We start from the raw sequence: 110,057 nt of genomic DNA on the forward strand, positions 1-110,057 counted from the left end.
GGTCAAACGAGCCATCTCCAAACACCGAGCCAAAGGCGCCATCGACCGCACCAACTACACAACCACCATCACCATCGAAATCCTCGACGGTTGACAACAGGCCGCCCACGCTAACTGCGCGGCATTGGCGTTAGCGGTGTCGACCGGGGTCATGCGGTCAGGCCAGTGAACGCAAGGCCGATGTCCCATAGCCGCGTGGCATTGTCGGGATCCAGAGCATACGGTGCAACGCCCCCGCTGAAATCGTTCGGGCGCCGGGTAACAGCCGGCGATTCGTTGCAGTCTTCGAAGTAGCGACCTCCGATTCCGTCTACCAGCGGCGACGCCGCCAGTAACACTGACGTCGCAGCTCCCTGCCCGATGCTCTTGCGGCGGTCGACGGGAGTTCGCAACCCGCCGGTGTGTTTCTGAAGTCCCGTGGCGATCGCACCGGGATTGAGCGCATTGCCGACGATCGACTCGTGCTGCCAGCGTTGCGTCAACGCCACGGTGAGGAGCACGTCGGCTGTCTTGGACTGTCCGTATGCCGTCCACGGGTCGTATGGGCGGAAGCGGTAATCCAGATCGTCGAACACCACCGGCGACAACAAATGTCCACTGGAGCTGACTGATACGACGCGGGCGCCACCGGCGGCTTTGAGCGCGGGGTAGAGCCCGACGGTGAGGGCGAAGTGGCCCAGGTAGTTGGTGGCGAACTGCATTTCCCGGCCCTCCTTGGTGCGCGCCAATTCGGGTAGTGCCATGATGCCGGCGTTGTTGACCAACATGTGCACCGGCTCGGCGCCGAATTGGGTCGCGAAGTGTCGCACGCACACGAGGTCGGCGACATCGAGCAGTGCCGGTGTGACAGCGTTGTTTCCGGTGGAGGCGGTGATCTCGGCTGCAGCTCGGCGGCCGGCCTCGAGCCGCCGAACACCCAACACGACGGCGGCGCCGGCGGAGGCCAGCGCGCGTGCGGTCTCCAGCCCGATTCCGGAAGCGGCACCGGTGACGATGGCGCGCCGCCCGGAGAGGTCGACATCGGAGAGGACGTCGTCAGCGGTGGAGCTGAACCCGAATGGGGTCGACAGGAGTGTCATCGAATCGCCTTGTCGTACAAAGATCAAGACGCGGACTGCATTGCGGACACCACGTCCTCGGTCCAGACCACCCCATGGGCGAGGAAGGCGTAGTTGACCAGGGCGGCCTGGTATCCGTCACCCCACTCGGGGTGACGCGGGCCCGCGATGGCATCGCGGACGACGTACACCTCGAAGCCCTGCTCGAGGAGATCGCGCAGGTGCGATTCCACGCACATGTTCGCGAGCATCCCGCCGAGGAGGACTTTGTTGATCCGCCGTTTGCGCAACTGAAGGACCAGGTCGTTTGTCTGCGAGCCGAACACCTTGTGCGGGCTGACCACCACCGTGTCCGGGTGGTTGATGTATGGCTTGAACTCTTCGAGCCAGTCCGCTCCCGAGCCGGAGAGGCCGTCCAGGTTCAACGGGCCCGGCCGGTCGAAGGTGCCGGTGCGTAGTTCGTCGGCTTCCAGGGCGCCGTTGAACTGCCAGCGGTGGTCAGTGGGATAGAAGTAGTGCGGCGAGATGAACATCCCGAACGAGGCGGCCTGTGCGGCCTTGAAGATCGCGAGCATGTGCGCGACGGTGTCGTTCTCCGTGACGCTGGCTCCGGTCGCCGCCCAGTTGATCCCCGTAGGGCTCAGGACGTCGTTCTGCGGATCGATGAACACCACGGCGGTATCGCTTGGGTTCCAGTGCATGAGAGGTGCCTCGCATCTTGCGACGTGCGGATGGGGGATTTGGTCTGAACGGAACGGTGGCTATCGGTTGGGCAGCACGATCACTTTTCCTGTGGCCGAGCCGTTCTCGACGACAGCGTGGGCCTCGTCGACTTCGTCGAGGGTGTATGTCGTCGGGTTCAGCCTGGGGACCAACTGGCCACTGTCAGCCAGCGCGGTGGCTTGGGACACGATGTGGCCGTGGTGTTCTCGGCCGTGGCCGGTCAGCAGCGGCATCAACGTGAAGATGCCCGAGTAGGTGGCGCCACGAAAGGACAGCGGCGCCAAACTGTGAGTGCCCCATCCCAATGCGCTGACGACGTGGCCGGTGTAACGCTTGACCGCGCCGAACGAGTCGTCGAGGGTGGCACCACCGACGTTGTCGACGATGATGTCGAAGCCCTCTCCGCCGGTGTACTCGTCGACGTAGTCGTCGACGGTGCGCGTCGTGTAGTCGATGGGTGTCGCACCGACCTGGCGGATCGCCTCCTGGCTCGACGGGCCTCCGGTGGCGAATACCTGCGCGCCGCGGGAGAGGGCGATCTGCACCGCGAGGAACCCCACTCCGCCCGCGCCGCCATGGACGAGTACCTGCCGGCCGGGAGCGACGGAGGCTCGGTCGACCAAACCTTCCCAGGAGGTGATGAACCCCAACGGTAGGGCCGCGGCCTGGTTCATCGACAGTGCCTCGGGTTTGTGGGCGATCAGCCGGGCATCGACCGCAGCCAGTTCGGCCAGCGAACCAGCCACGCCACCGACTCCGCCGGTCATGCCGAAAACTTCGTCGCCGACCCGGAATTCGTCGACCTGTGCCCCCACTGCTTCCACCACCCCGGCCATGTCGATGCCGAGAATTGCCGGCGGTGCCGTCTTCGCGTGTGCGGCCTCTCCTCGGCGGATCTTGATGTCGAGCGGGTTCACACCGCTTGCCATGATGCGGACCAGGACTTCGCCGGGGCCGGGAGCCGGATCGGGGATCTCGCGGATCTGTAGCGGTGTGCCGTAAGCGGTCAGGACTGCAGCGCGCATGGGGTCTCCTCGGGGTCGCCTGTCATCCTCACCCCGGCGGTGGATGCACTGCGGTCTATTCGGTCTACCAGTCGGTGCAATCGGACCGCGTCACCGAATGATGGGGCGAGGGTGGTGCCTTCGGCCAGATCGTGGGCGAAGGCGGTGTAGAGCGCAGCGACATTGCGGGCCGGGATGTGCAGCCCGGCACCCGGGGCGTCGTCCGGCACGATCATCGGTTCGACGTGCAGGTCCGGCCCGCGCCCGCCCGCGAGCACGAGCTCCGTCGCCTGCACGTTGCCATTGGGGCAGGGCTGGTGACGAGCAGATCGCCGTCGGTGCCGTTGATCTCCCACCGGAGATCACCCGCGCGGGACAGGCCGCCGCGGTAGAAGACCGAGGCTGTCGCGCCGCTGTCCAGCGCGCCGGTCACCGCGACCTGATCGGGTGTGGTGGATCGGATGGGGGCGCTGCCCAGCACGTCGATCTCCCGGTGACCGACTCCGAGCGTCGCGGTCACCGAGTTGATGTCGCCGAGGACGAACGTCAGCGCGTCGAGCGCGTGACCGACGGACACCGACAGTGGTGTGACACCGTTCTGACGGTCGTACGCATAGACGTGGGCCGGATCGGTCGTCGGACCCCAGGCCTGGCCTGAGCCAACGAGATTCGTCGCCAGCACCCTGCCGACATAGCCCTGCCGAACCAGGTTCCGTAATTGCGCGATCACCGGGTCGAACCGCGCCTGAAGGCCGATCACGGTGGCAACGCCCGCCTCGGCCGCTTTCGTGGCCATGTCCTCGGCCTGCACGAGATCGACGCCCAGTGGCCACTCGCTGAAGACCATCTTCCCCGCGGCGAGTGCCTGCGCCACGAGGTCTTGATGGTCGGGCACCTTCACTGCGACGACGACGAGATCGACACCGGGGTGGCCGATCAGCTGCCGCGGGTCGTCGAAGGCGTCGACCTTCCACTCGTCGGCTGCGCGGCGGGCCGATTCCGCGCGGCTGGTCGCCACTGCGCGAAGGTCGTACTGCGGCAGCGCCCGCAATGCCGGCACATGGGTTGCGGCGGCCCATCCTGCGCCCGGGCTGGCGCCGATGACGCCGACTCCGATGGGTTTCATCTCGATTGTCCCTCGTTCTTTCGTTGTGGCGTGGTCTAGTCGAAGGTGAGGACGAGGCGGCCACGGACGCCACCCCGTTCGATGGCGCGGTGGGCCACGGCGGCCTCCGCTGCAGGAAAGGTCTGTGCCACTCGTAGGGCGAGCTTGCCCTGCTCGGCCAGCATCCGCAGGTTGTCGAGCTTGTCGGTCGCGTGGGTGTAGTCGGGCACCCACACGTCGCGGACGTTGATGCCGCGTTCGAGGTGCAGTATCGAGGTGCCGCGCTCGCCGGGACGACGCACGATGGCGATCTGACCGCCGTCGCGCAGCGCGGGCAACACCTCGTCGCCTTGCAGCGCGGCGTCGACAACCGCGTCGACGCCCTCGGGGTGTAACCGCCGGATTCGTTCTCCCACAGCATGTCCGCGCGGCACGATCTCGTCGGCCCCGAGGTCGGACACGAGTTGCTCGTCGGAGGGCGCGGCGTCGGCCACCACCAGCAGGCCGTCGTTCTTGGCCAGTTGGACGACGTAACCGCCGACGGCGCCGGCCGCCCCGGTGACGGCAACGGTCCGACCCGGCTCCAGGTTCAACACATCGAGCGCCCGGCGGGCGGTGAGGCCGTTCATCGGCAACGTGGCAGCCTCGGCGTGACTGCTCCCGGCCGGTGCGGGGGCGACCTGATCGGCGTCGACGACGACGTACTCGGCGTAACCGCCCCCGGAGTGGTCGATCGGCATCATGATCGCCATGACCCGGTCACCGATCCGGACGTCGGTCGTGGTGTTCGGGCCGATCTCGTCGACGAGTCCGGCGACCTCCATACCGGGACGGTAGGGAGGCGACACCGTGCTCGCGCGCAACGCGTCGTCGATGTCGCCCATCCGCAGCAACACGTCGGCGGGATTGACCGTGGCTGCGTGCACCCGGATCCGGAGCCGGCCGGGCCCGGCATGGGGCTCGTCGATGTCCACCTGTCGAAGAACTTCCGGACCGCCGTATGTGGTGACCACGACTGCTCTCATGATTCCCCTTCCATTCGGGGATGCTTCCCCATTTAATCTTGCGTAGGATGAAACGGGGATGGATCCCCATATATTCCGGTCCTAGGTCGAGGAGGCGGGCCGTGCGCGCTGACGCCCGACGAAATCGCGCTGCCGTGCTGGCCGCCGCGGAGTCGGCTTATGCCGAACATGGTGTGGACGTGTCTTTGAACGAGATCGCGCGCCGCGCGAACACCGGCAACGCGACGTTGTATCGGCACTTCCGGACCAGAGAGGCGTTGCTCGCCGAGGTCTACACCGGTCACCTCGAGCGCTACTGCGTCCTCGCCGAGGATGCCGCTCGGGCCGACGATCCGGGGATCGCGTTGCGGGACTGCGTCATCGCCACCTGCAGGCTGCAGGCGAGCAACCGAGGCCTGGCGGATCTGCTGGCATCGCTACGGCCGTTGTCGGCCCGGGTCGAAGACCTCCGCGCCCGCCACTACCGCGCCGTCACCGCGCTGTTCGAACGTGCTGTGCGCGGTGGGGCGGTGCGCCCCGACGCGTCACCGGCCGACCTGGCCGTGCTGTTGATCGCCAACGCCGGCTTGGTCCACCGCACCGTCGAGGACGCGCCGGGGTCCAGTGGCCGTCTGGTCGCGCTGTGGCTGACCGGCCTCCTTTCGCCCGGGGTCCCCGTCGAGGTGCCGCCCGCCCCGACCGATCGACAGGTCCGCCGGGTCCTGCACGACTGAGCGCCGCGCCACCGCGTCGTGCCGGCGCTACCTCAGCGCGACATTGCGCCCCCGTCGCAATGTCGCGGTCCACCAGATCAATTCCTCCACCAGCGCATCGAGTTTCGGTTCGAGTGCGCTGAAGAGTGCGGCATCGTAGGTGGGCGCCGTCATCGCGGGCACCATCACATCGGGCAAGATGTGCACCGCAGGGCGAATGGGTGCCATGCCGAATTCGATTGCGACGGAGCGCAGTTGCTCCACGGCACGGGCTCCGCCGACATTGCCCCAGGCGACGAATGCGATCGGCTTGCGGTCCCATTCCGCGAACAGGTGGTCGACCGCGTTCTTGAACACGCCGGTGTACCCATGGTTGTACTCACTGGTCAGCACGATGTATGCGTCGGCTTGGTCGATTCGGCGCCCGAATTCTGCGATCGCCGGCGTCGCATAGTGGCGCGGGGCATACATGGGCGACTGTCCGTCGAAGCTGGGTAGCTCGTGGTCGCGCATGTCGATCACGTCCACGTCCATACCCGCGCGTCGCAGGTGCTCGGTGACCCATCTCGCCGGCCGATCGGCGAAGCGATCCCGTCGGGTACTGGTGGTGATCACGGCGATCTTGGTCATGATGTCTCCGAGTTCTCGGCGTGTGGCGGTGGTGCGTGACAAGGAGATAAACGGGGATGCCTCCCCATATATTCCGTTGCGCACTCTTCCGTCAGCCGCCCAGGTACTCCGACTCCAGCACCAGGTCGGGCAGCAGGGTCTGGTACTCGGCATGCGTCTTGTGGTGTGTGGTGTCCCAGCGCGAGCCCTGTTGCTCCTGCATGTAGGCCAGGTATTTCGGTGCACCCGGCAGCTTCACGTTGTCGGCGACCACGATCGAGCCCCGGTGCAACCAGCCGCGGTCCAGCAGGCTCTGCAGATCGGTCAGGTAGGCGTTCTTGTCGTGGTCGAGGAACACGAAATCCAGCCCGCCGGTGTCGAACCCGTGGGTCGCGAGCGCGTCGAGCGTGCGCCCACCGTCACCGATGGTGCCGACCACGCACGTGATCCGGTCGGCCACCCCGGCGTGTGCCCAGATGCGCCGCGCGATGTCGGCATTGGTGGGGGAGAACTCGACCGAGAACACTCGGGCCACCGGTGCGGCGCGGGCGATGCGCATCGCCCCGTACCCGCAATAGGTGCCCAACTCGAGAGCCAGCCGGGGATTGGCCCGGATCACCGCCGCGTCGAGCAGTGCGCCCTTCTCGTCGCCGACGTTGATCAGAAACGACTTCTCGTAGGCGAACTTGTCGATGGCGGCGATGACGTCGTCGAGGTCGCCTGCGCGGGCATGGGCCTCGACGTAGTCCGCGGCCGCGGCCTCCCGCCCGTCGCCCCACTGCCCGGTGCGAGCGAAGTGTCTGGCGCCGATTCCCATCCGGATGAACGACCACCGCAACAGCGGCAGGCGCTGTTTGAGACTCATGACGCACACCATATGCGCCGGATTGCCCGCGGGTCTGCCCGTCGAGGCTGCGTAGCGACGTTAAACTTGCCGGGATGTGCGCCAAGACTGCGGGATGCCGGACCGGTGGCGGTCCGGCGTGAACGACGACAGCGCACACGACGGCCTCTTCGAACACAACACGCCCGAACTCGGCCTGACGGGGCGGCCACCGCGCGACATTCCCGAACCGCCACCGCGTTCGACCCACGGTCCGGCCAAGGTCATCGCGATGTGCAATCAGAAGGGCGGGGTCGGCAAGACCACCTCGACCATCAACCTGGGCGCCAGCCTGGCCGAGTACGGCCGCCGGGTACTGCTGGTCGACCTGGACCCGCAGGGCGCACTGTCGGCCGGTCTCGGGGTGCCGCACTACGAACTCGAGCACACCGTGCACAACCTTCTGGTCGAACCGCGGGTGTCGATCGACGACGTGGTGATCAAGACCCGGGTCAGCGGCATGGACCTGGTGCCCAGCAACATCGACCTGTCGGCTGCCGAGATCCAGCTGGTCAACGAGGTCGGCCGTGAGCAGTCACTGGCCCGGGCCCTGTACCCGGTGCTGGACCGCTACGACTATGTGCTGATCGATTGCCAGCCGTCGCTGGGCCTGCTCACGGTCAACGGATTGGCCTGCGCCGACGGTGTGATCATCCCCACCGAATGCGAGTACTTCTCGCTGCGCGGGCTGGCCCTGCTGACCGACACCGTGGACAAGGTGCACGACCGGCTCAACCCGAAACTGTCCATCAGCGGCATCTTGGTCACCCGCTACGACCCACGCACGGTGAACGCGCGCGAGGTCATGGCCCGCGTCGTGGAACGATTCGGCGATCTGGTGTTCGACACCGTGATCACCCGGACCGTGCGGTTCCCGGAGACCAGCGTGGCCGGGGAACCGATCACCACCTGGGCACCAAAGTCCGGCGGGGCGGTGGCCTACCGATCGCTGGCGCGCGAAGTCATCGACCGGTTCGGCGCGTGAACGATGTCCTGAACACCCCGACCACCGACGGTGCCGAAGCGGATGCCCCGGTCGGGGATGAGTCGACTGCCGGTGAGCAGCAGAACCGCTTCCAGGTTCGGCTCACCAACTTCGAGGGCCCGTTCGATCTGCTGCTGCAGCTGATCTTCGCGCACCGCCTCGACGTCACCGAGGTGGCGTTGCACCAGGTCACCGACGATTTCATCGCGTACACCAAGGAGATCGGCGCCCGCCTCGAGCTCGACGAGACCACGACGTTCCTGGTGATCGCGGCCACCCTGCTGGATCTGAAGGCGGCCCGGCTGCTGCCGTCGGGCGAGGTGCACGACGAGGAGGATCTCGCGCTTCTCGAGGTCCGCGACCTGTTGTTCGCGCGCCTACTGCAGTACCGCGCGTTCAAACACGTCGCGATGATGTTCGCCGAACTGGAGGCCGCGGCGCTGCGCAGCTACCCGCGGGCGGTATCCCTGGAAGACCGATACTCCGACCTGCTGCCCGAGGTGATGCTCGGCGTCGACGCCGGCAAATTCGCCGAGATCGCTGCCGCCGCCCTCACCCCGCGCCCGGTGCCGACGGTCGGCACCGACCACATCCATGCGCCCAAGGTGTCGGTGCCCGAACAGGCTCACCGGATCATCGCCCTGCTCGAACAGCGCGGGATCGGTGAATGGGCGACTTTCGCCGACCTCGTGGCAGAGTGCACCGACGGACTGCAGATCGTCGGCCGCTTCCTGGCGCTGCTCGAACTGTTCCGAGCCAAGGCGGTAGCATTCGAGCAACCAGAACCGCTTGGAGTGCTCCAGGTTTCGTGGACCGGAGATCGGCCGACCAGCGAACATCTGGCCACCGCTGATGCGGAAGAATAGCGAGAACAATGACTGACGAGATCTCCGATTCCGGAGAGCGGTCCGATGATGCCCCGGGTGATGTGAACCCGGTCGGAGATGACCTGGGCATCGATGTGGCGACGGTTCCCGAGCTCGAAGACGGTGAGCTGGGGGCCGTGCTGGAAGCGCTGCTGTTGGTGGTGGACACCCCGGTGACGGTGGATGCGCTGGCCTCGGCGACCGAGCAGCCCGCCTATCGGGTGATGGCCAAACTGCGCCTGATGGCGGAAGACTTCGCCGCCCGGGACAGTGGCATCGACCTGCGTGAGGCCGCCGGCGGCTGGCGGATGTACACCCGGGCGCGTTACGCCCCGTATGTCGAGCGGCTGCTGCTCGACGGTGCTCGTTCCAAACTGACCCGCGCTGCCCTGGAGACCTTGGCCGTGGTGGCCTACCGGCAACCGGTGACCCGGGCGCGGGTGAGTGCGGTGCGCGGCGTCAACGTCGATGCGGTGATGCGGACCCTGGTGGCGCGCGGTCTGATCACCGAGGCGGGCAACGACCCCGACAGCGGCGCGGCCACCTTCGCCACCACCGAGCTGTTCCTGGAGCGGCTGGGCCTGACCTCGCTGTCCGATCTGCCCGACATCGCGCCACTGCTGCCCGATGTCGACGTGATCGACGATCTGAGCGAATCACTCGGTGACGAGCCGCGTTTCGCCAAACTCAACGGTGGCTCACCCGGCAACAATCAGCCGCCGGCCTTCGACGTGGACAAGGACTGACATGGCTGCTGAAGAAGGCGTACGGCTGCAGAAAGTGTTGTCACAGGCCGGAGTTGCGTCCCGGCGGGTGGCCGAAAGAATGATCACCGATGGCCGTGTCGAGGTCGACGGCCGGCTGGTGACCGAGCTGGGCACCCGGGTCGACCCGGCGACGGCCGAGATCCGGGTGGACGGTTCGCGGGTGGTGCTCGACGACACCCTGGTGTATCTGGCGATCAACAAGCCGCGCGGCATGCTGTCCACGATGTCCGACGAGAAAGGCCGGCCGTGCGTCGGAGACCTCGTCGAGCACCGGGTTCGGGGTAACAAGAAGCTGTTCCACGTCGGCCGGCTCGATGCCGACACCGAGGGCCTGCTGTTGCTGACCAACGACGGCGAGCTCGCCCACCGGCTGATGCATCCGTCGTACGAGATCCCGAAAACCTATGTGGCGACGGTGATCGGCACGGTGCCGCGGGGGCTGGGCAAGAAGCTGCGCGCCGGTGTCGAACTGGACGACGGCCCGGCCCACGTCGACGGCTTCGCGGTGGTGGACACGGTTCCGGGCAAGACGCTGGTCAAGGTCACCCTCCACGAGGGCCGCAACCGCATCGTGCGGCGGATGCTGGCCGCGGTGGACTTTCCGGTGCAGGAACTGGTCCGCACCGACATCGGTTCGGTGGCTCTCGGTGAGCAGCGGCCGGGCAGTATCAGGGCGCTCAGCCGCAAGGAAATCGGCGAGCTTTATCAGGCGGTGGGAATGTGAGCGGATCTCTGGTGGTGGCGGTCGACGGCCCGGCCGGAACCGGAAAGTCCTCGGTTTCAAGAGGTTTGGCACAAGCGCTGGGTGCGAGCTACCTGGACACGGGTGCGATGTACCGGATCGTCACGCTGGCGGTGCTGCGGGCCGGCGCCGACCTCGACGATGCCGAGGCGATCGACGCGGTGGCGTCGGGCGCGGTCATCGGCGTGGGTTCGGATCCCGGTGAGGACCGCGCCTATCTGGCCGGCGAAGATGTCTCCGCCGAGATCCGTGGCGACGAGGTGACCCGTGCGGTGTCGGCCGTTTCCGCTGTGCCCGGGGTGCGTGCCCGGCTGGTCGATCTGCAGCGCGAGTTGGCGTCCTCGGGTGGGCGCGTGGTGGTCGAGGGACGTGACATCGGCACCGTGGTACTGCCCAAGGCCGACGTCAAGATCTTCCTGACCGCGTCGGCCGAGGAGCGGGCCCGGCGACGCAATGCCCAGAACATCGCGAGCGGTCTGCCCGACGATTACGAGACCGTGCTCGCCGACGTGCAGCGCCGCGACCACCTCGATTCCACTCGCGCCGTGTCGCCGTTGCGCGCGGCTGACGATGCCCTGGTGGTCGACACCAGCGACATGGACCAAACACAGGTCGTGGCACATCTTCTCGACCTGGTGACCCAGCATGCGGGGGTACGGCGATGAACGTCTCTGAAGGAGACGGCACCTGGTCGGACGAAAGCGACTGGGAGTTCAGTGACGAAGTCGCCGAGGTGCTGGAGGAGGCCGCCACGCCGCCGCCGGTGCTGGCTGTCGTCGGTCGGCCCAACGTCGGGAAATCGACTCTGGTGAACCGGATCCTGGGTCGTCGCGAAGCCGTCGTGCAGGACATCCCCGGGGTCACCCGCGACCGGGTGTCCTACGACGCGAACTGGTTGGGCCGCCGGTTCATGGTGCAGGACACCGGCGGCTGGGAGCCCGACGCCAAAGGCCTTCAGCAGCTGGTGGCCGATCAGGCGCTGGTGGCGATGCGGACGGCCGACGCGATCATCCTCGTCGTCGACGCCGTCGTCGGCGCCACCTCGGCCGACGAGGCGGCGGCCCGGATGCTGCGCAAGTCGGGCAAGCCGGTTTTCTTGGCGGCCAACAAGGTTGACACCCAACGCGGCGAATCCGATGCCGCGGCGCTGTGGTCGCTGGGCATCGGTGAGCCGCACTCGATCAGTGCCATGCACGGGCGCGGCGTCGCCGATCTGCTCGACACCGTGATGGAGAAGCTGCCCGAGGTCTCGGAGGTGGCCGGCAGCGGTGGCGGAGGGCCACGCCGCGTGGCATTGGTGGGCAAGCCGAACGTCGGTAAGAGCTCGCTGCTGAACCGACTGGCCGGCGACGAGCGCTCGGTGGTGCACGATGTCGCGGGCACCACGGTGGACCCCGTCGACTCGCTGATCGAATTGGGCGGCAAGACTTGGCGTTTCGTCGACACCGCGGGTTTGCGGCGCAAGGTCGGCCAGGCCAGCGGGCACGAGTTCTACGCCTCGGTGCGCACCCACGGCGCGATCGATGCGGCCGAGGTGGCGATCATGCTGATCGACGCCTCTCAGCCGCTGACCGAGCAGGACCTACGGGTGTTGTCGATGGTGATCGATGCCGGCCGGGCTCTGGTCATCGCGTTCAACAAATGGGACTTGGTCGACGAGGACCGGCGGTACCTGCTGGACAAGGAGATCGACCGCGAACTGGTCCAGGTGCAGTGGGCGCCGCGGGTCAACATCTCGGCGATGACCGGTCGGGCCGTGCAGAAGCTGGTGCCGGCCCTGGAGACCTCGCTGGCGTCCTGGGACAAGCGGATCTCGACCGGCCAGCTCAACAACTTCCTCAAAGAGATCGTGGCCGCGACGCCGCCGCCGGTGCGTGGCGGCAAGCAGCCCAAGATCCTGTTCGCCACCCAGGCCGCCACGCGGCCGCCGACTTTCGTGTTGTTCACCTCCGGATTCCTGGAGGCCGGCTATCGCCGGTTCCTGGAGCGCCGACTGCGTGAGCAGTTCGGCTTCGAGGGCAGCCCGGTGCGGATCAATGTCCGGGTCCGGGAGAAGCGCGGAGCGAAGCGCTAGCGGAGCGACCATCCAGCACGGCGCACCCAAGAAGCGCTGACCCCTCGGGCCGATAGGCTGGCCCGAGTGTCGGTCACCCACATGATCCTGATCGCCCTGGCCGGTGTCGGCGCGGGTGCGATCAACGCCATCGTCGGTTCGGGCACGCTGATCACCTTCCCGACGCTGGTGGCACTGGGAATTCCACCGGTCACCTCGACGATGTCCAACGCCGTCGGTCTGGTTGCCGGCGGGGTTTCGGGTACCTGGGGCTATCGGCGGGAACTGCGCGGGCAGTGGAAGCGGCTGCGCTGGCAGATTCCCGGATCACTGATCGGTGCCGGTCTGGGCTCCTGGCTACTGCTGCACCTGCCGGAAAAGGTGTTCGTCACCGTGGTGCCGGTCCTGCTGATCCTGGCGTTGGTGCTGGTGGTCGTCGGGCCACGGATCCAGGGCTGGGCGCGGCGACGCGCCGAGGCCTCGGGGCAATCCGCCGATCACGTGAGTCCGGGTCGCATGGCGGTGCTGGTGATCGGCACGTTCGCCGTCGGTGTCTACGGCGGCTACTTCACCGCGGCCCAGGGGATCCTGCTGATCGCGGTGATGGGTGCGCTGCTGCCCGAGTCGATGCAGCGCATGAACGCCGCCAAGAACTTGCTGTCGCTGCTGGTAAACATCGTGGCCGCACTGGCGTACACGCTCGTGGCGTTCGACCGGATCAGCTGGGCGGCGGCGGGGCTGATCGCGGCCGGTTCACTGATCGGTGGCTTCCTGGGTGCGCACTACGGTCGGCGGCTGTCGCCCAACGCGTTGCGGGCCGTGATCGTGGTGGTGGGCCTGATCGGGCTGTACCGACTGCTCACGGTCTGAGCCCGTTGGTGGGATCCGGACCGGACTCTTGTAGGCTTGCTCAGTCTGTCTAACGACGAGGGAGAGGGGTGACAGGTGGCCGAACGTGCGTACCGCACCGCGCCGTCCGCCCTTGCTGCTCTCGAGCCGTTCTGGCCGTCTCGCCGGTTGATGGCTTTCGACGAATGGTGTCGCGCGCGCATCTGATCCGCGCCCGTCAATCGCCAGGTCGATTCACGACCACAATCGAAAGCAGCCGAACCCATGCGTTCGCTTCTGATCTTCACGCTCGTCGGCCTGGGAGCCCAGTTGGTCGACGGTGCGCTCGGGATGGCCTTCGGTGTCACCGCCTCGACCCTCCTGGTTCTCAGCGGCGTGGCTTCGGCGCAGGCCAGCGCCGCAGTGCACCTGGCCGAGGTGGGTACCACCTTGGCGTCGGCAGTGTCGCACTGGCGCTTCAAGAACATCGACTGGCCGATGGTGGCCAAGCTGGGCCTTCCAGGTGCCGCGGGTGCCTTCGCGGGCGCCACGGTGCTCTCGTCGCTGTCGACGGAATCGGCCGCACCCCTGATGTCGGCGATCCTGCTGGGCATCGGACTCTACGTGCTGTTGCGTTTCTCGCTGGGCAGGCCGCTGACCCTGGGGCAGCACGGTACGAGTCACAGCGCGAAGTTCCTTGCCCCACTGGGGTTGTTCGGCGGGTTCATCGACGCGTCGGGCGGCGGCGGCTGGGGCCCGGTGACCACCAGCACGCTGCTGTCGCGGGGTAAGACCGCGCCCCGTACGGTGATCGGTTCGGTGAGCGCCTCGGAGTTCCTGGTGTCCGTGTCGGCGTCGATCGGTTTCCTGATCGGGCTGCGTCAGGAGTTCCTGGAGAACTGGCCGGTGGTGCTCGGACTCATGGTCGGCGGAGTGATCGCCGCACCCGTTGCCGCCTGGCTGGTGAGCCGGCTGAACCCGGCGCTGCTCGGCACCGCCGTCGGCGGAGTCATCCTGCTGACCAACAGCCAGAAGCTGGTGCACTACTTCGGTGTGCACTGGCCGTGGTCGACCGGGATCTACGCACTCATCGTGGCAGGGTGGGCGGCCCTGGTGGTTCGCGCTTGGCAGACGTCGCGGGCCCCGCGCGATGTCGACGATTCGGTGGTCACCGAGGTCGAGGAACCGGCGGCACGAAGCTAGCCGTGCCCGGTTGCGGGCTGTGGCAGTCCGACGTACATCGTGTTGTGCAACGAGAGCACGTGATTGCGGGCAATCTCTGAGGCCGCCCTGCTGTCGCGTCGGCGCAGTGCCTCCACCAAGTGGGCGTGTTCGAGATTGGACTGGTGCAGGTAGTCGATCGGGTAGGGAATGAAGTAGCGGTACAGCCCGTGCAATACATCGCAGTAGGTGTGCATCGCCCAGTCGAGACCGCTTGCCGCCGCGACTGATTCGTGGAAGCGCTGATCGGCGCTGTGGAAGCCGGTCCAGTCGGTGGTTGCGGCAGCTTCAGCGACGATCGCCGCGAGCGAGTCGAGTTGTTCATCGGTGGCGGCCTGCGCCGCAGCGGCACAGAGGGCGTCCTCGGCCAGGGCGCGAAGATCGATGAGGCGACGCACCTCGAGCGCATCGGCGCGATACGTCGCCGACGGGCGATCGGTGGCCGGCGTGGCCTGGACACCGCTGTGCGCGACGAATGTCCCGCCGGCCCGTCCGCGGCGGCGGACCACCAGGCCCTCATCGGCCATCGTCTGCAAGGCCCGGCGGACAGTGGCAACGCTGACGTCGAGGGCTCCGGCGATGTCAGGTTCGGCGGGCAGCCGTTCTCCACCGACCATGAGCCCCAGTTCCATGGCCAGCTCGAGGCGGGCCCGGACCGTGTCGGCCGCGCTGAGTCGGGTGATGCCCGCGACAGCGGGGGCGCTCAGCGCCGGATGCGCGTCACCGACCTGCAACGTCATGGCCTCAGGGTACGTGAACTATTGCCATATTTGCTCATGCTGAACTAATATCTCGCTAAATTAGCTCATTCTGGGTTATTAACGTGTCGGAGGTCCTGTGTCCGGATCGATCACGGTGGCCGCGGTCCAGGCTGCACCGCTCGACGTGGCGGGGCTGCCGGTATTCGGCCGCGGGGACACCGTCACCCAGTTCGCTGACGACGTACTTCGGGTTCGGTCGGCGGTGACGGGTCCGGCGCTGATCGTCTATCCCGAGATTCACCTGTTCGGTACCGAGGACGCCGACATGCCGGCCGCCGCCGCCGAACCACTGGACGGCCCGCTGACTGCCGCTCTCGGTGAGGTGGCCCGGGCCGCCGACGCCTGGCTGGTTCCGGGCTCCCTGTGTGAACGCGGAGAGAACGGCGAATTGTTCAACACCGCAACAGTTTTCGCTCCCGACGGACAGCTCGTGGCGTCCTACCGCAAGATCTTCCCCTGGCGGCCGTTCGAGAAGTACGCGCCGGGCGACCGTTTCGTCACCGCCGACGTACCTGGAGTCGGCCGACTCGGGCTGTCCATCTGCTACGACGCCTGGTTCCCCGAGGTGGGCCGTCATCTCGCCTGGATGGGCGCCGACCTGATCGTGAATGTCGTCAAGACCACCACCGAGGACAGGGGTCAGGAGCTGGTGCTTGCCCGCGCCAATTCCATTGTGAACCAGGTGTTCACGGTGAGCGTCAACTGCGCCGGACCGGTCGGTAAGGGGTGCAGCATCATCGTCGACCCGGAAGGTGCTGTGCTGCAGGAGACCTCGGGCGATACCCCCGGCGTGCTATACCAACACATCGACTTCGGAGCCGTTGCCGCCGTACGTGAGCGCGGTACCGCAGGCACCAATCGCATGTGGGAGCAGTTCGGCCCGTCGGACCGCCCGATCCCGCTTCCGCTCTACGACGGTCGCATCGACCCGCGGAGCTGGTCACCGTCGAACCGCCCCGCCAACTGAAAGGCACCGCCATGACACCACCACCCGCCGGGCAGCCGACTCTGGTGCGCGCCCTCGGGCTGCGTTCGTTGGTGCTCTTCGGTCTGGCCTACATGACGCCGCTGATCGTGCTCGGCATCTTCGGTGTCGTGGCCTCCACCACCGGCGGAGCATCGGCGTCGGCCTATCTGATCGCGTTGGCGGCCATGCTGTTCACCGCGTCGAGTTACGGCCGGATGGCGGCCGCATACCCGGTGTCGGGCTCGGCGTACACCTACGTGCGCCGCACCATCGACCCGCGCATCGGATTCCTCACCGGCTGGGCGGTATTGCTGGACTACCTCTTTCTGCCCATGGTCATCTGGCTGATCGGGGCGGCATATCTGGACGCTCAGTTCCCGGGAGTGCCCGGCTGGTTGTGGGTGCTGGCGTTCATCCTCGTCACCACCGTGCTCAACGTCGTCGGCATCAAGGTCGCCGACAAGGCCAACTATCTGCTGATGGCGTTCCAGCTGCTCGTCATCGGGTTGTTCGTGGCATTGTCGGTGGCCTCGGTCGTCCGCAGCGATGGTGCCGGCGGGTTGATCAGCGCCAGCCCGTTCACCGGGGTCGGCGCCGGCATCGGGACAGTGACCGCCGGTGCGGCCATCGCCGCCTACTCGTTCCTGGGCTTCGATGCCGTCACCACCTTCACCGAGGAAGCCGTCGAGCCGCGCAAGAACATGCCGCGCGCCATCTTGCTGATCGCGCTGATCGGCGGCGCCATCTTCCTGGTCATCGCCTACACCACCCAATTGGTGCACCCCGGTGGGGAATTCGACGATTCCTCCTCGGCCGCACTGGAGATCGCCAAGCAGATCGGCGGCAATCTGTTCGGCGCGGTGTTCCTCGCGGGCCTGATCCTGGCCCAGTTCGCGTCCGGCATCGCCGCACAGGCCTCGGCGTCGCGGCTGCTGTTCGCGATGGGCCGCGACGGCAGCCTGCCCCGGTCGGTGTTCGGCACGCTGAGCGCCAAGTTCCGCACCCCGGCGGCCAACCTGGTGATGGTCGGCGTGGTGGGCCTGCTGGCGATGTTCCTCGACGTGGCGACCTCGACGTCCTTCATCAACTTCGGCGCGTTCGTGGCGTTCACCCTCGTGAACGTGTCGGTCATCGTCTACTACTTCCGCCACCGGGCCGCCGGCGAGGCACGCAACCCGCTGCTCTACCTTGTGGCGCCCGCGATCGGAGCAGTCATCACGTCGCATCTGCTGCTGCAACTCGACAGCCGGGCGATCGTCCTCGGGCTGTGCTGGCTGGGCCTCGGCACCGTCGTGCTGGCCGTGACGAGTCACGGTTTCAAGAACCTGCCGCCGGAGATCGCGGTCGACGACGCCGAGGCGGCGACCGCCCAAACCGCGGTGTAGCGAGCGCCGACGTGTGACCGGTGGGGCGGATTAGAACAAGGACGGGAGGCTACGGTAAGCTTTCGACTCGCTGCCGGTGCAAGCCGGAAGCAAGCGGGCTGTGGCGCAGCTTGGTAGCGCACTTGACTGGGGGTCAAGTGGTCGCAGGTTCAAATCCTGTCAGCCCGACCATGAAAACCCCCTCCGACCAGCATCGGAGGGGGTTTTCTGGTATCTGGGGCTGGACCTTTGCGGAACCCACTTCACACCACTTCACACTCAAGGTCATTTATTCGCTTAGAGTTCCCACTCGTGGCCCGCATTCCTGACTACGTGAAGGTGATCACCTACCCTTCCGGAACGCGCCGATACGAGGTGCGCATCGAGGTCGGTCGCGTGGGTGGGAAACGCAAGCAGAAACAGAAGCGGTTCGCAAAACTGCAAGACGCAATCGACGCATATGCCGCCGAGCGCGGCGACCGTGCCCGTGGGGTGCAGGTGTCACCTGATGGCATCACATTGCGCCAGGCCGCCGACGCCTACCTTGATGCGCTGCCGGCGCGACCCAACACGATCACCGCCTATGCCGCAGTGCTGCGGCCGGCGATCGCGCGTCTCGGGGACAGGCCGGTGCAGGAACTGCGCCGCGACGAGATCGAGAAGCTCGTCGCTGACATCGCAACCAAAGCGGTGCCGTCCGGCAATTGGCGCAAATCCGGGAAGATGCCCAAGGTCGCCAGCGACACCTGCGGCCCCTGGGATGCGGCCTCGGTGCGCCACATGTTGTCGCGGTTGCGGGCGGTCTACGCGCGGCTGCTCGAGGACGGCACGGTGATGCGCAACACCGCGGCGTTGGTCAAACCGCCGGCGCGGGGGGATCGCGACAAGGACACCCTGACTGTTGCCCAAGTACAGCAGCTGTTCGACTATCTGGAGAGGACCCAGGATCGGCTCGAGCACCTGCACCACCTGGCCGTACAAACAGGTCTGCGCCGCGGTGAGCTGGCGGGGCTCAAGTGGAGTGACATTGACCTGGAAGCCGCCACTTTGACCGTGGCCCGACAGCGGGTGCATAGCGACGCCGGCGCGGTGGTCGCTGACACTAAGACGGACGCCGGGCGTCGGACGCTGCCTCTTCCGTCGACCCTCCTCCCGGTTCTCAAGCGAGCTCGTGAACGAGCGGCCGCGGAGAAGAAGGCGGTCGGTAATAAGTGGAAGGGTGAGGACTACGTGGTCAGTGGCGAACTCGGAAAAGCGTACTACCCGACCACGTTGAGCTATCTCTGGAAGGACGTGCTCGCCGCTGCGGGGCTTCCGCATGTCCGGCTGCACGATGCCCGGCACACTGCGGCAACACTGATGCACCTCAACGGAGTTCCCATGGCGGTAATTGCTGCGGTTCTGGGGCACACCGATGCTTCGTTCACTCAGCGGACCTACGCCCACAGTCAGGATGACGCTGTGGCGCAGGGAATGGCGTCTTACGGCCAGGCCCTGGGCAAGCGTCCCTCGCCAGCCTGACGTCTGTTTGTCACGTACCCGCGCTGCTGTTGCCAGTAGATATGCCAGTACTGCATGCAAGGCATCGTTCCGCGTAGCGGTGGTGCGGCGTGTCGAGATCTGCCACTGGACCGCGGAGCGTTTTCCGCCGACGATGGTGTGCATGAGTGACCACAGCGACAACAGCGACCACCTGGCGCAGGCGCTGGCGACGATGCTGCGCGCGGTGGCCAGCGAGTCGGCGACCAAGCCGGCGACGAAGAAACTGCTGCGTGTCCAGGACGCCGCGGAGCAGCTGAGCATCTCCAAAGCACACGTCTACTCGCTGATCCGCTCCGGCGACATTCGCAGCGTGAAGCTGGGAAATGCGCGCCGGGTCGCCCAGAGTGAGATCGACCGAATCATGGCAGCCGGCGAGGCAAGCTGAAGTCTGAGATGCCGATGACGGCGGCGACGTCCGTCATCGACCTAACGGTTCTCGCATTGCTCTGGGCGGTCAGCCGAGTACGGACTGTCTTCTGGTTCAAAACCGGCTGTTAAGTCAGCGACGGGTTGCTCGCCGGCGAAACGCCCGTCATTGCGCCCACATGCGTTCGACGTCAGTGGTGCAGCGTTAGCGCGTCGTTGATGAAAAGCATCGCGCCCTGGATCGCGACGTGGAACCAGCCGATGTCGAACGCGCGAGTGTCGCCACGCATGTCGTCGACCCAGTAGTGGCCGTGCACCGATACCGAACCCTGGCACCACAACTGAATGAAAACCTGTTCCGAAGTGCGGATTTACCGACATCGCGGGCCTCTATGGCCCCGTCGTCCGCGAGAGCGTGAGAAAGCGGCACCGAACATGCTGATTCTGCGGGTCCGGCGACGGCTACTAGCGGCGTGTCTCGTCCTGTGGCTGGACTACATCGGTTCCCGTCAGCCACGATGGATCGCATGAACAACGCTGAGCTGCATGTCACCGTTGCCGCGGTGACTGAGGCGTTGCGGGCGGAGTCTCGCCAACCCGCGGAACCGGACACGGTGCTGACCATTGAAGAGGCCGCAGAGTGGCTGGGGGTGTCACGGTCGTTGATCTACACACTGATGGGCACCGGTGAGCTGAGCAGCATCAAAATCGGCCGGCGCCGGTTCATCCCGGTTGTTGAAGCTGAACGGTTGATTCGCGGCGAAGCTGCCTGATGTTGGCGCGGTCAGCACACCTGCGCTGTGCGTTCTAGTGTGGATTCGGAAGCAGCGATCGTATCGATGATCGCCTTGCCGACAAGGCTCGGAACCTGTTGAGGCAGCATGTGTCCGGCCCACGGGACGTGTAGATGCACAGCTCCGGGAATGGTGGCGGCCATTTCCTCCGCATGTGCCGTAGGGGTAAGGACGTCTAGTCCTCCGGACAGCACCGTGGTGTGAGCACGAATGCCTGTCAGTGCGGTGTGAACATCGAAGTCGCGCAGGCTGGGCAGGAATCCGACCGCAGTGCGTAGCGATGTGTTGGCCAGCGCGCTGGAGACCACCGAGCTCAGCCCTCGCTGATTGATCCCACCGTGGGTGCTGAGCTGGTCGAGGACTAGACGAAGTGGTGTCGTAACGGCCGCGGCGGCGCGGGGCGGGATGTGGCTGGCGATCTCGACGAGCCCGTCGAGGACCGGAAGGTTCAGCAGCTGGCCGACTCCGTGTCGTGCAATCCGACCGGATGCAGTAGCGCACAACACCAGTCCGCGTACTTCGGCGGTGCACCTGTGGGAGATGCGTGACAGGTAGGTCAATGCGACCATCGCCCCGAGCGAATGGCCAATCAGGGTGACTGGTCCAACGGGGTCGACGGCGATGAGGAGGTCGTCGAGGTCGTCGGCGAGCTGGTCGACGTTATAGGTATGGATGGGGGTGGACGACGATTCTCCGTGACCACGATGGTCATATCCGATGACGCGTGCTCGTCCGTCGAAGCGCTTTGTCACCGCGTGGATCTGAGCGTCCCACGCGGTGCGGTCCAGGCACAGTCCATGTAGAAACACCGCGGTGCTGTGGGCGTCGGGCCTGCCCCACTGGGACACTGCTAGTGATGTTCCGTCACGGGTGAGGATGCGTTGCTGGCGGGGCTTCAGTCCATGTGCGATGGGCATGGCGGTATTACCTCGTCTTCCCGTGGCCGGCTGTGCTGGTGCTCAACATCAGCGTCTGTGCGGGGAGGCGGCACGCTACCGTGCGCAGGTAGGTGTCGATATCGCCGGCAGGTGTTGGGTCGGGCCACACCAGCACGGTCAGTGATCCGTCGGTAAAGATGACCTCGGTCTTGTGCCAGAACGTGTTCGGGGCGTCGCCTGGCTGCATTCCGGGCGGCCCGCCTGTGGCGTAGGTAAGAGGGCGGATCCCGTCGGCGCCGGCGCTCATGTGCCTACGCCTCGGGGGAGGCGAGGTCGCCGATCCCGTACTGGACGGCGAAGGCTCGGATGAAATCAAGGGATCGGCGACAGTCGCTGACGGTGCGGTGCATGGAGGGGGCGACCGCGTTGGTGAGTGCGGCGTGCCTGTCCGGGTCTATGAACCGCGCCAGTTCGAGTAGGGCTGAGGCGTCGATCGTGCGGTGGTTGAAGCGTGAGAACAACTTCGGCATATGCCGTTCCAGGAACGGACCGTCCAACGAACGGACGGAGCTGCCGACCATCGGAACCGGTTGAGTGATCTGGTGTTCGTCAAGGAACTTGCGGATTTCTCGGGCCCCGCTCCGTCGGCTGGGCGACACGACCCGGTTGGAGTTGGACAGGTCCGTGGGGGCGAGGAATCCGCAAGGGTTCAGGAGGTCAGCGATCAATCCGTTGTCCAGGTGCATGGCCTGCGCCATGGTGAGTCCCGCATCGTCGCGACGGGTAGTCGCGGAACCTGCTGCGGCGCCTGTAGTCACGATGAAGCTGTTCCAGCGCTGTTGAATGCGCGACGCCCAGGCCGTGGTGGAGTCGGTCACTAGGAGCACGCTGCGATGGTCGACTTCACGCAGTGTGTTGTCGATGATGACAACACCGAGCTCGAGGATGAGGTCATGTCTCGGGTCGAGTCCGGTGGTTTCGATATCGATGACGGCGAGGTTGCCGGTTCCGGCGTCTGACACGGTGTCTCCTCGTCAGATCTGCGCCGGCGCGTGTGCGAGAGCGTCTCGCAGTGCAAGCACCGCCGCCTCTGCGTCCGCCCAGCGTCGACCTGCCACGGCGCGATAGAACATCGCGGCGTCGGCGTCGGTTTCAGCGTCGGCGACCTGCAGCAGCAACTTGGCGGCCTTGCGGGGAACACGGCGCAACTTTGGTGCGTGGTTGCGCGCGTCGGCGAGGAGGAAGAGCGACTTCTCCAGGTCCTGCAGCGGATTTCCCTTGTCGCCGCGACGCCATACGTACTTCACGGCGTTTCCCGGGTCGAAGCTGAGTTGGCGGGTGACCTCGATGCATTCGATACCGCTTGGATGGTTGGTGTAGTGCGACGGATGATTCACCGGGTCATGGCCGGTGGCGAGGTCGACTGCGGTCATCTCAATCCTCCTGGATCTCTAAAATAGAGATTAACACGAGTTGCAGTTCGTTGACCAGCTATCGGGAGAGGGAGCGCGGTCGGTTGGCTCACGGCCGCGGTTGCCCGGCCGCCGAATCTTGCCGCGTACCTCTGAGTGCGCTGTTGCGATCGTGTTGGGTACGGCACAGGACACTGGGCCAGCGCGTGGCGATGCTGGGTGTTTCCTCGGCACCGAAACCGCTTAAGCCACGGCGCTGTTGAAAATGTGGGCCCGGTGTGGGGCCTCGCCCGGCCTCTGAAAACGACGATGCCCCACAGACCGTCACGGGTCCATGGGGCATCGTCGGAACGGCCTTTAGCCTCGATCCGTGGACTTGAGTGATTGATGTGTCTGCCGTGGCTGGTTGTCGTTTGGTGGGCTTGTGAGCGTGACGTAACCGCTGGTCTGCCCAGCTTTTCCCTGTGCGCTCCGGTAGGGGCCTATTCGGCCAGGTGGTCAGGTGGTGGCGGTGAGTGGTGGGCTGTGGCCGATGGTGTTGCGCCACAGCGTAAGCCAGTGGTCAGCCCAGGGCCAGTGGCTCGGTAGGTGCAGAAGGGGTCGGCGTTGCGGTCGGACCAGGCGTGCGGGGACGGTGATGAGCTTGCGGCGCAGTGTGGCGCCCCGGGCGACTGCGTGGGCTCCACCGGCCAGGACGCCGGCGGCGCGCAGCAGGTTGTGGGCAATAGCGGCGCACAGGATCCACGCCGAGTTCGCTCCGAAACGTCCCGAAGGCATGTGAGCCAGGGGTCCATCGATCAGGTCGGCGAACACGGTTTCGATGATCGCGTGGCGGCGGTGGGTGATGTCGGCCGCAACGGTGGGTTCGTCGGTGTCGGTGAAGAACGGGTGATACCGCCACACCGGAAACAGCGCATCAGGAAAGCGGGCATCTTTGACCCGACGCACGATCAACCGGGCGGTCATCGGGTTGTCGGTGGAGGTGAAGGCGGTGTAGGTGGTCTCGGCGACTTCGGCATCGGAGATCCAGGCTCCCGTGTCGGGATCACGGACCGCTCCGGGGTATTCCACTGCAATCCAGGCGCTCTCGTCGATGGACTCGATGGCTGCAGCGACGGCGCGGGTCTTGGTCAGCACCAACGAGAACTGGGCACCGGCGCGGCGGCAGGCTGTGGCCACGGTGCTGTTGCCGTAGGCCGAATCGCCGCGCACCACAATCTGGCCGGTGACCCCGGCGGTGCGGGCGGTGGCGACGGCTTGGGCGATCATCCGGGCCGCACCCTTGCCGGAGTTGGCCTTCCCGGCTCGCAACCGGGCGCCGGTGATCACCGGCGCACTCGTGGCGGTGCTGATCGTGGTGACCAACGGCGACAGGCCCTTGCGCAGGATCTGCTTGCCCGCGATTTTGGTGTGTCCGTAGGAAGCACCTTGTTTGGCGTGGCCATAGACCGGACGCAGCAGTGAGTCGATGTCGAGGAACGCGCGCTCGTCGGCGCCAGGCAACAGATCGACCCGCGCGCAGAGTCCGGCCAGGTGCTCGCGCAAAACCGATTCGAGCTGGCGGGCGTGTCCGAAAGTAAACTCGCGCAACAAAGTTCCGATGGTCGAGGGTGCATACACGCCGCCGAACAGTGTCTTCATCCCACCTGCCCGCACCAGGTCGAGATCGTCAATGCAGTCCGCACCGGCACACATGCCCGCGATGACTGTGCTCAGCTTCGGTGCCGGGTTGGCCGCCCCGGACTTGATCCTCGGCTCGGCAATGACCACCTTGTCACGTAATAGCTGCGGCAAGGCAGTCTGGGCCGCCAGGGTCATCACCGGGACCAATCCAGCACAGGACACGAGATGGTCATCATCGAAGACCGCCGACGACACAGCGAAACTATGGGACACTTTCACCGGAAGTGCCTTTCTGACCTGGACTGATTAGTGCGTCGAGAACACCAATCTTCCCAGTTCAAAGGGCACTTTCCTCATTCCGACACCCTGCGACCAGCCGATACATCGGTGGATCGAGGTTTAGTCCGACAGCTTCTCGCTCTCGAAGTCACGGTGACCAGGAAGGTGCTTCGAGCATGCGTTCAAAAGCGTCGGGCTCGTCCTTGGCCCAGCTGACAAGGCAGTGGCCAGGCGGTCGGACATGCGCCGGTCAGGACTTCTTGACCCGCAGCGTTCCCAGGCCTTTGCCTGTGAGCACCTTCGGGCTGGCGAAGCCGGTCTCCACCAATTCGGAAGCGGCGTTGTTGAACTCGACCGCTGCCTCGTTGACGATGTCGGCCAACTTGGCGATGTCGGCGTCGACCTCAGCCTGAAGTTCGGCCACGCGCACCCGACCGGCCTCACGTCCGGCCTCGAGGTCGGCGGTGGACTGGTCGTAGAAGCTGCGCAGCTCGCGCAAGGTACGCAGACCCTCGGCCAGTCGTGCCGCGTCGGCGGCGTCCTGGTCGGTGCCGACGTAGGTCTCGTTGATGGTGTCAGTCACGGGAAACTCCTTCTATGGTCTCGGGTTCTGTGTGGTGGTGTCGGTGGATCGGTTAGTCGGCAGGGAGTCGGCTCATCACCTCCGCCGCCAGCCACACGAATGGCAGCCGGGTGTCCTCGTCAAGCAGGTCCAGGCTCATCGGACCGCCCTCGCTGATGTGTTCATCCCACGGGATGGTGACGACTGGGAGTTGGTAGGAGGTGTGGATCCGGTCTCTCTCGGCCGCCACGTCGATGTGACCCTTGCCCGGTCGCGTCTGAGTGAACACGACCACCGCATCTCTGAGCAGCTCCACGTACCGCCCACCGAACCGCTTCAATGTTTCGATCAGAACGTGCAACTCGTCGATCGAGTCGGCGGCAGTGGATGCTGCCAGCACCAGTTGGTCGGTCTGCGCCAGGCCCTGGTGATACACCTGCGAGTCGATATTGAGGCCGAAATCGAGAATCGACAGGTCGAACCACTTGGACAGTTCGCCCAGTGCCCGCTCCAGTTTCTCCGCGGTCAGGAACCCCGCACCGTCGGCGGTGCTGGCACCGAGAACCCGTAGCCCCGACTTGTCGGTGAGCAGGTAGCTGCTCACATCAGAGGCGCGGTTCAGGTCTTGGTCCGAAGCCAGAGACATCACCGAGGCGGGGGTCTGATCGCTGACCTTGCGCACGCGGTCTGTGAGATTTCCCAGTGGGTCAATCGACAACGCAGCTACTTTCATCCCGCGGTGGGCCGAGGAGATGGTGGCCCCCATGTTCAGAGCTATCGCGGTCTTTCCCGCCGAGCCTTTACCCGAGACGACACCGACCCGCTTCGGTGCGCGCAATGTGCGCCGGATCTGAGCGATCCGCTGGTCGTACGCGATCTCATCGGCCCCCTTGGACAGGTGCAGCCAGAACATTTTGTTCGCTTTCGCGCGCCAGCCGCGTTGAGCGCCTTCGGTGCGACCCTCGATGATGCGCTCGGCGCGACCAGTGTCGGCAGTGGCCGCCGGTCGGCCAAGGTCCGTCGGGGTGACGGGCCGCCCGAAGTCGGCGGGAACCGCGGGCCGCCCGATCACGGTGACATCGTCGTACTGGCCGGCAGGTGCCCACTGCGCCGCAGCGGCGGTCCGTCCGCCCATCCCCAGCGGAGGCGGTACCGGCGCGCCGTTGGGGATGGGGTCGGTGAAGGCCGGCGGGGGAGCCGGGGCTGGACGGTCAATGAAGTCGTTGGCCGCGGGCGCGTTGCGGTACTTGTCCCGCATGCGCCGAACGTTGGGCTGCTCGGGTGGGACAGTCATGGTCGTTTCTCCTTGGCGGTTCGATTCCTGGTGGGGCACATGGTTGCAGCGGCGACCAAGCCCACGCCGCACGCGGCGCGGGTGATCACGTTGGATCCCCGAAACCGTCGCCGCTGATGCGCACCACACGTTCGTCGGGGTCAGAACTGAGCCGGATTCCGATACGCGTATCGGTCGGGTCGATCGCGAAGACTGCGCGTTTCCCGTTGGCGGCCAGGACTGCTCCTATCAGCTCCCGTTCGACCTGCAGTGCATCGGCTGCAACGAAGTCAGGGAGGGGTGCGCAGAACGATCCCGGGTGTCGGATGCTTCGCGGACCGCTGCCTGACTGTGGCGCAGCGGGCGCGGGTGCGGGGTTCGTGACAGGTTCTTCGCGCTGTCTCCACCGGCGCAGCCATCCTCTGTTCCACTGCTGCTGGGCATTGACCGCAACAGTGGAGGCGCCGGATTCCTTGGCTGTGTCCGACAGTTCGGCGGACACAGTTGGAACCAGCGCGGGACCCTGCGCCACATCGGGGACCCCCAGCGCCGGTGCTGGTACCGGTTCGCGGTCGGAGCGGAACGGGCGCAGCCACGACTTGGCCCGGCGCACTACCGGGCGACCGCGCGCGACGACCAATGTCGCCCCTGCGGCACGGGCGGCGATGTCGAGTGCGGGGTCGGCGTAGACGTTTCCGGCCACGGGGACCGGTTCCGGTGCCGGTAGCGGGTCTCGTGCGTGCCGCGCCGGATCGGTCAGCATCGACGCCGGTGACACGAACGGGGCAGCCTCGATCGCCGGTACAGGACCCGGCGCCGACAACGGCGGGGGAACTAGACCCGACCCGGCCGGAAGCGCGGGTCGGTCCGCCAGGTCACCGTCGTCGTCAGGGGAAGAGGCTGGAGCCAGCACCGCGGTGCTGACGTAGTGGCCGAACACGTCGACATCCGAATCCAATTGACCGGTGACTTGCCGTTGCTCCTGGCCTTCGGGATCGGGTCCGGAGTGAGTGTTGTTGCCGAACACCGTTATGGGAGGCCCAGGGCTGGCAGAGGTCGCGGCAAGCGATGCCGCTGGCTCGATAAGTTGTTCGACGGCGGCAGCATCCTCTGCGCTGATTGTGCTTTCCACGGTGGCGCCTTTCGATCCGCGCGTTGCCTTTTCAGCGGCGGCACTTCCCTGCACAGCGTCGGCGGGGCTGGCGGCCAGCTTCTTTTTCTGCTCGTCCTCATGAGCGTTGCGGTGCTTCTTCCACTCGTCCGAGCCGAACTTGAGCTTTCCGGGGATGGTGCTGAACTTCGCGGCCGGTGAAATTCCGAACATCTGCTGAAAAGTGATGTCGGCGTTGGCGTGCAGCAACCGCACCAGGACACCGGTGTTGGCGGTGACACGGATGATGACCCACGACGAGACGATGAATCCGATGCCGAGCGACACCATCAGCCCGTAAACCTGAACCTCCGGATTGTCGGTGAGGCCCAGAATTTGGGTAGCGAGACCTGAGACTGTCGCAGGCAGCGCGACAGCCACCATCGACGTGATCACTGCCATGATGAGATGGCTCGCGGCGTGGGCGAAAGCCTTGGACAAAGTGTCGAATCCGCGACGCTTGTGGACACTGCCCGCAGCTGCCCACCCCGCGCCCACGAAGCAGGCCACCGACACTGTCAGGTGCACGACGAACTTCCAGCTCGCCACCACGGCGAACACGAACATCGGCAGCGCCGGCAGCACCAGCATGACGATGGCGGTGATGACGGTGTCGGGTCCGGCCGCGTTCTGGCCTTCGACGAAGCAGCCGGTGTTCACAGACAATCCCTGCCCGGAGGCCATCGCCTCCGACCACAGCTTCTTGCATGAGTCGGTGAATTCGTGGCCGTAGTTCAGTGCGATCGCCGGGGTGCGAATCGACTGGTCGACCAGCGCGTGGCCGGTCGAGAGCGTTGTGTCGTTGGCGCTTCGGGTGACCGCCGAAGCCAGTCCGGTCGAGAATCCGTTGGCTGTTTCGAAGACCTTTGCGATGATCGCGAACGGGTTGTTGGTGAGCACGATCACGGCGATCACCATGGCCAGTGCAGCGCCGATCCGGTTATAGACCTCGGTGGTGAACATGCTTCCGGCGGTGGAGGCTAGCCGTGACCGAAACACCGAGAACGTCACCAGAGCCAGACCTGCGCAGGCGATCGCCCACGGCGGAAAGAATGCGAACAGCGGTGCGCAGAACCGCTGATACGCCTCCGAGAGCGGGGTCATCCAATTCGCAGACGACAGCACCAGACCGAGCAGAGCGTTGGCCGGCACCACCAGGAACTTGTACAGCTCGAAGACGACGCTGGTGATCATCCCGAAGATCCACGAATCCTGGTGCAGGTATTGGCTTCCCAGGAAGTGCAGGCGATACCGCGCGGCGCCGGCACCGGCGGAGTCGGTGGCGGGGAACAGATCCAGGAACGAGGCCATGGCTAGGCAACTCCTCGCGGCGTACGCGGCTGTGCGTCGAGATCGGTCTCACGGATCATCTTCGAACTGCGGGTGTCGGCGAAACGGGCCAGCGACGCCGACAGGATCGGCAGGAACTGCACTCGCACGATGTTGCTGTTGCCGTCGTTCCACCAGCCTTCGCCCTCGCGGCCGGCGCGAGTCCGGGTGTTGTCGTCGGGATCTGGCGGTGAGGTCTGAGTGACCATCATGTTGATCAGCGAATCCAGTATCGGCATGTCCATGTGCTTGAGAGCGGCCCGCGCGTTGCCGGCTACCTTCTGCCCGAGGGCTGCCTTCTTCTCGATCATCGCGTAGTTGTGATCGAAATCCTCGCCATGCTGGGATCCGAACACTCCAAAATTTGCGTCTTTTCGCGCGGTGCGGTCGGGGGAACGGACAAGTAGTTCGACAACGTCCTCGTTGCCTTTGAGGAAGCTGATCTCGTCCCCGAAAAACACACACGTTCCACGGATCTGAGCGAACCGGTGAGCCGTCATCCGTGCGATAGACCCGTACACCGAAGCTGCCCACTTGTTCAGATCGGTGGCGTTGTCCGGGTTCTCGCCGCGGTAGACCGGAAGCTCATGGGTGCGAAACACAGTCGAATACGGAGTAGACCCGGACTCCATGCGCGCAGCCAAATCAGCCAGGTTGTCGAAAGGCGGCAGGCCCATGTCCCCGTGTCCGCGCTCCGGCGGGTCGATGAAAGCCCGCGTGTATGGGAGCGCGGCCCAGTGCTCGAAATTCAGTGACAAGGCACGGGCTTCGGCGTCGCCGGTGGTCTTGAGGAACCCCATCAGCTTGCGGGTGCTGTTGATGCCCCGTGGATTGCGGAACAAAGGATTGAGGACCTTGGCGAAGTACGCCCCCTCAGGCGACTTTGTCTCAAATCCGAACAGCGGCAGGTAGTGCGCCATCATCGTGGTCTCCGCCAATGGGGATGGCAGGCACTTGAGGAAATCCATCGACACCGGCCCGCCAGGTGAGTCTCCCGTGGCGGCATTGACCACCTGGGTTCGTGCGATCTGGCGGGCGAACACCGCCCACTCTCCGTGCTTGGAGTGATCTACCACGGTGGAGTACCGATTGAGCAGCGTGACGAACAGCAGGATGAGCTTCATCAGGTTCGACTTGCCGCGACCTTGTGCTCCGGTCAACGCGATTGACCCGTTGCCGCGTTCGGTCGCACCGAGGACGTCGAGCAGGACGATCTGCCCGTTGGCGTTCTCTTTGTTGATGGCGATGGGGATGCCGACGGCATCCCCAGCGAAGCTGCGCCGGATCGGCATTGCTCCAGAGAACAAGCGAGCGGTGGTGGTCTGCAGCAGATCATTGCCCAGACGAGTACGCCGCGACCCCGGCATCATCATCGTCCACAGTTCCTTCTGACCGCCAACCGGCAGGAGCGGAGTGAACCCGTTGGATCGGAACCGCTGCTGCAACGCTGCGACCCGGCCGGTGAGCTCGTCGAGGTCGCTAGATCCGAAGGCGAAGATCGCGGCGACCTGCATCCCTCGCGGCCCCGACTCGGCGCGGATCGCGTCGTGGAACCGGCGCAGTTCGGCTCGGCGCTTGTCGTAGTCGTATGCCTCGAATTCATCGGCGGAATTGGCTTCGCCTTCAGACACCAGGTCGCGTTCAGTATCGGACACGCTCTTGGTGTCGACCAGATCTTGCGAGAAGCGAAGACGCAGAGCGAAGTCGGCATCACCGCCGATCGCCTGGTCTACCAGGTAGGTGAAGCTCGACACCTGGTCAGTGAATCGGGCAGGGTAGCGGGCGATCCCGAACAGTGACTGATACGACGTCACGCCGTCGGGGAGTTCGGCGATGCGGGCCTTGCCAGGGTGCGATATCGCCATCACCGTTCCGGCCGACAGTGTGCGGAAGCGCTTGAACAGCGAGGTCTTTCGGTCGATCTTGGAGAGTTTCTTGGTGTAGTCGCGGCCGGCGTCGAGATCGCGCAGGAACGTTGAGTACAGCGCCGTGGCTTCAGCAGCTTCATCGAACACGACCTCCGGGTAGGCCCGCTCGGTCGGTGTCACCGCACCGCTGCGGGGTGGCGGAAGAATCGGAACAGTCAAACCACGCGTGGTGGCCCGCTCGAAGTACCAGTCGACGAGTTCGGGGACGGTCCGTACCGGACGGAACTCCGGTGGAATCGCTGCGAAGCACCGTTTCTCGAAATCGCCGAGGTCGGCCCAATCCAGGCCTTCGTGAGGGTCCGTCTCGACCAGTGTCGAGACCATGCGCTCAGAAATCGTGCGACGTGACGGCTGGCTGATCGAGAGCCAGTACACGCGATCGAACTCTACGAACTCGCCGCTGGCCATCCGTTGGTAGAACTCGTTGATCAGATGCTCGAGGTGACGGTAGCGGTCTGGTTCCCAGTCCGGGATTCCTCCGGTAATCCGTCGATGCGTCGAGAGCGGATCGACGCGCACCCGCGAACCTGCCAGCAGAATGTCGTCGGTGGGGATCTCCGACAGAGCGGTGAGCAGAAGTTCGTGGGAGTCTTGCGCGGCTGCTGCAGTCTCTGGTCGATAGCTGTTGACGTTGAGTCCGGTGAGCAGATAGTTGCACCACACACTGCCGTCTTCGGAGAAGATCAGGTTCTTGCGGCGTTTGCTGAGCGGTGGGATGTGGTTGCCCATTGTGCGTGTCCTTCCGAGTCGGCTCAGATGCCGGGGAGGTCGAAGTTGGCGCTGTGCCGGTGGCTGAGTCCACGTCGCAGCAGGGAGAGTGCGGTCAATTCGGAGAGCACTCCGGTGTTGTCGATGCGGGTCAAGATCGCGACGTAGACACTGACTGTGACGAACCCGGCGGCGAAGACGGCCGCGGCGATCAACGGGTTGGCAACCATGACCACGATGAGCGCGCAGGCCATCAACAGAAGGATTGCGATGACCGCGAATGGGCCCATGCGCACCCCGCCGATTTTGGCCACCATGCGCACGCCTTTGACATCGTTGAAGATCCTGAAGGGACGCATCAGGCATGGCCTCCGCGTACAGGAACCTCCGGACCGCCTACGCCACCGCGTGTGCCGGCGAGGCCGGGGCAACCGGTGCGCGTCACCGGAAGTTCTCGATCAGGCCGGTGCCGTAGTTGGCAAGCCACATGATGCCGCCCAGGATCATCTCGACGAGCAGCACGCCGAAGACAACGGTGCGCAGTTCCATGTGTGCAGCGGCGCCTTTCTTCGCCATCCACACGTTGAAGGCCTGCCAACCGCCGACGAGAACCGCGAGCACCATGAGTGCGGCCAGGCCGAAGTTCACGAGGGTGGTGAGGATGCCGTCGCTGGTGGGGTCGACCAGATCGGCCCTGTAGATGACGCTCTGCGCGGCGGTGAAGATCATGAGTGCCCTTTCCCCGAATAGTCAGGTGCCGTGTGTTCGGGGACAGGCTGATACGCAACAGTTGTCAACAACGACCGCGGCGCGGGTTGCAGGGGGCGGCAGGGCGCCAGCGCATATACACACCCATGTGCGCGTATGTGAGTGGAAGACGACTGCGGCACCGAGCTACAACCTGCGATACGGAAGTCACTACGACACCCAACACAGGCCCGCATACAGGCACCGATATATCCGATGCCACAGACGGCAACACAGCACGCGATACGTGCAGGTCGCCAACTCGTGGCGCACGCCGTGTCGTGCTACGAACAGAGCTACGGTGCGCGCATGAACCACGCAGATACAGGCGTCACTGTGCACGCTTTCATTCGGCCTGGTACCCCGGCATCTGCCGGGCCCGCCGTGGTGACTCAAGTAGTCGACCTCTACGAGTTCGGGGTGATCGGGCCGGGCTCGACAGTCTGGTGCAACCTCGATGTGCCCAACGCGTTGTGGGTGTTGTCAGAGGTCTCAACGTTCCTGCGGATCGTCGACGTGCCTACGGCGGGCTGGGTGCGGTTGACACATGACTCAGCGGTGTGGGGCCGGGTGGCCATCGACACCACGCGGGCTCCAAGTCACGGCTTCTCGACCTCGGACATGCCGATGTCGGTGCAGCCCCACGACACCGTGACTGTCGCTTTCCGCAACACCGACAGTGCGCGGATGCGTGCGCAGTTCGGCGGCGCACATCACGCCATGCACGACTTCGAAATCAGCCGGGGGATGATGCGTGCGATCGATTTGAAAGCAGGCGGACACCAGACCAAATCCGCCCCGAATGCACCCAGCCAGTTCTCGTCCAACCACGCCGGCGTGCGCGGCCTGGACCTCATGGCCGCGACCACCGGACCACACATGCATCGGGTGATTCGGGAGAACCTTGACGCCTTCACCACCGTCATTGACGTCGCTGAGTTCGGCAGGATCAAAGCAGCCCAGCAGCGCATCTCACAGATTGCTGAGGTGATTACCGATCCGATCGTGCAGCGCATCGCCGCGCTCAAAGACGTTGGACCGTTTACCGCCGACAACGATGACGATGGTGCCGGGCCCATGTCCGGGCTGGACGGCGATACAGGCCCCGCGGCAATGGCCGGTTGACACCGCGGTCGCCGGCAGGGTGCTGGATTAGCCCGCGGAGGCGGCGGCTCCAGGAACCCGCTCGGGGCGGCGGATATGCGCAATGTCACCACGTGCCTCCGCGGCGGTCATCCGACCCCAGACCATGTCCATGAGACATTCGCCGCGCATGGCCACAGTGACCCGGCCGTACTCCGGAGTGCCCGTGATGCTCAGCGTGCCGCCCTTCGTCGACGCGAAGAGCGCCATGGCATCTCGGATCAGCGCGTTGAAGCCGTGGTTGGTCCACTGCGAGATGGTGACCGGCTCCATCGATCCGGTCGCGACGGTTTTCACGTACACGACGTCTTCTTCGCGCTGAGCCATGGGGCACCTCCTCTCGGGCAAAAGTTCGATACAGCAACTATAGCTATGTTTGCCGCACTGCCGTCAACACTCAACTTGTCACGTCCTCCGTTACTTGGTCGAAAAACTATTGCGGGGTGATCGCTCCCCACCCGACCGGGGCATCGATTCCGTCGACCAGCCACACGTTGTTCGTGCCCAGGGACACCCGCAGCGCCAGGTCCATGATCGACCACGTCTTGATCGAAGCCGCGGCCTTTACCCGCACCAGGACTTTGAGCGTGTCTCCCGGCTTGGCGGTGGACACCGGAACCGAATCTGAGGCCGCCCAGCTTGATTCGATAGTGGCCGTCGAATAGGGGCTGTCGGTGATCGCCGATCCCGAGAACTTAGACGAAACGAACTGCCCGAGCGACGTGGCGTTACCGGTGGAGGTCAGGTACGCGGTCACGAACCGGCCCAACGACTCCGACAGCGAGCTTTTCGAATCAACCGGCACCGTGTACTTGCTCGCCACTTTGAACGGAGTGGTGTCGACGTTGACGATGGACGGCCACATCAACAGCTGGTAGTCGGTGTCGTGTTCGATGACTGTCACCGCGTAGCGGTTGATCTGGGCTGCGCCGACCCCAGGGGCCACGAACGTCACCGCGAACGTCGCCTGCCACAGCACCGCGTCGGAGCCTTGCCAGCGGATGATGTCGGACGGGTCGATAGAGCGCACTTCGAAAGGCACCTCAGACAATTCGATCGACGGCGATGCCAATGACCGCGACAACAGCGCCTTTTTCGCCGACTCGGAACCGCCCATCCACAGCAGGAGAGCGTTGCGCGCGTAGTTCTGCACCCGGGTGACATCGGTGATCGCCGAGTAGGTGTTCACCGGCTTGGGCAGACGCGCCAAGATCACCGCTGTCAGTACCACCATCACCAGCACGAGGCACAACGCCAGCGGGCCGCTGATCATCGAGAACACCATGGCACGTTCCCGCGCCCTGGGCTTCCACTGTGACAGGTCTTTGAGCTTGCGCACATTCGACAGCAATCGGGCCATCCCGCTGAGTCCTTTCCAATTCGCAGGTCGCGCCGCGCGAGGCTCGCGACCTGGTAGCGGCCGTACGGTAGCTGCGCGCTACGGCCCTGGGACGCCTCCGGCGCGGACAGAGAGAGGACCACATCTGTTGAACGCCACCGTTGATGCGCTCCTGAACGCGTATTCGCGCCCAGCCCCCGAGGCCACGCGGGTTGCTGCTGCGATTTCGCGGGCCATGGTGACCGAAGACGGCACCGAGATTGCGTCTGACGCCGTGTTGTCGGCGCGAGTCCGTGCTGCCGTCGAGACCGCCAACCACGAGATCGCCGCGGAGAAGATGCCGCGGACATCCACATCGCCTGAGCACCGTGCGACAGAGTTTGGTGACCCCGTCGGGGAGTTCACGGTTGACGACGCCGATCCGGCACCAGTACCGACGCTGCGGTCTGATCGTCGATACCTGCTTACCGACGATCCCGCCGGCGCAATCACAGAGTCACCAGCCCCCGAGGCGCCACCATGGCGGACCGACCCGCCGCTCGACGGCGTAGAGCTGCGCACCGTCGCACCCTCAACCGAGACTGAGACCGCAAGACCACAGCGCCTTTCAGCGGTCGACGGCACCGCACACCTGGACGATGACGGCGACGAACAGTACTCAGATAGCGCTGATCATCGCGAGTACCGAGAACATGTGGACGAGACTGACGCTGCTGAAAACGACACCGAACCCGATGGCTTGGCCTACACCGGATCGGAAACCGACGACTACACGGATGAACAAAGTAACGAGGTGCGCGGTGGCGCGGACACCGGCCCTGATCCAGAACCTGTCGACGGCGATGAGCCCGATCCGATGCTGTCGCTATCGCCTCCAGTCCTGCTGCCGCCCTCACCTACCGATGCATTCGCTGGCACCCCGTCGCCGTGGGACGACCAAGCCGAAATCGCGCCCCCCGCATCCGGAAATGACGACGATCAGGAATCAGAGGATCAGGGCGCTGTGTTCAATCGCGACGTCGACGATCCCGCTCCCTCCTGGGACGCCACCGAACCGCCCGACGACATGAACGAGCCGACCCGCGATCCGGAAACCCCCCTCAAAGAACGGATCAGCCAACAGCTGCAACGCGTCCGAGAAGGGAGCTGGCGCAAACGGCTACTGCTCGTCGCCGGCGCCGCCGTGACAGTACTCGTGCTCGTGGCCGTGTTTGTGGCGTCGATCGCCGGCAACCGCGGCGAGCCGCCGCAGCCGGCGGGCCAAGTCGCTGCACCTCCGCTGCAGTCAGAGAATCCTGAACCTGAACCCGTGGACGAGGTTCTGGTCCCCGCCAAAGTCTCAGCGAGCTGCGGCAACGACAGCGACGCGGTCGCGCCGTTCGCTGCGGACAAGACCCGCGCTTGGGTGTGCCTGCGGATAGACGGACTCGACCTCAACGTCCTCAACATCACCTTTAACGCGGAGGTGGTGATCACCTCGATCTGCCTCGTGCCAGGGTGGGACTACGTGGCACCCGACGGTCGTGACGAATGGGCCCGCCACCGACTGGTCACCGCGGTCACGTGGCGAATGGGCGGGCAAGCGTTCCCCCAAGAGATCAACCCCACCCGGCCCGGGGTCTGTAAACAGTTTCCGACGGACCCTCCGATCAGCACGCGGGAGATGTCGATGACAATCACCGCCAGTACGCGGCCGCCGCTAGGCAAGGATCAGGTGAGCTCCGGAATTGGTGGTGCCGACAATCCGGACAGCGTTGAGAACATCGACAAAACCTCCGCAGTCGGATCTATCGTCATCAACGGCCACAAGCGGAATGCGGGTAGCTGATGGCTGCCAACACCGAGTCTCTGTACCGCTGTTTCCAGCAATCAAACGCCTACGCACGTGTCGCCACTGAACTGGCCCGCGAACAGGGAGGGTCTACTGACGGTGTGGCTTTCACCGCGGCCGCGGCGCTCGCACGGTGGTGGTGGTTGCACGACCGAAGCGCACCCTCCCGCGTCCTCGACGACATCGCCGACGCAGACCCGGCGGTGCATGCTGCACGGTCCCGCTTGTCGGGCTCCCGGCAAGAGGAGCTGGCTCGGTGGGTTTCGCTGGCGTGGCCCAGCATCTGTGCGAGGGCACAGACTCTGCTTGCCGCTGAAGCGATCTGGTTACTCAGCACCGGCGGCGCGAAGGCCGATCGGTGAACCTCCTGTGGAGGCTGGCCACCCCCAGACAATGGCGCCGCCGATCCTTGGTACTGCTGCTGGTGTGGGTTGCGGTGGCGTTCGCCCACCACGAGGGCGTGCTCGCCGACGCCGGGGAGCTCCGTCTCCCGCGTGAGGCCACGACACCTTCAGCCGGCCTTCGGTAGGTCGCGCCCTGCGGTTCGATCCGCACTTGGACCGGCCACCATGGCCGTCGAAGGATTCGCTCGATTCTTCGATTCTCGTTAATGCTGACGACGCGACTTTCGGAAAGGACTCACAGTGATCGACCCCGATGCCATGAAGTACCTGAATCAGGCCATCGGCTCACTCCGGAACTCCAATCACGCGGCAGCGGACCGGGATCTGGACTATGCATGCGAGGCATTTTCCGACCATTGCGATCTGCACCGGGCTTTGGCGTACTCCCATGTGACCAACCGGGGCGGGTACTTGACGAGCTCCGACATCACCGCGATCCGAAACACCCTGAACACCTACGACGAGATGATGTCGGTCATCGACAAGTCGAGTCAGGAGGAATGGTTCGGTGCCGATTGGGTCCTGCCCACCGTCGCACTCATCTTGCCTGCGGTCACTCGGGGCCAGTACCGCGCCGCATACTCCGCCCTGCTTGTGGAGCAGGGGCGTTACGACGAGGCTCGGGCCGAGTTGGATGCGGCCGCCCGCGAACGTGTCGTGCTGGTCGAGAAAAACGCGGTTAGCACGGCCAAGGAGATCGCCGCCGTCGAGTGCCTGCTCTACTTCCACACTTCCCGCTGGGAGGACCTGCTCAATGTGGCGGGGACTCTGGTGGCGAAAGACACCTCGCCGCTGGAGCAGGCACTGGAGGCCTACGGCACAGCCATGTCCGGAACGGCATTGGCTCATCTCGGTTCTCACGAGGCAGGGCAGAACAAGCTCCGATACGCGGTGTCGAAGAACTTCCGCGATGTGTCGGCGTGGGCCTCGCTGCAGCTGGGGTTGTCCTGCCGTACCGCCGGACAGGAAGACGCCGCGCAGAAGGCATTCGGCGACGGCATGCAGTTCAACACACTGCCTGAACTCACTGATGCGATACGCAACAAGAACCAGCGGATGCGAGTCTCGGCTGCGGATGTGATCGCGGCGCGCACCAGCTACTGGGACGTGGATTCCGAGCCGGACATGGACGACTTCCAGCGCACCTCCTCTGCAGAGGAACGGCGCGAGATTCTCGACGCGGCACTGGCCGAGTTGAACGCGATCGACGGTATGGACGAGATCAAAGAGCAGATGCTCACCTTGTCCCACGAGATCGCTTTCGAGAACGAGCAGCGTCGGCGGGGGATGTCGGTGAAGGCCAAGACGCGTCACATCATCTTCAAAGGACCGCCCGGTACAGGTAAGACAACGATCGCCAACCTCATTTCGCGACTGTTCTACGGGCTCGGGGTGATTCGCAACAACACCCTGGTGTCAGCCAACCGGGCGACCCTGGTCGCCGAGTTCGAAGGGCAGTCAGGACCGAAGACGATCGCCAAGCTCAATGAGGCACGCGGCGGGTGCATCTTCATCGATGAGGCGTACGAGCTTGTGCAGGACCGCCCCGGCCACAAGGACTCGTTCGGTTCGGAATCACTGACAGCCCTGCTGGAGTACATGGACAACCACCGCGATGACATTCTGGTAATCATCGCGGGTTATCCGGCGCCGATCGAGCGGTTCCTCGGCGAAAACCCCGGCCTGAAGTCACGTTTCGCCTACTCGATGATGTTCAACACCTACAGCCCCGACGAGATGTGGCGCATCCTCACCGGAATGGCCGCGAAGGAAGGTCGCGCTGTCGACCCGGCTGTGGAGGGCCGGTTCAAACAGATCATCGAGATCATGTGGGACACCGATGCAAAGGGCGACAGGGTTCTCGACGTCGCCGGTAACGGCCGCTTCGCCCGCAACGTCTTTGAGCAGGCGCAGGGTCTGTCTTCGCGCCGGCTGATGAGCGGCGGCGTCGATCTTGCATCACTGACCAACGAACAATTCATGCAGCTGTCCTCCGAAGATGTGCTTGGCGCGTCGGCCAACATACTCAAAGGGTTCGGCATCATCAACGTGGCCTAGCCGCAACGATATTGCGCACGCCGCCCCGGCGATAGAACAGATCACCGGGGCGGCGACGTCTTCGGCGTCAGGACAGTGGCGAGTTCTGCTGCAGAAAAGCGCGAATGCTCACGGCGCTGAGCTGGTTGCCGAACCGGTCGATGCCGACACGCGCCACGAGCCGATGCTGGGCGTACACGTGGACCATCGCGGTGTCCTCTCCGCATCGGAAGCGCAGCCTGATCCCGGCGACCGTTACGCAGTACTCGCGGCCGGGTCGAATCTGCCGGACGTCGCCCGAGATCAGTCCGAGCTTCGCCTCGCACGCAAGAGGATCAGGCACAGACACCGTCCCCGATCGCGCGCATCGCCGGTGCCGTGACGCACTGCACTGGGTCGGGAACGTCCGGCGGCCCGTGCTGGACCCATCGCGATGTTCCCGTCTCGAGCAGCCACTGATCGTCGCGAACCGCGAGACTGTCTGCCAGCACAGCGTATTCCTCGGCCACGCGCCGACGCTGTGCGCTGTAGCGGATCTCATAGGCCAGAACTCGGCGGTCCGGGTAGAGCTCTAGGATGCGCGGATCCTCGTCGTAGGTGAGCAGCCACCTAGCGCGGCAACCGGTGAGCGCACCAGAAAGCCGCTCGTGGTCGTCGATGGACATTCCACTCGAATACAGTCCGTTGCCGGCAACCAGGTACGGCGGATCGACGAACAACAGGAGTTCATCTTCGATCCCGACGGTTCCGTTCAGCTCGGCGATCCACACGATCCCGTCGCCTTCGCGGACCCGTATCCGGCTTCCCAGCCGGCCGATTCGGGCGATGCGGTCGGACAGCCCCTCAGGGTTCCACCGCGAACCCAGATGCCAGCGGCCGGTCTGGCTCTTCCCGCCGATCGGACCGACGCGAGAATTGACCATCCCGGACCGGGAGCACCGGTTGATGACCAACGCGGCGAACGCCAGGTCGATGTCGTCGACGTCGGCGCCGGACTCCCGGGCAGCGACCAGCTCGCGAGCGGCGTGCCACGTACCCATGTCGGGCTGGCTGGCACGTACCACCGCGGCCAACTCGGCGCTGTTGCCGGTGACGGTCCGCCACAGTGCTGCCAGCGCCGGGTTCCTCTCGGTCAGCCAGAACTCGTCGACGACACCGTGATCGAGAAGGTGTAGTCCTGCGCCGGCACCTCCGGCGAATGGCTCGGCCCACACTTCGACGTCCAGGAGGCCGAACTGCGACTGGAAGATCTCGGCGAGGGCAGAGGCCATGCGGGCTTTCCCTCCGGGGTAACGCAGTGGGCTCAGCCACCGGTCAGACTGTGGCGGCATTGGGGATGTCCTTCAGCCGCCGTGGATTACGCGGCATCCGCGCGACTGACTGGCGTGGGGCGAAGGCCTGACCAGTGGCCGTCGCCCGACACGACGACGGGCGCCTGCAGGTCACGATGTTGCGGGCGGTCAGCATTCGTAGCGCCCTCGTCCATCGAGACTGGGGTGTGATGAGCCAAGCCACATGATCCTTGTTTGCGCTCGTCAACACATCGACACACCTGACGAAGGACGATTACGTCAGCTGCCGCCACTGTGGCTCACCCAGATAAGCGACGAAGAACAGTACGTTCGGATCGTCGGCGTTCGCCTCGGAGGCGAAGCGTTCAGCCACATCAAGGGCGGGAGTGGGGCTACCCACTGGGCAAACCTCTCCATGCTGATTGCGGTAGGCGGCGGTATACATCTTCATGATTCTCCGATCCGATAATGGCGCCGATTACGTCAACCTGCGTGGGGGCAAGGGTCGCGGTCACCGCACTGCTCGAAGTGCTCACGCCAATGCTGGTGGTCACGGCGTTCCTCGTACTCGCGCTGCGTAGCCCTGCGTTCTGCTTGTCGGCGTTCTGCCCAGTTTGTGTCCATGCCGATAAATCTCCTGCTCTAACAGCGGGCCGATGACATCTGTCAGGCCGAGCGGCGTGCATTGGTGACCTGAAGCGTCTTCTGCTCGGTCATCGGCGAACCCTGGTAGCAGCGGCAGACTTTCGGCGAGTCTTGGGCAGAGCAGGGATCTGGTTATTGTCGATCCTGCCTGTGGTGAGCATCGCCGCGCTGACCTCGGCGGTGCTCACGTCAGCGGCGTCGGCAGCGAAACTCTCCCAGGCGGCGGCCATTGCACCGTCCACCTCGTCACTTGGGCGCACCCGGCTCGGGATGATCGTGCCGTCGGCCACCGCAGCGGTGACTTCCGCCAGCAGCGCGAACACCTCGGCGATTTCCTCAGCCCGCAACTCGTCGTCGGGGTCCTCCTCCAGCTCGGGGTGCAGGATCCCGCGGCCGGTGCACGCTGCGATCACTGCTTCGGAAATTTCCTCGGCGGTCTCGGTTTCCAGCGTTGCGGCGATCTCGTCGAAGAAACCGTCTGGGATCTTGGCCCCCCGTGGCGCTGTGTGCACCGGGAATGTAGGTCCGGTCATCGTCTATCTCTCCTTGGTGGAAGTCCACCCGTGCGCCGGTGGGGAAGGGCGGCGTATGAGTGGGGCCGACGTTATTGCCGAATCAGCCGCGCTCGAAGTCGAACGGCACGACACGCCGGGGGCGTGAGGTGGCAGCCCTCGGTGAGCTTGAGTGTGTGTCGCGAGCTCACGGCGTTGACCGTGACAGCTGTGCGGCGAGTTGGTCGTCCACGGCGCGCACCTCCACGGTCCCGTCCACTGTGACTTCGGCGGAGATCACCCGGAATGTGGTTTTCGTGTCGATGATGTCGGCGTTGGTGACCGGCATCGCGTCGCCGGTGAGGTAGCGCACTCGGACCCGGCCTGCGCCGCCGCGTACGTTGCCGTCCCTGCGGGTCAGCGTGTATCCCTTTGTGGTGAACGCGCCGCCGGTGGGGAACACTTCTGCGATGAACTCCGCTTCACGGCCTCGATAGACTGAGGGAACCACCTGCGTGGAGGTCAGTACACGAGGCTGATGGTCACGTCCAGCCACAGCGCGGTGTACTTCGAAGGCGCTGGCCAGCTTCGCCTCGGCCAGTAGAGCTTGCGCGCCGGCCAGTTCGGGGTTGCGGCCGTGGCGTGCAATCTGATTGGCTGCGGCCACCATTGCCACGCCGTCAGCGCGGACATCTGCGTGTTCGGGGCACAATGCCTTGCCGGGGGGATTCGTGTGCACCGGCGTGACGGCGTTCCAGTCAACGACCAGCTTCTCGCGAGCCCCCGGATAGTCCGCGTCCAGCGTGTTCGAGCGGTGGCGGATCTGGAACCCGGCGCGTGCGGCGGCATCGCGGTTGTCCTTGGAAACGCTTCCCGCGTAGCGCTTGAGCGTGGCCTGGGCGGCTCGTTCGGTCAGCAGCTCTGGCGGAACCTTCGTCTGCAGGAACTCTTTTCGCGCGGCTCGGGCGAAACGCAGGTGCCTGGAGAGGTCGAAGCCCTCTATCCGGGTGGTCTGCGCTTCGGTGTCTGCCCCGTGGCGCGAGCTGTGTGGACGAGAAGCCAACGCGGCTGCCGTGTGGGCGCGGGCCTTGCCGGCGAGCAGTTGCGCGCTGCCCGAAGCGTCGGCGGTGTATCCCATGGGTGTGTCACCGTAGAAGGTCCGCTCCAGGATGCGACGGCGTGCGGCCAAACGCATCGACTGTGCCCGTGGGCTTTTGCCGACCAACATCGACTGGACTGCCGTGTTGAGCCCTGAAGCGTTGGCTCCGGCCGGAACTCGGGTGAAGTGCTCGAAATCCACATCGGGAATCCGTGCCAGCACGTCTGCGACACGAGCGTCCGGCTCAACAGGCAGCCGCACACCGTCGACGAGCACTGCGGTCCCTCCACCGGCTCCCGCTACCAATGTGGCGCCGGAAGCCATTTGGATCCCGGCTGTGGAATCGATGTGATGGCGGCGTGCGCCGTCGATCAGGTCGGCCACGGTCAGGGGACGGTCCTGCTCGTCGTTCAGCCGCTTCACCAGATCGCTGGCGGGGCGTGGGGAGGCAGCGACCTGCGCCTGCTCTGTCACGTCCTCGAACAACTTGTCGCTCATGCGCTGCGACACCGTGGTCAGCGCCCCGATCTCATCGAGTGTGTGCCGCGCATAGAACTTCTGTGTGTGCTCCGGCAGCTGGTCGAACGCGGTGCCCGGCGCTGGAGCAGACATCGCCCCACTGGCGATCGCGTCGATGCGTGTCTCGATGCGCTCCAATTCGGCGGCGGCATCGAGCGGATCAACGATGGCGCCGTCGGCGACCAGGTCGCGCTCACATAGCGCCGAGGCCAACTGAATCTTGGTGACCACCATCGGATCGCTCTTGCCGCCGTTGATCTTGGACGAGGCCTCATTGGAGTTCTCGCGAACTTCACTGAACACGTCGTTGTGCATGCCCGGAACACGCCGCAGCGCCCCCGACTGGGACCGCAACAATTCCGAAGAGATTCCCGGCGAAACGGCTTCGAGGCTGACCAAGAGGTTGCTCAGTGATGAGGGCGCCAGAGATGCCACTGCCGCTGCGCTGGCGTTGCTCATCTGACTGCGAACGTTGTGGGTCACAGTGCGCACCGTGACCCGGTTCTCCTGACGCCGAGCCGAGGCGTCGGCACGCTTGGCGTCGGTCATGACACAGCGGCGGCACTGACGAGCTGATCCTGCGAATTCGCTGAGGGAAACGCACATGTCTGGGTTCTGGCCTTCCGATGCGACAGCTGTGTCATGTCCTTTCTATGCATTCTGGCATGCCTGTTCTAAATGCCGGGCAAAATACGCGGCAAATCACTGAACCTGATCCTTCAGGCAGAGGCCTGAAGGCGTTCGTCGAGCAGATTGAGCGCACGCAGCGTTGCGGCCTGATCTTCGGACAAACGTCCGCCGCGGTGCCGCCGTCGCTGGGAGACCACCCAGCTGTAGAACCGGTGCCCGGTGTCGATCGGCCGGCCACCCAGTTCAACGGACAATGCGACGGCACGGGCGTCGAAATCCGCTTCGCGCGCTGTCCATCGCCATCCGGGAAGTGCGGCCAGGGCATCAGTGCGGGCTGCGCTCAAATCACCGCGGCGGTGATTGTCGCGCTGGTCGCACACCCAGGCGGCGAGGGCGCATTCGAGGGCCTCTGCAGCTCCCGTCCGCGGGTAGTGTCGGTGTGCGCTCACGAAGTCACGCAGCGCTTCAAGCTGCTGGGGCCAGGAGATCGGGGACCGAGGGCCGGCCAACGACTGTGCCCAGCCCGGCAAGGTGTCCAACAACTGGGCCCGGCGCGCGGATAGTCGGCCTGAACGCAACTCGAAACGTTGCGTGGCAAGCCACCCGGCCAACGCTTCATCATCCCCACGTGCAGGGATATGCCCGAACGTGTCGACGAAGTCGCGCACTCGGGCGAATGCGGATTCCCAGCGGCGCTCCCCAGGGGTCCACGCGAACCCTGGGAGTCGACTCAGGAGTTCAGCGCGTCCGGCCGGCAGGGACCCTGCCATCGCCCGTCGCCGCTGGCGGCTCAACCACGCGGTGCGTGGGCCGCCGCTGAGATCGTCTCCGGCCTCGCCGCGGGCGGCGACCTCCAGGTAACGCGAGACCCAGATGTCGCGACGCAGGGACGTGATCCCGGCGGGCAACGCATCCAGTGCGAGCTGCTGGCGCTCCGACAGCTTGCCTGCCGCTCGACGGCACCACGACCACACCAGCCATGCGAAGTCGCCGGAAACAGGGTCGGGAGGGGTCGCGGAAGCGGCTACCGACGCGCAGCGCACCAGCCACGCGGTCTCGGTGTCAGTGGACGTGCCTTGGCGGGCGGGGGTATTCAAAACCGTCGGGTCCTCTCGAGCTTGTCGATGCAGAGCCGCACGACCGTAACCACCCGGGGGACGGGGGAGCGAGGGTAGCGCGGTGCTGCACAAGCACCCGTCAGACCAGCGTCGGCACCGCATTCAATAGCAGTGCTTCGTCGTCAGCCCACGCGACCAGATCGTCACCGGCACGCTGCAGCTGCGGGTTGCTGGCCGAGCGGGCCGCTGCCTCATGGACATGTCGGACCCAAGTTGCGGTGTCCATCAACCGCTTTCCCAGCCTCAGATCAACGGAGTAGATACGGCAACTGGGAACTGCGGCGTCCTTGGGCACCGCCGCCACCTTCGCGATCACCTGTGATACCGGGGGCATCGGTTCCCATCCGCTACCGTTCCACGTCAACATCAGCGACGCGGTCGCATATTGGGCGAGCTGCACCGCGATCGCCAACCAGGACAGGTCGATGGAGCTCGACGTCTTGAGGTCGCCGATCATGAGAGTGCCTTCAGCGTCAATGACCAGGAAGTCGAACGTCCCGACCATCCCGGTGGCGGGGATGAACACAGTGCGTTCGACCATGGAGGAGACGAAATTCAGGTTATGGCGGCGCATCGCCGCGAACAGCACCACAAGGTAGGGACGAATCATCGAGGGAACGTCATCGAGCGTCAAGACGCCCTCCAGTACGGCTTGCAGATAGCCGTGCACCATCGTGCCGAACTCGCTGCCGTCGTGGGCGCCGGAGCGGCGGGCCGCCTGCCACGCCACTGAACTCAGCGCACGCTTGGACGACCAGTCCAGTTCGGAGATGTGCTCGGCGCCGTCAAGGGCAAGTCCGTCGAGCAGTTCTGGGTTGCGGGCCAGTCCCAGCACCGTCGACCGCAGCTGCCAGTCGGTCAAGTTTCCTGTGTCGTCGAGGACCTTGGCGTGGCTGGTGGCGCGAGTCAGGGTGTCGGTCTGGCGGATCCCGTCCAGGCCGGGGACCACATAGCTCTTCTTGTCGCGGGTGTAGGCAGGCTGCCACTTGCCGGGAACCTCAGGAGGCGCGGGGATGGCGTCGGTGGGCGGTGCGTAGGGAGTCCGGGCCGGCGCCACCGGGTCGTCGCACATGGCCAAAACCTGCGACGGGGCTGGCGTGACGCTGCCAATGAGCGGTGCCGCGGATGGCCCCGCCAAGGTGCCGTTACTGATCACCGACGCAGTCGTCGAGCCGACCGGGGCGACGCTGCCGATTTCCGGGGCAGCGGACAGGGTCGTCACAGTGATCGAGGGGCCAGCCGGGGCGACGCTGTAGATCGCCGGTGCGGGCGCCAGTGCTGTGCTCATGCGGGGCACGTTAACTTGCGTGGGCGACAAGACGAATTGCCACATGACGGCACGCCGATGCCGATAGCGCGCAGCGGTAGGAGATGTCAGTGCATCGTAAAACAAGTGGCATGTGATGGCGCAAGTTAAGCGGCGTGCACGGCGACGCGCTCCGGACTGGTGGGGGCAGGGAGCTTCGCAATCACCTTTCGGCGTGTGACTGTGCTGCTCAGTGGAAGGCCTTTGCAGCCGAGCCATGCGGCACCCAAGGCGGCGGCGAACGCGGCGTCTGCACGGTCCTCGATGTTCTTGTCTCGGGTGGCGTCCGGCCAAGCCACCGCATAGGCGGCGACCACCTGGCTTTTGCTCGCGTTGCCCTTTCCAGTGGCGAACTGTTTGATCTGTTGCGGAGTCACTTCCATCACCGGAACCCCCGCCGTGCACAGGCCTTCGATCACTGCCCACCACAGGAATCCGCGACGTGTCAGTGAGCTGTCCTTCTCGCGGACCGAGAACTGCAGACCCTCCACCACTGCCAGCGCCGGGTTGCAGGCCCGCACCTGGTTGACAATCCCGTCGACGAGGATCCGGTGTCGAGAGACGTGGGCGTCGATGGTGCTGGTGGCCGGCGGCACTGAGCGATGCACCGCAGTGGTCAGCGCCGCTGTCGCCAGGTCGATCGCTCCGATGCCGGTTCCGGTCAAGGACAAGTCCAGACCGATGGCACAGGCTCTGCCGGCGGAGTCGGGGGTCGTGGCCATGGCTCCCACGGTCGCATCGCCTGGCGGCATGGACGGCCCGCGGCGCGGTTCTCGCTGTCGTCTCACGAGTCCCGCATGCATCTGTTCGAACAGGTTTTCGACACACCGGTTCCCGTTTTCCGGTTCCCGGTTTCCCGCTGGATTTGTCGGATGTAAATTGTCACGGACGCGCTGAACCTCCCCGTACTTCGACGTAAATTACCCGTTTGACCAGCGGTAACTGTCAGAGATCCGGTTACTTCACCGCTCAGCTGGGCAAACACGCATCTGTCGTGGGAATGGGGGGTGCCTCCGGCAGCGGATATTCTCTGTTTCAGAGAGAATGCAGGTAAAGATATGTATCTAGAACAACTAACTAATTAGCTTCCACCTATAGACCCTGTTTCCTTCTGTCACGCCGAGCTGTCCGAGGCACCCCCCCTTTCCACGACAGCTACGCATTGCTGCAGGTGAACCGAAAAGTCACCGATTTACTGACAGTTACCGCAGGTCAAACGGGTAATTTACGGTGAAACTCGGGGAGGTCTAGCGAGCGGCGAACCGCAGAGAAGACGAACACCGAGCAGCCGTTCGGAAGGGGGCGGGGGTGCGGGTGGGGACCCGAGAGCTTGTCCGATGACCTGTCACACCGCCAATGCACGATGTCGGCGTGGGGTTTCTGTGCGTCTGGATCGTGGTTTCGAGGCTGCTTGCCCGGCCGCCGCATGGTTGAGTGGCTGACCCCGCGCCCCGCTGTGTGCTCGCTCCAGTGTTCGGCCAGCATCAACGGATCCAGCCGCCGAAGCATGACCAAGGAGACAGCCCTGTGACCAACTCTTCCGCCGGGACTGCTATCGAGATGGCAGCTGCACACCCGCGGATCAGTCCTATCGGGTCGCCGCAGCGTCACTACCGGTTGGACCCGCCGCTGAAGAGGTCCGGACGTTGCAGCGTCGATGTGGCGATCATCCGCGGGTTCAGCACCTTCTATGTGTTCGCCGCGAATGGCTCTGGCGATGTCGCTGATTGGACCGCGCTGGCGGTGCTGCGTGAGCCCGAGGTTGTTGACTACGAATCAGCGCTCGCTGCGGTCGGATACCGCCTCGGCGACCGCAACGGTGATCCCAGGCCCGCGGGCAGTTGCGGCTAAGGCTCGGCATGGCGTACGGCCCGCAGGCCTCGGCGAAGTTTGCGGGGCGGTGTTCCCCGGGATCGAGTGCGCATCGGGCCATTTATCTGAGCATATGTTTGTGATTCAATGCATATACTACTGTTGGTTTCGCGACTACCTGGAGAGGCGCCGGGAATGCAACACCACACGACTCGGGTCAGGCGATGTGTGACTCGAGTCGTCAGTTTCCACAGGCCTTTCCAGCGCGAGTCGGTTGAAGTTGCCCCGCTGTCCGACCCTGAGCAGGAGCTGCGCTATGACCCACCCCGCCCACTCTGGAACTGCGTACGAAGTACTTGCGCACCGGCGTGTCAGCCCGATCGGGTCACCGCAGCGGCACTTCTCTGTGACGCCTGCGATCGTTGCTGTTGATGGTCGCTCCCATCGCAATATCGCCCTCATCCCGGATGCGGAGACCTTCTACGCGTTTGTCTCCAGTGCCCGTGGGGTGATCACTGACTGGACCAACCTGCTCGGCGGGGAGGCCGGACCTGTCGGAAGTGTCGAGGATGCTCTATCCCGTCTCGGCTACCTTCTCACCATCCCCTCGCGGCGCGACTCTGTCGCTTGACCCGCCGCCGCGGCATTCCCGCGTCGGTGAAGCCGCGCCGTGCGCCACTCCGTGCCGGCCGGTCTACAACGATCGCGGACGCCGTTGTAGAGCCGAACGCAAGGAGTGGCTGTGAGTCATTACGCCTTTAAAGGGGCCATCTTCACCCCCGGCCCGCTGGTCGAGGAGTTGATCCGAATCGGCGAGGCTTCACCTGGGGCGCGAGGCATGGACATCGAGGAGGTGCTCGTTCAGATCGCCGAAGCGAATGGGATCGACCGCGCGACCGTCAGCTCTGACGAATTTCCCCTGGCCGTCTGACATGGCCAGGCTGATCATCTACGTCCCGGCCTCCGGGGCCTCGGAGTACCTGGCGGAGGTCCGGACACAGATCCGCGACGGGTCCACCAGCGGTTACGTCAACAACGACATGCACTGGGGCGTCGAGTACGACCTCGACGAGCTCGGAAGCGGTCTTCAATGAGGGAGTGGGATCTGCCGCGCCAGGCCGCTGAGCTGGCCGAGGCGAAAGCTGCACACGACAACCCGGAGAATCGCGTCATCCGCGGGGGCCGGGCAATCTGCAAGCGGTGCGGCCTCAACTGGGAGCGCATGGTGCACGGCTGTTGAGATCCTCTCCGGCGGGGGAGGCGCGCTAGGCGGTTTCCCAGCGCTCACAGCGAGGGTTGGTCAGCGCATAGTCCGGTGTTTGGTCGATCTCGCCATGTCAGTTGAGCCCCGCGGTTTCCGTGGGCGGCCACCTCCGGTGCCGCGTCCGGGCCGGTTGATGAACCAGTCGGTGACCGCATCGGCGTCGAAGAGCGGACTATTGCCGATTCGTGCGGCGGGCGCCGGAAAGTCGTGCGGGCGTGGTGATCCGGCTCGGCGGCGCTGAGCGGCTTGGCCGTTGTACGTCCGAACGGTGGCGGCGCCAAGTCGGTACGTCTCTGCGATATCGGCGATCGAGAGAAGTGTCGCCTTGGGAGGCTTCGTCATGGCGCAGCCTCCTCGGTTCAGACGCACAGGCGAAAACATAACTATATGGGCTATAGCCATGTTTTGCGCTCGGAAAGGATGAGCGACCATGTCAATCGTGACGTGCACGCGAAAATCTGCAGATTTACACGGTGCTCAGTGTCACGGAAGATCAGTCCTCTGCCTCGGTGTGTTCTGTGAGACGGCCTCGCCTCACGTTGCGTGACTCCGTCCACCGCTGCGTGTACCGCTGACGCAGTGTTTCGCCAACATCGGTCACATCGCCGGCAAGCCACTGCGCGTAGCGGCTTGAGGGGTCGTTGGGCGCCAGATCGCCGGATATGGCAAGGAACGTCTCGTAGAGGGGACGCACACCCGGATGCAATGCGTTGCTCGGCAGACAGTTGTCCTCGACGAGTCGGATCACGTAAGGCCAACTCAGTGCTACGAGCGCGGCGCCGATCTGGTCGACCGCCGAATCGTCGTGCGCCGCATCGCTGCCCCGTTTGCGTGCCCGGCTGGCGCTGCGTTTGCGCGTGAAGCTGTCGAGCACGGCGATGGCGCGTTCCACTGCCGCAACATCAACGGGAACGGGCCGGCGGTCGTAGTTGGGCGGCCGGAATAGGAAATCACTGCCGATCTCGGGTCCGGGGGGAGTGAATTCGGGGTCGGCCACGATCTGATCCATCGTCCCCGGCGGCCACCCGACCCCTGCCTCCAGCCGACCCAGCACGCGGGACGAGAAGTTCGTTCTGCGCCCTGCTTCCAGATCGGACAACACCCGAATCGAGACTCCGCACTGTTCGGCGAAAGCCTCCATGCGGGGGTACCCGCTGTCGATGCGCGCCTGCCGTAGCGCAGCTCCCAAGCGGTGCCATCCACTGTCGTCGTTGCTCACCACGGTCCTCTCCGGTTGGTTCCGTGCGGCCTGAGTATGCACCATTGCCAGGCATCAGTGATGTCTGAGGTGCTGGATCCTTCCTCTCGCTAAGTAGTTCTGTGGTGGTTTGCCAGCAGGTGTGAGATCTGAAAAGATCGCCCGCGCTCCGGATATGGAGGCAAGGGCCACGTGTGGATCGTCAACACGCGTTAAATCGTGGCATATCGCGCGGATCCGCACCGGAAATGGGTGAAACTGGTTGTGAAGTGCGGCTATGGGCCGCTCCTTGCACGCTGCAACTGTAAACATGTCGGGAGTCGTCTCAGCTAACGGCACGCTTTTCTCGTGATGTTTGCTAAAGAGTATCGCTGCGTCGGTTCGAGGGCCCGAAGTTGCACAGGCATTCAGCTGCGCGTTCACGGCATATGCTGCGTGTTTCCCTCCTGCGGGACGTGCAGATGCATGCTCAAGTGCCGCTGCTGTTTGCAGGCGTGACTGCATGCCAGATTCCGGATGATCTGGAAGAGCAGCTACTCCCGAGGTCTTTCGTGCCGGGTTGGACGGACCATGAACCTGCGCGCGAGCAGCAGGACGATAGGACAGCTGGGCCTATTCGTGGTCGGCGTCTTCAGGGTCACCGCACAGGCCCAGTCCGATTCGGTGTGAACGGCGGGCATCGTCGAGCTCGGCATCGCTGGATGCTGTAACAGCACTGCGCCACTCTTCACTGTCGGTCATGGCGCACATCGTGTTTCGCGACATTGAAGGCTGACGAGCGCGGCGCGGTCGGACGACAGCGGATCTGCCGATACATCCGTGGACCTTCTGCAAGTCGCGCCGCGGCCAAGGGGCGACGCCGGGCGCAGGTAACCATTGCGCGCATGACACAGCCCGTATCCGTGCTCGCCGACACCACGTTCGTCGCAGTCAACGTGCACGCCGGCGACTCCGCTTTCCAATGCAAACTGCACGCCCACACGACGGTAACGGCGCTGCTTCCCCAACTGCGCGAACAATTCGCCGGAAGCGTTCACTCCGAGGGGACGGTGCACGCCTATCTGACCGCTGAACGCGTGGAGTGGGCGCTGGAGGCCGGGCCGATGCGCAAACGGCTGGACCCCGAGATCACCCTGGCCGAAGCCCAAATAGCCCCGGGGGCCGACCTCTACCTGACTCACCGCACCCGCACCGAGAGCTATCCGGTCCTGCGTGACGACGTCGCCGAGGGCGCCGCGGAGGTATCTCGGCGGCTATTCGCCGTTCTTGACGGCCGCGACACTCGGCGGTTGGCCGCCGCAGCGCTGCCGCTGGCAGTCGCAGCTGTCGGAGCTGTCGGCATAGCCGACGTTCTGGCCGGTAATGCCGCCGCGCGGTGGCCGGTGGTGGGTGTTTTAGCCGCGCTGGCCGTAATGTGCGCCACCATCGCCGGGGTTCTGTCTCGGGCCCGCGACGAGTTCGACGATGTCAGTGCCTCGCTATGCGTTTGTGCCTACCTGGCCACGGCGGGGGCCGCGCTGGCGGGGGTGCCACGGAGCCTCGGGATCTGGCACCTGGCCACTGTCGGCGCAGCTGTGGCGACCATGGTCGTGGCGTTGTGGTCGGTGACGGCGAACAAACCTGCCGGACTACACGTAGGTGCGGCCGCAGTCTCGGCATGCGCGGTGCTCGTCGGTGCGCTGCACATCATTTTGCCGGCGTCATCACAAGCGGCGGCCGCGCAGATGGTGTTCCTGTCATTGGTCGTCATCGTGTGTGCTGTGCAGTTCTCCCGCGGAGTGGGACGAGTGTTGGTGAACTACATCCCGACCACCGGCGAGCCGGTCATACGGCGGTCCGAGCAAACCGTCGCCGCTGTGTCACGAAGGTCGACGTCCGGCGTCGCCATCGAAGCGATGCTCAACCAAGAGGCTCGTGTCATCACCACACTCAAGGCCCTGATCGGCATGGTCGCAGGGGCGGGAATGGCACTGGTCGCCGCGGCGGCGGCCGGCGGCTACTTCACCTCCAACTACGAGTGGCACATGTTCGCACTGGTCGGTTCTGCGTCAGTTGCAACGGTCGCGATCGGACGCGGTCTGGTCATTCGTGCTGCTGCCGTGCCGCTGATGGTGGCCGGTCCCTTAGCCGCCACCGCCTATTTGGCCGGTCGGGCGGTGTCACCGCATCAGGCGGACTCGGTCGTGCTGATCGCCGGAGCAGCGCCGCTGATGCTGTTCGTGCTGCTCTCGACGCTGTGGGCGATCCGGGCCCAGTCCATGCATTCACCGCTGGATAAGCGCCGTCTGGAAAGGGTCGCGGTGTTGGCCGTCGTTGCGGTCTTCCCGCTGCTGGTTCTCATCATGGACGGCTGGTCGAAGGTCCGAAACCGCTAAGCACCGCCACCTCCACCCACTGCCGAGAAAGGTTCGTCGTGCCCCGTCTCCGCATCCTGACAGCGCTCCAACGCAGCGGTGCCATCCTCGCCGCCGTTCTGTTGGCCGCAGTGCTATCGCCTGTGCCGCACGCCTCGGCCTACAGCCCGTACGTGTTCGACCCAGCGGTAGACATCGCCCCGCCTGACGCCCCACCAGGACCTGACCCTCGGTTCCCGATGAAGCAGCAATACGAGTGCGCTACCTCCGGGCAACTGGCCGGATCACAGTTCGACTCGGTGCCGATCGACACTGTCTGGGGCGTTCGGGATCTGCACGGCTTGTCCACCGGGAAAGGCCAGACAGTCGCGGTCGTCGATTCCGGGGTCAATCGAAACGATCGGCTGCCGCGTCTGCTCGGTGGCGGTGACTACATCATGGGCACGGATGGGCTGCTTGACTGCGACCATCACGGCACCCTGGTCGCCGGGATCATCGCGGCACAGCCGAAGCCCGGCGACGGCTTCGTTGGAATTGCCCCCGATGCCGCGATCATTTCGATCCGCCAGACATCCGACCGCTACAGCATCGATACCACCAAACAACCGGGCAATGCCCGCGACGCACAGGCCGCGTCCAACCTCACCACGATGGCCCGCGCGATTGTGCGGGCGGCATCATTGAACGCCACGGTCATCAACATTTCGGCCACAGCATGTGTGCCTGTATCGGCGCCGGTGGATCTGAAGGAGTTGGCCGGCGCTCTCTATTTCGCAGCGGTGGTGAAGAACGTAGTGGTGGTGACCGCGGCCGGAAACCTCGGCAACGACTGCGCCCCGAACCCAGGCCCCGACCCGGCCACCCCGTCCGACGAACGCGGCTGGGGCGCGGTGAGCGCTTTGTCGCTGCCCTCGCTGTTCGACCAGTTCGTGCTCAGTGTCGGCGGCACATCACTATTCGGCGACCCGTACGTCAAGTCGATGCCGGGACCGTGGGTGGGTGTGGCCGCCCCGGCGATCAACGTCGTCAGCCTCGACCCGGCCAAGATCACCGGTGAGCTGATCAACGCGCAGACAACCAAAGCCGGCGACGAGCCGATCGCCGGAACCAGTTTCGCTTCTGCAAACGTTGCTGGCCTGGCAGCCCTGATCCGGCAGCGCTGGCCGAACCTGAGTGCCCACCAAGTGATCGAGAGGATCAAGCGCACCGCCCACAGCCCATCGAGCGCATTGTCCTCACTGGTCGGCGCCGGGGTGGTGGATCCCAAAGCCGCGCTGACCGCCCCAATCGACGACTCGATCCCGATGCTGCCCGACGGTGTTCCCGCGGTCGCAGCGGTTCCTGGGGCTCCGCCACCCCCGCCGGACACTCTTGGCCGCACGGTCGCCCTGATCACGTTGGCCGTGCTCGGGTCCGCGGTGTTTATCGCCATGGTGGTGACCCTGGCCCGAGGAGGGCGCGGACGCAAGGAACAACAGCCATGACCACTCAGCGGTGGTGTCCGGTTTCCGGTGTCCGTTGCCGCGCAGTCAAAATCGAGGAGGACAACTGATGGCCCGCCGTGCGCGCACAACGACCGGGGACAACAACGCCACTGAATCGGCTCCGCCGCGGCTCGCGGTTCCGGATCGCAAACTGCTGTCGCTGACCCCCAGCACCGGCCTGGCCGCCTCGGCGCTGGCCACCACCGCCGTACTGGGGATGTCCCCGTACGGGCCGGCCGCCGCAGTTGGTTCGGCCGCCGCGATCGCGGCTGTCTTCGGAGCGCAGGTGGGGGGACGCACACTGGGACAATGGGTGGCGTTGCGTCGCGGCAGCCGTGACCTCCCGGAGCAGGCGGCAGCGTTCTCACGCGAAGGAATAGGCGTGATCTTCGACGGGAACACCGTCTCGACCCTGGTCCAGATCACGCCGAGGCCGTGGCAGTTGACCAGTATCACTGCAACGGGCTCCTGCCAGTCTCCGGTGATCTCAGCAGATGTCCTGCGCCGTCAATTGCGCCAGTACGACATCGGAGTCAACCGCTTGACCGCAATCTGCGCCGGGTACAAATTCGCCGCCCGCGACGTCGCCGCCGGCGTCCTAGACACCCTCATCGGACCAGTGTCGGTCCCCCTCGGCGGGATGACAGTGATTGAGGTGTCGCTGCGCCTGGAAGCCGACATGCTCGGTCCTGCTTATCGCCGCGCACAGCGTGATTCACTCCCACACGGCCTGTGCCAGGCACTGACGATCGCGGCGACCCGGGTCTGCCATGCACTGGCCGAGCAAGGCTTCGGTGGCCGAATCATGGATGTCAACTCGATCCGGGCATTCCAGTCCGATGTCCTCGCACAGGTGGGCCGTCCACTGGCCAGCCCCGGGTGGCGAAGCTGTGGCCCCCGTTCCGGTGTGCACACCCGCACCTACGTTCCAGCGCGAGGGCACTGGAACGCCGAGTCGGCCGGCGGCTGGCACCACCTGCAGTCCCACCGGCAATACACCACGCTGACACTGACCCCGCAGGGCGATAATCAGGCGCTGGCCCAGCCTCTGATCACGTACCTGGTGCGCGGCGAGGACGGCCTGGCCAAAGCTTCCGGATACGGCCTGCGCGCCGCTGTCGGACAGCAGGCCGCGGGCCTGGTTCAGGCGTTGCCGGTGACTAGGCAGCTTCCGCTGCGGTCTCCAGGTGCCCTCATCGACGACGATCATCACCTCGGATTCGGTATCCCGGCCGGGGGAGCAGGTGTGTTTGTGGGTACGCGCGAGGACAAGACGCGCGTCTTCGTGGCAGTTTCTCCGACCGCCGAGCCGTTGTGGCTGTCGGGTCCGGTCCTGTTCGCGATGCAGATGGTGGCGCGGCTGTCGACGCAGGACCAGACCATCGCAGTGATGATCGACGATCCGCGCTGGCACCGGTTAGTTGCGCATCGCGACTGCCCGACACTGACTGTGGGGTCACTGGATTCGGCCCCCGCCGACGTTGTGGTGTGCACGCCCGCATGGTGGGAGCGCCACCGCGAACGGTGCGCCGGCAAGGCAGTTCTGCTGGTCACCGAAGACGTCCCCGGACGGGGGGCCTCCAACAGTCTCACCGTAACGACAACGGCCAGCGGACATTCGGAGATCGCGGTAGCAGTCGATGAGCAGACCACGACCGTGCGCTGGGAACTGACACCGATGGAGCGCCGGACGCTGCTCGGGGACGTCGACACCGAGGGATCTGCTGCACCACGCGAAGGTTCGGATCTGCGCCTTCCACAGGTCGTGGATCTGCCGACGGCCACCGCGGCGATCCGCCCCAAGCGCCGGCCAGCTGCCGCTGTGCCGGCGGTCGAGACCGTGAGACAGGCCGCGGTTCCAGCGACCCCGGCTGCAGTCCCGGTGACGCGACCGGACCCTCCCGTCTCCAAGCGGCGCGCGACTCCAACGACGCTGTCCGTGCGGGACGTGACAGAGCTGCCTCCGGTGGTGTCCGCGCCACCTGCTGCCGCCCGGTCACCGCGACGTACCGCGGCGCCGACGCCGACGAGAGCGCCTGCGCCGCGAGTCGACACCGCCCCGGTCGCGGCTTCGCCCCCGCTGACCCCGCCGCCGGCGGTGCGAGCAGACACGCCCGCCCAGGACGCCAAGACCCCGCCCCGTCGTCGCGACCGCACTCCGCTGCGGCCCGCCCCGGCAGGGTCACCTCCACTGGCACCGGTGGATCCGCCCCCGAACCGGTCCCGGGACCGCCAGCCGAGCCCGCCACCTTCGCCAGCTCTTCCGCAGAAACCGCCGGCGCGCCGGGGAAAGCACCGTCACGGATCGGATGAGGAGGGCAAGCCGTGACCAGCTATAGCGACGATCTGTTAGGTGCGTCGCAGCCGTGAAGCCCGGTGGCAGTCGCGACACCAGCGGGTTCGCTCGAGCCTCCTACCATTCCCAGGCGTTGTGCTTGTCCGCACTGGGAATTGCTGGGCTGCTGGCTCCGATCGCCGTGTGGGGCTATCCCTCGCCGGTACGCACCGCTGTGGGGTGGGGCGGCGCAGCAGTCGGAGCGTGGATTCTGGCCGCGGCGCGCCGCCAGTGGCGGATGCAGGACGGTGGCTACCGCCGTGAGGTGCCGTTGGGCGTGAGCGAGGCCGCACACGTCTCAGGCAGCGCAGTTCCAGAGCTCCCGCCGACCCTGTATGAGCACGGGAAGCTGCACCCTGAGGTGCGCCGCATCCTTGATATCGCCGCCTCCCAGTTCCGCGACAGGCTGGTGCTCGACCCGGCCCAAGTCGAATTCGAAGAAGACGGCAGAGGTGGAAGGAAGCTTGTTCTGTGGGGATTCCATTGTGTGGATTCAGGTTTCCTCACTACCGCTGGCATCCAGGACAGATTGCAGTCGACATTTCGCAAAGGACTCGGCGGGGTTTGGGCGTTCGAGTGGGATGAGACTGGTGACCGCTTTCTGGCGAGTCGCAAGTCGCGGATCGAGAGGCTGGTGTTTCCCCCGGACTGGCCTGTCGTTACCGACGCCGCTGCGGCCAAGCGGCTCTACATCGGCTGGGAGTTCAAAGTCGGCAAGTCGGCTCGGGGTGTGGAAGGTGTGTGCCCGCAGAAAATGCCGCACCTCATGTGCATCGGTGAGTCGGGCTCTGGAAAGTCGGTGAGTGTGCGCAGCTTGCTTGAGCAGTTCCGCGCCGCTGGATGGCAGTTGATTCTCGCCGATGGCAAAGGGCCGGACTACGCCGGATACTTCGCTCCGCACCCAGAGGACAACAATCTTCCCGTTCCGGGCACAGTCGCGGTCGGGATCGGTGCCTCCCCGCGCGGTATGAGCTATGTCGGCGCGATCGTTCTGGCATATCTGATTCTGCAGGAGCGGCAGAACGGTTCCATGGAAGCCAAGATCACTGATCCGGAAGGGTGGAACAACTTTGCGCCGGTGCTGCTGGTGATGGACGAGATCAAAGGCATGCGCGAGAAGTGGAAGAGCGCCTTGCCGGGCAAGGACTTCGAGGCCATCGAATCGATGGTGACCGAGATTCTCTCCCTGGGCCGCGAACTGCGGGTGCACGTCCTGCTGGTATCCCAAGACGCCCGTGCCGTGTCGATCCCGAACACCTGGAAGTCGAACGTACCCATGAGTATCTGCTTGGGCCGGCCCAAAGAACTGACGCTGAAGTATGGGTTCCCCGAGTCGGTGCAGCCCAAGGTTCGATTGATCACTGACGCGATGGACCCGAAGATTAAGGGCCGCTGCGTGATTGCCTCCGTCGACGAGAAGACCGGTGCTTCCGACGCCACTGAGTACCAAGGTTACCTCGGATATTCCCCAGGCGAGTCGTGGGATAACGCGAACCTGCCGCCACAGGTCAAAGATCATTGGCCGTCGTTCAAACAGAATGTGTCGGACAAGGTTCCGCGGATGTACACGCGGCAGTGGTTCAAGATCGAGGAGAAATCCGAGGCGCAGCTCACCGCCGAGGAGAAGAGCGGCGACCGCGGCTACATCGACTTCGAAATGTTCACCGTCGATGAACTCAAGAAGATGCACCGTGTGGCCTTGGACAAACGAGGATCTGACGGCCGCATCATCCCTGATCCCGCCGTGACCAAGTTTGACCCGGCCAGCCCGCACTACGTGTGCAGACCACCTCGCGATGACGCGAACCGAGTAGTCGCCGAGCTTTGAGAGGGAAGGCTTTGCGGCTACGCCCGAGCAATGCTGGAGCAAGGCGTTTGTCCCAGTCGCGAAGCACTGGCCGGCGCTGACCTTCCACTTGTTTCGACCGGTGACCTCCATCATTACTTTGTGTCTGCCGCAGGGCATTTCAGATCCTCACTGCATCGCTGCAGCCTGCGCCGCGCACAGTCCGAATCGCGTCTGCTTACACCGCGCTGTCACGTCCTCCCGACCGCGCCCCGGACAGCTCCCGGTCGACAGCTTCCTGCAATTCGTCGCGTGTGTAGGGTCCATCGCCGATATGAACCACGACGCGGTAGCCGCAAGCGGCATAGGAACGTGCTGGTTCATGGTCATCGACGTAGTCGTAGGGCTGCCCGTCTGCTCCATACACAGTGGCAACTGGGTAGTCCGGATGAATGTCGTTGGGATATCTCTTCATTAGATCTCACGCCTCTGTGTCGTCACTTCGGATGTCCACGTCCGGGGCCGCCCTGAACGTGTTCGCAGCCTGGCACCGCTGAGGCCGCGTTCGTGTACGTGGCGCGGCCGCCGTGACCGAGGAAGTTAGATTTGCTGCGGTTGGGTGGGACTGGCGCCTTCAACTGGACTTCACGACGACCCTTGTCACGTCCTCCTAAGACTGCCGCCCCGCGTGCTTCGTGATTCGATAGGCAGAACCCTGCGGCTGCAAAACCTCACCGCGCCGCGCACATGCGATGCCGCCGCCCGGCGAGATGCTGCCGGACATGAGCGAATTTCCGACTAACTCTTTGGCCGGATCCTGTGGCGACTGTGGACGGCCATTCGAGCTCGACTCGCGTGGAGTGAGCTTCCACATCAACGAAGACGGCAGCTGCGATTTCGGGTCAGACCGCGACCACGTCGCCTACGGCTGATTACCCGCGCCCTGGACGAGAAACAGCGACGGCGAAGGGCAACCTGTGCGCCGCCCCTTCGCAGCGCCGCGACTTGCGGACTTAGCGCGATTCGGCACCACACTGACAGGGAAAGGACGACCGATGAGCAAGTTTGCGTGCCCCCGAGACGAAGTGCTCTACCAGCTCACCCTTGACGGAACGGGGGAGTCGTTCGGTGACGTCACTACTTGGGGGCTGCACTACACCGGGTTAGGCGAGCTGACCCGTCAGGAGCTGAACAGCCAGCACAGTGACCTGCTGGCCGAGGCTGGGGCGTCCGTCTCGGACTTCCCGGAGAACTGCTACTGGATGGTGGCCGAGGACGGCCAGGGGTTCGTCAGCACCTACGCCTACTCGGACGAGGCCCAGTACCGATCCGCGCTCGATGACGCCGAGAGCCGCTGGTCCGTATTCAACGACGGAGCCGCCTGAACCTGGCACCGCACGCCGACGCGCGGCGTGCCGCCGCGTCTCATTCTCCAGCCCAGCTACATGGCTGGTGTGCTGCCAGCGACCGCTACGAGAGGACCCCCGTACATGAGCCTGACCCGGGAGCAGCTGCACGACCGCATAGACGACTTACACCTGGACGAACTTGACCTGATCATCACCCGTGACGGCGACGGATTCGCGGTCACGGAGAGCCGCGGTTGCAGGTCGTACGTCTCCGACATCGGATCGTCCTACGAGGTGCCCGACGCCGCCGACGAGCACGGCCGGCACGCGTTCACCGCTGGCCCATGGACCGCCTACCAGTACCACAGCTCGTACACGGCACCCAACCGCGGGAACTATGCGCGTGAGATCGAAGACCTGGTCAACGGCGATGCGTCAAAAGTGGTCGTCGGTGTCACCGCGGTCTTCGAGGAGGAGTCCGACGCCGGTACGTGGGTGTTCGGCATCCGGACAGTGGAGTAGGACATGCACCCGATATCCGCAGGTGAACGGGTCGAATTCAGGCTCTGGCCGAACGACCAGCCCTACATAGGAACCGTGGCCGAGGTTCGAGAGGCGGTTCCGCAAGCCGATCCCCGAATCCGGCGCGTAGACAACGAGGCACATGCCCTTGTCGACGTTGACACCGGAGGACAGGCGGCCGTCGCGCTGTCTGAACTGCGAAAGATAGAGGGCTGACCTATGGCCGGATTCGATGCCTGGATCGACACGTTCGTCGAGGAGAAGGGGGTCGATCTCGAGCACCGCTTCGACGTGGACGGACCGCAGTGGGGTTGGAACTCGATCCCGCTCTCCGTGGTCATCGACACGGCGAAGAACACCAGTCCCGCTGAGCAGGAGCAGATCAAGAAGCAGCTGGTCGAGATCGACTTCAAGAACGGCGACGCGATGCACTTCTTTGAGTTCCTCGCGCAACAACTGGCCCGCTGATGGCCGGCCAGTTTCCGCGTGGTGGCACCTGACCGCACTGTGCACCGCAGCCTCAGCGGAGCCGATCGGCGTGTCCTGCATCTGAGGCTGTGCTTTTGAGATCCCGTGAAACGGTTGACCAATGGCTGTCCCTGAGACCATCACCATCTACACCGACGGCGCCTGTCATGGGAATCCGGGGCCGGGCGGTTGGGGTGTAGTGCTGCGTTTCGGTGAACACGAGAAGCACCTCTACGGCGGAGAGAAGGCGACCACCAACAACCGCATGGAGTTGTTGGCCGCGATCGTGGCGCTTGAAGCGATCACCGCGGCGCGTCCCATACAGCTGTGGACCGACAGCCAATACGTGCTCCAGGGCATCACAAGCTGGATCTCCGGATGGAAACGCAAGGGGTGGAAGACATCTACAGGCCAGCCGGTGAAGAACGCAGATCTCTGGCGACGCTTGGATACCGTCGCCGCGCAGCACACGGTGGACTGGCGTTGGGTGAAGGGCCACGCAGGGCACGAAGGCAATGAACTCGCCGATCAGCTCGCCACACGGGGTGCGAAAGAGTTCGGAGGTTCGACAAGGGCCGCGGGAATTCCTAACCAGGGGAGCGGACGGCAACGACATCGGAGGTGGTCACGATGACGGCGCACACGCGGGGCGCCGGAGGTGGCCCGATGAGCCAATCAGAGTGCCGGTTTGCCCGCAAGCGCCGGTATTCGACCCGAGACCTGGCCGTGATGGGCGCTGACGAGGTCAAGGCCGCGGTCGAGGCCAGCGGTCGTCGATTCGACTCGCTGTACCCGTACCGTTGCCCTGACGGTCCGCACTGGCATCTGTCTCACTATGAGCAAGCCCTGGGAATGTGTCCCGTCTGCGAGGAGTGGCATCCTGCCTGGTGCGGGTCTCAGCCGGACAAGCGGTGGATAATTTCCGGGCACGTGGTTGACGAACAGCCGTGCCCCGGTGAGGGACAGCTGACGGCGGCGGTGTCCCGATGAGTATGTACGTCGACATCGCCGTGAACAGTGAACTGATCGCCGGTGTGGCCATCACCCGCACCACCAGCGGTGGTGAGCAGCCCGACTCGACCAACACCTACCGGTGGACGTATGCCCGCAACGGCGACACGGCCGTCGGGTTCGTCGAACACCGGTACGGGAACGGCGCTATCGCACTGGCGCACAAGGTTCTCGGTGAGATCGCCGAACGCCACCGGATCGCCCAGGAGACCAACCGATGAGCGTGTGCGACGCCTGCGACGGTCAGGACCACGGGGAGTTCGAGCCACTGAAGTTCAGCGGACTGTACCGCGAGTGGCTGTGCGGGATATGCCGATCGGTCCTGCTCGACCAGCCGATGGACTCGGCTGGTGATCCCGCAACACGGCTCATGACAACACCCGCGGCCGCCGAAAGACGGACGCTGACGGTCGCTGACCAGAACCCAGCGCGCACCGACGACAACGGGACCACCTGGTATCGACCATCATTCGAGGGCCCGGCGCCACCGAAGATGTGGGGTTGGACTTCCGACCCCACCCACGCGCACCCGGACTACGCCGCGGCTGCGACCGCGTGTGTGCTGCCCGCCGATGTCACGGCTGAAGATCGTGCTGCGGTCTTGGAGTTCGCCAACCATTTAGCAAGGGAGTCACGGAACCGTGGCCTGGCTCAGCATCCGCTGCCGAACCCGTCTGAGGTGTCGGAATCGGAGTCCGGCAACGGATGTGGCCACGCAACTGACGAGGGCTGTTTCCGGTGCTGCAGTGACTGCAACTACGACACCCACACGTGCCGGGGCTGTGGGGAACCGTACAAGCACGGGCACGATCCCCGCTGCAAGGACTGCGAACCCAGCTCTACAGATCCAGTAACGAAAGGCGCGAACTGATGCGCGAATACAGGTCCCTCATCATGGGCTGTGCTTTGGTACTGGCGATGGGCTTCATACTGCCCACGATGTTGCAGTCGGCCGCCAAGATAGGCGAGACCTTCACTGACCCAGACAGCGCCAATCCTCCCGCCCCGGTCAACGCTCCACCGCCGCCAGCTCCGGACGAACCTACTGATTGGTCCACAGTCGCACTCGTGGCCGTCATCGCCGGCGCGGTCCTCGCCACGGCCGTACTGATGTGGTTCGCTTGGCGGCACCTGACCAAACGCGGCGCCGATAAGAGCGAGAAGCGAGCCCGACGCAACGACCAGATCGAAATGTGGCAGCGAGGCCTCGACGTACTGGCCGAAACCCAGGACGCCCTCATGGGATTCGAGACCGACCCCGAATCGGTGTACTTCACTCGACCCCTGCTGGGCGACGTCAACGAGCCGGCCACCGCCACCTTCTACACCGCCCTTGGCTCCGCCCAAACCCTTTGCACCGAAATCGTTCCCACCGATCCCGTACTGATCACCGCATTCGTCAACGCGGCCAACGCCGCGCGCCGAGCGTTCGACGTCGCAGACGACAACGCCCGCAACAAGGCCCGCCGCGGCATCAGCCACAACGGCCACAAACTATCGCCCCAGGAGCTCCGCAAGATCGACCAGGCCCGAAAGTTCATGCGGCAGGCCCACGATCCAGCCCTCACCGAGGCCCACGCCCGCAACGCCCTCGCCAAGGCTCTGGACCTGCTCGACGGCGCCGGCGTGGTTGTTCCTGAACGACTGACAGCCACTGTCACCACGAGCGTCGAGACCATCCACCGCAAAGCCCTGGACAGATAACCGCACCGATCAAGAACAGGGGGACACTGTGGTGCTCCAAGCAGTAGATGCCGCTGGCTACCTGTACCCGGTCGACGTCGAGCTGGCGCAGCAACAGCGCGGACGCCCGCGGCGCTCAACCCCCGCCAAGATGACGCACACGTGCCCGCACTTCGCACCTGCCCGCCTCCGGTCCCTGACGTCCCTGACCGGGTCACCTCTGCGTCCGCGCCCCGAGTTGGCGGAAGTGGGACCCGTGCCGGCCAGCCTAAACAGTGAAGTCTCACGAAAGGGAGGCAATGACAACCATGTTGAAACACCGAAATGTCGATGAAACTGTCGACGACGGCGACGAACTGCTCAACGCTTTCGGCGATCGGTTGATTCTGGGCGGGGCGTGGACGTGGGCTGATGGTGGCCAGTCACCTACCCGCAGGTGCACGAAGGCATGACGCAGAGTTCATCAGCCTGAAAGGGGCCACCATGATTCTCGGATTCACCGGGACCCGCCGCGATCCCACGGCCGATCAGGAGCGTTTTATTCGACGCAACCTGTTCAACGCCACCGAACTGCATCACGGCTGTTGTGAGGGCAGCGACTACGCGTCTCATCTGTGCGCGGTAGACCTCGATCTACCGACAATCTGGCTGCATCCACCGACCGATGAGAAACTGATGGTGCCGCTGTCCAAGCTGCTCACGCGGGGTGGGATTCACGCGCTCGGCGCCAAGCCGTACCACGCCCGAAACCGCGACATCGTGGACGCCTGCGAGGTGTTGATCGCAACGCCAGACGGGCCGCGCCGTCCGCACAGCGGAACGTGGTACACCGTTGACTATGCCAGGGCCAACAAAGTCCCTGTCGTCGTCTGTCTGCCAGACGGCACCATCGACAACGACTACTCGACCTGACGTAGGGCAAGCTCAGCTGACCCGCGTGCATCTTCGCGACCGTGTCTGGTGACGCGCCGCGTACCGGGTGATCCGCACCGAACCCATAGCGTCATTTCTCCACTATAGAGAGGGCGCCATGGCCGCAGTGCAATTGTCACGTCCCCGACTAACTTTGGTGACGCATCAAACTTGGCGAGCCGAAGACTTGGCGCCCTGGGCGGATGTGCACCTGGACTTTGGGCTGGACACCGCCGCCGGCGCTGATGCTGAGGCGATGCTGTGGTGCCCGGGCGGATGGGCTGCGGCCGCAACGGTACGACACCGCCACCTGCAGCTGTCCTCGGCCGGGCCCCGTTGGCTGGACTACCTGCCGATCGAGCTGAAGGGGCGTGAGGTCGTGACATCGCACGCCGGTGCGCTGCGGCAGACTCCGTCTGTCATTTATGGCGGGACAGTTTTCGCCAAGCTCCCTGAAACCAAGCACGATTCGTTTCCGGCGCAGCTGCGTCCACTCGATGAACTTCTCACAGATCTGAGCCGGCTACCGGACCGTGAGCCAGTGCAGCTGCAGACTCCGGTGCATTTCGACTCCGAGGTCCGTTGCTGGGTGCGTGACGGCCGAGTCGTCGCACGAGCCAGCTACTTTCCGGGCCGGGCACGGGAGGACTGGCTGGATCTCGATGATCCGGTGCGGGCAACGGCGGCAGTCCTGTGGCTGGAAGAGGCACTGGTGACGTGTCATGTCCCCGTTCCGCCGGGCGTGGTGATCGACGTCGGCTGGTGCTCGGATCCCTGGTTCGGAGAGCCCGGCTGGCGAATCGTGGAAGCCAACGCCGCATGGTCGGCGGACTGGTACGGCGCATTGGAGCTGTCCTCGGTAGTCGAGACAGTCATCGCGAGCCAAGTCGGCGTGTCGGATCAGTGGCGTTGGTATCCCAGCCCATTGCTGCTGCACTTGTCGGCGGGACTTGCGCAGCGCTGACTGCTTCGTCGCGGCGTGGGGCTACGGCGTTACCGACCACCGGATAGAGGAGCTGCAAGGAATTGCGCTGCAGCACGAGGGCAGCAGCGCGAGGCTATTGGTAAAGCTAAGGAGTGAGCATGGCCAAGATAGTCATCACCTACGAGTACGAACCCAACCTTGACCACTACCCAACTGGCACGGAAACCGCTGCTGCGGCTATGCGCTTCGACGTTGACCAGGTGCTGAACGGAAACACCTACTGGGGTGAATTGCTCGACGGCGACGGCAAGATTACCGCATCGGTGGTCGAGTAGCCGGCACAGGGAATTGTTTTTCGGCGCAAGGACTCAGCGCCGAATCATCGCAGTGGAGAAACCGATGGACGAGTGGCCCGCGATGGCGGAGAACGTGCGGATTGAACTCCGCTTCCAGGGAATGTGCAAAACGTGCGCTGAGCAAGGGCGCAGGGTGCATGTGTGCGTCTGGATTTCATGCCCGACCGGCGGTTGGTGGTCACATCGGGAACATCCCGACGATAACCACGACGCCGAAATTGGTTGGCAGCCTGAGGAAGCCATGGATGACCAGGGACACGTCTTCACCGTCGGCGAGTACACGCCGGGAGGAACAGCGGTGTAGACCCGCGCCCGAGCCGGAACGGCTGTTTCAAAAGGTGCGAGCATGCGAGCAGGTCCCGCTTGGGGATCACAAAACGAACCAATGACAAAGGGAGCAGCAATGTCCCATACCGAACAGGTCAAACCGATCGACCTTCGTGAAGGCGACCCTATTGACCTCGCCCCACTCTTGAACGATCCGTCATCGCACCCGTGGACGTGGCAGCCGTTCGGCGCTGACGACCGGAACCGGGCAGAAGCGATCGTCTCGGCCCGAGACGTGGCGCAATACGAGTTGGCGGTCGTGGAATCGGTGGAGCACGTCGACGGAGACAAGGTGGTGGTCTACAACGATCAGATCAATGTCACCGTCGCCGCGGACCACCTCATCACCCGGACGGTGGGCTGACCTGTGGCGAGCACCGACATCGTCGGCTACACGTTCCAGGCCGAGAATCTGTGTCCATCTTGCATGCGCGACAAAGTGATCAACTGGGGCAGGTTCGATCCGGAGTCCACGGCGTCCACTGAGTCGCTGCTTGCCGATCTTGCCAAAGTTGTCGGCATCGACCACATGAACGAACGCACCTACGACAGCGGGGATTTCCCCAAAGTTGTGTTCGACAGCCAGGTCGAGGATTCCGAAGACCGATGCGGCGGGTGCCATGAGCCCCTCATCGGATAGCTCGTCGAATCAACGATCTCGCCAGGGGAGTGGGCCTATGGCGATGGAGAGAATCGTTTCGTCGCGAGCTGGAGGAACTGAACGCATGAGCCCCAATCCCAGCGGCACTGGCCGACACAGTTCCGGTGACGTAGCTGCTCACAGCTCCCACCGAGGACGGCACCGCGCGCCTGATCCCCTCGTCCGCCCGGAGATCAAGATCGGATCGATGGATGCTCCCACTGATCCGATCCAAATTGGACCGCAGCAATGAGCACCGCAGCCGAGCACGCGAAAGTTGCCCAGGACACCGCTCCGTACGAGTCGAAGCGGATCGCCAACGCGATTATCGAACGCTTTCAGATCCCCGCCGAGCACGCGCTGCGTGCGGCGTCGGTGCTGGCCATCGACGATCGGCAGTGGGCATTCAAGATCAGCCAGGGCTACTGGATAGACCCTGTCCTTCAAGCAATCGAGGCGACACGATATGAGTAACCTTCACGTCGGCGGTCAGGTCCGCATCCATGTCCGCGGCGTCGATCTTCCCGCCGAGATCGTCGCGCTGTCACGGTCACGGGCGACGGTCGAATACATCGACGCCCACGGTGAGAAGCGCGCGACCAAGGTACCCATCAACGCCCTTACCCCGGCGGGCGTGGGATGACCGACGCGGTCATCGTCGACGTCGACGGGACTCTGTGTGACGTGTCGAGTGTGCGGCACTTCGTTGCTGCGCGGCCCAAGGATTTCGACGCATTCCACTGCGCCGCCGAAACGTGCCCGCCGCATACGCATGTGCTCGACGAAGTTCGTGAACATCACCACGCCGGACACCGCATCGTCGTAGTCACGGCTCGTATGTACCGCTGGGAGCAATCCACCCGCACGTGGCTCGACCGGCACATGCCGGTGCCTTACGCGGGCCCGTTCATGCGTGGCGACAACGACTTCCGCGCTGACGTGGAGGTCAAGCGCGACATCCATCGAATACTCACGCGCGATCACGGTTTCCGCATCGTTCACTGCATCGATGACAATCCGGAGATCGTTGCGCTCTGGACGGAACTCGGCATACCCACCACGGTCGTTCCTGGCTGGACGCAGTGATGCGCCGGTGTTTGTGCGGTCGACGAAGCGCCGGGTCGAGCAGCGAACACCGATGCGTGGATGTCCTCGGCGGCTACTGTCAAAACCGTCATTGGCCGACACGTTGTCCAGCTGTAGGGCGCCATCTGCGCAGACGCATCGGACCCGGTAGACGATCCAGAATCCCTTCTCCGCTTGATCTCGCAGCTCGACCAAATCGCCAACGGAGAAGCTGCGGTCGCGAAAATCGTTCGGCTTCCACGATGTCATCGTTTCCTCCTCACTTGGACTGTTCCCATTCACCCCGGTACACGACACAGACGTCGGACCTCATCGCGCGAGGCCCCCAACCCGTGTTTTTCCGAGCCTCGTTCTCGTCCTTCTTCACAGTGAGGACGGTTGTGGAGAAGGGGCGACCCTCGGCGTCGAGTTCGTCGCAACTTACCTGCCAGCGATGCCATACAGCGGCCACAAGCGAGACCCTTACCCTCGGCGTGCCAGAGCGCCAAGATCGGCCATCTTGAGTGCGCCGAACACAGTGGCTGGGTTGTACCCGAACGAAACTGGACCGTCCTTGGGCCGGGTGAACGTCGCTTCCAGCAGGCCATCGTTCGTGGCCACGGCGAACACTTCCACCCATCTGTCAGTGGTCTCGAGGAGTGCGTGTGCCTGCGTCGGGTCCAGCACCGAGGTGCCCACAGCGGCGTTGTGGTAGCCGGTGGTCTGGTCGGGCGCGGTGCGGCAGGTGTCCAGATAGCGGCGATAGGAAGCCAGCGCGTAGCTGGAGGCGTTGATGCCGCTATAGCCGGCACCGGAGACCGTGCCGGCCCACCCTTCGGTTCCCGCTGGGTTGCTGGGTCGCAGTTCAGCGACGAACACTGGGCTGGTCGCCGCTGCGCGGTGATCGAGATCGGTTTCAGCGGGGATCCCGTCGACAGAGCAGGACGCTAGGCCAGGCAGTACGCCGCTGGTGCGGTCATGACCCAGTACCGGTTGCCAGCCGGCGGCCGGCAGAGGGAGGTCTGCGACCGAGATGACTGAGAACGGTTCCTGTGCGGTGATGACCCCGCCCGAGACCGGGGAATCAGAGTCGGCCGGGTCAGCCTGAGCCGCTGACGCGGTGAACACCGCGGCGGCGCCAACGAGGGCGGCAGCGCTGGCGAAAGTGCGGGTGAGCTTCATGAGCGGTGACGGTAGGTGTTCCCCGGAGAAGGGGGAGGCAGCGGCGCGCTCCGCTGGAGCGGGTTGTGTTGCGCCGGCATGCCTCTGCGTTTACCGGGGCAGACCGGTCTGGTCGATCACCAGCGCCAGCGAGCCCCCTTGTGACGGATCGGCGTAGCGGCGGGCGAGGTAGGCGTGCAGGTCGCGGTACTGGTACTCGACGGCCGGCGGCTGCTCGCGCACCCACTCGATCGAACCTTCGTCGTGCTCGCCCACTCGCATGTAGGTCATAAGGTTGCCGGGGTTGCAATCCGCAGCGGAGTCGAGGAAAACCGCCACGGGCTCCCCGCCGCTGAGCACGTATGCCACTCGGTAATTGGTCATGGTGGCCATGCTGGTGTGATCATGGCGCTTGGGCCCGCTGCGGCGCGTCAGGGCAGCTCGATGCAGCGATGAGTAATCGGTCACCCGCGACGAAGATGCAGGGACGGGATACCCGTCGGTGTCCGTCAGGAGTATTGCCGCGCTCAGTCGAACGCCTTCCAATGGTGGCCGACGTAGCCGATGACAGCGTCCATATCGGCAACAGATTCTGGAGTGGGCATCGCCGTCTTCACGGCGCCTGCTGCACAGTGCAAGTCTCGGTGCGAGACGTACTGTCCGCGCACGTAGTCGATGAAGGCTCCGCGCGTCTCTGGACGGTCCTGATACTGCGCGCACAGGGCACGGAATTCGTCGTGAGTGATCATCGCCTTGGGCCTTTCCCGTTGGGGTGCAACGGGAAATATGCTGCGTTCTAGCGCCGCCACTGACTGTCTGCGGCGCGGTCGGGATACACCGGAACCCTGGATCGCCGCCCGTAGCGCAACCCGGATCACCCCTGGTAGTTCCGTCTGTAGCGCCGTCCGTAGTGCCGGGTGTGCACCGTGCGCGGGCGGCGGGACTGGTTGGCTCCGTGCAAGTCGTGGCGGCGGGCCGGTCTGGTATCTGGACCTGGACACCCACACAGGAGAAATTCTGCGTGCCGCTGTAACTCCCGAGCAGAGCGTGTTCAACGTGGCTGGCCCGCGCGGGTTTCGACTATGCAGCGGCGTCCAGTGCGAACAACTCCATCTGATTCGGATCGTTCGCAGTCAACAGTGTCACGTCCTCGATGTGGTCCGGATCCTCGGTCAGCAGCTCGGCTGCGTCCGCCAGTTCCACGAGCTGCCACTGCCGCTCGATGCGCTCAGCGAAGCTACCGGTGGGAAGATCGCGCGCGGCGCGGGCGCGATCGATGATCGCGTCGGCCACTGCCTGCATACGGAGATCGTGGTGCTGGTGCAGCATTTTCACGTGGGTCACCATCGCCTCGACCACGTTTGACTCCGGCAGATAGACCCCTCCGGAGGAATAGGTAGCGACACCGTCGTACAGGTCGAACGGGTCGTCGCCGATCAGATGCCGGGGACGTAACAGTCTGTCGAGAATGACCTGGTGCCGGACCGGACCGCTCGACGGGAAGACTTTCCACGCCGCGTCGGTGTCTTCTTCCCAGCGTCGCGCCGCGGTTTCGACGGCCTCGGAGACTTTCAATGCCCTGCGGTGCGACGCGCGGGTCGCGAACGCTGCAACATCAGAGCTGGAGAACACAGTCTCGATGTCGGTAGCCACAGCCTCGCGGGCTTTCCGCTCGTCGCCGTCGGCCCGCGTCAGATAGGCCTTCCAGTTCACCTCGCCGATCGCCTCAGCCGGGGTGTCGCACCGTCCGATGTGCACGCCATGAGCCAGGACCGCGTCGGAGTGGGTGGCGAAGAATCGGATATCGACGTCGTTCCCGGACAGTCGCGTGTACGCGGCGGCTATGTGGGTGGCGGTCGCGGGGTCGATGTTCTCCTCAAAGCCGTCGGCGGTGTGGAAACTGATCTGTGGAGCGGTTTGTCGTTCCGTGCTTGTCTTCCGGGTGGGCGCGGTGTTTGACACTGTCTCGGTGGTGGTGATCGAGTTCTGCTCAGCGGCAAGCCATTCCGACCATTGTTCGCTGTCACCGGCGTCGGCGCGGTCTTGCCGTGTCTCGGCGACGAACAGGTCGGCGATCTCTTGACGCCGCCTCGCCCGGTCAGCCTCGATAGCGCCGAGTTCGGAGACGGTCAGGCGAGCGTTGCCGGCGCCGAGACCGTCACTGGCGGTGTGCTCGTGCACCTTGGCGTAGCTGGTCCGCAGATCGTCCAGCTCGCGAGGCGGTGCGATCACGCCGACAAACAGCGGGTGCAGCGGTTCGTAACCTCGGAAGTGCTTGTAGTTCAGGATGGCGGCCCGCCGAAGGGTGTGTTCGGAAGGAACGTGACCGGCGTCGGCGGCTTTGGCGGCGGCGAGTCCGCGCAGTGCTCCGGAGATGTCGTGGGTGACGTGCGTCGACGGGGACACTGAGGATACCGTGGCGGGATCCAGCCCCAGGTCGGTGGCGATCGGTGCCAGCGCGGAGGCGGGTGCGGCAGCAATGACCGAGAGCACACCAGGACCTGCGAACTGCGCTGCTGCGGAAGCCAAGTCGGCGCGGTAAGTCTTCATCGCGGCCCGACGTTCTCGGTCCCGTTGTGGATTGTGGGGGCAGCGGCGCTTGGCGGTGCGGCACATTGGCGGCGTCTCCTTATCTGGTGCGGGCGACGGTCCCCGCTCCGGTCAGGAACGTAGCGTGCAGCGCCGACAAGAACAGGCCGCGCCACAGCTCTCGCACCCGCCACGTGAAACGCCGAGAAGTGCCGCACCGTAGACGGATTCACCGCCCGGACTGATTTTGGCAGCGGGGACAACAGCACCTTTCCCGGTGCGGCTCAGTTCTCTTCGATCCGACAGGTGATCGCGTACTCATCGAAGTCGGTCCAGTCGCTGCAGGTCTGCACAGCGACACGCACCGTCTCCTGGTCAGGGATCGAGGTATGGGCGACCAGGGCATGGACGAGGAGATCACGGGCGCCGTCGAGTGTGTCGCTGGTTCCGGCGATGAACGCTCCGCGGTCGGGGTGCTCGTGAGTTGGGTACAGAGACAGGCTCCAGGTGTACGCCACTGTGTTTGGGCTCCTCTTTCCGATCCGCGATCTGTCTCAGTCCTGCATAAGTCTCGGGGCCTTGCCGCTCGCCTGCGCCGTCCAGCTGCTAAACGCCGTGAAGATGGCGGCGTTGAGAACGTCTTGGAGAACTTCAAGGTCGACATGCAGCATCGGGTCACTGATCCCGATGTAGGTGATGCATCCGCCGTGCACGGCGACCGCGACGTGCGGATCGTCGGGGTCGTCGACCCCGATCCCTACCGCCTCAACGCTGGGGAACGTCGCCTGAGTCCATGCCTCATCCGCATGCCCCGCTGAGTCGATGGCTTGCTGGAGCTTCGGGGGTAGCGCGGTCATCGCGGTGCCGGTGCTGCGGGCAGCGTCGAGGACGTGGTGGGCTCGCTTAAAGGACCCTGCGTTGAGGTCGCTTCGGTATCGGCTCCACCGGAGACTCGGCTGCCGTCGGAACCGGGGTAGGGGGCCAGCGGAGCGGTGTAGGTGGGTATTTCTGCGTCCGTCCGCGCGGGGGCCGCCGGTGTCGCGCTGGACGTGGCCGCTGCGGGGACAGGGGCGCAGGTATAGGGGTCGAAGCGGCTGGTGGACGCACCGGAGGGTCCTGCCTCCCCGTCGGCTGACACGGTGGCCGTGCTCGGCGCGACTTGGCCCTCGGAAAGCTGCGGCTCCGCGGCCGTATCGGTCACTGCGATGTTCGGTGGCCCGCCGGCCACCGGGGCGCATTGGCCGGGAGCGACGGTAGCGGTGACGGTAACGGTCGCGGGGGTCACGCGCACGTCAGCGGTCTCGGATTCGGGGAGTTCGCTGCCGGGGTCGGCGACAGCCACGGTGACGGCCGCTGACAGGGCGATGGATGCAGCGGCGGGGATCAGAAGGGCGGTCTTGAGCCTCATGGCGCGCCACGTTAGGCACGCGCCACTGCCTTCCACGAGCGCGGCGCGTCGTTACGGTGGCGCAGGTGAACACCCCCTCGATGCTGGCACGCACCGCGGTTTACGCGTTGCTGGGCCAACTGCTGGTGATCGTGGTGGTGGCAGCGGCGGTACCGGGTGGTTCGTCGTGGCTGGTGCTGTCCGGATTTGCCACCGCCTACTACGACCGAAATCTGTTCGCAGTGCGCATCGCGGCGCTGCCGTGGACCGATCCGGCTGTGTACGTGTCGATCCAGACCACGGTGCAGATGTCGATGGTCGCACTGGTGATCGCGGGGGCCTCGACGTTGGTGCGCACCAACCCGTGGCAGCACGGGGTACTCCCGGATTCCAGCCCGCCGCGCCGCGGCAAACCCAGCCCAGCGGACACCCACGCAGCTGGACCTGCACCCGCCCCCGGACTTCCTCCCGCTGCTGGGCCCGGGGCAGGCCTGTCGGGAAGTGACGCATCATGATCACCGCCCCTGCATTGCGCGCGTTGGCGCGACGGGCACTGGACACCCGACAACCCCTCAGCGCGTTGCGTGACGCCTGTTTGCGATACCGACGGCTGGCGATGCTGGCCGTCGGGCTGGCCACGGTTGTGGGTGCGGTGATGGGTGGGCTGGTGTTGGTGGCTGGTGTGTCCTCTCCAGCTGCCGCTCCGGTCGCGATTTCAGGGGTAGTGCTCACGAAGGCGGCCGATCTGTTCGGGCCGGGCGGAAGCGACAAGCTCTCGGGGGCGGAGCTGGCCGAATCCGGTGCCGATTCGAAGATCAAGTGCCTTCCGATCCCACCGATGCGGGTGGATACGCAGGACGTGACAACGCCTCCGGACCCGGTCGAGGGTGAGATGTCTCAGACACCCGAGGCGGGCCCGGTGCTGGCGCCGCTTCCGATCGCGGAGGATGGCTCACTGGAGCGCGCTGACGCCCAGACGCTCATCGACCCCGTTCCTCCCGGCACCAGCACGTTGGTCGCCCACGTCTGGTTCCTGTATCGGCTAGCCGGCCTGGGGGACTGGGACACGTTCGTGGCCGCCTACCATGCCGCGGATTTGCATGAGGACGACGAATCAGCCGATGCCCCACTGCAGCAGGTGCAGGCGCTCAACACCGCCGGTGTAGACCTAAGCCGGTACCGGCTTACCGCGGCCTCATTGACCGCTGCGGGGCAATACACGGGGCGGCTGAACGATCCGTACCCGGGATACCGGGAACTGGTGGCGATCGAGCTCGCAGCTACCTGCTTTGGTGACGAGGATGTCGCAGCGTCCCAGATGACGATGCCGCCGCCATCGACTGCCACACCACCGCCGGATCCCGTTGCAGCCGCACAGATCCCGGAACCCCACGAGTGATGATCGCAGATGAACGCGTAAAGGAGTCGCGTGGCATGCCGGATGCTCACCGTTACTGTTACCGGACGGCCCGCGGGGTTTCCGTCGGAGCTACTCGAACGACATGGAAGTTGGGGTCTACTTCCTGAATTTCGCCAACAACCTTCCAGTCCTCTGGAAGCTGGGCGAATGCCCCAGCTACGTCGGCGACGTCATGCGAGATGAGGTCGCGTCGGAAGTTGATACTCACTCCGCCTCGAGCGTGGTGCTCGCCGACGGTCAGGGTCGGATGGTGGTATGTCGCAAACTCAGCCCACCAAGTGGAACCCGCATTCTCCGTTTCCATGATGTGCTCAGTCTCCTTGCCGGCTCTGCTATTTCGTACCTTCACCGGACGTCGTTGATGGCATCGAGGAGCTGGTCCACGATCAGGCCGCTCCCCGCCGCGAACCGGCGCCCGTCGCCGGCCAGCGCCACGCCGTGATCGAGCAGGTCTCCGCGCGCGAGAACGATCCGGCCGCGACCGCGGCCCCCGGCGAGGAACGTCGAGGAGGACGTAACGGTCAGCCGACCGTCCCCCTCATCCACCAACAGGTCATGGCGCGGATCCATGATCGCCAACGCGTGCGCTCGCGTGAGCGGAGGTTGCTTCAAAGGAATCTCCCTGTATCGCGTACCTTCTGTGGACACTTATCCGCGCAGTCCGTTCGTTCGGTTTGACTTGCGTACATCCGAGGCCACCACCCATAGCTGGCACGCCAACAAAGCCCCCGTAACGCCGAGCCAGGCACCGTGGAGACCTTGACCACCGACGCCAAACACGATGTTGATCGCACCGATGCACATCGTCAGAACTCCAACGATGACCCCGCCGCGGAGGCTGAGCGCGCGGCCGGACAGGCCCGCTTGCAAGTTCAGTGCACCCAGCAGTACCAGCGCTATTCCTAGGGCGATCGTTATTTCGCCAATCATCAAGCCTTCCTCTCTTTCCGGTTATTCGAGTGTCCGTTGGGCTCTGACAGCGGATACCTTTGCCGGATCCGGTTTTCCGGTCTAGCGTTCGGCCAGTTTTCGCTGCGCTGCGTCGTCGACTTGAGTCTTCAGCATGCGTTCACGTGAGCGTCGGGAGGCGACAACCAGCGCTGCAAGCATCAGCGAGCTTGCGAATGCTGCGATGTAGACGCCGGCCGGCGGCGGCGGACTTGATGGAGCCGCCAGGTGGGCGCCGATCAGCACGCTGGAGCCAGCGAAGGTGAGCGCGACCGACAGAAACACGAGAGTGGTCCAAATGTTCTTCGACACTTCAATTTCTCCTTGTTGATGTTCGTACTCGTTCGGCTGCGCGCAGGACCCGCGTGAGTCCACTCATTCATCCTCCATACGCCAGGCAGTCGTGCGGGATTCCCCTGGATACCTGTTCAGGCAGCGGCACGGTGGGTGTGGGAGGCCGTGTCGCCGAGAACCTGAACCTCGTAGCGGAAAACGTCTCCGTCAGCGTCTGTGTCGTCCACCGAAACCAGCAGGTACGCGGCTTCGGTGGCACTGCGTTCGTCCGCAGCGGTGATGGTTGCGGAGATATCCGTCGACACCCACCACAGCGGCTGTTGCCCGTGATGTCGGTAGATCGCGGCCCGTGTGCCGGCAAGGCCCGCGTCTTCGATGACAGCGCCCAGCCCGTGGATTGGTCCGGTGCACAGGCGCACACCGTGGGTGGAAGCGCGGCGGGCCGCCTCTGCGTCCTTGGCTCCGATGAACCGGTGCAGTGTCACGCGGCGATCGAAGCGGTCAACGGATCCTGAAGTGTTCACCCGTTCATCGTATCTCTATTTTAGAGAATTCGTTATCCGATCGAGGAGATCGGTGGGGCCGGACGAAGCGGGGTTACCGTGTTGTCCCCGGGTTCGGTGCGCAACGTGAGCACGTACGTTCTACCGTCGTCGGTCGGAGCCATCTGGCCGGCCGACACCATTGACCGAACCGCCTCGCCTACGAAGTCCGGATTGCCCAGCGGGGTGTGCTCCATTTCGGCGGCAAGCGCATCGATCGTCAGTGGAATGCGTTGTCGGGTCAACGCGAATGCAGCATTCATCACCGCAGCGTTGGCTTCAGCGCCGCGGGTCCGCGACTCGGTCTCGTAGGCCGCATCAGCGTGTCGACGCATGATCCCTTGTTCCTTGCCTCTCTTGCGGGCCTGCTCGTCGCGCACCGCATCCGCCACGGCGACAAGCTCTTTGATGACCCTCCTGCGCACCTCCATTACCGCCTCGGCGGCGTACCAGTGCACATCCTGCGGCTGGGCTAGTCCGTCCAGTACGGCCAACACCACACAGACCTTGAGCTGCTGTAGCAGTGCGTGCCGGTCGGCAATCGCGCTGGCACGGTCCGCTACGGCCTCAGCGGCGACATACCCTCCCGAGGGGCTCATCGGATTGGCGGTAGCGCTGCGCCACAGTTCATCGTCCATGAACTCTTTGGCCGCCGGGGGCGGCTTCACCCAGACAGGGGGACGAGGACCGCCAGTCTGCGGAAGCATGGACGGCGCACCGCCGTACCAGTAGACCGGGGCGATCTGCAACCGCTCGGGGTAGTACCCGCCACGCATCGGCATCCGTTGAGCACCCAGCCACAAAAAGCGTTGCGGGGTGCCGCGATCGGATTCACTGAACAGAGGCGAGACCGCCTCGGGCTGGGCGCCCAGGCGGATGCCGAATCGGTAGGTGTGCGCGGTAACCATCGAGTGGCGTTCCCGGTCGGAGGTGATGTTTCCGACGTCCCCACCCATCCACATCTGGCGGTAGAGGCCGGTGGCCTTGGTGCCCTGGCGCCCCATCTCAGCAACGAACACATCGATCTCGTCAGAAGACAGCAGCACCGAGTCGCAGGCGCGCTCCTCGCCGACGCTGCCGATATGCGGAGCTTCTCCATCTGCCGATCGGTCCTCGGCTGCCTCCACGGATTCGCCGCCGGCACGGGGGAACAGCTTCAAGATCCCTTCACCGGTGCCGACCGGGACCATCATCACCCCTGGGACCAGCGTGTCGGAGGCTGTCAGCGTCACCGACTTGCCCGAGGCAGGGGGGCCGACCAGCACGCTGTAAAGGTTGATCGAGGTCCCCGCTCCAGTGGGTCCGGTCTCGGCGGGGATCGACCCGTCGGCGGGGATCAACCGCACAGTCGGCGGGACATTGGCCGCCACTCGCGGCAGCAGCGCGCCCAGCATTCCCCACCGGCCAACCCCGCGTGCATCGGCAGCCGCGGCGACCTGAGATAACCCTGGGGTCGCGGTGAAGATCCACTCGTGCTCAATTGTCTCGTGCGTTTTGCGGTTGGCGATTGGGGGGAGCATCTCGGCCCACTGTGTGCGGGTGCTGTGCACCGCTGGAACGTGCTCGGGCGTGCGGGGGAACGGGTACTCGTAGATCTCATCGTCGCCAGGTATCGGCATGTCGGCGACGTCGCTGATTTCCGGAAAGCGCCGCACCTTACGCGGTTTCGGCTGTGGCACAGAGGCAGGCATCGGGGGAGGTGCCGGCCGGGGGCTTAGCGCTGTAGCGCCATCGGTCAGCGAGGGGGCCGTCTCGGCGTGGACAGCCGCCTCCGGCGGCCGAGTCACTTCGATCACCGGTGGAGTGGGCGCGCCGCCGGCGATCGGTGACGAGGTATACATCTCGTCACTGTTCTCGCGCACGACGCCGTCACGTGCCAGCGCTTCGCGCAGGCCCTCGGCGGCTTGCCGGAGCAGCTTGGCGCGGGTATGCGCACCGCTACGTTCCGCGTCGGCAGCCTGTTGTTCGTAGTGTTCGGGGAGTACTGGCGCCAGCGACTCGGAACTGCCTCCGATCGAGATCCCGTGCGCGCGGCCGGCTTCGACGACACTGCACCCGCGCAGCTTGGCCGCAAGCTCCAGCCGCGAGACGTGGTCGCCGGGCAAGCCGAGCTGGGCGATCATCGTTGCGCTCCACACGTGTGCGCCGTTGCCGACTTCGCAGCGGTCGTGCAGCGTCATGGATTTCTCGTTGTCAGACCCTGCCCAGTGCGCGATGTCGCACCCGCAGCCGTCGACCTGCCCGACCAGGGTGATGCGGTGATCCCCGGCGATCCAGGTCTCCCAGGAGACCGCGTCGACAGCATCAGTGAGCTCGATCGAACGGGCATCGGCAGTTACACGGTCATAAACGGTCTGCGGCCGCGGCGCCAGGCATCCGTGCAGCGGTTCCAGTCCTGCCGGAACGGGCACGCTGCGATCGAACAGCCACGCAGGAGCCACATCGAGATTCAACGCAGGGTCGGCGCCATAGGCGCTGTGGTCCAGCGGGCCGCCTTGTGCGGCGGCGTAGGAGTATTGCGGAGCCTCGGCAAGCTTCGATCCGGGTGCGACGGCATAGCGGGTTCCGGCCAGCACATCGATCAGGCCACCGCCAGGCAGCGAAATCCCCATGGCGTCGGCAGGCAGGGTCGCGGCGTCCATGCCGTCGGGGACGCGCAGCCAGGTGTGCGACCCGCCCCACTTCTTGTTGTGGGGTTGATTCATCTGCGCTTTTGCCGGAATGACGGTGACACGTAGCCCCGCATTTTGCACGGCAATCGTGGCGTGGGTGTTCTCGGCGTCCAAGCAGATCATCCGGCTCAGCGACAGGTTCACACCGACGTTTCCGCCGCGGTGCATGTGCTCTGCGATCTGGTCCACGGTGTAGGCGGGCGCGAACGGCCAACCTGTCTGTGTCGGTCTCTTTAGCTGTGCCTTCAGTGGCATCAGATGCGCACCGAGTGACACCATCCTGGTCAACGTCACAGTGTCGACCTGTGGGGTGCTGGTGTCTGGGCTCATCGCGCAAACTCTCCTGGCCGGTGGTTTTGACAGCGCCTCGGGCAAGGGTGGGAGATGCCTGAAACGCGCCTGCGACGCTACGTTGAAAGGGAGGAAATGCCGGTCTTAAACGCAGAAACCGGAAACGGCGTGTCGTCTATGCCGATTACGTTTCCTTGCAATAATTCGAACACGTGTTCCGGAACGGCTGGAAGCGTGAGGCAGCGACAGGGGGGCGGTGCACCGGGGCCATGGCGACAATCACCCCCATCGAAACCGCAGGTTCCTCTGCGCCGCCCGAGCGTAACGCGGAGGTGGACAACGAAATCGCCGCGAAGCTGATCCGCGTCGCTGTTCAGCACGGATGGGTGGTGCACCAGCGCACGGCCCGGTACTTCACCGCTCGCCGCATTCGTGAAGGCGTCAGCACGGGTATCGGGATACACGTGTCTGGTGGGCGCATCCATGCCAGCCGGGCAATCACGGTCGATCGATCCGCCGGGGTCGATGACGTTCACGGCTGGTTGGTTGAACCGTCAGGGGAGCTCGGATGATCCTGCCTCCAGAGATCTGCGCACACGAGATTGATGTCCGGGAGGGGCGGCCTGTTGACCTCACAAAACTGACACACCACGGAGAGCTCCGGTTCCGCTGGTCGCTGCACGTGAACGAGCAGGACGCGGCGGCGTGTGTGCATGTGTGGTCCCCGTCTCTATGGCAGTGGAGCGAGGTGTGGTCGCTGAACAACACTCAGCCGATCCTGGCCGCCGCTGACCCCATGTTCAGTGCCGCCGACAAAGCTGCGGACTGGGGCCTGCTTTTCGCGGAGTTGGCGAAGTATGCAACGGAGCTCTTCGAAGGCGGCTGATCGATTCCCGCACCTGTATATCTCTAAAATGGAGAGTATTATGTCGGCATGGGCTCCCAACAGATCATCGGTGAGGTCACGGCAATTCCCGCGACGACGCGGCAAGAGATCGCAGCCTGCCGGGCGCTTGGGCTCGGCTACTGGTCGCAGGCGCCGCACCCCGGATGCGTCTGGGCGATTGACGATGAGCGCGTCGCACATCTGGTACGAGTTATCGCCTCCCGCAATGCGGTACAGGCAAAGTGCGGGCGGATCGACGCGCCCCTGAGGCCGCGCCTCTGCACGCACACAAACGCGCGAATCACTTTCGGTGCGGCGCTGGCGCCCGACCCGCCGACGCTATTCGACGACACCGGTCTCCTAAGCGCCTGACACAGATGATGGCACATCAAAACGAAGAGGAAGACGCAGCGCCTTGAACGACACTCGTCACGAGAATCGGCACGGACCATCAGACCTCGCACGTCTGACCTCGATCCTTGATCAAGTCGCCGCCTCCGGCACGAACCTCACCCCCACGAACAGAAGCGCCCGCCGCGCTGCTGCACGGACGGCGCTGCGTCAGGCCCGCGCCGAAGAAAGAGCAGCAGCACACCCGCGAAACGAGGCGAACTGATGGCGCTGATGACGAATGCCTACTGGAACAAAGATTCTGGAGCCGTGTGGGTCGATCCAGGTGCAGGAGCAGCCGTGGTGAAGATAGCCGGCGAAGCCACCAGCGCCCTGGCCGCCTACGACGCGCTTGCCCTAGCTGGTTTCGTTCGTCACGGGAACTGGGAGATCGTCCCCGGTGCGTCGCGGCACCGTGTCGCCGCCGTCACCCGGTCCGACTGACAAGGCACGACAACAGCTTCCGGCTCAGTAGCCCTGGTATCCACCCGTACCGACCCCCTGACGCGACATGAACGCGCCGAGACCCGAACCGTCAGCCCCGACGTTGTAGGTGTCCATGACGTAGTTGATCGAAGCGCTCGCCGAGGCGACCGGATCGTAGATCGAGTTCGACGTACCTGCCATGTGGTAGGCCGCGAATGTGGACGGAATGCACTGCCATTGACCGCGGCTGCTGTTGGACGGTAACCCATCCTCCATGATCATTCCGGTCGCGTTGGAATCCCATCCATTGCCGGCGTTCGGATTTCCGCCAGACTCGCCTTGGGACATGTGCTGATACAGGGCCTGCCACTGCTCACGCAGTGCAGGGTCATCAGGGATCCCGTTGATGGTCAGCGCCTGATTGATCACGGACGCTGTTTCCTGGGCCGTTAGCGGTCCACCGGGGTACTTCGCCAGCGACACTTGCGATACGTCAAGGGGATCCGGGTTTTGTGGCGAGGTCGCCGAAGAGCCTGCGAACGGATCGTCGCTGTGAGGGAAGATTCCATTGGCGCCATCGGATTCGGCCTGCGCGCGCGACGCTTCGATCAGCGCTGCCAGAATCTGTGGGTCGATACTGGTGACACCGGCTGGCGGGGTTGCGGGTACCGGGGCCGGCATCGGTGCGGGCGAGGGAGCCGTTGGTGCGCTCTGCTGGGGTGCTGATGACGGAACCGTGGGCATCGAGCCAGCATTGTTGACGCGCTTGGCGCCCTTGTTGTCGAGATCCTCAACACCCTTGGCGAACTTGTCGGTCTTCTTTGTGCCGTCTTTGACCTTGCCGCGCGCTCGCTCACCATCCTTGGTGGTGTCATCGACTGCCGCCGTCAACCCTGGATGCACCCCGGGGGCTGCGGGGGTTCGGTCAGCATTGCCTGGAAGCGTGCTGTCGGCCTTCTGCGCCCCGGAAACAAGCGCCGCTCCGTCACTGCTGATCTCACCGGCCATCAATCGTTCCTTCCGCGTATCCGCACTTACTTGACCGCACCCGGATCCAGTCGCGGCGCCGTAGGCGACGGGACGTCGGTTCCGGTTCCGGTGTCGGTGGCCGCGGCGTTGGCCGGCCCACCCTCGCCCTGGCGTGGCACACCGGGAGTTCCGACGGACGGGATGGCCTGCGTCCCGGTTTCCGGCGCCGCGTCAGGATCGGCCGGGGCCCCTGCGGGCGCAGCCGGTGATACTGGCGATCCGTCGGCCGGAACTTGTGGCTCGGGGGTCCCGCCGGGAACGTCGAAGGCCGTCGCGGCGGGAGCCTGACCGGATACCGGTGAGGATGCGGCACCGGCATCCTCGAGATGGAAGTACGCGGCGCGCTCACCCATGTCCTGCGGCAGCGCGCTCGCGTCGACCACCTTGTACTCCGACAGGTCGTAGAACGCACCGTCACCGAGCAGCATGAACTTCTTGTCACCGGTGTCGAGGATGTCGCCGGGCTTGGCGTCGACCGGTGCAACCTGCTGCCCCAGGTCCTGACCCGGTACCGGAGGCTTGAGTCCGGCCTGGGCAGCGGCATCGGCCAGCGACACCGGATGCGTCGGGTCGGCGGCCGCCAGCACCTGCGCCAGCTTGGCGCTCTTGGCGTCGGGGAAGGTAACTTTGCGGTCTTTCACTTGAACCTCTTTGCTCTGCTCGGGTACGGCCGCCGGCTTGGCGGTCGGTGGAACACCGGTCACCGGCGCGGCGGGGGCAGCCCCAGCGGTGACCGGCGCAGTGCTCGCCGGCTTGGCCGTGTCGGACTTCACCGCGGTCAGCGGCTCGGGCTTGCGGTCCTCGCGCTTCTTGCGGTCCTTGTCGTCATCGAGCAACTTCTTGGGCTCAGAATCCGGTTTCGACGACGCCGGGCTGTTCAACGGGGTGCCGCCACCGCCGGAGCCGGTCGACGGTGCGCCCATCGGCGTGCCCATCGAACCGGCGGACGGGGTGTGGCCCAGCTTCGACAACAGATTGCCCAGGTCTGACTTGTCGCTTTTGCCGGTGTCTTTCACCGACGGCCCGGTCGGCGATGCGGGTGCCGGGGCCAGTGGCGAAGGATGCGCGGTGACCGGGGTGGTGGCGGTCTTGTCGTGCGGGCTGGTGGTTGCCGACCGTGCCTGTACCGGGGCCGGGATCGGGCCGTCGAACACGGTCGCCAGCTTGTCGGCGGCAGCCTGCACTTTGGTCAGCTCTGTTTCGAGGGTGTTCTTCAGCGTTGTCGCCGGTGATTGATCGGTCAGCGCGCCGTGGTCGGTGAGCTGGTTGCGGGCGTTGCGGTTGGCGGACAGCAGCGCGTCGTAGGCGGATTCGGCTGCCTTGGACCCGGCGCGCAGCTGCGCCATCACCTCGGGCACTTTGTCGGGCAGTTCCGCGATCGCCGAAAAGTGCGGGGCCAGCTTCTGGCGGTACTGCTCGAAGTAGGGCTCCCCGGACTGGGCCATGGTCTGATCCATTTGATGGAACAGGTCCGCGATACCGGTCAGCCACGTTTTCACCGCGGCTTCGACCTGCGGGGTATCCAGGGTCAGTGCCGCCGGCGGGTTCGAGTTCCACACCGAGCCGTTCGGCCCGTCTTCGAAGCCGAAGATGTTGCGCTGCACCGTCGCCAGCGCCGCGTCGACCTCTCGGACCCCTGCGGCCTCACTGGCCGAGGCCGGCAACATGCGTGTGGAAGTGCCGTCGGGTGCGTCCCACATACCGTAGCCGGCGCCGCCGTTGCCCCACAGGTGCCAGTCGGGCCCGAATGCCTCCCACGCCTGGCCTGCGCCCAATCCGATCCATCCGATGGGGCCGGGGATTGCGCCGATGGTATTGAGAAGGGCACCGACAACGTCGCCGTCTTTGAGGTCTTGCGCGGCGAATCCGAGGCCGACGACGGTGCCGATACCGGGCACTGCACGGGCGCCTATCTTCAAGGCACTCTTGGCCATTCCCTTGGCGCCAAGTTTTTCGATCCCCTTGTCGAGAACATCGACACCCCTGCTGTACTGGGCCTTATAGAGGCCCCCGGCCCCCTGGACCGTTCCGGTCGCGGTGAGCTTGCCGGCGGGCTTGGCGGCGCCGGCCGTTGACGGAGCTGGGGCTGCCAGTTTGGCCGCATTCGTCGGTGACGTGGTGTTGGTAGCAGCGGCAGGAGCATCCGCTGCTGTCGGTGCGGTGCCCGATGCCGATGTAGGGGGAGCGTCAGCGGCAGGCTTGGTCGCGTCACTCGTTGCGGCGTCGTGGGTCGGGTTGGGGACACCCTGCGCCCCTGTGGACTCACTCACGATCGGCTCTCCTCATCTGACTGGATCTGCGGACGGAACGGGGTCACGTCTAGCCGCGGCTGCCGGCGACGAAAGCGGTGACGAAGGCGGCGAAAGGGAATCCCGGCTGGTAGGTGTGGGCGACGGCGTCGTAGACCTCGCCGTCCTGAATCATCAGGCGTCCCTGCGTGGCTCGCGGCATCCGTGACGGTGCCACTTTCTTCGACCGGATCGTGGCGTCCAGCCGAGCCATTGCAGCGTCCAGATGTGCGGCCACCGCTGACTTCTGCGCGGCCGGGGACGGTTCCCGCACACCGGCCAGGCCCAGCAGCACCACCGTCTCGTCGGATGCGGTGGCCAGTGCCGAAGCCAGAGTGTGCATGTACAGCAGAGTCCCTCGGCCCGCGTCCTGGATCGGAATCATGGCGGGCACAGTAGGTTGCATCCGCCAGTTCTCGCGTACACGGCGCGGGTCGCAGCTGCGGTTGTGTCGGCATCTAGGCGTAAGGTGCGACACCGGCGTGTCGTGCCGCGGGCACGACCACAACCTCCACAGCTGCATACCGTGTGCATCATGGATCTGACACAGGCTCCGCTTCGCCGCCGGTCAGCGGTACGCGCCAACGCCCTGCGGTTGACCCGTGCACAGAAAGCGATCGCGGCGGTGATGAACGGGGTGGACCCCGATCCCGACGACGTCGCCTATACCGCCGGGCATCGCATCGACGAGCAGATGCTGCATTTGTCAGCCGCGGCTGCCCTTCGGCAGGTGCTGCTGTCACGTCCCGCCCGGACCCGCAGGGCCGCTGAGTCCGATCAGCAGGCCGTCCTCGATGCCTATTACTTGGCGCTGGCGCTGGCCGATGCCGCGGCGGGGCACCCCGACACACTCAACGCTGCCGTGGCGCGCCCGTGGCGTGAGTGGTTCGCCGCGGCGGCGTTGGTGGCACGGTTGCAGATCGGGTTCCTCGAGCACGCCTGCAGCCAGATCGAGATGACCGCCAAAGACGCCCCCACACCAGCGCCGCTGGCCGGCGTACTCGCCAGCGATCTGCTTTCCAGCACCGGAATGCTCGGCTGCCGTACTGCGCTGCTTCCCGACTACGCCACCCGGGAAGACTCCCGTCGTGCGACAGGGATGCGCTGGCTGCGAGCCACCTCGACGATCACCGTCGCCGGACACCCCGCAACCGTTGTGGTCGACGCGGGACCCGATGCGCTGCCCGGCGCATGGACCGCACGAATCGCCGCACCTCTAGTGATCACCGCGGGCGCGGGGGACACCCGCAGCCCAACGCGCTGGCCTCGGGAGGTGGTCACGGACTGCTTGCGGATGTGTTCACCGGGTGTTCGCAGCTGGGTGGCCTCGATGACGCGCCGGCTCAGCGGCGAAGCGGGCGAGGAGCTGGTGCTGCAGCCTGGGGCCGCACCAGGAAAATTCCTTGTCAGCCCAGCGGCGACAGCGATCGCGGATTTGGTTGGCGGCCAGCGCTCCGAAGAGGTTGCAGCAACCGGTCCGTTCGAAGCACTGGCCGCAGGCGAACTGCCACTGGCGCCGGACACCTCCATACGGCCGGTGGAAGCGCCGCCTGGGATGCTCGCCAGGATGCGACACGGTGGTGATCCAGGCGACGAGCTCAGCGCCGACACCCGCCTCGAGGATTACGTCACGCTTCCGAACGTGCACCGTGACGAGATAACGCTGCTCGCTGCTGCAGAGCCTTTCGATTTCGGTACTGAAGTCGAAGTCACCATCAACTTCGCGACCCCTCCATGGCAGGACGTGAGCGCTCTGGCCGCAGAGTTGCGCAGCGCCGGTGGAGCAACATTGACAGCACCGACGCTGGGACGCATCGACCAGGATGTCGTGCCCGGGGAAGGCCACCGGCTTGCGCTGAAGGCACGCGTGCGTCGCGGTGTCGCAGTGCGCACCCGCCGCGGCTACGCGGTGATGCTCCCGGCTGGAACCCGGCTGGCGGTGATTGGCTCAGATGTCACCAAGCATCACACCACGCTGTATGCGGTCTGTGACCCCGAGCCGGCGGAGCCGGTGGCACTGGCCGTCCTCGGCGGCGATGCAGTGGGAAACGTGGCTTGAATTGCCGCTCAAGCGAACTGCTCGCGCTCGTTACCCTCGGCTGCCCGGCGTGGGATGTCCCCGCTGCCGGCGTACGACAGAACGACCGAATCGGAGCGGCTGCGGTCACGTGCGCCAGCACCAGCGGCGCCGGCTCCTGGTGCCATCCCCGAACCCGGGGTTCCCACCGGGGCGCTGCCGATCACTTTCTCCTGGGCGACATTTGACACGCCGGACAGCACTGTATTCCGTGCACTGACACTGTCACTGGAGCCAGTAGGCTTGGCCATCAACGGCGATCCCATGCCCCCCATTCCGGGGACTCCGCCGCCTCCGCTGGCGCCCATCGAGGCAGGGTTGATCCCGTTACTGCCCAGCGGAAGACCACCGGAACCGGCCAACGTCGCAGGCGCGAAGGAACTTCCGGTCGATCCGCCGTTGAGCAGATCACCCATGCCGGACAACGACCCGAACATCTGCATCGGTGCCGACAGCAGCTGCTGAAACGACTGCGGCAAGCTGGAGGCCATCTGCATCGGGCTCGACAGCACCGAACCGAACTGCCCCAGCATCGAGGTCATGTCCGAGGAGGTGCCGGCCGTGCTCGCTCCCGTATCGGTAACCGCCGAAGTGGCCTGCGTGGCAGCTTGTGAAGCTCCTTGTCCGGCGCTGCTCACCATATTGGTGGCACCTTGCACCGCCTGAGCGCCGTCGGCGACAGCGGACGCCGCATTGCTCAGTGGCGGCGGAGGCGGGATCGGCACCGGTAGCGTGGCCGCCGTGATCACCTCGCCGTAAGTGGTTCCAATCATGGTGTTCTGGGCGGTGTACGCGGCGTACTCTCCATTGAGCTCGCCGATCAGCGGTGTGTTCTGCCCGAAGAAGTTGGTCGACTCGGCTGCCAGCTCCCGCACGCGATTGTTGATCGACTGCTCCGACGGGATCATCGATGTCCGCGACATTCCATAACTTTCGGCAACTACAGCATTGATCGCCGACTGTTTGAACGCGATCGCAGCCATGGAGGCCAGCCAGGTCATAAAGGGCGGCGTCGCCGCTGATTGGATGGCCGAACGCATGCCTGAGATGGACGACAGTGAGGCCATCATTTGTTCGCCAACGATGCCCAGTGTTGCCAAGGTGGTCGACGCCAAACCCATCCATGCGGCCGACGCGGCTGCCCACGTCGCCCCTGTAGAACCGGTTTCGAGCATCCCTGCGCTCAGCTCGGGCGGCAGGGACCAGGGTTGTGCCGTCATTTGCGTCTGCCTCTCATGCAGTCGGGGTGTGCTGGCCAGGGTGCCACCGGGAATCTGTGTCCGACAATGCGGACACGGACCGCTGAGGCTGTCATGTCCCCGCGCTGACAGCGGTTTTCGAAAGACCAGCGGCCGGTGGTCAGGAACCCGGGGCCGGAACTGGTGGGGGCTCCGGCGCAGTCGGCGCCGAAACCGTCAGCGATCCGGAAGCGCCGACCAATTTCGCCGCGGCCGGATCGGAGCCCGCCACTGCCGACACGCGGGCCGGCGCGTCGGCGGGGGCACGCGTCACCGCCGCACTGCGTCCGCCGACAGTCAACGCCGATACCCCCGCCGCGTTGAAGTCGGCGACCAAGTTGCCGATACGCGCCGTCATCGTGTCCGACCCAGCCGTGGGGGTGTTCACTTCCACCCTGTCTGCGCCCAGTGCCGTGATGGCCTCGGACAGCGGGAACGGGATGCGTCCGAGACGGTCACCGACTTCGATCCACCCGGGCTCTGCGGTGGGGACACCGACACTGGACCAAAACGCCGAATCACCTCGCAGCAGCACACGTGTGCCGACCACCAACAGCTCGGCGGTCTGCGTACCTGAGCGGACTTTTCCGTAGGAGACGGCGTGTGAGGGATCGGCGGTTTCTTGAACCTCCAGCCGCGCGGTCGCCGTCGTCACCGTCGAGGCCAGTGTCACCGGCCCTGTCGACAGAGTCTGGCTGGCGTAGCGCAACGCTGCGGCTTCGAGCACCGATGGGGTTCGGGTGGCTGGCACCGGTTCCGGCGGCGGGGTACGCAAAGCCAGCCAGACGGTCAGTGGGACCGCCACCGTTGCCCACACCAGCGCCAGCGTCAACACGACGCGGGTCGCACGGCTGCCCGCACTTGGCCGTGGCAGTTCCCACATCTCACGCACGTCGGCTCCTTCCGCCGGCGACCGCCCCTGCGGCGGCCACCGTGCGCGCACCGTAACCAGGGGCGGCTGTGCACTATGTCCCGCGGCGCGTCCGGAACCTCCTCCGAAAACTAGCGATGCCGCTGGTTTCTTACCGGAGAGGCAAAGAAACCAGCGGCATCGAGCCGGCCCGTCTCCAGCGAGGGGGAGGGGATTTTCCGGAGACGGGTCAGATCAAACAGCCATGGCGGCAAGTCCGCCGGCGGCGTTGAGCGCCTCGAAAGTGCCGTTGACACTAGCGGTCTCGGCGGCACGCTCACCAAGCTGCTCGATGCCCAACCCGAGCATCGCGATGAAATCGGCGGTCGTTACGGCCTGCTGAGTGACCGCCATTGCCGAGTCGGCGTCGTTTCCGGGCGGGGTGACCGCCGCAGCGGCGGCGGTCGCGGTCCCGGCTGCCGCTGTGAATCCGGTCGTCTCGGTGATTAGTCCGGACACCTGGCCGACAACGTCGGCGAAGCTGCTCACTCCAATGGTCATCGTTTTCTCTCCTTACGTTCGCGATCATCGGCCCTGGACGGAGCTGGCCGAGTTTGCTCTAGCTGAAATCATTCCACGTCTTCACTCCAGCGACGGTCGATGTGCCGTGTCGCGGGCACTGTCGAAATGTCATGTCCTCCAGTGCGCCGGCAATCGGTAGCTCAACTGCCTACCCGCCGCTGGGGCGACGTATGCGTCACGGGGGTGTCTTGTCGGCTAACCGGGGCTGCTGCAGGGACAACGGACGCGCCTCGTGGCTCGAGTAGAAGATCGCGCTCATCACCTTGGACGCGAGTTCGGCGCCACTTCGTTCAGTCACCGTCCCCGACAGCCGCACCAGCGGTATCCCGCCGACAATCAACGGCTCAACCTGCGTCACTGCCCACCTCCGAAAGTCTCAGGGACCCGCAGCGCGCTGCGCAGCGCGTAACGGGCATCGTCGATGTCTCCGGCAGTGCGGTCGGCCAGCGCCGCCGAAAGCAGGTAGCGGGCCCACATCCGGGGATACCGGCCCGGACCCGCGCTGCCGGTCCATCGGGCTTGATTGACCAGACGTTCCAGATCCGCCGCTGCCTGCACGGGGCGACCCCACACCGTGGACAGATAGGTCAGGGTGTCGTCGATGTCTTCAGGGTCGATCGCATCGAAACCCCAGCGGTCTTTGGAGCCGGCCGCGATGTTCACCGCGTCGATCTCCTGCTCCGAGAGCACCAGCACCCCGCTGCGGGCAGCTTCGGGGTCGGTGGCCACCACTGCGTCGAACGGGCCGACGACACCGATCGCCACCGCCTCCAGCAATGGCCGCCATGGCTGGTCACATCCCAGCCACCTGGCGGCGAATCCATCGGACACCTTGGTAATCAACGGAATCAGGTGTGGTGCGGCCCGCATACCCGGCGCCAGAAATCCGAGACCGTCACCGGTGGCGAACACTGCCTCGGAGCGGTTCACCCCAACAGCCACCTGGATGACTCGACCCTCTCGGCGGTGCGCCCGGTAGATTCCCGCGACGATAGACGCGGCGACCAGGTCCATGTCCGTGGCATGGTCAAGGCCCTTGAGATCCGCTCCGAAATCGAAAAGTTCCCTGGGGGTTTCACGTTCCTTCGGCACATACGCGACGGAGTCGGAGTCCTTACCGGGCTTGATCGCGGGACCACTGGTGGGACGTCCACCGGCTGCGCCGCCGGCAGCCCCTGGACCACCCAGTCCGCCACCCATTGGCCCCATCATCGGACCCATCGCGGGTGCCATGGGCACGCCCGGGGACACCGATGACCCGGGCGCACCTGTGCCCGGACTCAGCGTGTTGGTACCTGCGCCCGCGTCACCCGAAGAGACGTGGGTGGTTGGCGTCGACAACGAGCTGTTGCCGCTGACTGCCTCGCCTGAGGACAGGGTCGTGGTTGGTGCTGCCGGTGTCGGTGCCGCAGTGGTTGCCGGTTCCGATGGTGTATCGGCCCGGGTTTCCCCTGCGGGCACCTCGACTGGACTTTCCTCCTCTTTGGGGGAGGTTCCTGTGGGGGTGTAGCGCGCGTTCTCCCCGTCACGTGACCCGCTGAGTGGGCGGCCGAGTGGAGATCCCGCGGTGCTGTTGTTCTCAGAGCTTCCGGTCTTGTCTGCGCGCGGCCCCGATAGTGGGTTGCTGCTATCGGCAAGCCCTGAGGCTTTGGTGAGCCGTGACAGCGCGTCGTCGCTGATCGGCACGCCGTTGTTGCCGGGCAGCTTCTTCATCAGATCCTGGATCACCGATTGCCCGGCCTGGATGATTGGCTGGGCCTGCTGGCCCAGGTTAGGCATCCCGGATCCCACCTTCGACACCTGGCCGCCGACGTTCTGCAGCAGCGACGCCAGGGCGCCATCGGGCATTCCGGGCACCATCTGGCCGTTCTCAGGCATCGGAGCCATGGTCGAAGGAATGGTGGGTGTAGCTCCCTTCTGTACGCCGCTGACCAGCTCCTCCTGGGTGCTGTTGTGATTGCCACCGATCTGGTCGGCCTGGTCCTTGGCCGCCTGCAGCAACTCGTTGTATTTCTGTGTGAACTCTGCCTGGTTCTTGGGCGAGTTGGGGCCACCTGACCCGGCGTAGGACGCGATCAACTCCTCCACGGCTGTCTCGAAAGTCGTGGCCACACCGTTGAGTTGGATCTTGGTGTTGAGGATGTCCTGTGCCATCACGCTGGCACCGTTACCCATATTCAGCTGCGCCAGTGCCCGGTCGAACGCCGCCCGCTGGTCCTCAGTGAACCCGGAGAGCAGCTGATCAGGAGTGTTGCCGGTGGCGTTGGCTTCGATCAGCGCGTACATGACCTCAGCGGTGTTGCCGGTGCCAACCGATGCGGCGGATTGCTCGAACAACTGCAACGCCGAAGCCACCGTCTGCGTCTCCGATGTGGTCGGGAAGTTGGTACCGATGATCTCGGCGGAGTGCGGGGTGGGGACGGGGGGAATGTCGGTGGGGGACACGGAGCGGTTCCGTCCTCTCTGTCAGGCCGCACCGCCGGAGATGGGGTGCGGGTGCGTGTCGTGTTGCCATATTGGGGGCTGGGGTCCACCGGCGGCGGGCCCGGCGCGGCCTACGAGTCGCTGACCACGCGCACGAATTGAGTAGCCCCGCGGCTTGCGGCGTCGCTGAACATGATGTTGGTCCCGGACTGTTGGGCTTCGACAACCTGGCCGTCACCGACGTAAATCATGACGTGGTGATCTGGGTTGTCATCGAAGGCGAGATCACCGGGACGCGCGTCGGCGGCACTTACGAGCTGCCCAGCCGCGTACTGCTCGCCGGACACGCGGGGAATCTCCACTCCGGATGCCTGGTATACGAGGTAACGCGCCAGCCCCGAGCAGTCGAACCCGATCTTGTCGTAGTCGCCCGCGGCGTCGGCCGCTCCGCCGTCGCTGATGCCCTGGCTGGGCCCGTCGATGCTGCCTCCGCCCCATGCGTACGGAATACCTTCAGCGACAACCTGTTTAGCTAGCTCGATGATCCGCTGTTGGTACTCGGTGGAGCCAGGTGAAGTCGGCCCGCCCGCGCCGACTTTGCCCTTGGCGGTGAGAGAACCCGTGCCCATCGAGCCGTCGCCACCGAGCAACCTGGACAGTGCCTGCGCACCGTTCGGACTGGACAGGGGCGAATTGATCGATCCACCGGGACTGGAAGGCGGCACCTGCGGCATCTGCATCCCCGAACCCAGGTTGCCGGCACCGCCGAGCAGTGAACTCGCTCCGGCACCGAACGCGCTGAGCAAGGCAGCGGGGATCGCATTGACACCGTCGCCGCCCTTCTTGTCGATGCTTTTGACGCCCTCGCCAAACTTGCTGGTCTTGTCCGAGCCCTCCTTGACCTTGTCGCGCGCTCGCTCACCGTCCTTGGTGGTGTCGTCGACTGCTGCTGTTAAGCCGGGATGTACGCCTGGGCTGGCGGCGGTACCGCCGGAGCTGGCCGGCAGATCCTGCGCGATCTTGCCGGGCTCGGTGATGATCAGCTCGTTGCTGCTGATTTCCCCTGCCATGTCAGACCGCCCTCGCTGTCTCTGCCGCTGTCGTGTCGGTGCCAGTGATTCCCCGCAGAAGCGCCGCCAGGTCTGAGGTCACCGACCCGATAGAGCCGCCACCGGCGTTTACCAGCTCATTTACTTTGGTGATGTCTGTGTGCAGCGATGAGGTGAATGGCTCAAGTGCCGGGGCGATTTCGTCCGAAGCGCCGGTGCCGGGCTTGGCGGCTGCCTCGGCCGCCTCGGTCACCGCGTCGGAGGCCTTCAACGCCGAGTCGAGCTGACCGCGCAGCGTTGTGAGCGTGTTCAGGGTCGCCTGGAACTGCTCGGGCGAGCTGATAGTGACGTCGTTTGCCACAGTCTGTCCTTTCAGAGTCGTCTCGAAGTCGTTTCGGGTCTACTTCATCGAGAACGCGGGCGGTATCGACGGATCGGGTGTCAGCGGATTCGGCTTCGGCGTCGTTGCCGCGGCCGGGGCGGAGGAGTCGCCGTACGGTCCAGCGAAGATCGAGGAACCCGGGGCCGCCGGCACCGTGCCGGGCGGTGCTGGAGGCGGTGTCACCGGAAGCAGCGGTGCACCGTTGGGAGTGCCCGTAGCCGGGGAATCAGCGGTACCGGCCTTCGGCGCGGGATTGGAACCGCCGGCGCCGGGAACTGCGGCAGCCGCTGTGACATCGATGTTGTGCGTCGTCTTGGCCCACGTCTGCAACCCCGTCACCGCCGTACTCAGCGCGGCTGCCGAGGATTTCGCAGGCGCGCTCTCCTTGGTCAACGTGCTGGTGAGCGCGGAGACGAACGGCGACAAGGGAGCCGAAGCACTGGGAACCGCGCCCGCGGCCGGGCTGCCGCTTTTCGACGCCACGGTTGTCGCGACCGTCTCGGTTTCGGTTGCCACACTGGCCAACGCTTTTGCGACGGTGTCGAGTTTCTGCCACGCATCGCCGAACCTGTCACCGATGGTGACATCGTCCGCGCCATCCACGCTCATCCCTGTCCTCCTCAGTCCCCGGTGCCCAGTCAGGCCTTGCGGGCGTCGTCAGCAGCTTTCAGGTCGATGCCAACCATGGCGTAGCCCTTTGTCTTGGCGGTGTCTGCGCAGTTCTCGGCGCTGTCGCAGGTGGCGGTGATCGCGTCGTTCAACGCGGCTGCCCACGCCTTCAGCGAAGCGACCACGGGTGTGTACACGGGGGAGACCGCACCATCGGCGGTGAACGTCTTGGCATCAGATTCCGCCGCTGCCCCAACGGCGTCGAACGTCTCGACGAACCCGCGCAGCTCAGCTGCGATCCGCTTGATCTCCGCTGTGTCCCGATCCAATGCAGCCTTGTCGACTGCGATTGAGCCTTCATTGCCACCCATTGCGCGCCGCCTCTCGTTCGATGCCGTCACGGATACCATCAGTGTGTCGCAGCAAACGACATGGCACCTCGACCGGCATCCGCAGTGTAAGGCGATCGGGAACCCAAGGATCGCCGCGGCGCGGACTGGCCCCACCAGGCGACAGCCTCAGGAACGGGCTACGGCAGGCCCGCGCCGCTGGTGACGGGGTACGGCTCGGCCGCCTACCGTGCATTCCACGAGACCCGATGGACCAGGAGGACTCCCTTGGACACCCCGTGCACCGTCCCGGTTCTGTTACCAGTTCACCGCGACCGAGCCTGGCGCGCCCGCTGCGGCGGCACATGGTCCTGGGACGAAAGCCGCGCCATGTGGCTCGACGAGTCGAAAGGCGAGGCCGACCGGGACGCATGGCGAGGCCAGAAGTCCATGGAGAGCTTCAGTCGCCTCGTCGGCCCGTTCACCGAAGTCGACTGAGCCAGAGAAGATCCCACCAGGTAGTGCATGGTGCAGAACCGAATCACCGGCGAGAAGGTGGAATTCGAAACCGACGACGCGGACGATGCGATCGGAGCCCGCATCGCCGACGCTCACACGAGCTACGCCGCCGACCGGATCGAGCACGACGCCGTCAGCGTCGAACCGGCCAGGTGATTAGGCCGCGGGTGTGGGCTCCACACGCGTCACGTCTGCCGGGAATGCATGCGCGCGATCTCGGCCTCCAACTCACCGCGCTGGATCGCGGCGCTGATGCGGGCCTTCTCCGCATTGTCGGGCTCGTCTCCGTCTGCGATCATGCGGATCGTGTTGCCCGCCAGCGTCTCCCACCGGCCGCCGAACAAGTGATGCTGTACGCCGTGGGTCTCATCGTGTAGGCGGTCGGCGGCCCCATGGGCATCAGTGCCGCGGAACTCCAAGCGGGTGGCAGTGGACATGCGGCCGTCGCCGGGCTGCACCTGGCGTAGTTCGAGCGTGAGGCCTTCTGCGGATGTGACGGTCGTGTACGCACCGCTCTCGTCGGAGCCAAGCTCCGGTTCGACGCCGAACATGGCGGCGTACCCGGCGGAGACGTGCGCGATGATCGATGCCGGGGTATACATCGTCAGCCTGGTGAGCTGCATGACCTGAATTGTGCCTGCAGCGTGGGGGCGCGTCGAGCCCTTTTCACTTCCGCATCGGCCAGATGAACGCAGCTTCCAGGTGTTACGGCACGTTTCCTGGATCCAGCGGGTCCTTTTTCGCTATCGTTCCGCCACGGACCGACTCGGCGATGGTTTGTTCACCCCAAACTTCCGCGACGTCAGGGCCGACCTGCCGAACCCGAACCGGGTCAGCCTGTTTCGTGCTGCCGCCGCCCTGTCCCACACCGCCCATTCCAGGCATGATCGGCACGCCGCCGGCACCGTGGGGCGCCGTAGCAGCAGGGGTTCCCTGCTTGCCCATCGCGTTACCGGATTCCGCGGCGCTCAGACGTGTCTGCGCCGTCGCGCCTTCGGGCCGGCCAGTCACGTTCGTTTCGGTCTTCATCCCCTGTACCGAGTTCCCGGTGGGGCCACCGGACACTTCGGCCGGCCCGGCTGCGGGCCCGCTAGCCGGTGACGGTACCGAAACCCGCGGCGTCGGAGTCGGTGTGGTCGCCAGGGCAGCCAGACCTGGGGGTGTTCCGAATGCGTTGTCGAGGTCAGAGTTTGTGATTGCATCGGATTTGTCGTTCTTCCCCGGCTGGGTGGACGACACCGGCTGTGCAGTCGCTGCGGGCTGTTGACCGGTCCCGGCAGGCTGCTGCTGCTGTCCCGCGGCAGGCTGCTGGCGCAATGCGTTAAGAACCGCGACTGGGTCCACGCCACCGGAACTCGACGATCGAGTGTCGGGCGATGGGCTGCCGCCGGGCGCAGCGGCACCAGCAGCTTTTGCTGAACCCGGGGCCGCGTTGCCGGGGGAACTCGCGGGGGAGCCGGCGGGGCGGGATGAAGTGGTGCCCGGATTATTGGGGGTGTTGCTGAAGTTGCCGTCACTGGACATATCTCTGTAACTGGCCCCGCCGAGCGCGGCTACTCCACCGTTGAACTGCTCCGTCGCTTCGGCGACCGCGGCATCGAGTGTCTCGTCGGCCGTCTGGCGGGCGGCTTTCGCGTCGTCGTATTCCCGTTGCGCCGCAATGAAATCACTCGTTGCGTTCGACACGGCGGTGCGGGCTTTGGTGATCCGGTCCGAGTCCTCGGAGCTCTGGGCGTTCTGCAGCTCGGTCTCGGCGTCAGCCATCGCTGTGCGCTTCGAATCAAGCTGCGCACGTAGCCAAGTGAGCCACGTCTTGTCGTAGTGGCCGGTTCCGACGCCGTCACGCCACGCCTTGGCGGCTTTCTCGATCGCTGCAGTCGCCTTGGCCGCGATACCGATCGAGTCGCCGAGCCGTTGAGCTTCTGCCTGCTCTTTACGCATTTGGTCGAGGTTTTTGGTCGGGGTCGCGCCGGACGCCTGGGCGGCCATGCCTGCGATCGCAGCCTTCAGTTGGTCGGCGGTGTCGTGGTAACGGGCTGATTGTTCGGAAAGGGTTTTGCTCATGCCAAGATCGGCGAACGAGAGATCAGGATCTTCGGGTTCCATAACGCGAGTGTGAGCTGGCCAAGGGGTGTTGGACGAGCGCGGCGCGGCCTGCGGTCAAGCTTCAGAGAACGGCCACGTCGACCCCTGTATCAGTTCTAGCTAGTATCAGTTTTGAGTGATGCCTTAGTCCTGTGCCGATACGACGGTGGGAGGTGGACACGACACTGATCCACGACTGGATCATCGGCCTGGACGAAGCCACGCAGGACAGCGTCCTGTCGGCGTTGGAGTACCTGGCCGATAACGGCCCCACCGCGGGTCGACCGTTCGTGGACCGCATCCACCACTCACGGCACCAGAACATGAAGGAGTTGCGTCCGCGCAGCCCCGGCGGAAGCCGGCAGTTGCGCATCCTGTTCGCGTTCGACCTGCAATCGCACGCGATCACACTGATCGCCGGTGACAAGACCGGCGACTGGAACAAGTGGTACCGGGACAACGTTCCGGCGGCGGACGATCTATTCGACCGGCACCTGTAACGGACCACCGAGAAGAAGCAGCGGAAGGGGAAGAGACTATGAGCACACTCGACGAACTACTGTCCGGTCTGCCCGTGGAGCGTCGCGAACGCATCGCCCGCGGCGCCGCCGAGATGGGGCGCGAGGCAGCCGAGTACCGCCTCCGCCAGCTTCGTGAGGACGCCGGCTACACGCAGAAGGCCCTCGCCGTGCTCATCGGCGTCGGCCAGAACCGGGTCTCCCAGATGGAGCACGGGCAGATCGCCGCCGCGCAGGTGTCGACCCTGCGCAAGTACGTCGAGGCCACCGGCGGCGAGTTGGAGGTGGCGGTCAAGCGTCCCGACGGAACCCGCATCCCGCTGGCGCTCTGATCGCTTGCCTCGCTCGGCGTTCGGCTGCGGTCCCGAGGCGACCGGTCGCAAGGAAGATCGAGCAGCGATGACGGCCGCTGTCATGGGTGCAGGTCGGTGATTTCCTTGGGCGCCGCCTCGACTCGCTTTGCCCATGTTCCGTCTGGCTGCTGCGAGATGGCGAACTCGCCAACGTCACCCGAATAAACCCACAGCTCAGCAGGTTTAGAGGACAGCCACGTCACATACAGCACACTGCGCGTGCCGTATGGCGCGTAGGAATCGTGGACATCGCGGAACACCTCGTTGCCGTTCTTGTCCCGGATCACCGGTATCCACGTGTCCACGCCGTTCTCGGCAGGCCCGTGCTCCACTGCTGCGGTGTACTGACCGGACGGTGAATCGACCGGGTGGTCCGGACGCACGAAGCGGTCCCCGTCAAGCGATCTAGACTGCCCGAACAACGAACACCCGGCAACGATCGCGCTCACAGCGACAAGTGCTGCAAGCAGACCCCGTCGAGCGCGTGTCGTGAAAATCATTTGTACGGGTAGCCTTTCGCACTTACCAGAGATCCGTTCTGGTCGAAAATGAAGTCCGACTCAGCATGCCATCCGATGTGGATCTGATACGGCTCAGCTTGCCCGAGAGTGACAATCTCGGCAATGCGGTTCTTCCACGTGTCCGTCGAGTAGTCAAAGTTCGGATCAATGATGTCGTTGAACTTGTACCCACCGTCCACGGTCACCTTGTAGGTGCCATCCGCAAGAGGCTGGACGTGGGTGGTCCCGTCCATCTGGAAATCGCGCGCAGCGGCAAGTGCTGCAAGCAGATCCCGTCGCGCGCGTCTAGATGAACAGCACCGACAACGCCTCGTTGAGGACCTCCAAGGTGACGAAGCTCTAGATCTCGGCCTCAGCCAAGGGCTTTTCAGCAGCGCGCCCCGACGCGACCGGCGGCTGTAACCGTCGGGGGAAGCGAGGCTGATGGCCCCCGACCAGCAGCGCTGAGATGCCGGCGACGCGAGTGTCGGCTCTGGTCGAATCCTGCGCAGTCTGCTCCGGGGTGCGGATACGCTGAGTCGTATGAGGTATCCGTCGCTGCCCCACTCTGATCAGGGGCCTGGTCAGACTCCGAATGGCTACAACCGCAGCGCCGCGGTTCCGGGCGTGCCGGCCGAAGGGTCGCGTGCTCGACGTGTGCGGACGGTGACGTTGGTTGTATGCGTGATCCTGGTGTCTGTCGTCGCTGTCGCGGCGGTGGCGGGGTGGATCGATCTGGACAGGGTCGCCGGTGGACATGCGGCCTCTGCGGCCGGTCAGGTGTCCGGTGATCGTGAGGAATGGTCGGCAGCCGTTTGCACAGACGGGACGGTGTCGACAATTTCAGATGGGAAAGCCGGGTTCCCGAACGTCGAAAACTACGCATCCTGCATGTCACGTGTACCTGGCTCGGGTGGCGGGGTCGTCCCAATTCTGATCGGCGAATGGAACGACAAGCTGACGATGCACCAAGACTTGATGCATTACAAGGCAATTCGCTCTTTCGCATCGGCAGAACGTGCCGACACCGTGATTGTTTTCGCCCCAATCGGAGACACAGGACCCGCCCCGCTTGAACCACTCACCGAATTCGGCTTCAGCATCGCCCCACTGCCATGAACCGCGGTGACCTCTCACTGGTGGTGTCGTCGTCACGGTGGACTGGTTGGCCACAATCGGGCGACATCGACTGAGGCCGTCATTGCCTGACCATCGATCGTGATGCCGTCGTCGGTTGTCCTGTACGGCACCAAGATGTCGATGGCTTGGCCTTCCCGATGTTCGAGCCGGATGTTGATCGCGTCACCGGCAAACGGCTCACGCACGGTGACGTCCATGACGGTCGCCCGGGCGCGCAAGCTCTCGGCGTCGGTTTCATCCTGCAGCGCCGTGATGATGGCGTCGACGCTGCGCTGCCCAGACGGCGCCCCGAGATTTCGCATAGCACGATCACCGTTGGTAGCGACGACCAGCATGAACGGCGCCAAATTTTGGTGCTCTAGGCCTATGCCAGCCACTTGTATGCTGTCTGCAAACAGCCGATCGAGGTCAGCTTGGGCTGCCTGACTCAGTGATGCACGCCAGTCCATGATTACCTTGCGGTCTAGGGGGAGGTGTCGATGGACAACAGCCTACGGGTGAATCCGGACGTTCTTGTCGCGGGTTCGCAACGACTGCACGACATCCACGACGAGATGCGTTCGGTCCTGGACACCCTGCACACGGCCCAAGACCGACTTCGCAGCACATGGACTGGCCAGACCTCCGACATCGCCGACACCAGATTCTCGGAGCTGCTCGCCAACGTCAGCAAACATCTCGACGACCTCGCCCATGATGCAGATCAATTGCATACTGCCGCCGGACTGTATCGGACCGAGGACAACGAGTCCGGCGCCGTGATCGCCGAACAGATGTAAGCCCGCACCGTGCCGACATATCAATACGACCTGAATCAGCTCGACGAATTCGTCGAGCTGATTGATCGCTCGATTGAGGAGCTCTCGGCCCACCGCGACGGCGCGAAAGCGACTGTGGCATCAATCGGTGAGCACTACTCGGGTACCGCGGCGACAGCCTTCACCCAGTCCCACGACCGGTGGCAGGCCTCGCTGCAGCAGCACCTCGACACTCTGCAAGCCCACCGAGTCTTCGTTGCGGACGCTCGGGCGAACTACGCCGAGGCACAACGCAAGAACGTGGAAATGCTGGGATAGGCCAGGTTCATGACGAAAGTTACTCCCGAGGACTACTACGCGGTCGCAGCGAAGTTATGCGAGCTCTCGAAGACTCTGGAGACCGCGCTCAAGGATCTGGACAACAAACTGGACGTCAGCCAGAGCGCGGGCACTTACGACAGCGGCGGGCCGGTGTGGGCGATCAGCTTTGACCAATCCGCCTCCGACGTCTTCGAGATGGCATCCACGACATCGATTGCGGCACGTGAACTCGGCTATCTGGTCCATCAATCCGGACTGAATCATGCCGATGTTGAGAACGGATCCAGCGGAGGCACAGGTGTGCAACCGACACCGCCACATCCGCAGGGGTCGTCGCTGGCCACCAATCTGCACCCCGCCAAACATGCGGTGGGAGGCACTCACGAGAAGCCAGCCCACTGGGATCTGATCGAAAAGTATGTCACCAAGCAGTGGGCTGACTGCGACGAAAGTCGAATCGGCACTGCGGGAACGCACTTCACCACGTATGGGAATACAACGAAGGCGACCGCTGCCACGTTGAGGTCCGATGTATTGGGTGTATTCACCCAAGCCGCCCAAGACCAAAGCCCCGAGGTCGACGGCATGGTCGACGAAGTCGCCAACGTCTACCGGGCCCTGAGCGACGCGGGTGATATGGGCATCGCGCTGGGTGCTGCATGCCAGGAGGTGCACCGCGTTGCCGATATCGACAAACGCACCGGCCGTCAGAGTTTGCAGATTCTGAACGCGATCGTCTTCTCCTACGAGGTCGACAAGATCGGAGCCCGACGCATCAGAGCGGGTTGGCTTGTACGGCTTCTCGACAATTTGATCGAAAAGAACAAGCGCGACTATGCCCGCGCCATGGATGCGCTCATCGACGGCATCAACGGCGCGGTCAACACCGCAGCGGAGTCCAACAAGGGGATTTATACGACAGCGACGACGAGTACCCAGCTGCTGTCGTCGATACTCGACCGCACACCGCGACAAACAAACCCGGTGCGCAATCGCAGCGACGAAGAGAACAGGAAAGCCGGTGAACAAGGCGAAGAGCGGGCCGGCATTCCACCACACGAAAAACGCAGGGTACCGATCACATATAACGGCGTCCCTTCGCTGATCGAACCGGATTACATCGATGACGAAAACCAGAATGTCGTCGAGGTCAAGAACACGAATGAAATTAGGCCGTACAAGACCCAGATATTGAAGGAACTTCAGTTTGCCCAAGAAGAGGGCTACACCATGACCCTGGTCGTGGACCACCGGACACAGATCAACGATCCCGATATCCAGAAGGCGATCGACTCGGGGCAGATCCAACTCATCCGCAAAGAACTCGATGACAACAATGACCACTAACCACACCACCCACCCTCATCGGGGCGCCGTCTCATGACTCAGTCCGCCGGCCCACCACCCAACCGTGACAAAGCCGAGGTCCTCGCCGGCCTCCGCAATGCCATCGGCAGCATCGAAGCCACCAGCGCCGACCTGGTCCGAGCGCCACGCCCAGCCCAAGCTGGTGACACCCCCCGCACCCGCCCCGACGCACAGGAGTCCCACGAGCCCATCACCTACCCAGGGATGCCTGAAGGCCCTCACTGGATGGAGCACCTGCCAGCCCGTTACAAGGACGGACAGCGGGGGTTTGACCGGCGCATCATGGAAGAACTCGCCGCTGTTGGGGTGCCGTGCTACACGCTGGGCGACCTGTCCAACCGTGTCCGGACCATTCCCCAAGGCATCCCCATCTTCATCGACTGGCTGACACACCTAGAGGAACGCATCCCCGGCCCGGAAACGCCCCACCGCGAATCCATCCGAGCAGGGCTCATTCGCAACCTCAACGATCTCGCTGCCCGCGGCAACTCGGCCGCGATCGAGGCGCTCGTTGCCCAACTGCGCCGACAACCACCGATGCGCAGCGGCCTAATCGGTTACGCCACAGTGGCACTGGCCCGTATCGCCACCAAACGCGACTTCGCCCTTATCGCTGAACTCATCGACGAGTTGCGGCCTCAGGGCGCAGCGGCGGGCCCGCTGATCGAGTACCTGGGCAAGGTGAAAACCGACGAGGCGCGCGATCTGGCGTTGAGGTTTCTCGACACCTTCACGTATTTCTCGATTCGCGCCCTGATCCAGATGAAGGCACACGGTGTCCGGGCACGGATCGAGCCCTACCTCACCCACAGCGACGCGTCGATCCGCAAAGAAGCTCGGCGCGCCATGGAACGGCTCCCCGAATGAGTGACGACCACCGCTTCGACCCGGATCTCGACCTCGACAGCCTCGAAGGTCAAGCCGAAGCGTTCCGGCGAGCTCGACAAGCCATCGACTCCATCGGCCGGGTCGACGGTGTATCCGACAACGGGCTGGTCCGCGCATGGGTCACGACCTCCGGCAACCTCGTTGACATCGAACTGGCCGACGACACACGGTACATGGATCGTGACCGGCTGAGCCGGCTCATCGTCGCCGCCGCCCAGCAGGCCTCGTTCAACGCGGCGTTAAAGGTGGCTGAAGTACTTGAGCCCCTAGAACAGCACCGACAACGGCTAATTGAGGACCTCGAAGGCACCGACGCCTTCACCGCGGCGACCCTGCGTAACGTCACAGCAGATGCATTGCCGGATTTCACAGGAACCTCGGCGGATCCTGACTTCAGCCACGGGCTTTTCCGGCGCTCCTGGCGGGCAGACGAGTCCTAGACGCCAGATCCACATCGGATGGGTACGCTGATGACTACAGATCGGACGACGGGATTGGCGGGCTTGGTCTTCGTCGCGCGGGCTTACCCAGGCAGATGCGACCATTTTCTGCAGCCTTGATGAATTTGGGTTGGAAGTGGACGGCCGATGCACCTCCGATGTGTCGGCGGCGCGGGTCAGCCGGTGACGATCTCGACACCGAGACGGTCGAGGGCCGGCTGCAGGTAGGTGGCCGCATCCAGCGCAGTCGCTCCGTGCTCGCCTTTGAAGATCCCGATCAGCACAGCCCGATTGTCCGCGCCGACGAGGAACACAGGGGAGCCCGAGTCTCCTCCTATAGCGTTGGTGCCGAATTTGATCGTGTCCCAGTCGGTTCGGACCAGCGGCCCGCACACCACCCCGCTGCGTGCACCGTCCAGACAGATCGGGGTTCCGGCTGGCAGTTTCCGCACCTCGGCTTCGGGCATCACCCCGCTGATCGGAAATTTTCCGGCGATCTTCGTCGCATCAGGGGCGGGTGCGAGGACAGTCTCCAGTAGCGCTGAGTCTTGGCCTGTGGCTTCGTCATCGAATTCCCCGGTGAGCGTTCCCACTACTTTCGGGCCTTCGCCGTTGGGGCCGGACCAGATGCTGACCACCTCTCCAGGGCGTTCGTCGCAGTGGCCAGCGGTCACGAAAACGTAAGCGCCGTCGGCGATCCGTCGGGCCAGTGGTCCGAGAGTGCACTTGTTTGGTGAGGTGCCGATCTGACCTTGTCCGATGTTGATACCTGGGTAAGGCTGCGCACCATATTGGATGCCGGCCGCATCTGCTTGGGGGACAGCGGTTCCGCCCACGTCAATCCACCGCTGTGCGGGCGCCGCCGGACCCTTAGCGGTGTCCGCTGTGGGAACCGCGTGTGAAACAGGTGTAGGAGCGCTCTCGGCGGCATCGCTGGACGAGCATGCCGACACCGCTGCGCTGGCCGTAACCACCACAGCCGCCAATAGTGCCGTGCGCCTGTTCATCGCTCAATTGTCGCACCCGTGTGCTACTGGCCTGCGCACGCGTTGTCACGTCCTTTTAAGAATCCGGCTAAAGGGCGTAGCCCGCTCTCAGCCCACGGCCGGAAGCAGCTTCCATTCCTGATGAATGACCATGGAATCAGGAACTATGCGGTTGTGGTCAACCGCGAGGTGCCTCGCTGTCGTCTGCGTGCGGTGAAGCCCCTCCGGTGATCGCGCGGTCGTACAGGGGCCGTAGCAGCGATTTGAGCTCTGCAGCGGTCGCGGAATTTGCGGTCGTCATTACTTGGAACATCACGTCGGCCAGGAATGTCCGGAATTCGACAGCTCCCCGTCGGGCCTCGTGTAGGGACTGCTCGATTTCGGATGGCGTTGGAAACTCCGGATTGTTGTCGGTCGCCGCCTCAAGTTGTCGGGCCAGCTGGGTCATCGCCTGATGCGTGGCCTGGCTGTTGTCGACCATGTCGAGCAGGGTTTTGAATCTTTCGGCGAGTTCTTCGATGGAAACCCCATCGACCAACATCGGATGCTCCGAGATGTACCTGGCGGCCCGATTCCCGAGAGCCTGGACCGAAGCAGTCTCAGCCAATCCTTCGGGCTTGCGTTCTCGTTCGTCGAGCGCCGACATCATGCGATCAGCAGCGGCGCGCATGATGTCGGCCGCGTCACTTCGGCCAACAGCATCAAGTTCTTCAGGGGAGGCTTGAACAACCGTTGCCATCCGGGCCAAGGTATCGGCGGGTGCACGGACAGGGATACGCAGGTCTTTCGTCTCCTGCCGATAGCCCTTGATGATCTGTCGCCATCGCGAATCTGAGATGCCAGCCTCCTTGGCGGCCGCGCGTACCGAAAGGCTGGGCTTTGCTGCGGTACGCAGACGTTCTAAAAACTCCGCCTCTGGTGGCTGCATAGGTTCGCGCACAGGGTAAGTGTCGGCTACGGGACTGGCGAAGTCCAGCGAGCTGCGCGGTAGACGATCTCGGGGACACGAACGTTTGGGTCCGTGTTCAGGGCGCGATTATCTTGACGTACGCGCGAACGTACGCAATAGTTAACGTACGTTTTGAGGCTTGGGGGGATTTGATGAGCGCTGAACTCATTCCGATCGCGGTGCCCGGTACCAACCGCGAAATCGTCGCGACCCTGATCGACAGCACGCCGATGGTGTCGCTTCGTCACGGCTGCGAATCGATCAATGTCGACTACTCGGGCCAACTTCAGAAGCTTAAGGGGAAGTCTTGGGCAACCATGGAGCTCGTCTCCACGGTCGCGGAGGATGGCAAGAACCGCGAGATGGTCATGATCGACCGCCGCACCTTCACGATGTGGCTGGCAACCATCGACACCAACCGTGTCTCCGATGACGCCCGTCCGATCATCGAGGCATTTCAGGCCGAGGCCGCCGATGCTCTCGATGCGTACTTCAATGGGACATCTCCAGCACTGGATCCACCCGCACCCGCGGCTGGGGAGATCGCTGGGGCCAACCCGCGTGTCGGTGGGGATCGGCTGGCGTGCGTCGTCGAGGCAGTGCACGCCAAAGCGACGGTGCTGCGCGCGTTTCGGGACCTTGTCGACGCGGATCATTTGGAAGCCGAGGCGCGCCGAGCCCTTGCCGGCGCACTCGGCGAGATCGCGGACATCGACCCCGGCGATGCTCCGCTGCGCTTGCGCGACTACCTGCAGCAGCGGGGGATGACCTCGGCCGTGGCCGAAGCGTTGGAGCCGGAATTCGACGCATTCCTGGGCAATCGCGGCATCGAGTCCCTCCCTGCCCTTCGCAAGTCAGGGGCTCCGAGGGGGACAGGACTGCGATCGTTCACCTACACCGAAGCTGACCGGCCAGCGCTCGATGCCATTTGGGAGCAGCTATTCGGTCCACATGCCGCCGTCTATGTCACTCGTCCGTCGAAAGGTTCGCGATGAAAACCAGCACCATCCCCACCACGCTCGGCTCCGCTGGGGCGGCTGAAACGGTCAACCTCACCGACACCGAATACGCTGAGCTGCGGGACCGGATCGAGACGGTGTTCCTGCTAGCCAGCGTCGCCGTGCGCGGTGCCGGCGTGCTCGACAGTGACGAAACTGTGCTGGTCGAGGACCGGGTCCGTTACGGCGTCGTCGCCCGTATCTGGTCCAACTTACTCAGGGATATCGCGAACCTGGATCGTTGACCGCCGCCCGCAGGCGAGCGGGCATGAGCTGGTGTCTGGACGGCGAGAAAGACTGTGGCGCCAAAGAATTCGGTTACTCCGTGGCGCTGATCGCTTCGACGTTCAGGATCGTTGAGGCGCGCTGCGACACAATTTCCCAATTCTGATGCAGCCACCCCCGCATGACGTGGGTTCTGCGGCCGGTGCGTGCCATCTCCTCCAGCGCCTCGGTCACCGCCGGATCTCCAGCCGCTATCTCGTTCGGCGGCTGGCCAGTCAGCTTGGATTCGGTTTCGATTGCGTAGAACAACACGGCGCCTGCGGGCAACGGGTCATCGCCGCTTGATTCTCGCGCCAGCTCCATCGCGGCGCGCTTAAAAGCCGCAATGCGGCGGGCCTGATCTACCGGGTCGGCAAGGTGGGTCCGGCGGGTCTCAACGAGGGCGGCCAGCCTGTCGAGTTGTTCGGCTGTCGCGCGCTCGATCATCGGCTCGAACGTGTCCATCAGACGCTGTGTCAGTGCCATTTCGAAGACTTCAAGCGGTCGATTGACTTCACAATTGGCCATTGCAGTCCCTTCCGTCGGCGCCCCGTTGTCGCGCACTGTGCCACAGCGCGCAGCTGACGCGGGTGTCCGGCGCGGCAGCGCTTGTAGCGTGCCTGCGTGCGGCGAATCAGGGGCGCCGACACCATTTACGCGGCGGTATCCCGCTGAGGACTATCGGCTCGGAAGGCGGATGCGCCGTGGGCACTCAATGGGCCGGTCGAAGGCACGTGCAGTGCGTCGTAACGAAAGGCCGGTCGGCCGGTCGGCAGGGGGACGTGCTCGCCGACCGTCGGCCAGGCGGGCGGTTACCAGGGGCCGAGGGAGAAGGTGGAGTCGAGGAAGGCTGCGACCAGGTCGGCCTGGTCATCGAGGGTCTCCTCGCAGAGGGACTCGACGCCCTCCTTGCGCCGCCACGCGGCCCACTTCGCCTGTCCCACTGCGCCGTAGCCCTCCAGGAGCGGGGCAACCGGACCGAGCACAACCTTTCGGTATCCCGCGACGGCCCGGGCCGCGCGCAGAAGCTCCGCCTCGTCGAAGCCCGCCCGCCCGAGCGCGACGATGTCGACATAGTCCCGCCAGCGGGTGCTGGTGATGCCGCGCTCGAGGATCGTCACGCCCTTCTCGGCCATGCTGGTCTCGGCGGCGTAGCCGAGCAACGTGATCGGGTCGCCGAGAATCCGCTCGATGGTCACCGGCCGGGGCGCCGGAACGACCGGGTCACCGGTGGAAACGTCCCACAGCGCTACGCCTTTCCACCGACCGATCGTCGCAGGAACCCGCACCCGCAAGCCGGGGTATTCGGCTTGCTCGCGGATGTCCTGAACGGTGATCGCGTCGATGTCGAAGACGACTCCGTCGTCGACGGCCACAGCGGCGATATCGCGGACCACGTCGACGAGGTGCTGCGCGGTGACGTCGGCGCTGACAGCGTTAGCGTCAGCGTCCTTCGTCGGTCGGCGAACACCGTAGGCGGCCAATAGGATCCCGCCTTTGAGGATGAAGTCACGGGCGTGCGGCGTGCGGGTGAGCCGGTCCAGGAACGACTCGAGAACATGACGGATCAAGTACTCCTGGGTCGGCGCGGCGGGGCCGCCCCTGTCCTTGGCCGAGCGGGCGGCGGACTGGATGCGGCGGAACACCTTGTCGCCGTCGCTCAACCCAACATCTCCAGCGCGCGCAGAGCGGGGGTCTTGGCCCTCGGAAGCCGGGTCGCGATGTCGATCAACCGCGCGGGCTTTCCACCGCGGCGCAGCCATTCGCGCAACGCATCGCGTGCCAGCTCGTGTCCGACCTCGCCGCGGAGGCGGAACGCGTCGGCGATCGAGCGTTCCGGGGAATAGATCCCGATCGTTTGGTCCGATCCGGCGATCGTGATCTGCTCGCGGCCAATGTCGAACGTGTCCCGATCGAACAGGTGCCACGTGATGGCACCTGTGCTGGCCGGTGGGCGCGCCCCTCGCCGGATCGCGACGTCCAGCGTGGAGGGGATCGCGTCGGTCAAGTCGTGATAGGCGAGAGCAGACGTCAGGCAGATCGTCGCGTCGGTACGTCGGGTCGCGGCTTCGAGTTGGTCCCAGTCGGCAGCCGGCGCGTTAACGGGCAGGTAGATCCCCCGTGCGATGCGGTCCATCCGTCCGTCGTTCGCGAGGCGGTAGAGCGCGCTGCGCGACAGTCCCCGCAGCTTGGCCGTGTTCGGGGTGAGGGCTTCCACAGGGCACCTCCTCAATCGCACAGTGAAACGAAACGTGTACAGATGATCATACCTGTGTACGTTTCGCTTCGAAAGGTGATTCGCACTGTCATTGGAACGTAACGTATGCAGATGAAACTATCTGTATACGTTATGTTCCGGATTGCCGATCCGCGACCGCGACACCGATCACTCAGCCGGCCAAGTGCAGCCCCGGTCGGCAGATGGGGCAGTTCGAACGTGCGGGACGCCTGGTTCTCCTGTCGGCAACCGCATTCCAGCGATCGATGAACAGAGTGAACGGCGATCACCCGAGGGGTGCCTCCCTTAGCGACCGGTGTCGGTATCGTGAAGGTATTGCTGAAGCCGTGATTAGTGGTGCGTCCTAAGTGATAGCTACGTCGGCCGGATTCAGTCGGATGGCGGCAAGAACTTCTCCCACAGCGAAGCCTCCAATGCCGCATGCTCAGAGCGGGACCGGCGGCGCAGCTCCTTCTCCGCCCGGGCGAAACGCCGGGACAAAACCCAATCCTCGCGACGTCCGGGCTCCACGTTTATTAACCAGCGCATCTGCTCATCAGTCAGACTTGCCAGTCTGCCAGCCGCGTCGCGACCGGAAACAACAACGCCGCCATACAGCAACGGAACATCGCGAGCTGTGAAATCCGACGCCGCGAGCAGCATCTCGACGCCAACATGATTCAGCACCTGGATGGTCCTATATGGCGAGAACCAGAAAACTAGGCTCCCGCCGGGACTTGTAATGGTCTCGAGTCGTTGCGCGCGGATGGTGTCTTCAATATCTGCGACGCCATGAATCCTGGCCTTGTACAGGCATTTGTTGGTGCTGGCGTGAAGCGTCCAGATCATGACCGCATCCTAATCGGGCAGCCGGGCCCGGTCTTCCGTGGCGTTGCTCGACACTCTTTAGTCGCGCGTCAGCCGTCTTCCAAAATGGCCGAGGCGATCAAGATCTCCAGCAGGAAGAAGGACGTGACAGCCAACGCGAGAATGATTTGCGCTTGCCGCGTTAGATTTGCTCGCAGCAGGCAACACTTGCACATCCGAACGGATCTGACGAAAGGAGCGGACCATGAAACAGCACGACCCCGGCGGTGCACTCTTCACAAGCGTTGGTCTGCTCGCGGTGGCCTTCTACTTTTCTGAAGGCGGCCCGACCTGGCTCGTGTTTGGGGGAGCGGCCGCAATCGTCGTCGGTCTCCGAAAGATCTGGTCGGACGTGCAGCGCGAAGAGCGTGAAGGCGTGGCGCCAGCGTCGCTGGTGGCCAAGCGGGTCCGGTTCGCCGGGACAGATTTCATGATCCTCGACGACAGCTCCCCGTCGCTGGTCAGCGCTCGCACGGGCGGGCGGGCGACGGTGACCGCCAGCTCCAGCGGCAAGATCGGAACCCTGTTCGTAGGCTTCGACGCCGACGGCAATCTGGTCGAGGCGGCCACCGAAGCCACACCATGGGACTCAGCGCAGCTGCTCGTGAGCTGACCTGATCCGGGCGCCGGCGGGCCACGCCACCGGACGGGGCGGTTTCGCCACCGTCCGGGCCGGTGCGATTACTGATCCATCCACCATCCAGGATGCGCAGACCGGGCTCTGGACCGCCACTGCACCAAGGTTCCGCTAGTTGTTGCGGGTCATGACGTTGTAGACGCCTGGGTGTAGGACCTCGACCGCTTCGCATACACGGTTGCAGATAGATCTACTCGTTCCTTCTGGTGGACGATCTCAGGATGAGCATCGATGGTCACTGGATGACGGCAGACGAAGCATCGGCCGCCCTCGGCGTCCGGAAGCAGACGCTCTACGCGTATGTGTCGCGAGGGCTTGTTCCACGGGACGTGGCCCATGACCCCGATGGGCGCCGGGTATCAAGATTCGACCGATCGCACATTGTGGCGCTCGCCGCCGAGCGGTCGCGTGCCCGCGCCGGAGTCCTCACTGTGCTGATCGAGTCCGATGTTTCCGCACTGGATCCCGAGGGACGGCTGGCCTTTCGCGGTCATTCCATTGCCGGTCTTGTCGATCGTGGGTCGTTCGAGGACGCGGCAGCACTGGTACTTCAAACCGATGGGTACCAGCCGCAGCCTGCACTGATTCCCGAATCGTCGGACGCTCTGCCGGTGAAAACGGCAGGTCGCCGCAGTGATGCTATCCGCGCAGCTGTGCTTACGGTCGCAGCGACCGATCCCGACCGTGGCAGCACCAGCGCCATGCATTGCGTGTCGGTGGCCATGACAGCCGTCGAAGCTGGCTGCGTCGCGATCACCGGACTCACCTTGGAATCCGGATCGGTCGCAACTCGGCTCAGCAGCGCGTTCGCGCGGTCAGCGACCACACCGGCCCTCGTCCGCTGTTTCAACGTGGC

General features: G+C 64.8%; 131 protein-coding genes and 1 tRNA gene (1 of these 132 running past the window's edge). 64 read left to right on the top strand and 68 right to left on the bottom strand.

What is annotated here, in order from left to right; translation table 11 throughout:
* Positions 1–149 precede the first annotated feature (149 nt).
* Genes BKG60_RS04555 through BKG60_RS04575 form a run of 6 tightly spaced genes read right to left on the bottom strand, consistent with a single transcriptional unit; the run spans position 150 to position 4,915 of the window.
* Positions 150–1,079: an SDR family NAD(P)-dependent oxidoreductase gene (locus BKG60_RS04555; protein ID WP_070947082.1), complete on the bottom strand. Its 930-nt coding sequence runs from the start codon at positions 1,077–1,079 to the stop codon at positions 150–152.
* Between the two features lie 23 nt (positions 1,080–1,102).
* Complete coding sequence (locus tag BKG60_RS04560) at positions 1,103–1,759, bottom strand: isochorismatase family protein (protein WP_070947083.1); 657 nt, start codon at positions 1,757–1,759, stop codon at positions 1,103–1,105.
* A 60-nt stretch (positions 1,760–1,819) separates the two neighbouring features.
* Complete coding sequence (locus BKG60_RS04565; protein ID WP_070947084.1) at positions 1,820–2,806, bottom strand: zinc-dependent alcohol dehydrogenase family protein; 987 nt, start codon at positions 2,804–2,806, stop codon at positions 1,820–1,822.
* The gene (locus BKG60_RS32330; RefSeq protein WP_239252655.1) at positions 2,788–3,021 is read right to left on the bottom strand and encodes a hypothetical protein; all 234 of its coding nucleotides are present in this window, start codon (positions 3,019–3,021) and stop codon (positions 2,788–2,790) included. The genes BKG60_RS04565 and BKG60_RS32330 overlap by 19 nt, the downstream gene beginning before the upstream one ends.
* Positions 3,018–3,911 (bottom strand): Gfo/Idh/MocA family protein, encoded by an 894-nt coding sequence (locus tag BKG60_RS04570; protein ID WP_239252657.1) that lies wholly within the window; start codon positions 3,909–3,911, stop codon positions 3,018–3,020. Before BKG60_RS04570 ends, BKG60_RS32330 begins: the two co-directional genes overlap by 4 nt.
* Before the next feature lie 35 nt (positions 3,912–3,946).
* Entirely contained in the window at positions 3,947–4,915 is a 969-nt protein-coding gene (locus BKG60_RS04575) for an NADP-dependent oxidoreductase (RefSeq protein ID WP_070947085.1), read from the bottom strand.
* A 101-nt stretch (positions 4,916–5,016) separates the two neighbouring features.
* Between BKG60_RS04575 and BKG60_RS04580 the strand changes: the two genes are divergently transcribed.
* A complete protein-coding gene (locus BKG60_RS04580; RefSeq protein ID WP_165617865.1) occupies positions 5,017–5,628 on the top strand; it encodes a TetR/AcrR family transcriptional regulator in 612 nt (203 codons plus the stop codon).
* Positions 5,629–5,655: 27 nt separating this feature from the next.
* Here the strand turns inward: BKG60_RS04580 and BKG60_RS04585 are convergent, their stop codons facing one another.
* Both BKG60_RS04585 and BKG60_RS04590 read right to left on the bottom strand, forming a co-directional pair.
* Positions 5,656–6,237, bottom strand: coding sequence for an NADPH-dependent FMN reductase (locus BKG60_RS04585; RefSeq protein ID WP_070947087.1), 582 nt, complete (start codon positions 6,235–6,237; stop codon positions 5,656–5,658).
* A 91-nt stretch (positions 6,238–6,328) separates the two neighbouring features.
* Positions 6,329–7,081, bottom strand: a complete 753-nt coding sequence (locus BKG60_RS04590; RefSeq protein WP_070947100.1) for an O-methyltransferase — start codon at positions 7,079–7,081, stop codon at positions 6,329–6,331.
* A 118-nt stretch (positions 7,082–7,199) separates the two neighbouring features.
* Between BKG60_RS04590 and BKG60_RS04595 the strand changes: the two genes are divergently transcribed.
* The 8 genes from BKG60_RS04595 to BKG60_RS04630 all read left to right on the top strand — a co-directional run bounded on the left by BKG60_RS04595 (position 7,200) and on the right by BKG60_RS04630 (position 14,543).
* Entirely contained in the window at positions 7,200–8,084 is an 885-nt protein-coding gene (locus tag BKG60_RS04595) for a ParA family protein (RefSeq protein WP_070188263.1), read from the top strand.
* Entirely contained in the window at positions 8,081–8,950 is an 870-nt protein-coding gene (locus BKG60_RS04600) for a segregation/condensation protein A (RefSeq protein ID WP_070947088.1), read from the top strand. The genes BKG60_RS04595 and BKG60_RS04600 overlap by 4 nt, the downstream gene beginning before the upstream one ends.
* An 8-nt stretch (positions 8,951–8,958) precedes the next feature.
* A complete protein-coding gene (gene scpB, locus BKG60_RS04605; RefSeq protein ID WP_070188249.1) occupies positions 8,959–9,696 on the top strand; it encodes an SMC-Scp complex subunit ScpB in 738 nt (245 codons plus the stop codon).
* Between the two features lies 1 nt (position 9,697).
* Positions 9,698–10,441 (top strand): pseudouridine synthase, encoded by a 744-nt coding sequence (locus BKG60_RS04610; RefSeq protein WP_070947089.1) that lies wholly within the window; start codon positions 9,698–9,700, stop codon positions 10,439–10,441.
* On the top strand, positions 10,438–11,124 hold the full coding sequence (gene cmk, locus BKG60_RS04615) for a (d)CMP kinase (RefSeq protein ID WP_070947090.1): 687 nt from the start codon (positions 10,438–10,440) through the stop codon (positions 11,122–11,124). The genes BKG60_RS04610 and cmk overlap by 4 nt, the downstream gene beginning before the upstream one ends.
* A complete protein-coding gene (gene der / locus BKG60_RS04620; protein ID WP_070188246.1) occupies positions 11,121–12,533 on the top strand; it encodes a ribosome biogenesis GTPase Der in 1,413 nt (470 codons plus the stop codon). The genes cmk and der overlap by 4 nt, the downstream gene beginning before the upstream one ends.
* Positions 12,534–12,614: 81 nt before the next feature.
* Positions 12,615–13,382 (top strand): sulfite exporter TauE/SafE family protein, encoded by a 768-nt coding sequence (locus BKG60_RS04625; RefSeq protein ID WP_255741478.1) that lies wholly within the window; start codon positions 12,615–12,617, stop codon positions 13,380–13,382.
* A 243-nt stretch (positions 13,383–13,625) separates the two neighbouring features.
* Entirely contained in the window at positions 13,626–14,543 is a 918-nt protein-coding gene (locus BKG60_RS04630; protein WP_070947092.1) for a sulfite exporter TauE/SafE family protein, read from the top strand.
* Here the strand turns inward: BKG60_RS04630 and BKG60_RS04635 are convergent.
* Entirely contained in the window at positions 14,540–15,301 is a 762-nt protein-coding gene (locus BKG60_RS04635; RefSeq protein WP_070947093.1) for a FadR/GntR family transcriptional regulator, read from the bottom strand. The genes BKG60_RS04630 and BKG60_RS04635 overlap by 4 nt on opposite strands.
* A gap of 97 nt (positions 15,302–15,398) precedes the next feature.
* Between BKG60_RS04635 and BKG60_RS04640 the strand changes: the two genes are divergently transcribed.
* From BKG60_RS04640 to BKG60_RS04660, 5 genes are all read left to right on the top strand, one after another.
* Positions 15,399–16,289 carry a carbon-nitrogen hydrolase family protein gene (locus tag BKG60_RS04640; RefSeq protein WP_075909285.1) on the top strand — a complete coding sequence of 297 codons (891 nt, stop codon included), beginning with the start codon at positions 15,399–15,401 and terminating at the stop codon, positions 16,287–16,289.
* Positions 16,290–16,300: 11 nt separating this feature from the next.
* Positions 16,301–17,674 carry an APC family permease gene (locus BKG60_RS04645; protein WP_070947094.1) on the top strand — a complete coding sequence of 458 codons (1,374 nt, stop codon included), beginning with the start codon at positions 16,301–16,303 and terminating at the stop codon, positions 17,672–17,674.
* Positions 17,675–17,768: 94 nt separating this feature from the next.
* A tRNA-Pro gene (locus BKG60_RS04650) sits at positions 17,769–17,845 on the top strand.
* 120 nt (positions 17,846–17,965) lie between these two features.
* On the top strand, positions 17,966–19,174 hold the full coding sequence (locus BKG60_RS04655; RefSeq protein WP_019343730.1) for a tyrosine-type recombinase/integrase: 1,209 nt from the start codon (positions 17,966–17,968) through the stop codon (positions 19,172–19,174).
* Positions 19,175–19,316: 142 nt separating this feature from the next.
* A complete protein-coding gene (locus BKG60_RS04660) occupies positions 19,317–19,580 on the top strand; it encodes a helix-turn-helix domain-containing protein (protein ID WP_043367864.1) in 264 nt (87 codons plus the stop codon).
* Between the two features lie 172 nt (positions 19,581–19,752).
* Here BKG60_RS04660 and BKG60_RS32665 read toward each other — a convergent pair whose 3' ends face one another.
* Positions 19,753–19,878, bottom strand: a complete 126-nt coding sequence (locus tag BKG60_RS32665) for a hypothetical protein (protein ID WP_019343728.1) — start codon at positions 19,876–19,878, stop codon at positions 19,753–19,755.
* 210 nt (positions 19,879–20,088) lie between these two features.
* Between BKG60_RS32665 and BKG60_RS04665 the strand changes: the two genes are divergently transcribed.
* On the top strand, positions 20,089–20,334 hold the full coding sequence (locus tag BKG60_RS04665; RefSeq protein ID WP_100226582.1) for a helix-turn-helix domain-containing protein: 246 nt from the start codon (positions 20,089–20,091) through the stop codon (positions 20,332–20,334).
* An 11-nt stretch (positions 20,335–20,345) separates the two neighbouring features.
* On the opposite strand, the gene BKG60_RS04670 is transcribed toward BKG60_RS04665, so the two are convergent.
* From BKG60_RS04670 to BKG60_RS04720, 11 genes are all read right to left on the bottom strand, one after another.
* The gene (locus tag BKG60_RS04670; protein ID WP_047036754.1) at positions 20,346–21,272 is read right to left on the bottom strand and encodes an alpha/beta fold hydrolase; all 927 of its coding nucleotides are present in this window, start codon (positions 21,270–21,272) and stop codon (positions 20,346–20,348) included.
* Positions 21,273–21,279: 7 nt separating this feature from the next.
* Complete coding sequence (locus BKG60_RS04675) at positions 21,280–21,540, bottom strand: hypothetical protein (RefSeq protein ID WP_019343725.1); 261 nt, start codon at positions 21,538–21,540, stop codon at positions 21,280–21,282.
* A 4-nt stretch (positions 21,541–21,544) separates the two neighbouring features.
* Complete coding sequence (locus BKG60_RS04680; RefSeq protein WP_019343724.1) at positions 21,545–22,255, bottom strand: exonuclease domain-containing protein; 711 nt, start codon at positions 22,253–22,255, stop codon at positions 21,545–21,547.
* Between the two features lie 12 nt (positions 22,256–22,267).
* Positions 22,268–22,666: a DUF3310 domain-containing protein gene (locus BKG60_RS04685; RefSeq protein WP_019343723.1), complete on the bottom strand. Its 399-nt coding sequence runs from the start codon at positions 22,664–22,666 to the stop codon at positions 22,268–22,270.
* 477 nt (positions 22,667–23,143) lie between these two features.
* Complete coding sequence (locus tag BKG60_RS04690) at positions 23,144–24,547, bottom strand: IS1380 family transposase (RefSeq protein ID WP_025997282.1); 1,404 nt, start codon at positions 24,545–24,547, stop codon at positions 23,144–23,146.
* A gap of 250 nt (positions 24,548–24,797) precedes the next feature.
* Positions 24,798–25,130 carry a hypothetical protein gene (locus BKG60_RS04695; RefSeq protein ID WP_019343722.1) on the bottom strand — a complete coding sequence of 111 codons (333 nt, stop codon included), beginning with the start codon at positions 25,128–25,130 and terminating at the stop codon, positions 24,798–24,800.
* Between the two features lie 52 nt (positions 25,131–25,182).
* Positions 25,183–26,403 carry a MinD/ParA family ATP-binding protein gene (locus BKG60_RS04700; RefSeq protein WP_070947095.1) on the bottom strand — a complete coding sequence of 407 codons (1,221 nt, stop codon included), beginning with the start codon at positions 26,401–26,403 and terminating at the stop codon, positions 25,183–25,185.
* 85 nt (positions 26,404–26,488) lie between these two features.
* A complete protein-coding gene (locus BKG60_RS04705; RefSeq protein WP_043367854.1) occupies positions 26,489–28,843 on the bottom strand; it encodes a hypothetical protein in 2,355 nt (784 codons plus the stop codon).
* 2 nt (positions 28,844–28,845) lie between these two features.
* Positions 28,846–31,518, bottom strand: a complete 2,673-nt coding sequence (locus BKG60_RS04710) for a hypothetical protein (RefSeq protein WP_019343720.1) — start codon at positions 31,516–31,518, stop codon at positions 28,846–28,848.
* 23 nt (positions 31,519–31,541) lie between these two features.
* A complete protein-coding gene (locus BKG60_RS04715; RefSeq protein ID WP_019343719.1) occupies positions 31,542–31,856 on the bottom strand; it encodes a hypothetical protein in 315 nt (104 codons plus the stop codon).
* An 82-nt stretch (positions 31,857–31,938) separates the two neighbouring features.
* Positions 31,939–32,226, bottom strand: a complete 288-nt coding sequence (locus BKG60_RS04720) for a hypothetical protein (RefSeq protein WP_019343718.1) — start codon at positions 32,224–32,226, stop codon at positions 31,939–31,941.
* A gap of 327 nt (positions 32,227–32,553) precedes the next feature.
* Here BKG60_RS04720 and BKG60_RS04725 point away from each other — a divergent pair, with 327 nt between their 5' ends.
* The gene (locus BKG60_RS04725; RefSeq protein WP_100226581.1) at positions 32,554–33,369 is read left to right on the top strand and encodes a hypothetical protein; all 816 of its coding nucleotides are present in this window, start codon (positions 32,554–32,556) and stop codon (positions 33,367–33,369) included.
* A 27-nt stretch (positions 33,370–33,396) separates the two neighbouring features.
* Here the strand turns inward: BKG60_RS04725 and BKG60_RS04730 are convergent, their stop codons facing one another.
* Entirely contained in the window at positions 33,397–33,714 is a 318-nt protein-coding gene (locus BKG60_RS04730; RefSeq protein WP_019343716.1) for a hypothetical protein, read from the bottom strand.
* Positions 33,715–33,820: 106 nt separating this feature from the next.
* Positions 33,821–34,747: a conjugal transfer protein gene (locus BKG60_RS04735; RefSeq protein WP_019343715.1), complete on the bottom strand. Its 927-nt coding sequence runs from the start codon at positions 34,745–34,747 to the stop codon at positions 33,821–33,823.
* Between the two features lie 127 nt (positions 34,748–34,874).
* On the opposite strand from BKG60_RS04735, the gene BKG60_RS04740 reads away from it, so the two are divergent.
* The 4 genes from BKG60_RS04740 to BKG60_RS04750 all read left to right on the top strand — a co-directional run bounded on the left by BKG60_RS04740 (position 34,875) and on the right by BKG60_RS04750 (position 39,019).
* Positions 34,875–36,554 carry a hypothetical protein gene (locus BKG60_RS04740; protein ID WP_047036751.1) on the top strand — a complete coding sequence of 560 codons (1,680 nt, stop codon included), beginning with the start codon at positions 34,875–34,877 and terminating at the stop codon, positions 36,552–36,554.
* Positions 36,554–36,919 carry a hypothetical protein gene (locus BKG60_RS04745; protein ID WP_019343713.1) on the top strand — a complete coding sequence of 122 codons (366 nt, stop codon included), beginning with the start codon at positions 36,554–36,556 and terminating at the stop codon, positions 36,917–36,919. Before BKG60_RS04740 ends, BKG60_RS04745 begins: the two co-directional genes overlap by 1 nt.
* The gene (locus BKG60_RS31875) at positions 36,916–37,086 is read left to right on the top strand and encodes a hypothetical protein (protein ID WP_019343712.1); all 171 of its coding nucleotides are present in this window, start codon (positions 36,916–36,918) and stop codon (positions 37,084–37,086) included. The genes BKG60_RS04745 and BKG60_RS31875 overlap by 4 nt, the downstream gene beginning before the upstream one ends.
* A gap of 115 nt (positions 37,087–37,201) precedes the next feature.
* Complete coding sequence (locus BKG60_RS04750) at positions 37,202–39,019, top strand: AAA family ATPase (protein WP_019343711.1); 1,818 nt, start codon at positions 37,202–37,204, stop codon at positions 39,017–39,019.
* 67 nt (positions 39,020–39,086) lie between these two features.
* Here BKG60_RS04750 and BKG60_RS04755 read toward each other — a convergent pair whose 3' ends face one another.
* The 8 genes from BKG60_RS04755 to BKG60_RS04785 form a co-directional block, all read right to left on the bottom strand.
* A complete protein-coding gene (locus tag BKG60_RS04755) occupies positions 39,087–39,341 on the bottom strand; it encodes a hypothetical protein (protein WP_019343710.1) in 255 nt (84 codons plus the stop codon).
* Complete coding sequence (locus BKG60_RS04760) at positions 39,334–40,269, bottom strand: DNA adenine methylase (protein WP_019343709.1); 936 nt, start codon at positions 40,267–40,269, stop codon at positions 39,334–39,336. Before BKG60_RS04760 ends, BKG60_RS04755 begins: the two co-directional genes overlap by 8 nt.
* A 295-nt stretch (positions 40,270–40,564) precedes the next feature.
* Entirely contained in the window at positions 40,565–40,690 is a 126-nt protein-coding gene (locus BKG60_RS32670) for a hypothetical protein (RefSeq protein WP_267880518.1), read from the bottom strand.
* A gap of 313 nt (positions 40,691–41,003) precedes the next feature.
* The gene (locus tag BKG60_RS04765) at positions 41,004–41,468 is read right to left on the bottom strand and encodes a hypothetical protein (RefSeq protein WP_075909286.1); all 465 of its coding nucleotides are present in this window, start codon (positions 41,466–41,468) and stop codon (positions 41,004–41,006) included.
* A 166-nt stretch (positions 41,469–41,634) separates the two neighbouring features.
* The gene (locus BKG60_RS04770) at positions 41,635–43,593 is read right to left on the bottom strand and encodes a hypothetical protein (protein ID WP_019343706.1); all 1,959 of its coding nucleotides are present in this window, start codon (positions 43,591–43,593) and stop codon (positions 41,635–41,637) included.
* A 170-nt stretch (positions 43,594–43,763) separates the two neighbouring features.
* Entirely contained in the window at positions 43,764–44,771 is a 1,008-nt protein-coding gene (locus BKG60_RS04775; protein ID WP_019343705.1) for a helicase associated domain-containing protein, read from the bottom strand.
* A gap of 100 nt (positions 44,772–44,871) precedes the next feature.
* Positions 44,872–46,080 (bottom strand): hypothetical protein, encoded by a 1,209-nt coding sequence (locus BKG60_RS04780; RefSeq protein WP_019343704.1) that lies wholly within the window; start codon positions 46,078–46,080, stop codon positions 44,872–44,874.
* A 125-nt stretch (positions 46,081–46,205) separates the two neighbouring features.
* Positions 46,206–46,820 carry a crossover junction endodeoxyribonuclease RuvC gene (locus BKG60_RS04785; protein WP_019343703.1) on the bottom strand — a complete coding sequence of 205 codons (615 nt, stop codon included), beginning with the start codon at positions 46,818–46,820 and terminating at the stop codon, positions 46,206–46,208.
* An 805-nt stretch (positions 46,821–47,625) separates the two neighbouring features.
* Here BKG60_RS04785 and BKG60_RS31675 point away from each other — a divergent pair.
* From BKG60_RS31675 to BKG60_RS31885, 4 genes are all read left to right on the top strand, one after another.
* Complete coding sequence (locus BKG60_RS31675) at positions 47,626–47,949, top strand: hypothetical protein (protein ID WP_131721858.1); 324 nt, start codon at positions 47,626–47,628, stop codon at positions 47,947–47,949.
* 703 nt (positions 47,950–48,652) lie between these two features.
* Positions 48,653–48,841 carry a hypothetical protein gene (locus BKG60_RS04800; RefSeq protein ID WP_043371641.1) on the top strand — a complete coding sequence of 63 codons (189 nt, stop codon included), beginning with the start codon at positions 48,653–48,655 and terminating at the stop codon, positions 48,839–48,841.
* Between the two features lies 1 nt (position 48,842).
* Complete coding sequence (locus BKG60_RS31880) at positions 48,843–49,004, top strand: hypothetical protein (protein ID WP_019349195.1); 162 nt, start codon at positions 48,843–48,845, stop codon at positions 49,002–49,004.
* Positions 49,001–49,150, top strand: a complete 150-nt coding sequence (locus BKG60_RS31885) for a hypothetical protein (protein ID WP_019349194.1) — start codon at positions 49,001–49,003, stop codon at positions 49,148–49,150. Before BKG60_RS31880 ends, BKG60_RS31885 begins: the two co-directional genes overlap by 4 nt.
* A 517-nt stretch (positions 49,151–49,667) precedes the next feature.
* Here the strand turns inward: BKG60_RS31885 and BKG60_RS04805 are convergent.
* Together BKG60_RS04805 and mip1 are read right to left on the bottom strand one after the other, a co-directional pair.
* Positions 49,668–50,393, bottom strand: coding sequence for a helix-turn-helix domain-containing protein (locus BKG60_RS04805; RefSeq protein WP_234802092.1), 726 nt, complete (start codon positions 50,391–50,393; stop codon positions 49,668–49,670).
* A gap of 591 nt (positions 50,394–50,984) precedes the next feature.
* Positions 50,985–51,113, bottom strand: a complete 129-nt coding sequence (mip1, locus tag BKG60_RS32675; protein ID WP_267880555.1) for a microaggregate invasion protein 1 — start codon at positions 51,111–51,113, stop codon at positions 50,985–50,987.
* 143 nt (positions 51,114–51,256) lie between these two features.
* On the opposite strand from mip1, the gene eccD reads away from it, so the two are divergent.
* From eccD to BKG60_RS04915, 20 genes are all read left to right on the top strand, one after another.
* Complete coding sequence (eccD, locus tag BKG60_RS04810) at positions 51,257–52,747, top strand: type VII secretion integral membrane protein EccD (protein ID WP_047036742.1); 1,491 nt, start codon at positions 51,257–51,259, stop codon at positions 52,745–52,747.
* Positions 52,748–52,785: 38 nt separating this feature from the next.
* Positions 52,786–54,210 (top strand): type VII secretion-associated serine protease mycosin, encoded by a 1,425-nt coding sequence (mycP, locus tag BKG60_RS04815; protein WP_234802093.1) that lies wholly within the window; start codon positions 52,786–52,788, stop codon positions 54,208–54,210.
* Between the two features lie 67 nt (positions 54,211–54,277).
* On the top strand, positions 54,278–56,539 hold the full coding sequence (locus BKG60_RS04820) for a type VII secretion protein EccE (protein WP_075909287.1): 2,262 nt from the start codon (positions 54,278–54,280) through the stop codon (positions 56,537–56,539).
* Between the two features lie 283 nt (positions 56,540–56,822).
* Positions 56,823–58,373, top strand: a complete 1,551-nt coding sequence (locus BKG60_RS04825) for an ATP-binding protein (RefSeq protein ID WP_242671578.1) — start codon at positions 56,823–56,825, stop codon at positions 58,371–58,373.
* Between the two features lie 1,013 nt (positions 58,374–59,386).
* Positions 59,387–59,716 carry a hypothetical protein gene (locus tag BKG60_RS04840; protein ID WP_075909289.1) on the top strand — a complete coding sequence of 110 codons (330 nt, stop codon included), beginning with the start codon at positions 59,387–59,389 and terminating at the stop codon, positions 59,714–59,716.
* Positions 59,717–59,821: 105 nt separating this feature from the next.
* Positions 59,822–60,202: a hypothetical protein gene (locus BKG60_RS04845; protein WP_070946941.1), complete on the top strand. Its 381-nt coding sequence runs from the start codon at positions 59,822–59,824 to the stop codon at positions 60,200–60,202.
* A 219-nt stretch (positions 60,203–60,421) separates the two neighbouring features.
* Complete coding sequence (locus BKG60_RS04855) at positions 60,422–60,670, top strand: hypothetical protein (RefSeq protein ID WP_019346176.1); 249 nt, start codon at positions 60,422–60,424, stop codon at positions 60,668–60,670.
* Positions 60,671–60,791: 121 nt separating this feature from the next.
* Positions 60,792–61,304, top strand: coding sequence for a ribonuclease HI (rnhA, locus tag BKG60_RS04860; RefSeq protein WP_075909290.1), 513 nt, complete (start codon positions 60,792–60,794; stop codon positions 61,302–61,304).
* 32 nt (positions 61,305–61,336) lie between these two features.
* Entirely contained in the window at positions 61,337–61,660 is a 324-nt protein-coding gene (locus BKG60_RS04865) for a hypothetical protein (RefSeq protein ID WP_131827502.1), read from the top strand.
* Positions 61,657–61,902: a hypothetical protein gene (locus tag BKG60_RS04870; protein WP_131827503.1), complete on the top strand. Its 246-nt coding sequence runs from the start codon at positions 61,657–61,659 to the stop codon at positions 61,900–61,902. Before BKG60_RS04865 ends, BKG60_RS04870 begins: the two co-directional genes overlap by 4 nt.
* A gap of 649 nt (positions 61,903–62,551) precedes the next feature.
* Complete coding sequence (locus BKG60_RS04880) at positions 62,552–63,385, top strand: hypothetical protein (protein WP_131827504.1); 834 nt, start codon at positions 62,552–62,554, stop codon at positions 63,383–63,385.
* A 462-nt stretch (positions 63,386–63,847) separates the two neighbouring features.
* Positions 63,848–64,276, top strand: coding sequence for a hypothetical protein (locus BKG60_RS04885; protein WP_131827505.1), 429 nt, complete (start codon positions 63,848–63,850; stop codon positions 64,274–64,276).
* Positions 64,277–64,433: 157 nt separating this feature from the next.
* Positions 64,434–65,240: an ATP-grasp domain-containing protein gene (locus tag BKG60_RS04890; RefSeq protein ID WP_242671579.1), complete on the top strand. Its 807-nt coding sequence runs from the start codon at positions 64,434–64,436 to the stop codon at positions 65,238–65,240.
* A gap of 119 nt (positions 65,241–65,359) precedes the next feature.
* Positions 65,360–65,536: a hypothetical protein gene (locus BKG60_RS31890; protein WP_165688700.1), complete on the top strand. Its 177-nt coding sequence runs from the start codon at positions 65,360–65,362 to the stop codon at positions 65,534–65,536.
* 64 nt (positions 65,537–65,600) lie between these two features.
* Positions 65,601–65,861 carry a hypothetical protein gene (locus BKG60_RS04895; protein ID WP_131827506.1) on the top strand — a complete coding sequence of 87 codons (261 nt, stop codon included), beginning with the start codon at positions 65,601–65,603 and terminating at the stop codon, positions 65,859–65,861.
* A gap of 99 nt (positions 65,862–65,960) precedes the next feature.
* Entirely contained in the window at positions 65,961–66,248 is a 288-nt protein-coding gene (locus BKG60_RS04900) for a hypothetical protein (protein WP_075909296.1), read from the top strand.
* A gap of 3 nt (positions 66,249–66,251) precedes the next feature.
* Entirely contained in the window at positions 66,252–66,524 is a 273-nt protein-coding gene (locus BKG60_RS04905) for a hypothetical protein (protein WP_075909297.1), read from the top strand.
* A 249-nt stretch (positions 66,525–66,773) separates the two neighbouring features.
* Positions 66,774–66,998: a hypothetical protein gene (locus tag BKG60_RS04910; protein WP_075909298.1), complete on the top strand. Its 225-nt coding sequence runs from the start codon at positions 66,774–66,776 to the stop codon at positions 66,996–66,998.
* Positions 66,991–67,167, top strand: a complete 177-nt coding sequence (locus BKG60_RS31895) for a hypothetical protein (protein ID WP_165617838.1) — start codon at positions 66,991–66,993, stop codon at positions 67,165–67,167. Before BKG60_RS04910 ends, BKG60_RS31895 begins: the two co-directional genes overlap by 8 nt.
* Complete coding sequence (locus tag BKG60_RS04915) at positions 67,164–67,610, top strand: phosphatase domain-containing protein (RefSeq protein WP_075909299.1); 447 nt, start codon at positions 67,164–67,166, stop codon at positions 67,608–67,610. The genes BKG60_RS31895 and BKG60_RS04915 overlap by 4 nt, the downstream gene beginning before the upstream one ends.
* 462 nt (positions 67,611–68,072) lie before the next feature.
* Here BKG60_RS04915 and BKG60_RS04920 read toward each other — a convergent pair whose 3' ends face one another.
* The 7 genes from BKG60_RS04920 to BKG60_RS04950 all read right to left on the bottom strand — a co-directional run bounded on the left by BKG60_RS04920 (position 68,073) and on the right by BKG60_RS04950 (position 72,687).
* Positions 68,073–68,771 (bottom strand): hypothetical protein, encoded by a 699-nt coding sequence (locus BKG60_RS04920; protein ID WP_075909300.1) that lies wholly within the window; start codon positions 68,769–68,771, stop codon positions 68,073–68,075.
* Between the two features lie 90 nt (positions 68,772–68,861).
* Positions 68,862–69,134, bottom strand: coding sequence for a hypothetical protein (locus BKG60_RS04925; protein ID WP_131827507.1), 273 nt, complete (start codon positions 69,132–69,134; stop codon positions 68,862–68,864).
* 143 nt (positions 69,135–69,277) lie between these two features.
* Positions 69,278–69,499, bottom strand: a complete 222-nt coding sequence (locus BKG60_RS04930; RefSeq protein WP_019346161.1) for a hypothetical protein — start codon at positions 69,497–69,499, stop codon at positions 69,278–69,280.
* 331 nt (positions 69,500–69,830) lie between these two features.
* Complete coding sequence (locus BKG60_RS04935; RefSeq protein ID WP_083650246.1) at positions 69,831–71,300, bottom strand: hypothetical protein; 1,470 nt, start codon at positions 71,298–71,300, stop codon at positions 69,831–69,833.
* 263 nt (positions 71,301–71,563) lie between these two features.
* Positions 71,564–71,797, bottom strand: coding sequence for a hypothetical protein (locus BKG60_RS04940; RefSeq protein ID WP_019346159.1), 234 nt, complete (start codon positions 71,795–71,797; stop codon positions 71,564–71,566).
* Between the two features lie 36 nt (positions 71,798–71,833).
* Positions 71,834–72,136, bottom strand: a complete 303-nt coding sequence (locus BKG60_RS04945) for a hypothetical protein (RefSeq protein ID WP_019346158.1) — start codon at positions 72,134–72,136, stop codon at positions 71,834–71,836.
* Complete coding sequence (locus tag BKG60_RS04950) at positions 72,133–72,687, bottom strand: hypothetical protein (protein WP_075909302.1); 555 nt, start codon at positions 72,685–72,687, stop codon at positions 72,133–72,135. Before BKG60_RS04950 ends, BKG60_RS04945 begins: the two co-directional genes overlap by 4 nt.
* Before the next feature lie 65 nt (positions 72,688–72,752).
* Here BKG60_RS04950 and BKG60_RS04955 point away from each other — a divergent pair, with 65 nt between their 5' ends.
* Together BKG60_RS04955 and BKG60_RS04960 are read left to right on the top strand one after the other, a co-directional pair.
* Entirely contained in the window at positions 72,753–73,181 is a 429-nt protein-coding gene (locus BKG60_RS04955; protein WP_075909323.1) for a hypothetical protein, read from the top strand.
* Positions 73,178–74,065: a hypothetical protein gene (locus BKG60_RS04960; protein WP_075909303.1), complete on the top strand. Its 888-nt coding sequence runs from the start codon at positions 73,178–73,180 to the stop codon at positions 74,063–74,065. Before BKG60_RS04955 ends, BKG60_RS04960 begins: the two co-directional genes overlap by 4 nt.
* Positions 74,066–74,431: 366 nt before the next feature.
* Here the strand turns inward: BKG60_RS04960 and BKG60_RS04970 are convergent, their stop codons facing one another.
* On the bottom strand, positions 74,432–74,698 hold the full coding sequence (locus BKG60_RS04970) for a hypothetical protein (protein ID WP_131827508.1): 267 nt from the start codon (positions 74,696–74,698) through the stop codon (positions 74,432–74,434).
* Between the two features lie 147 nt (positions 74,699–74,845).
* Between BKG60_RS04970 and BKG60_RS31900 the strand changes: the two genes are divergently transcribed.
* Complete coding sequence (locus BKG60_RS31900) at positions 74,846–74,992, top strand: hypothetical protein (RefSeq protein ID WP_165688701.1); 147 nt, start codon at positions 74,846–74,848, stop codon at positions 74,990–74,992.
* A gap of 105 nt (positions 74,993–75,097) precedes the next feature.
* Here the strand turns inward: BKG60_RS31900 and BKG60_RS04980 are convergent, their stop codons facing one another.
* The 4 genes from BKG60_RS04980 to BKG60_RS31905 form a co-directional block, all read right to left on the bottom strand.
* Complete coding sequence (locus BKG60_RS04980; protein WP_131827509.1) at positions 75,098–75,409, bottom strand: hypothetical protein; 312 nt, start codon at positions 75,407–75,409, stop codon at positions 75,098–75,100.
* A gap of 53 nt (positions 75,410–75,462) precedes the next feature.
* Entirely contained in the window at positions 75,463–75,852 is a 390-nt protein-coding gene (locus BKG60_RS04985) for a hypothetical protein (RefSeq protein WP_131827510.1), read from the bottom strand.
* Between the two features lie 32 nt (positions 75,853–75,884).
* Positions 75,885–78,872, bottom strand: a complete 2,988-nt coding sequence (locus BKG60_RS04990; RefSeq protein ID WP_047036696.1) for a bifunctional DNA primase/polymerase — start codon at positions 78,870–78,872, stop codon at positions 75,885–75,887.
* 77 nt (positions 78,873–78,949) lie between these two features.
* Positions 78,950–79,369 (bottom strand): hypothetical protein, encoded by a 420-nt coding sequence (locus BKG60_RS31905; protein ID WP_165688702.1) that lies wholly within the window; start codon positions 79,367–79,369, stop codon positions 78,950–78,952.
* Between the two features lie 32 nt (positions 79,370–79,401).
* On the opposite strand from BKG60_RS31905, the gene BKG60_RS05000 reads away from it, so the two are divergent.
* The 3 genes from BKG60_RS05000 to BKG60_RS05010 all read left to right on the top strand — a co-directional run bounded on the left by BKG60_RS05000 (position 79,402) and on the right by BKG60_RS05010 (position 80,553).
* On the top strand, positions 79,402–79,719 hold the full coding sequence (locus tag BKG60_RS05000; RefSeq protein WP_075909310.1) for a hypothetical protein: 318 nt from the start codon (positions 79,402–79,404) through the stop codon (positions 79,717–79,719).
* A gap of 48 nt (positions 79,720–79,767) precedes the next feature.
* Positions 79,768–80,091, top strand: coding sequence for a DUF7457 domain-containing protein (locus BKG60_RS05005; protein WP_075909311.1), 324 nt, complete (start codon positions 79,768–79,770; stop codon positions 80,089–80,091).
* Positions 80,092–80,334: 243 nt separating this feature from the next.
* Entirely contained in the window at positions 80,335–80,553 is a 219-nt protein-coding gene (locus tag BKG60_RS05010) for a hypothetical protein (RefSeq protein ID WP_131827511.1), read from the top strand.
* 24 nt (positions 80,554–80,577) lie between these two features.
* Here the strand turns inward: BKG60_RS05010 and BKG60_RS05015 are convergent, their stop codons facing one another.
* Genes BKG60_RS05015 through BKG60_RS05025 form a run of 3 tightly spaced genes read right to left on the bottom strand, consistent with a single transcriptional unit; the run spans position 80,578 to position 84,237 of the window.
* Entirely contained in the window at positions 80,578–81,543 is a 966-nt protein-coding gene (locus BKG60_RS05015) for a transglycosylase SLT domain-containing protein (protein ID WP_075909313.1), read from the bottom strand.
* 26 nt (positions 81,544–81,569) lie between these two features.
* Positions 81,570–83,834, bottom strand: a complete 2,265-nt coding sequence (locus BKG60_RS05020) for a hypothetical protein (protein ID WP_131827512.1) — start codon at positions 83,832–83,834, stop codon at positions 81,570–81,572.
* 49 nt (positions 83,835–83,883) lie between these two features.
* Complete coding sequence (locus BKG60_RS05025) at positions 83,884–84,237, bottom strand: hypothetical protein (RefSeq protein ID WP_019346742.1); 354 nt, start codon at positions 84,235–84,237, stop codon at positions 83,884–83,886.
* Positions 84,238–84,387: 150 nt separating this feature from the next.
* Between BKG60_RS05025 and BKG60_RS05030 the strand changes: the two genes are divergently transcribed.
* Entirely contained in the window at positions 84,388–85,911 is a 1,524-nt protein-coding gene (locus tag BKG60_RS05030) for a hypothetical protein (RefSeq protein ID WP_019346741.1), read from the top strand.
* 8 nt (positions 85,912–85,919) lie between these two features.
* Here the strand turns inward: BKG60_RS05030 and BKG60_RS05035 are convergent, their stop codons facing one another.
* From BKG60_RS05035 to BKG60_RS05075, 9 genes are all read right to left on the bottom strand, one after another.
* The gene (locus tag BKG60_RS05035) at positions 85,920–87,149 is read right to left on the bottom strand and encodes a PPE domain-containing protein (RefSeq protein ID WP_043369524.1); all 1,230 of its coding nucleotides are present in this window, start codon (positions 87,147–87,149) and stop codon (positions 85,920–85,922) included.
* Positions 87,150–87,288: 139 nt separating this feature from the next.
* Complete coding sequence (locus BKG60_RS05040) at positions 87,289–88,059, bottom strand: hypothetical protein (RefSeq protein ID WP_043369527.1); 771 nt, start codon at positions 88,057–88,059, stop codon at positions 87,289–87,291.
* Positions 88,060–88,272: 213 nt separating this feature from the next.
* The gene (locus tag BKG60_RS05045) at positions 88,273–88,578 is read right to left on the bottom strand and encodes a hypothetical protein (RefSeq protein WP_047036684.1); all 306 of its coding nucleotides are present in this window, start codon (positions 88,576–88,578) and stop codon (positions 88,273–88,275) included.
* A gap of 196 nt (positions 88,579–88,774) precedes the next feature.
* Positions 88,775–88,957 (bottom strand): hypothetical protein, encoded by a 183-nt coding sequence (locus BKG60_RS05050; protein WP_019347704.1) that lies wholly within the window; start codon positions 88,955–88,957, stop codon positions 88,775–88,777.
* Positions 88,954–91,044 (bottom strand): hypothetical protein, encoded by a 2,091-nt coding sequence (locus tag BKG60_RS05055; RefSeq protein ID WP_019347705.1) that lies wholly within the window; start codon positions 91,042–91,044, stop codon positions 88,954–88,956. The genes BKG60_RS05050 and BKG60_RS05055 overlap by 4 nt, the downstream gene beginning before the upstream one ends.
* 110 nt (positions 91,045–91,154) lie before the next feature.
* A complete protein-coding gene (locus tag BKG60_RS05060; protein WP_070946518.1) occupies positions 91,155–92,093 on the bottom strand; it encodes a C40 family peptidase in 939 nt (312 codons plus the stop codon).
* 1 nt (position 92,094) lies between these two features.
* Complete coding sequence (locus tag BKG60_RS05065; RefSeq protein ID WP_019345500.1) at positions 92,095–92,433, bottom strand: hypothetical protein; 339 nt, start codon at positions 92,431–92,433, stop codon at positions 92,095–92,097.
* Between the two features lie 39 nt (positions 92,434–92,472).
* Entirely contained in the window at positions 92,473–93,063 is a 591-nt protein-coding gene (locus BKG60_RS05070; RefSeq protein ID WP_019345501.1) for a hypothetical protein, read from the bottom strand.
* A 29-nt stretch (positions 93,064–93,092) separates the two neighbouring features.
* Complete coding sequence (locus BKG60_RS05075; RefSeq protein WP_019345502.1) at positions 93,093–93,434, bottom strand: hypothetical protein; 342 nt, start codon at positions 93,432–93,434, stop codon at positions 93,093–93,095.
* A gap of 483 nt (positions 93,435–93,917) precedes the next feature.
* Here BKG60_RS05075 and BKG60_RS31910 point away from each other — a divergent pair, with 483 nt between their 5' ends.
* Positions 93,918–94,067: a hypothetical protein gene (locus BKG60_RS31910; RefSeq protein WP_019345504.1), complete on the top strand. Its 150-nt coding sequence runs from the start codon at positions 93,918–93,920 to the stop codon at positions 94,065–94,067.
* Between the two features lie 29 nt (positions 94,068–94,096).
* Here BKG60_RS31910 and BKG60_RS05080 read toward each other — a convergent pair whose 3' ends face one another.
* Entirely contained in the window at positions 94,097–94,534 is a 438-nt protein-coding gene (locus BKG60_RS05080; RefSeq protein WP_019345505.1) for a hypothetical protein, read from the bottom strand.
* An 82-nt stretch (positions 94,535–94,616) separates the two neighbouring features.
* Positions 94,617–96,017: a hypothetical protein gene (locus BKG60_RS05085; protein WP_019345506.1), complete on the bottom strand. Its 1,401-nt coding sequence runs from the start codon at positions 96,015–96,017 to the stop codon at positions 94,617–94,619.
* 152 nt (positions 96,018–96,169) lie between these two features.
* On the opposite strand from BKG60_RS05085, the gene BKG60_RS05090 reads away from it, so the two are divergent.
* Both BKG60_RS05090 and BKG60_RS05095 read left to right on the top strand, forming a co-directional pair.
* The gene (locus tag BKG60_RS05090; RefSeq protein ID WP_019345507.1) at positions 96,170–96,496 is read left to right on the top strand and encodes a type II toxin-antitoxin system RelE/ParE family toxin; all 327 of its coding nucleotides are present in this window, start codon (positions 96,170–96,172) and stop codon (positions 96,494–96,496) included.
* 38 nt (positions 96,497–96,534) lie between these two features.
* Entirely contained in the window at positions 96,535–96,846 is a 312-nt protein-coding gene (locus tag BKG60_RS05095; protein ID WP_019345508.1) for a helix-turn-helix domain-containing protein, read from the top strand.
* 80 nt (positions 96,847–96,926) lie between these two features.
* On the opposite strand, the gene BKG60_RS05100 is transcribed toward BKG60_RS05095, so the two are convergent.
* Together BKG60_RS05100 and BKG60_RS05105 are read right to left on the bottom strand one after the other, a co-directional pair.
* The gene (locus BKG60_RS05100) at positions 96,927–97,250 is read right to left on the bottom strand and encodes a hypothetical protein (protein ID WP_019345509.1); all 324 of its coding nucleotides are present in this window, start codon (positions 97,248–97,250) and stop codon (positions 96,927–96,929) included.
* 113 nt (positions 97,251–97,363) lie between these two features.
* Positions 97,364–97,621: a hypothetical protein gene (locus BKG60_RS05105; protein ID WP_019345510.1), complete on the bottom strand. Its 258-nt coding sequence runs from the start codon at positions 97,619–97,621 to the stop codon at positions 97,364–97,366.
* Between the two features lie 289 nt (positions 97,622–97,910).
* Here BKG60_RS05105 and BKG60_RS05110 point away from each other — a divergent pair, with 289 nt between their 5' ends.
* Positions 97,911–98,486, top strand: coding sequence for a hypothetical protein (locus tag BKG60_RS05110; RefSeq protein ID WP_131721846.1), 576 nt, complete (start codon positions 97,911–97,913; stop codon positions 98,484–98,486).
* Between the two features lie 32 nt (positions 98,487–98,518).
* On the opposite strand, the gene BKG60_RS31365 is transcribed toward BKG60_RS05110, so the two are convergent.
* Entirely contained in the window at positions 98,519–98,956 is a 438-nt protein-coding gene (locus BKG60_RS31365) for a hypothetical protein (protein ID WP_047036675.1), read from the bottom strand.
* A 30-nt stretch (positions 98,957–98,986) separates the two neighbouring features.
* On the opposite strand from BKG60_RS31365, the gene BKG60_RS05120 reads away from it, so the two are divergent.
* From BKG60_RS05120 to BKG60_RS05140, 5 genes are read left to right on the top strand one after another with little or no spacing between them, the layout of a single operon-like run.
* Positions 98,987–99,286, top strand: a complete 300-nt coding sequence (locus BKG60_RS05120; protein ID WP_081489050.1) for a WXG100 family type VII secretion target — start codon at positions 98,987–98,989, stop codon at positions 99,284–99,286.
* Positions 99,287–99,295: 9 nt separating this feature from the next.
* Positions 99,296–99,583, top strand: coding sequence for a WXG100 family type VII secretion target (locus BKG60_RS05125; protein ID WP_019345514.1), 288 nt, complete (start codon positions 99,296–99,298; stop codon positions 99,581–99,583).
* 9 nt (positions 99,584–99,592) lie between these two features.
* The gene (locus BKG60_RS05130) at positions 99,593–100,933 is read left to right on the top strand and encodes a putative toxin (RefSeq protein WP_019345515.1); all 1,341 of its coding nucleotides are present in this window, start codon (positions 99,593–99,595) and stop codon (positions 100,931–100,933) included.
* Between the two features lie 33 nt (positions 100,934–100,966).
* Positions 100,967–101,821 (top strand): hypothetical protein, encoded by an 855-nt coding sequence (locus tag BKG60_RS05135; RefSeq protein WP_019345516.1) that lies wholly within the window; start codon positions 100,967–100,969, stop codon positions 101,819–101,821.
* A complete protein-coding gene (locus BKG60_RS05140) occupies positions 101,818–102,282 on the top strand; it encodes a YbaB/EbfC family nucleoid-associated protein (RefSeq protein WP_019345517.1) in 465 nt (154 codons plus the stop codon). Before BKG60_RS05135 ends, BKG60_RS05140 begins: the two co-directional genes overlap by 4 nt.
* A 176-nt stretch (positions 102,283–102,458) precedes the next feature.
* Here the strand turns inward: BKG60_RS05140 and BKG60_RS05145 are convergent, their stop codons facing one another.
* Positions 102,459–103,118: a chymotrypsin family serine protease gene (locus BKG60_RS05145; RefSeq protein ID WP_019345518.1), complete on the bottom strand. Its 660-nt coding sequence runs from the start codon at positions 103,116–103,118 to the stop codon at positions 102,459–102,461.
* 328 nt (positions 103,119–103,446) lie between these two features.
* On the bottom strand, positions 103,447–104,208 hold the full coding sequence (locus tag BKG60_RS05150) for a helix-turn-helix domain-containing protein (RefSeq protein ID WP_131721845.1): 762 nt from the start codon (positions 104,206–104,208) through the stop codon (positions 103,447–103,449).
* Positions 104,209–104,309: 101 nt separating this feature from the next.
* Here BKG60_RS05150 and BKG60_RS05155 point away from each other — a divergent pair, with 101 nt between their 5' ends.
* Positions 104,310–105,212 (top strand): phage antirepressor N-terminal domain-containing protein, encoded by a 903-nt coding sequence (locus BKG60_RS05155; RefSeq protein ID WP_242671581.1) that lies wholly within the window; start codon positions 104,310–104,312, stop codon positions 105,210–105,212.
* Positions 105,209–105,460 carry a hypothetical protein gene (locus BKG60_RS05160; RefSeq protein ID WP_019345521.1) on the top strand — a complete coding sequence of 84 codons (252 nt, stop codon included), beginning with the start codon at positions 105,209–105,211 and terminating at the stop codon, positions 105,458–105,460. The genes BKG60_RS05155 and BKG60_RS05160 overlap by 4 nt, the downstream gene beginning before the upstream one ends.
* Before the next feature lie 73 nt (positions 105,461–105,533).
* On the opposite strand, the gene BKG60_RS05165 is transcribed toward BKG60_RS05160, so the two are convergent.
* The 4 genes from BKG60_RS05165 to BKG60_RS05180 all read right to left on the bottom strand — a co-directional run bounded on the left by BKG60_RS05165 (position 105,534) and on the right by BKG60_RS05180 (position 108,546).
* Positions 105,534–106,043, bottom strand: coding sequence for a hypothetical protein (locus BKG60_RS05165; RefSeq protein ID WP_131827513.1), 510 nt, complete (start codon positions 106,041–106,043; stop codon positions 105,534–105,536).
* 248 nt (positions 106,044–106,291) lie between these two features.
* Positions 106,292–107,143, bottom strand: a complete 852-nt coding sequence (locus BKG60_RS05170; protein WP_019345523.1) for a nucleotidyl transferase AbiEii/AbiGii toxin family protein — start codon at positions 107,141–107,143, stop codon at positions 106,292–106,294.
* Positions 107,140–107,697: a type IV toxin-antitoxin system AbiEi family antitoxin domain-containing protein gene (locus BKG60_RS05175; protein ID WP_019345524.1), complete on the bottom strand. Its 558-nt coding sequence runs from the start codon at positions 107,695–107,697 to the stop codon at positions 107,140–107,142. Before BKG60_RS05175 ends, BKG60_RS05170 begins: the two co-directional genes overlap by 4 nt.
* Before the next feature lie 390 nt (positions 107,698–108,087).
* On the bottom strand, positions 108,088–108,546 hold the full coding sequence (locus tag BKG60_RS05180) for a hypothetical protein (RefSeq protein ID WP_019345525.1): 459 nt from the start codon (positions 108,544–108,546) through the stop codon (positions 108,088–108,090).
* A 223-nt stretch (positions 108,547–108,769) separates the two neighbouring features.
* Here BKG60_RS05180 and BKG60_RS05185 point away from each other — a divergent pair, with 223 nt between their 5' ends.
* On the top strand, positions 108,770–109,177 hold the full coding sequence (locus BKG60_RS05185) for a hypothetical protein (protein WP_019345527.1): 408 nt from the start codon (positions 108,770–108,772) through the stop codon (positions 109,175–109,177).
* A 245-nt stretch (positions 109,178–109,422) separates the two neighbouring features.
* On the top strand, positions 109,423–110,057 hold the 5' portion of the coding sequence (locus BKG60_RS05190; protein WP_204161223.1) for a citrate/2-methylcitrate synthase. Its footprint extends 517 nt past the window's final position; only the first 635 of its 1,152 coding nucleotides appear in the window; its start codon is at positions 109,423–109,425; its stop codon lies off the right edge, out of view.

Source organism: Mycobacterium syngnathidarum (assembly GCF_001942625.1).
GTDB classification, from domain to species: domain Bacteria; phylum Actinomycetota; class Actinomycetes; order Mycobacteriales; family Mycobacteriaceae; genus Mycobacterium; species Mycobacterium syngnathidarum.

Bases quoted from the DNA above. Each gene is read 5' to 3' on its own strand.
- BKG60_RS04555 (WP_070947082.1), bottom strand. From the start codon at position 1,079: ATGACACTCCTGTCGACCCCATTCGGGTTCAGCTCCACCGCTGACGAC.
- BKG60_RS04560 (WP_070947083.1), bottom strand. From the start codon at position 1,759: ATGCACTGGAACCCAAGCGATACCGCCGTGGTGTTCATCGATCCGCAG.
- BKG60_RS04565 (WP_070947084.1), bottom strand. From the start codon at position 2,806: ATGCGCGCTGCAGTCCTGACCGCTTACGGCACACCGCTACAGATCCGC.
- BKG60_RS32330 (WP_239252655.1), bottom strand. From the start codon at position 3,021: ATGATCGTGCCGGACGACGCCCCGGGTGCCGGGCTGCACATCCCGGCC.
- BKG60_RS04570 (WP_239252657.1), bottom strand. From the start codon at position 3,911: ATGAAACCCATCGGAGTCGGCGTCATCGGCGCCAGCCCGGGCGCAGGA.
- BKG60_RS04575 (WP_070947085.1), bottom strand. From the start codon at position 4,915: ATGAGAGCAGTCGTGGTCACCACATACGGCGGTCCGGAAGTTCTTCGA.
- BKG60_RS04585 (WP_070947087.1), bottom strand. From the start codon at position 6,237: ATGACCAAGATCGCCGTGATCACCACCAGTACCCGACGGGATCGCTTC.
- BKG60_RS04590 (WP_070947100.1), bottom strand. From the start codon at position 7,081: ATGAGTCTCAAACAGCGCCTGCCGCTGTTGCGGTGGTCGTTCATCCGG.
- scpB (WP_070188249.1), top strand. From the start codon at position 8,959: ATGACTGACGAGATCTCCGATTCCGGAGAGCGGTCCGATGATGCCCCG.
- BKG60_RS04610 (WP_070947089.1), top strand. From the start codon at position 9,698: ATGGCTGCTGAAGAAGGCGTACGGCTGCAGAAAGTGTTGTCACAGGCC.
- der (WP_070188246.1), top strand. From the start codon at position 11,121: ATGAACGTCTCTGAAGGAGACGGCACCTGGTCGGACGAAAGCGACTGG.
- BKG60_RS04625 (WP_255741478.1), top strand. From the start codon at position 12,615: ATGATCCTGATCGCCCTGGCCGGTGTCGGCGCGGGTGCGATCAACGCC.
- BKG60_RS04630 (WP_070947092.1), top strand. From the start codon at position 13,626: ATGCGTTCGCTTCTGATCTTCACGCTCGTCGGCCTGGGAGCCCAGTTG.
- BKG60_RS04635 (WP_070947093.1), bottom strand. From the start codon at position 15,301: ATGACGTTGCAGGTCGGTGACGCGCATCCGGCGCTGAGCGCCCCCGCT.
- BKG60_RS04645 (WP_070947094.1), top strand. From the start codon at position 16,301: ATGACACCACCACCCGCCGGGCAGCCGACTCTGGTGCGCGCCCTCGGG.
- BKG60_RS04660 (WP_043367864.1), top strand. From the start codon at position 19,317: ATGAGTGACCACAGCGACAACAGCGACCACCTGGCGCAGGCGCTGGCG.
- BKG60_RS04665 (WP_100226582.1), top strand. From the start codon at position 20,089: ATGAACAACGCTGAGCTGCATGTCACCGTTGCCGCGGTGACTGAGGCG.
- BKG60_RS04670 (WP_047036754.1), bottom strand. From the start codon at position 21,272: ATGCCCATCGCACATGGACTGAAGCCCCGCCAGCAACGCATCCTCACC.
- BKG60_RS04675 (WP_019343725.1), bottom strand. From the start codon at position 21,540: ATGAGCGCCGGCGCCGACGGGATCCGCCCTCTTACCTACGCCACAGGC.
- BKG60_RS04685 (WP_019343723.1), bottom strand. From the start codon at position 22,666: ATGACCGCAGTCGACCTCGCCACCGGCCATGACCCGGTGAATCATCCG.
- BKG60_RS04700 (WP_070947095.1), bottom strand. From the start codon at position 26,403: ATGACTGTCCCACCCGAGCAGCCCAACGTTCGGCGCATGCGGGACAAG.
- BKG60_RS04705 (WP_043367854.1), bottom strand. From the start codon at position 28,843: ATGGCCTCGTTCCTGGATCTGTTCCCCGCCACCGACTCCGCCGGTGCC.
- BKG60_RS04710 (WP_019343720.1), bottom strand. From the start codon at position 31,518: ATGGGCAACCACATCCCACCGCTCAGCAAACGCCGCAAGAACCTGATC.
- BKG60_RS04715 (WP_019343719.1), bottom strand. From the start codon at position 31,856: ATGCGTCCCTTCAGGATCTTCAACGATGTCAAAGGCGTGCGCATGGTG.
- BKG60_RS04720 (WP_019343718.1), bottom strand. From the start codon at position 32,226: ATGATCTTCACCGCCGCGCAGAGCGTCATCTACAGGGCCGATCTGGTC.
- BKG60_RS04725 (WP_100226581.1), top strand. From the start codon at position 32,554: ATGAACCACGCAGATACAGGCGTCACTGTGCACGCTTTCATTCGGCCT.
- BKG60_RS04730 (WP_019343716.1), bottom strand. From the start codon at position 33,714: ATGGCTCAGCGCGAAGAAGACGTCGTGTACGTGAAAACCGTCGCGACC.
- BKG60_RS04735 (WP_019343715.1), bottom strand. From the start codon at position 34,747: ATGGCCCGATTGCTGTCGAATGTGCGCAAGCTCAAAGACCTGTCACAG.
- BKG60_RS04745 (WP_019343713.1), top strand. From the start codon at position 36,554: ATGGCTGCCAACACCGAGTCTCTGTACCGCTGTTTCCAGCAATCAAAC.
- BKG60_RS04760 (WP_019343709.1), bottom strand. From the start codon at position 40,269: ATGGCCTCTGCCCTCGCCGAGATCTTCCAGTCGCAGTTCGGCCTCCTG.
- BKG60_RS04765 (WP_075909286.1), bottom strand. From the start codon at position 41,468: ATGACCGGACCTACATTCCCGGTGCACACAGCGCCACGGGGGGCCAAG.
- BKG60_RS04770 (WP_019343706.1), bottom strand. From the start codon at position 43,593: ATGACCGACGCCAAGCGTGCCGACGCCTCGGCTCGGCGTCAGGAGAAC.
- BKG60_RS04780 (WP_019343704.1), bottom strand. From the start codon at position 46,080: ATGAGCACAGCACTGGCGCCCGCACCGGCGATCTACAGCGTCGCCCCG.
- BKG60_RS04785 (WP_019343703.1), bottom strand. From the start codon at position 46,820: ATGGCCACGACCCCCGACTCCGCCGGCAGAGCCTGTGCCATCGGTCTG.
- BKG60_RS31880 (WP_019349195.1), top strand. From the start codon at position 48,843: ATGGCCAGGCTGATCATCTACGTCCCGGCCTCCGGGGCCTCGGAGTAC.
- BKG60_RS31885 (WP_019349194.1), top strand. From the start codon at position 49,001: ATGAGGGAGTGGGATCTGCCGCGCCAGGCCGCTGAGCTGGCCGAGGCG.
- mip1 (WP_267880555.1), bottom strand. From the start codon at position 51,113: ATGACCGACAGTGAAGAGTGGCGCAGTGCTGTTACAGCATCCAGCGAT.
- eccD (WP_047036742.1), top strand. From the start codon at position 51,257: ATGACACAGCCCGTATCCGTGCTCGCCGACACCACGTTCGTCGCAGTC.
- BKG60_RS04820 (WP_075909287.1), top strand. From the start codon at position 54,278: ATGGCCCGCCGTGCGCGCACAACGACCGGGGACAACAACGCCACTGAA.
- BKG60_RS04840 (WP_075909289.1), top strand. From the start codon at position 59,387: ATGAGCAAGTTTGCGTGCCCCCGAGACGAAGTGCTCTACCAGCTCACC.
- BKG60_RS04845 (WP_070946941.1), top strand. From the start codon at position 59,822: ATGAGCCTGACCCGGGAGCAGCTGCACGACCGCATAGACGACTTACAC.
- BKG60_RS04855 (WP_019346176.1), top strand. From the start codon at position 60,422: ATGGCCGGATTCGATGCCTGGATCGACACGTTCGTCGAGGAGAAGGGG.
- rnhA (WP_075909290.1), top strand. From the start codon at position 60,792: ATGGCTGTCCCTGAGACCATCACCATCTACACCGACGGCGCCTGTCAT.
- BKG60_RS04865 (WP_131827502.1), top strand. From the start codon at position 61,337: ATGAGCCAATCAGAGTGCCGGTTTGCCCGCAAGCGCCGGTATTCGACC.
- BKG60_RS04870 (WP_131827503.1), top strand. From the start codon at position 61,657: ATGAGTATGTACGTCGACATCGCCGTGAACAGTGAACTGATCGCCGGT.
- BKG60_RS04880 (WP_131827504.1), top strand. From the start codon at position 62,552: ATGCGCGAATACAGGTCCCTCATCATGGGCTGTGCTTTGGTACTGGCG.
- BKG60_RS04885 (WP_131827505.1), top strand. From the start codon at position 63,848: ATGATTCTCGGATTCACCGGGACCCGCCGCGATCCCACGGCCGATCAG.
- BKG60_RS31890 (WP_165688700.1), top strand. From the start codon at position 65,360: ATGGCCAAGATAGTCATCACCTACGAGTACGAACCCAACCTTGACCAC.
- BKG60_RS04895 (WP_131827506.1), top strand. From the start codon at position 65,601: ATGGACGAGTGGCCCGCGATGGCGGAGAACGTGCGGATTGAACTCCGC.
- BKG60_RS04900 (WP_075909296.1), top strand. From the start codon at position 65,961: ATGTCCCATACCGAACAGGTCAAACCGATCGACCTTCGTGAAGGCGAC.
- BKG60_RS04910 (WP_075909298.1), top strand. From the start codon at position 66,774: ATGAGCACCGCAGCCGAGCACGCGAAAGTTGCCCAGGACACCGCTCCG.
- BKG60_RS31895 (WP_165617838.1), top strand. From the start codon at position 66,991: ATGAGTAACCTTCACGTCGGCGGTCAGGTCCGCATCCATGTCCGCGGC.
- BKG60_RS04915 (WP_075909299.1), top strand. From the start codon at position 67,164: ATGACCGACGCGGTCATCGTCGACGTCGACGGGACTCTGTGTGACGTG.
- BKG60_RS04920 (WP_075909300.1), bottom strand. From the start codon at position 68,771: ATGAAGCTCACCCGCACTTTCGCCAGCGCTGCCGCCCTCGTTGGCGCC.
- BKG60_RS04925 (WP_131827507.1), bottom strand. From the start codon at position 69,134: ATGACCAATTACCGAGTGGCATACGTGCTCAGCGGCGGGGAGCCCGTG.
- BKG60_RS04930 (WP_019346161.1), bottom strand. From the start codon at position 69,499: ATGATCACTCACGACGAATTCCGTGCCCTGTGCGCGCAGTATCAGGAC.
- BKG60_RS04935 (WP_083650246.1), bottom strand. From the start codon at position 71,300: ATGAAGACTTACCGCGCCGACTTGGCTTCCGCAGCAGCGCAGTTCGCA.
- BKG60_RS04945 (WP_019346158.1), bottom strand. From the start codon at position 72,136: ATGACCGCGCTACCCCCGAAGCTCCAGCAAGCCATCGACTCAGCGGGG.
- BKG60_RS04950 (WP_075909302.1), bottom strand. From the start codon at position 72,687: ATGAGGCTCAAGACCGCCCTTCTGATCCCCGCCGCTGCATCCATCGCC.
- BKG60_RS04960 (WP_075909303.1), top strand. From the start codon at position 73,178: ATGATCACCGCCCCTGCATTGCGCGCGTTGGCGCGACGGGCACTGGAC.
- BKG60_RS04990 (WP_047036696.1), bottom strand. From the start codon at position 78,872: ATGAGCCCAGACACCAGCACCCCACAGGTCGACACTGTGACGTTGACC.
- BKG60_RS05000 (WP_075909310.1), top strand. From the start codon at position 79,402: ATGATCCTGCCTCCAGAGATCTGCGCACACGAGATTGATGTCCGGGAG.
- BKG60_RS05005 (WP_075909311.1), top strand. From the start codon at position 79,768: ATGGGCTCCCAACAGATCATCGGTGAGGTCACGGCAATTCCCGCGACG.
- BKG60_RS05010 (WP_131827511.1), top strand. From the start codon at position 80,335: ATGGCGCTGATGACGAATGCCTACTGGAACAAAGATTCTGGAGCCGTG.
- BKG60_RS05015 (WP_075909313.1), bottom strand. From the start codon at position 81,543: ATGGCCGGTGAGATCAGCAGTGACGGAGCGGCGCTTGTTTCCGGGGCG.
- BKG60_RS05025 (WP_019346742.1), bottom strand. From the start codon at position 84,237: ATGATTCCGATCCAGGACGCGGGCCGAGGGACTCTGCTGTACATGCAC.
- BKG60_RS05030 (WP_019346741.1), top strand. From the start codon at position 84,388: ATGGATCTGACACAGGCTCCGCTTCGCCGCCGGTCAGCGGTACGCGCC.
- BKG60_RS05035 (WP_043369524.1), bottom strand. From the start codon at position 87,149: ATGACGGCACAACCCTGGTCCCTGCCGCCCGAGCTGAGCGCAGGGATG.
- BKG60_RS05045 (WP_047036684.1), bottom strand. From the start codon at position 88,578: ATGACCATTGGAGTGAGCAGCTTCGCCGACGTTGTCGGCCAGGTGTCC.
- BKG60_RS05060 (WP_070946518.1), bottom strand. From the start codon at position 92,093: ATGGCAGGGGAAATCAGCAGCAACGAGCTGATCATCACCGAGCCCGGC.
- BKG60_RS05070 (WP_019345501.1), bottom strand. From the start codon at position 93,063: ATGAGCGTGGATGGCGCGGACGATGTCACCATCGGTGACAGGTTCGGC.
- BKG60_RS05075 (WP_019345502.1), bottom strand. From the start codon at position 93,434: ATGGGTGGCAATGAAGGCTCAATCGCAGTCGACAAGGCTGCATTGGAT.
- BKG60_RS31910 (WP_019345504.1), top strand. From the start codon at position 93,918: ATGGTGCAGAACCGAATCACCGGCGAGAAGGTGGAATTCGAAACCGAC.
- BKG60_RS05080 (WP_019345505.1), bottom strand. From the start codon at position 94,534: ATGCAGCTCACCAGGCTGACGATGTATACCCCGGCATCGATCATCGCG.
- BKG60_RS05085 (WP_019345506.1), bottom strand. From the start codon at position 96,017: ATGGAACCCGAAGATCCTGATCTCTCGTTCGCCGATCTTGGCATGAGC.
- BKG60_RS05095 (WP_019345508.1), top strand. From the start codon at position 96,535: ATGAGCACACTCGACGAACTACTGTCCGGTCTGCCCGTGGAGCGTCGC.
- BKG60_RS05105 (WP_019345510.1), bottom strand. From the start codon at position 97,621: ATGGACGGGACCACCCACGTCCAGCCTCTTGCGGATGGCACCTACAAG.
- BKG60_RS05110 (WP_131721846.1), top strand. From the start codon at position 97,911: ATGAGGTATCCGTCGCTGCCCCACTCTGATCAGGGGCCTGGTCAGACT.
- BKG60_RS31365 (WP_047036675.1), bottom strand. From the start codon at position 98,956: ATGGACTGGCGTGCATCACTGAGTCAGGCAGCCCAAGCTGACCTCGAT.
- BKG60_RS05120 (WP_081489050.1), top strand. From the start codon at position 98,987: ATGGACAACAGCCTACGGGTGAATCCGGACGTTCTTGTCGCGGGTTCG.
- BKG60_RS05130 (WP_019345515.1), top strand. From the start codon at position 99,593: ATGACGAAAGTTACTCCCGAGGACTACTACGCGGTCGCAGCGAAGTTA.
- BKG60_RS05135 (WP_019345516.1), top strand. From the start codon at position 100,967: ATGACTCAGTCCGCCGGCCCACCACCCAACCGTGACAAAGCCGAGGTC.
- BKG60_RS05140 (WP_019345517.1), top strand. From the start codon at position 101,818: ATGAGTGACGACCACCGCTTCGACCCGGATCTCGACCTCGACAGCCTC.
- BKG60_RS05160 (WP_019345521.1), top strand. From the start codon at position 105,209: ATGAAAACCAGCACCATCCCCACCACGCTCGGCTCCGCTGGGGCGGCT.
- BKG60_RS05180 (WP_019345525.1), bottom strand. From the start codon at position 108,546: ATGATCTGGACGCTTCACGCCAGCACCAACAAATGCCTGTACAAGGCC.
- BKG60_RS05185 (WP_019345527.1), top strand. From the start codon at position 108,770: ATGAAACAGCACGACCCCGGCGGTGCACTCTTCACAAGCGTTGGTCTG.